Below are 115,343 nucleotides of genomic sequence, written 5' to 3' on the forward strand. Positions count from 1 at the left end.
CTGAGCCTGCCTGTCCTGGTAGAAGAGGGGTGATTTTAGTCCATTCCTGCTCGGTGATCTCATAGCGTCTCATGCCACAAAGATCGTAGGATTGGGTAAGTTTATCCTAATTGTCCACACACTCTAGTTCGTTAACACGAACAGCTACATTTTTCATGTCACAAAACACTGGCATACACCGTTTTGACAAACTCAGGGCGACTTAGAACTTGAGTCTAATTGGCTAATTTGGTTCTATTTGTCCGTCACGCTGAGCCTGTCGAAGGGCTGTGCGCCAGCTTTTTTCCAACTTGCTGTTAATCGAGATCCTTTCCCAGAAGAAATCTCATAGTTCGCGTTAACGTTAGTTTTTCATGCCGACGAAGGACCGGGCCGCTGTAGGATAAAATGCCACATTAGTCCTAATAGCCTTCCCATCTCACCAGCCAAACCAACCCTACAGGTCTTTCTTGGCAAACACCCGAACGGCCAGCCATACCGGCACCACCGCCCAAACCAACATCACCCCCAGTGCGTACAACGAACCGGTCATACTGCCGAAAAACTCCTGATACAAAGCCCCCGTGTAACCCATCAGGGCCGACACATCCATTTGCAACATGATAAAAATCCGGGCCAGGTCAACGGGGTTGAGTGTCGTCAGCACGAGCATGGCTTTTTCGAGGGGGTAGTCGCTGAAACTAAAGAGGATGGTGAGCACAAGCCCGTCGTACAGCAGCCCGAAATAAAACCAGATGAGCAGAGCCAGACCAATGCCCTTGGCTTTGTCGCGGGTGCAAACCGAAGCCAGAAACGCCAACGCCACAAAAACCAGTGTGAGCGCAACACCCGCAGCCAGCAGGGCGGCACCGGTTGAACCGGGGGCATACAGCAGTACCGGACCACCAACGCCCACCAGAAATGCCGTTACCAGCGACGAAGCTACCCCCGCAAATTCGCTCAGGAGCAGCTTGCTCCGGTTGATGGGTTGGGCCAGCAACAGCTCGATAAACTCGTAGGAGTTGTAAAAGTGAATAGTCGTAAAAATGAGGCTGATGAGCGGCACCACCATCAGCACAATGTTGAGCAGGCTCATCAGCCCTTTGCTCGCATTGCTTTCCATGCCGAATAGCGTGGCCGATACCACCAGCAGAAACACCGTGTAGGCAAGCACAATCCGATTTTGCAGAATGTCGAGCCAAACGTATTTGATGACCTTGTTCATATTGAGTGATTGGGCGAAATTGAGTGAATGAGCGAATGAGTTAACAAGAGCGGGAACGTATGTGGGGTATCATGCTGAAGCGAAATCACTCGTTCACGCGTTCGCTCTTTCGCTCATTAGACATGATGCTCGCTATCGCCCGACCCAGCTTGACCTCGCCGGTAATGTCTTGAAGCCATTCGACGGGCTTGAAAAACTGCAACTGACCGTCCTGCAAATACATGACATCGGTGGTAAGCTCGTCGAGGTCACTCAGCACGTGCGACGTAATCAGGATCAGCTTGCCTTTGGCTTTTTCTTTCAGGATTTTGTCTTTCAGAATCTCCGACGCCAGCGGGTCGAGACCAGCGGTTGGTTCGTCGAGGATAAGCACTTTCGGGTCGAACAAAAAGGCCAGGCAGGCGCTTACTTTCTGGCGCGTCCCGCCCGATAGCGACTGCATTGTTTTGTCGAAAAGCGCCGGTAAGCCAAACGCCCGAATCAGCTCTTCGTCGAGGTAGTTGCTCTGCGCCGGGCTTTGGTTGGTGCCCCGCAAATCTTTCATCATTGCAAACACCTGCCGAATCTTCATATTGTCGGGGTATCGGCCAATCTGCGGCATGTAGCCAATGTCGCGCCGGTACTGCCACCCACCCCGGATCGGCTCGCCCAGAAAGCTGATTTCACCGGCATCGGGCACCACCAACCCCAAAATCGACTTGATAAACGTGGTCTTTCCCGACCCGTTAGGGCCAATGAGCGACACGGCCTGCTCGGCCTGAAACGTCGCCGAAAGCGGTTGTAAAACCTTCAGCCGACCGTACGATTTTTCGAGTTTGGTTACGGTAATCATGGTTGTTTCATCAGAGGGTTGGCATCGACCAGCGCTTCGGGCGTCAGGCTCGGTATTACCTTTTCGGCCCGGTCGAGGAGGGTTACAATAAAGCTGCGTAGGAGCACCACACCATGCGGCATCTGCTCAATAATCATGGAGTACAGACTGACCGGGTGGTAGGGCACATCGCCCCGTCCATCGCGGTTGAGGTCGTAGCCTTCGTACTTGTCCCAGTAGTTTCGGTCGAAGGTGTTAAACACCGTAGTGCCGTTGGTCGCTACGTCGAACGTATTGGCAATGAACGTATTCTGGCTGAACACATTATCGTTGCAGCTCGCCTGAATCCGCATTCCCCAGCCGTTTTCGGTCAGGCGGTTGTTGCGGCAGTTGATTCGGCTGGTACCTTCCATGTGAATACCCACGGTGTTTTTGCGGAAGGTATTCTGCTCAATCTGACTGTCGGATATGTCTTTCAGCAGCAGACCATAAGCCGCGCTGCCCCAGTTCTGTTCAAAGTGGTTGTGGCGCATAATCACCTTGCGGGTGTACATCACGGCCACGCCCGCGCCATTCTCGCGGAAGGTGTTGTAGAAGTAGCTGTTTTCGTGCGAAAACATAAAGTGCAGCCCGTAGCGAATATTGCCATGACTGTAGTTTTGGCGAATGGTGGAGTGCGTAACAAACTCAAAATAGATACCGTCGCGGTGTCCCCGAATATGGTTGTTCAGAATAGTCAGGCTGTCACACTTCCAGGCATGAATGGCGTTGCCGGTGGTTTGTTCTTCCTGCGGGCTCCCGGCAATGTCGTTCTGCCGCACCAGACAGTTGTCCGAAGCCGACATATACACCCCGAAATACGCGTTTCGGATTCGGTTGCCAACCACGCGCACACGCCGGGTCGACAGGATTTTTACGGCGGCCCAGTCAATGGTACTCGTCCGCCCAACGTTGCGAAGCTCCAGCCCCTGCACCGTGACATCGGCCGCCCGAATGGTGAAAATTTCCCCTTTTTTCTCTCCATCGACAACCGGGTAATTCTGTCCCAAAATCACCAGCGGCTTATCGACCATCAGGTTTATTTCGCGGTACAGCCCCTTCTGAATCAAGAGCGTATCAAACGGAGCCGCCTGGGCCAACCCCTGCCGAATGGTATGCACAGGCCCGCTCGGGCCAACAACCACCGTCCGGGCCGATGCCAGCAACGGAAACAACAATAGCAAAACGTAACGCAGCAGCTTCATGGAGTGAGGAGTAAGAAACGATGAGTAAGGAGCGATAAGTAATGAGCACTTTAAACGTCAAGTCGTCCAGAAGAGAAACACTTGATTACCAAGCCCAAAGACATTGTTCACTGTTCACTGTCCCCAAACATCTTCTTCACCTCTTGCCAGCTCCGGCCGGGTTTACCGTCGGCTTTGGGAAAAGCGGCCAGGTTGCCCGCCATAGGGCTCCGGTACTGTTCGCCCTGAACGAAGGCGGCTTCGCGGACGTCGATGGGCGAACCCGGTTTGTGGTAGTTATCTACCTGCACAAAGGCCAGGTCGGCGTCGGCGACTTCGTTTTCGGCCAGATAATGCGCCATGCAGGCTACATCATCGAAGGTAAACGACCGACCTTTCTGCGTGACGAATTGGGCCGCAAACTTCGGATCAACGATCGTCATTTTGCAGTGGGCGCAGGCATCATGCCCGTACCGAATCGGTTCGGGTTTCACCTCGCAACCTTGCATAATCAGGCCAGCCAGCAGAATACCCGTGGCCACGGCTCCCTGACGAAAACCGCCTTTTACGTTTACCGAGGGGCTTTTTTTGCATAAATACCACTCACAGGCGGTGGCACCCGCTACCAGCAGGCCCGCCAGGATGAAAATCCAACCGCCCACATCCGGCACCGAATACGCACCGAAGTTGAGCAGCGCCTTGTAGCCAATCACCGGTGGCTGATACGCCATGCCCGGCACCTGAATAGGCGCTTTGGGGTCCAGATTATGCCCGTATTCGTAGCCCCATTTCCAGAAATCGTACAGGGCCAGTACACCTGCCCCCACAAACAACACCAGATTGGTCAGCAGTAACACGCGGTTTCGGAGCGCGGCCGTCAGCAACCCAAACCCGATAAACGCCCCCACCAGCCACGGCATGTACGTAAACTCGGGAAACATTTCCTCTTTAATGTGCGCCATGCCGATGTAGTGATTCAGGCCATTGATGACCTCCACATCGCCCGACAGCTTGTTCAGCCAGATTTTCATAACCAGCCCCTCCGGGTATTGCGGAGCCCAGAGGTCGATGCGCCAAAGGGGCAAAAAGTACGTACCTATGAGCGAAAGAGAAGCCAATAGGACGGCGAAGCGGGATGTCGTTTTCATAACTTATTGGTTTGCCACAAGGATGAGGGTTATTTTGTTATTCCGACCAGCCTGCCGACCGGTCGGAATAACAGCACCGCATTCCATGCAGCGTTGGGAAAGGGTAATGGCTTTACTTTTTAGCGACTTTTTCGGCCTCAGGAGCGGCTGTTTTACCCGTACTGAACGTCAGCGGAACATTGCTACCCTTGGCCGACACCCGCACGTATCCCTGCATTTCCTGGTGCAGTGCCGAGCAGAAATCGGTGCAGTAGATAGGTGTAATGCCCACCCGGCTCGGTACCCACTTGAGCGTCTGCGTTTCGCCGGGCATAATCAGGATTTCGGCGTTGTTGCTGCCTTTCACCGCAAAGCCGTGCGGAATATCCCAATCCTGCTCCAGGTTTGTGACGTGGAAATACACCTCGTCGCCCAGTTTTACGCCCTCGATATTGTCCGGGGTAAAGTGCGAGCGGATGGCCGTAATGTACACGTGTACCTGATTACCCTCACGCACCACTTTGGCTTCTTTCTCGCCTTTGGCCGCGTATTTGTGGCCGTTCTCCTCAATCTTGAAGATTTTCTTCGAGTTTTTCTCCAGCAAACTCGCCGGGATCGACTCAGCATAGTGCGGTTCGCCCACGGTGGGGAAGTCGAGCAGGAGCTTCATCTTGTCGCCCGAAATGTCGTACAACTGCGCCGACTGCGTCAGTTCGGGGCCGGTGGGCAGGTAGCGGTCTTTCGTAATTTTGTTGTAAGCCACTACATATTTGCCGTGCGGCTTGCTGGTTGGCCCACCGGGAATCGACAAGTGACCCACCGAGTAGTACGTTGGCACGCGGTCCAGCACTTTCAGGTCTTTGATGTTCCATTTCACCAGCTCCGACGATACGAAGAACGAAGTAATGGCGTTGCCCTGTCCGTCAAATTCGGTGTGCAGTGGCCCAAGGCCCGGCTTTTGTACTTCGCCGTACAGCACGCTTTCGTATTTCAGCACCGGAATCCCATCAAACTCGCCGTCGTAGGTTTTGCCCGCAATCGCCTTCTGAATTTTGTCGAACGAAAACACCGGAATCACAGCCGCCAGCTTGCCTGAGCCCACAATAAATTCGCCGGTGGGGTCAACATCGCAACCGTGGGGCGATTTGGGGCATGGCATAAAATACACCAGGCCGGGGCATTCTTTCGGGTCGAGGGTCATCACCTCATTAATGATGGTCGACGTGGCCGAGTGCGTTTTTTCGTCGTACAGATTGTGGGCGTATTTGGCCGCCACTTTCTTGCCTTTGCCCTGTTTCAGGTATTCTTCGGCCTTTTTCCAGTTTACCGCCAGAATAAAGTCTTTGTCTTTCTGCGACGCGTTCACCTCCAGCAGGGTGCTTGCCTGCTCGGTATTGTAGCAGGAGAAGAAGAACCAGCCGTGCGATTTGCCCTTGCCAGCCCGCGCCAGGTCGAAGCTGATACCCGGCATTTTCAGCTGAAACTTGATACCCATATGACCCGACTGCGGGTCGACGCTGATAAAGCTGATGTACCCCTTAAAGTTCTTCTTGAACGAGCTGATGGGCATATCGCCATCATTATCGGGTGGCACCGAAAACCGGGTTGAAGCCACCACGTACTCGGTATTTTCGGTGATAAACGGCGATGAGTGATTACCGCCCGAGTTGGGGAGTTCGATAATTTCATCGGTACGGAACGTCGACAGGCTGATCCGGGCCACGCGCGGGGTGTTGTTGGCATTGCCAAAGGCCCACCGGCCATCATGCTCGCCTTTGGTTTGCGAGAGCGAAATGTGGTGTAAATCATCCCACGGAATGTAGCCGTGCGAGGTGTTCAGCATCGGTTTGGTTTCCTCGCTGTAGCCCCAGCCGTTTTCGGGGAAGGTCGAAAACACGGGAATGATCTTGAACATCCGCCCTGACGGTAACCCATATACGGACATCTGCCCGTTGAACCCGCCCGACACGATGTTGTAAAACTCGTCGTGCTGTCCGGGGGTGACGTAAACTTTCTGGGCGGCATCGCCCGATACAGCCGAACCCGCATCTTTGGGCTTACAGCTGGTTAAGTGAAGGCCGAGAGCGGCCAGGGCGGCTACGGCAACAATAGTACGTTTCATTGTCTTGGTCGTTAGTGGAGGGGGTATCGGTTCGTTATTTCTCTCCGTCGTTTGAGCGCATAAATTCCAGTACGGCGCGGGCATCAGACTCGCTCAGGTTTTGGTTGGGCATCCGAACCAGGCACTGTTCGAGCATCTTCTGGGCTTCGGGGTCTTTTTCGAGCATCATGTCCACGTTCAGAATCATGTTCATGATCCACTCAGGCTTCCGCCGTTTGGTTACGTCTTTCCAGCCGGGCCCTACCAGCTTCGTTTCGTCCAGCTTGTGGCACGAGCCGCATTTCACATCGTAAATACTTTTGCCACTGCTTACCATAGCCTTATCGAGGGGATTAGTCAGACTGATGGCCTTCACTTCACTACCGTGCACCTCTTCCTGCGCCACTGTCTCGGCCGGATCGGTGGGGGCCTCCTGAGCCCGTTGCTGTGCACCATCCGAGCAGCCGTACCACCCGACGGTGAGCGCCAGCAGTGCCGTTGTAATGGATCGTTTCATGATTAATCTGGTTTGGTTTCTGTTAATCCAATAAAAGATTTTCGCATCCTCTATTCTTCGACAAAGCAACGGGAGTCTATACGCCCAATGCATGACAAAAGTCAGGTTGCCGTGAGATTGATGTCAGGATTCAGAATAAAAGACCTCTATATCTTTATTCCCGAATTCGCGATGTGGGTACGCTCGTCGCGCATCCTTTATAGATAGAATCTCATGGAAACGATTTCTGCATTTAATGCCTCGACTGTTACCGTTGGGCAATTGGTAGCCGACGATATTCGGGCGGCCGAAGTATTCAAACGATTAGGCATTGATTTTTGCTGCAATGGCAAACGGACCCTTGCCGATGCCTGTGCGCGGGCCGAGGTCTCGGTTGATACCGTGCTCGATAAACTGAGCCAACTCCCCACGGGTAACCGCCTGGGCTCCGAACGGTTCGATGAGTGGGAACTGGGCTTTCTGGCCGATTACATCCTCAACGTTCACCACGCGTACCTGTACCAGAACCTCCCGTTTATTGAGGAGCTGGTGGTGAAAGTGGCCAATAAACACGGCGTCTACAACCCCACGCTGTTGGTGGTTCGGCAGGTGTTTACCGAACTGAAAGACGACTTGCTGTCGCACCTGAAAAAAGAAGAAATAGCTCTGTTTCCGTTTATCCGTAAACTCATCAACGGTCAAACAGACCCCTCGGCCGCCTTTGGCGGGCAAGCCGTTTCGCTCAAAGCACCCATCGATTGTATGGAGCACGAACACAGCTATGCCGGCTCGCTGCTGGCGCAACTCCGCGAAATCACCAACGACTACACGCCCCCGACCGACGCCTGCAACTCGCACCGGCTCATGCTGGCAAAAATGGAAGAATTGGAAAACGACCTAATGCGGCACATTCACCTCGAAAACAACATCCTTTTTCCGAAAGCACTGGCCCTGGAGGGCAACTACAGCCGGGTTGTCGAATAAAAATGGAAGCAAAAAGAGAGTCGTATCTTTTTTTCTGTTTTGTTTTACAATTCAAAATGTACGGTTTCTCCTATTCACCATTCATTCTTGACAACCATGATTTCAAAAACATGTGGCTACGCAATACGCGGGCTGGTGTATCTGGCCCTCAAAAGCTCGGAACATCACAAAATTGGCATTCATGAGCTTGCGGAAGAGCTGGGCGTACCGCAACCTTTCCTGGGTAAAATTATGCAGGGACTGGTTCGGCGCGACATTATCAGCTCCACCAAAGGCCCTAACGGCGGCTTCTACATTAACGACCGAACCCTGCACACGCCTATCATCGACGTGGTAGACGCTATCGACGGGCTCGGCATGTTTCGGCGGTGTTTTCTGGGTCTTCCCGAATGCGACAGCCATAACCCGTGCCCGCTGCACTCGCATGTGGTCACGTTTCGGGATTCGCTTTATGATACCCTCCACGGGTTGAGCGTGGAGGAAATGGTCGAACATGTTCAGCAGGGCGAGTCGGTGCTGAGCCGACTCCCCAAAAGCTTTGGCGAATCGACCTGACCGATTCACATTCACCAATTACCAAACCGTACTTTTATGAAAACCCCATTCATTACCTTACTCATTACCAGCGCCTTGCTGGGATGCAACACCGAATCGACCACACAAAACACAGATACCGGGCAGGAAACGACGGCTACGGTTGCCGGGCAATCGGCCGTACAAGACGACGACTCTCAGAAAGACGTGGTGAAAGTAGCCGCCGGCTCGCCCGACCACACCACGCTGGTAAAGGCCGTACAAACCGCCGGGCTGGTTGATGCGCTCTCCAATGCCGGGCCGTTTACCGTTTTTGCACCAACCAACGCGGCCTTCGACGCCCTGCCCGCCGGTACCGTTGATGATTTGCTCAAGCCCGAAAACAAAGAAAAACTGGCCGATATTCTGCAATACCACGTATCAGTGGCGGGGTATCCGCTCGAAAACCTCCAGGATGGCCAGAAAATCAATCAGGTCAACGGGGGCGACGCCACCATCAGCGTGAAAGATGGCAAGTACAAAATCAACGATGCCAACATTGTCGGAACAGTAAAGGCTTCAAACGGCATTGTGCACATCATCGACAAAGTCATTTTGCCCCCGGCCAAGTAGTAGCCCTTACGTTGCTCAACTGCGTTCACCTTTACTATTTCCATCATGACAATTCCAGTACACCGGTTTCACATACCGGTTATGGGGCTGGCGTTTACCGTCGATACACCGATTAAAGTTGCTCGATTCGGTATTTCGTCAGTGATGTCCATTATCGAAGACCGGCTGCTCGAAACCATGCGGCAGTATTATTATGGCCAGTTGAAGGAGCCGTATATCCCGATCAGCGACCGCGAAGATGACTACCGGGCCCGCCGGGTTACGGATTACCTTAATCTGGTCGACCGACTGGTGCAGGACGGGGTCAATACCCTCAAACAAGCCGCATTCGATGCCGGCTCGGAGCTGGTGCGGTATTTTGAGATGCTCCCCGACGATAGTTTTCTCAAGAGCCAGTACCGGCAAATGCTGCAACTGGAGCCCGGAACGGATAAACACGGATTACAAACGTGGCTTCGGCAGCAGATTCGGCCCGGCAGCATTGATGTCAACATCATGACAAAGGTCGACAAGAACAATGTCGACGCGTCGGGGGCAGTGCGCGAAAATGGCTCCGATGCCGTGACGGCCCTGCGCGGGTACGCCAACAGCACACTTACCAACTCGTCGGTTATTTTTTCGGCTGGCCTGAATCCGCGTCTGTTCAACTACCTCGAATCACTGCCAGCCTTTGAAGCCACGGGTTTGGGTGAGTTTCCGAAAAAAGTGGTCATTAAAGTGAGCGATTACCGTTCGGCGCTGATTCAGGGAAAGTACCTCGCCAAAAAAGGAATCTGGGTGAGCGAGTTCCGCATTGAATCGGGGCTGAACTGCGGAGGGCACGCCTTTGCTACCGACGGCTTTTTGCTCGGTCCTATTCTGGCCGAGTTCAAAGCCCGCAAAGCCGAACTGACCGACGCTCTGTTTGGGCTGTACACACAGGCGTTGACCCAAAAAGGAAAACAGACCTTTGCGGAGCCGCACCCGCTCCGAATAACCGTGCAGGGGGGTATCGGCACACCAGCCGAGGCCGACCTCCTGCACCGGCTTTACGACGTGGACAGTACCGGTTGGGGTACGCCTTTTCTGCTGGTGCCCGAAGCGACTACCGTAGACGAACCCACGTTGAACAGACTGTGTGGGGCCCGCGAAACCGACGTAGTGCTGAGCAAAGCCTCGCCCCTGGGAGTTCGGTTTTATTACCTCAAAGGCACCAGTTCGGAACGGGAAAAGCTGGCCCGTATCGGTCGGGGTAAACCCGGCAGCCCGTGCACCGAAAAACACCTGATTACAAACACCGAGTTTACGGAGCAGCCCATCTGCATGGCCTCGCGTGTGTATCAGAAGCAAAAACTCGCGCAACTGGCTACCCTCAACCTCAACCCGGATGCATACCAAAAACAAGCCGCCGACGTGCTCGAAAAAGAATGTCTGTGTGTGGGTTTGAGCAACTCCGTGACGCACGTATATGGTACACCGTTCGTAAAAAATCGGTCGAGTGTCACGATTTGCCCCGGCCCCAACATTGCCTATTTTTCGCGGGTGGTTTCGTTGCAGACCATGACCGACCACATTTACGGGCGTACAGACCTGATTTCGGACCGCAACCGGCCGCATATGTTTCTGAACGAACTGACGCAGTACCTCAACTACCTGGCCGAGCAATTGAACGAACTACGGCCGGAAGACACCAAACGGGCAACGTACTGCCGCGAGTTCGCTAAAAATCTGGCCGAGGGCATTGCGTACTACAGCCATCTGGCCGACGAGTTACCATCGCCCTCCGACCGGGATGCCTTTGCCCTCGGATTAGCCGATGCCCAACAACGACTACACTCCTTAACGATCCGTTGACCATTCCCTGAGCAGAGTCAGGCAAACGCCTGATAAATACCCTATCTGCTCAGGGCTTTTTCGGTCAGATTTGCAGAATAAAAGACCTTATTTTCTTTTTTTAATCGATTCAATCATGCAGTATCGAAAATTATGGTGGGGGTTCATTCTGGTCATGGTGGGCTCTTTTGCCGTACTTGGCTATTTTGGCGCAGAGATTTACCGGCAGGCTCCGCCCATTCCTGATAAAGTAGTGACACCCGACGGCCGGGTTTTATTCACCGGCGAGGATATCCGCAACGGACAAAACGTGTGGCAGTCGATTGGGGGCCATGCCGTAGGCTCAATCTGGGGGCACGGTGCCTACGTTGCCCCCGACTGGACCGCCGACTGGCTGCACCGTGAAGCCACGTACATTCTGGACAGCTGGGCGCAGGTAGCCAAAGGCAAACCATTTGCCGCAGCCGATGCCGAAACACAGGCCGCCCTCAAAATACGCTTACAGCAGTTGCTCCGCAAAAACACTTTTAACCAGCCAACGGCCACCCTCACGGTTGCCGGGGTTCGGGCAGAGGCCGTATCCGCAAACAGCCAGTATTATACCGGACTGTTTATGAACGACAAGGCGTTGGCCAGTCATCGGGATGCGTACGCAATACCGGAAAACAGTGTGAAAGACCCCGCCCGGATGCGGCAGCTCAACGCCTTTTTCTTCTGGGCGTCGTGGGCCTGTGTTACGCAGCGTCCGAACGAAACCATTAGCTACACCAACAACTGGCCATCGGAAGAACTGGTTGGCAACAAGCCAAGCACCGATCTCGTATTCTGGACCGGCTTCAGCGTAATTGTTCTTCTGGCGGGCATTGGTTTACTGGTATGGCACCATGCCTCCACGCCCGAAGACACCCTGGAACCGGGTTTTCTGCCCAAACGAGACCCGCTTCTGGGCCTTGTTGCGACGCCATCTATGCGGGCCACCGAGAAATACTTCTGGATTGTGACAGCCCTACTGGTGGTGCAGGTGGGCCTTGGCGGTATAACGGCGCACTTCGGCGTTGAGGGGCAAGGGTTCTTTGGGTTTCCGCTTGCGGAGTACCTCCCCTACGCTGTTTCGCGCAGCTGGCACGTACAACTGGCTATTTTCTGGATTGCTACCTCGTGGCTGGCTACAGGTCTGTTTATTGCCCCGGCCGTATCGGGGGTTGAGCCCAAATTCCAACGACTGGGTGTTAATTTTCTGTTCGGTGCCCTGCTGGTCATTGTGGTGGGTTCACTGGCAGGTCAGTGGTTTGGGGTGATGCAGAAACTGGGGCTGGTTGAGAATTTCTGGTTCGGGCATCAGGGGTACGAATACGTCGATATTGGCCGGTTCTGGCAGATTTTCCTCTTGGTAGGTTTGTTTCTGTGGCTGTTTCTGATGGGTCGCGCCATCTGGCCTGCGCTCAAACCCGATGCTGACGGACGCCCGGCCGAAAGTCGCCATTTGCTGACGTTGTTCCTTATTTCGTCTATTGCCATTGCGGCTTTCTACGGCGCGGGACTGATGTGGGGTCGACAAACGAACCTCGCCATTGCCGAATACTGGCGGTGGTGGGTGGTACACCTCTGGGTTGAAGGCTTTTTCGAGGTATTTGCCACGGTGGTTATCGCGTTCTTGTTTGTGCGACTGGGTTTACTGCGTATTCAGAGTGCCACGAGTCAGGTGTTGTTTTCAACCATTATCTTTCTCTTTGGGGGGATAATCGGCACCTGCCACCACCTTTATTTTAGCGGTACACCCACCTCTGTGATGGCCCTCGGTGCTACGTTTAGCGCCCTGGAGGTAGTGCCGCTGGTGCTGCTGGGTTTTGAAGCCTACGCAAATCTCAAAATCAGCCGCTCAACACCCTGGATTCAGGCGTACAAATGGCCTATTTACTGTTTCGTAGCAGTTGCGTTCTGGAATCTGGTCGGGGCCGGCCTGTTTGGGTTCATCATCAACCCACCGCTTGCCCTGTACTACATGCAGGGGTTAAACACCACCCCTGTACACGGTCACACGGCACTGTTTGGTGTGTACGGAATTTTGGGAATCGGGCTAATGCTGTTCTCTCTACGGGCCATGAACACCCGTTCGGTCTGGAAAGACGGCACTATCCGGTTTGCGTTTTGGTCAATCAATATCGGGTTGGGCCTGATGGTGCTACTGAGTGTACTGCCCATCGGCCTGTTGCAAACCTGGGCCAGCGTAGAACACGGTCTTTGGTACGCGCGCTCATTGGAGTTTATGCAAACCGACACCATGCAGTTGTTGCGCTGGTTGCGGGTAGTGGGCGATACCGTTTTTGCGGCCGGTGTGCTGGCGTTGGCCTGGTTTATCATTGGCCTGAAAACGGGCCGGTCTTTGGTGCCAACCGCACCCAATCGTCGGCCTACGCCCGACTATGAACTGGCCGATGCCGAGGTATAGTTAAAAAACACAAGGGGGCTGCGTTTCGACGTAGCCCCCTTGTGTTTATACTTGTTCAACTTTTGTTCATGTATTGCCGAGTAACAAAACCGCCTTTAGGCGCTATGAGGCAACGTATAGTGTGTAAACATGGGCTCAAATGAGGCCATTTGTTTAATGGAACCTCACCCTTATTGCCCCATCTTACCGAGCATCAATTGAAAAATACCTCGTCGACAAATACCCAGCCGGGTTGACCCTTGCCCGGATGCCAGGCTGGTAGCTTGGTAACCGGCCGGGCCACAATCTTGACCACAGCACAATTCTCCCCGTTCAGAGCGGCCTGAATGCCCTCAATCCGGCCCGACTCCTCTTTCTGCGGCTGCGTGGGCTGAATTTTCTGAATCAGTTTCAGATGGGCTTTATCGGGGCCACCCCAAACCTCGACGGTGGTCGGCGGCATAATGTAGCTACCCGTATTTTTGCCGATGCTCATGGTCACCGATTTGAGCGGTACCGGACGGGTGAAGGTAAAAAATGCCTCAAACGGCTTTTCGCGGAAGCCTAGCCAGGCTACGTCCTTGAAATTTTCGATGGTGCCTTTTTTGCCGTCAATGAGGGTTTTGCCGCCTTCGCCGAGGTATTGCGGGTTGGGTTCGTTAATCAACTCGGCACGGTCGGGCTTGTGTTGCCCCCCAAAGAAGGTGTACTCCACGAGTTCGCTCGCGTACCATTTGTCTTTGGTGGCCCGCGCTTTCACGACCGTGAAGCCGTTGACGGCAAACGGTTTCTGGTACACGGGCGATTTAAGCGTGTCGGGCTCTGAACCGTCGGTTGTGTACCGAATCTGTACGCCCGGCAAGGGGTGCTTAAAGGTTACGGGCGTTTGAGCCGTTATCACAAACTGCTCGTTGACCAACATCGGCGGGTTTAGCTTCAGCCGTTCGTTATCGCTCGGCACATAGCCAGCCACAAACCGAATACCCTTGTTTTGCCCCTGCAACTGAGCCAATTCGGCCGTACCGAGCGGGGTATTCCAAACAAAAACCTCTTTCAGTGAGGCCAGTTGCGACAGCGACGCCAGCGCATCTTTGTTCACTTTTGTGCCCGACAAGGCCAGCGAACGCAGGTTGGGTAGGCTTTTCAGATCGGCCAGCGTTTTGCCAGTCACCTCGGTGTTGTTCAGAATGAGCTTTTCGAGGTTTTCGAACCCGGCAACCGTTTTCAGATCTTCATCTCGCACCGGCATATTGGTCAAATTGAGCGACACAAGCTGGGTTTTCACCGCCGACAACTCGGCTAAATGTTCGGGCTTGTAGGCTTCGCGCACAAAGAAACTGGCCTGCAAAGCCGGGGAGTCGTGGGCCAGCGGTACTACCACCCGAAACGGTGTATTGACTTGCTGGAGCGCATCTTCCGAAACCGCATCGAAATCGTAGGCCACAACCTCGGCCTCTGCCCCACCCCGCACAGCGTTCAGGTGCGCTTGTACCAACACCCGCAACGGGTCGTTTTGCGCCAGGGCACCGAGCGATTTTTTGGTATCGGCACCGGCCTTAATCCAGGCCGTCAGCAGGGCTACCTCCTCGGGCGAAAGTTGCGTTTTGCCTTTTGGGGGCATGTGCTTTTTGTCGTCCAGCGGCAGGTTAGCCCGTTGGATCATGTGGCTGTTAAGTGGGTCACCAGCCACCCAGATGGGGCCATTTTTGCCACCTTTGAGGAGTCCGGCCAGCGTGGTCATCAGCAACTCACCTTTCTGCTTCTGCTCGTTATGGCACTGATAACATTTGGTTTTCAGAATGGGCTCGATGGTGCTTACAAACACGGGCGTATCGTCGGTGAAGACCATTTCCGGCGCGGCTTCTTCGTTCGGAAACAGGTAATCTTCGCCGTGGGTCAGGCTCGCCCCAAAATGCCCCGTAACGAACAGGCAAAGGGTACTCAGGCCCAGAACCGGAGCGAACAACCGGCTATTGCGTTCGGGCCGCTCGTTGAGCACCACCAACGCGTAGGCCAGCAGACTCATGCCCACGCCCGTGTACTTATGCCAGTTGAGCAGGTTATCGGTATAGCCGCCCTCCCGCGACAGAAAAAAGCCCATCAGGGCCGCCGTTGCCGCCGACAGAGCTGTAACCACCAGTAAAAACCGAAACAGTTGGGCTACCCCCTCCCCCGCAAACGCTTTACGGAATACCCACAACAACCCAACCAGCACCAACAACCCAATGGGCAGGTGCAACAGCATAGGGTGCATGCGGCCGACGGGTTGCAGCCAGCCCGGCAGGACTACTTTTTCCTGAAAAATGAGCAGGAAAACGAGCAACAGGTTTAACGCTAACAGAACATTGGCGGCAACCGCCTGAAAACGACGCATGGTAAAAATAGTGAATGCTTGAGGGATTCGGTGGTAGTGTGGAGCTAACGCGTAGCTGCTGACGCAAGGCCCTTCGACAGGCTCAGGGTGACGATCAGCAGCTGTCACAAAAGCAAGATTTGAGTTAGGCGTGTCGTGTCACCCTGAGCCTGTCGAAGGGCCGTGCGTCAGCAATAGACAATCAAAACAACCATTTGATAATCAACTATTATCAGGCCATCAGGCCCGGCAGTACTTTCCCGGCTACATCGGTCAGGCGGTAACGCCGACCGAGGTGCTTGTAGGTTAGCTTCTCGTGGTTGAGGCCCATCAGGTGCATCACCGTCGCATGGAAATCGTGAATATTGACCGGGTCGCGTACCACGTTGTAGCCAAACTCGTCGGTTTCGCCGTACACGGTGCCGGGTTTTACGCCCCCGCCGGCCATCCAGGTGCAGTAGGCCCGTGGGTGATGGTCGCGGCCGTAGTTATCTTTGGTAGCCGTACCCTGTGAGTAATTCGTCCGGCCAAATTCACCGCCCCAGATCACGAGCGTTTCGTCGAGCAGACCGCGCTGTTTGAGGTCGGTAATCAGGGCCGCCGACGCCCGGTCGGTATCGCGAGCCTGCAAGGGCATTTCGCCCACCATATTCCCGTGCTGATCCCAGCCCTGATGGTAGAGTTGTACAAACCGCACCCCGGCTTCGGAGAGCTTGCGGGCCAGCAGACAGTTGGCCGCAAACGTACCCGGCACGAGGCACTCAGGGCCGTACATTTTGATGATGTGATCGGGCTCTTTGCTCAGGTCGGTCAGTTCAGGCACAGCCGTTTGCATCCGGTAAGCCATTTCGTACTGCTGCACCTTGGCCTTGATTTCGGGATCGCCAAAATCATCGTACGCCATGTTGTTCAGCTCGGCGAGGTTGTCGAGCATTTTCCGGCGCGAGGTCCGGTCGGTGCCTTCGGGGTTGTTGAGGTACAGAATCGGTTCTTCGCCACTACTGAACACCACGCCCTGATGGGTTGAGTCCAAAAAGCCGTTGGTCCAGAGTTTCGAGTACACACCCTGCCCGTTGCCCTTACCCCGCGACAGCAGTACCGAGAAGGCAGGCAGGTTTTTGTTATCGCTGCCGAGGCCGTAACTCACCCACGCGCCCATGCTCGGACGGTTGCCCTGCTGCGCGCCCGTTTGCAGGAACGTCAGTGCGGGGTCGTGGTTGATGGCCTCCGTGTTCATGGTCTTAATCATACAGATGTCGTCCACGATGTTGGCGATGTTGGGGAACAGTTCGCTAATCCACATGCCCGACTGCCCGTATTGCTTGAACTGAAAGTGCGAGCCCACCAGGGGAAACTTGGCCTGATTGGCCGTCATACCCGTGAGCCGCTGCCCTTTCCGAATCGAATCGGGCAGGTCCTGACCCGCCAGCTTGTTGAGCATCGGCTTGTACTCGAAGCTTTCGTACTGCGAGGGAGCCCCGTTCTGAAACAGATAAATTACCCGCTTGGCTTTGGGCGCAAAGTGCGAAATACCCAGCGGCAGGGCATCTGACTCCTCATCGCCCCCCCGAAACAGATCAGGCACGAGCAACGAACCCAGGGCCAGACTTCCAATCCCGGCGGCTGCTTTCCCCAGAAAATGCCGACGGTTTACATTCAGACGATTTTCGATGAACTCGTTCATAGCATGATAGTTTCTTCGAGGTTGTACAACATCAACAGGGTTTGCATGAGGGCCGCCGTAGCGGGTTTATCGGCTACGGTAGCATGGGGCGTTTCGCCCACGGCCAGCAGGTTTTCAGCTTTTTTCGGGGTAGACGAGAACGTCGTTTTCTCGTCGGCAAAGTACTTCTGCAACACCTTCAACTCTTTGTCTTTTGGGGTGCGGCACAAGATCTGCCGGAACGCCTTTTCTATTTTCTGGTCGGCTGAGGTTTTCTCCACCATCAGTTTCTCGGCCAGCACCCGCGCCGATTCGAGCACCATCGGGTCGTTGAGCATCACGAGCGCCTGCAGGGGCGTGTTGGTGCGCGAGCGTTTCACCTCGCACTGATCGCGGTTGCTGGCGTCGAACATAAGCATAGACGGGGGCGGCACCGTGCGTTTGATAAACACATACATACCGCGCCGGTACAGGGCTGTGCCGTGATCCTGCACGTACCGCGCCAGCGAGCCCCGGCCCGACGTAGCCACTTCCCAGAGGCCTTTCGGCTGGTAGGGCTTCACGCTGGGGCCACCAATTTCGGGGTTCAGCAGGCCGCTGCTCGTGAGTACCAAATCGCGCACCAGCTCGGCGGGGAGCCGCAGGCGGGGTGCGTGCGAGAGAAACACGTTTTCGGGGTCTTTGGCCAGTTTATCTTTCGTAATCTGGGCCGACTGCCGGTAGGTAGCTGAGGTAACAATCTGTTTCACCAGCCGCTTCATATCCCAGTTGTGCGTGCGGAAATCGACCGCCAGCCAGTCGAGCAGCTCGGGGTGGCTGGGCAGTTCGCCCTGCATCCCGAAGTCGCCCACGGTTTTGACGATACCCCGTCCGAAAAACTCCTGCCAAACCCGGTTGACAAACACCCGCGCCGTGAGGGGGTTCTTCGGGTCGGTCATCCAGCGGGCCAGCCCGAGCCGGTTTTGCGGGTATTTCTTCTTGTCGAAGGGCATGATAAACGTCGGCATGGCGGCCGAGACAATCTCCGACGGCTGATCGTAATTTCCCCGACTCAGGATATGCGTTTTGCGGAGCGTGTCGGCATCTTTCATCACCATCACCATCACCGAGGCCGTATCTTTTTTATTCACGAACCGCAGAATGTCTTTCACGTCCTGCGAGGAAATTTTCATGTTCGGTGGATCGGCAAAGGAAGCGTCGATGGTTCCGAATAGCCCTTTTTCGGGCACCTGATTGAAAAACGCGAAGGTGCTGTAATAATCCTTTTGCAGGATAGGGTCGTATTTGTGGTCGTGGCACTTGGCGCACTCGTAGGTCAGGGCCAGAAACGTCTTGCCGAACGTATTGGTCCGGTCGGTGACGTACTCAATGCGGTACTCCTCGTCGATGACCCCGCCCTCCTGCGTGATTTTGTGGTTCCGGTTGAACCCCGTCGCCAGCATCATTTCTTTGGTAGCCTTGGGGAGCAAATCACCCGCCAATTGCCAGGTCAGGAACTTGTCGTAGCCGTAGTTCTGATTGAAAGCGTGAATCACCCAGTCGCGCCAGGGCCACATGGTCCGCAAGCCATCGTCCTGATACCCGTGTGAGTCGGCGTAGCGGGCCACATCGAGCCACTGAAGAGCCATTTTTTCCCCGTAGTGCGGACTTTTCAGCAGTTCATCCACCACTTTCTCGTAGGCATTCTCTGACTTATCGGCCAGGAACCGCTTTTGCAGATCAAGCGAAGGGGGCAGGCCCGTAATATCGAGCGATACGCGTTTCAGTAGCCGCTCCTTATCCGATTCTGGGTTGGGTTCCAGCCCCATTTCGGTCATTTTGGCCAGTGTAAAATGGTCGATCTCGTTGCGGGGCCAATCCTCATCGTCAACTTCAGGCAGCTTGGGGGTTTGCGGTGCAATAAAGGCCCAGTGCGGTTTGTATTTGGCGCCTTGCTTGATCCACTTCTCGATCAGGGCAATCTGATGCTCGGTCAGCTTCAGGTTCGAGTTGACCGGCGGCATCACATCGGCCGTGTCTTTGGTGGTGATGCGCAGCCAGATGGCCGACTTGAGCGGGTCGCCCGGTACCAGCGCGTGCATCTTGGGGTTTTCCTTCAGGGCGGCATAGGCGTCGGCCTCCGTGTCGAGCCGGAGGTTGGCCTCCCGCTTGTTGGCGTCGGGGCCATGACACATAAAGCAATTATCCGACAGAATGGGCCGAATATGGAAGTTATAATCGACCTCGTCGGGCATGGTCATAGTGACTGACCCTGTATTTCGGTTTGTGGTGAAGAAACAGGCCGTCAACAGCGACGTCAAGGCGATACCCGTAAGCAGCGCAAGCCTGAATCTGACAACCCATTGTATAACGTTTCGAATTGGTTGCACCATAGTACAAAGGGGGATGGAAGCTGGAAAACAACGAATTGTGCTACAATTTCAAAAAAATATCTATAACACCCAAAGTTTATAAAAAATTTTAAAATAAATAAGGCCTTTCATCGCTGTAAGTTACCCTAAAGTTAGTAATATGATTACTTCCACGCATCGGAAGTCCGGAAAGCAGGAGGTCAGTGTAGAAAAATTAAATCAACCTACGTACAAAAGGGGTCTTCGAGCGTTCGTCTACCGATGGATGGAAGCTGTGAGAGGATCTAAAGTACCAGCCGCTTTACGTTGTCAAGAGCAGGTCTGTGAGCTTCCTTAACCGGGTAAACCTCTAATCGCCAATTAAACAAAAACAGCCGGTTTACCGTGGAGGTAATCACCGGCTGTTCGATCGGTTGTTAAAATATACCCGAGCAGGTTCGTTCGCTGCACGGCTTTTGATGGCAAGGGATGCGTTTACTTTTGCCCTGATAACGTCGCCAATAACTCTTCCAGGTTTTTCAAATTCATAGCCGTTCCTTCCTTGAAGCCCATTTCGAGCATCTTCTCCATGCGGGCGAGTGATTCATTGTAGATACTGACGTGCACGGTTGTTTTGCCGTTCAGATCGCTGAAACGCAAATCCCACTCTGAACCCGGCAATTCCGGGTTTTCATCTTTGTCGGCAAAGGCATTCAGCAATGTGAAGTTGGTCTTCGGGGTAATAGACGTATAGGTTTGCAGCGACCAAAACTCCTGCCCTTCGGGGCTAACCATGGCATAAAACCGTCGGCCGCCCACTTCAAAATCCATGTATTTTGTTTTGGAAGTCCAGGGTTTTGGCGCCCACCATTGATCAAGTATTTCGGGCTTCGTGTACGCATCCCATACCAACGCGAGATCGGCATTGAATTCGCGGGAAAAGCTTACCGTTTTTGTCGTTTTGTCAACAATAAAATCGTTCATTTTGCTTGTGATTAAAGGGTTGTTAATACGTCGTCAAGTTGCGTAAAGCGTGTCTCCCAGCTTTTTCTGAATTGGTCAATCCAGAGGTCAACCTCTTTCATTTTTTCAACTTCCAGGGAGTAATAGATCTCCCGGCCTTGCTGTTCCTGTTTCACCAGCTCGCATTCAGCGAGTATACGGAGGTGTTTGGAAACAGCCTGTCGGGTGGTATTGAAGTTCTCGGCGATGGCATTGGGCGTCATTGCCTGAAACGCAATCAGCGTCATGATGGCCCGCCGGGTAGGGTCAGCTATGGCTTGAAAAATATCTCGTCTCACCGGGTTTGAATGTTATAATGCGAAACCGAACGGTTGCAAATTTATTAGCAACCGTTCGGTTTCGCAAAGTATTTCAATTAAAAAATAAGCCGGTGCTGCTGGTTTGGTGAGGTAGTATGGAATGGCTACGAACACATAACCTGTCATGACCCGGCAGAGCGCTTACGCAATGAAGCTGTGGTTGCGAACCACCGGGCGGCAACCACAACAGGAACGCCTTGATTTTTATCGAAAGCAGTAGGTTGGCCGTTTTGCGCCGTTTATGGCGTTGGAAGCTGATTTCCTGAAGATAATTTTACTCTCCTACCAGCCCTATGCTGTCATTACTTGGCTTTGCCACCATTGCCATTTTTCTCCTTTTGATTATCACGAAGCGTTTGTCTGTCATTACGGCGCTGGTGCTGGTACCGGTGAGTATGGGTTTACTGGCCGGATTTAGCCCGAAAGAACTGGGCGACATGATTCTGGCGGGTATCAAGCAGGTGGCCCCAACGGGTATTCTGCTCATGTTTGCCGTACTGTATTTCGGGACCATGCTTGACGCGGGCCTGTTCGACCCGATCATTGCGGCAATTATCCGTTTCGTGAAAGGCGACCCGCTGAAGGTTCTTCTGGGAACAGCCGTGCTGACCATGATTGTTCACCTCGACGGCGACGGAACGGCCACGTTTATGATTGTTATGTCGGCCTTCTTGCCCATTTACAAGCGCTTAGGCATCAACCGGCTGATCTTAACGGGCATTGTCGCGCTAAGCGTAGGGCCTTTGCATCTGGTACCCTGGTCCGGCACCTCAGCGCGGGCGATTTCGACACTTAAAACGGATGCGACTCAGCTATTCAACCCCAACATACCGGCTATTGTCGCGGGCATGGCGTGGGTCCTTTTTGTCGCCTACCGGTTTGGCCTACAAGAGCGTAAACGCCTGGGCATTAGCAACCTAAACTACGTACATGAAGAAAGTCTGACCGACGAACAGCGGCAATTTCGTCGGCCCCGCCTGTTCTGGGTCAATGCCCTACTCACTATTGGCCTCATCACAACCCTCATGAAAGGCTGGGTGCCGGCCCCGGCCCTGTTTGTTTCAGCGGCTATTATCGCCTTGCTGATTAACTACCCCCGTCTGCCCGATCAGCAGAAAGTGCTCCGTAGCCACGGCAACAATATCTTCATGGTATCGAGCATGATCTTTGCGGCCGGGGTATTTTCGGGTATCCTGACCGGGGGCAAAATGATCGACGCGATGGCAACGTCTGTCGTTTCGCTCATTCCCCAGCAACACGCGGCCTGGTTACCTACGCTGACGGCCATCACCAGTATGCCCGCCAGTCTGCTCTTTACGCCCGATGCCTACTACTTCGGGGTTGTGCCTATTCTGAGCCAGACGGCCACGCAATTCGGCATTGACCCCCTCGAAATCGGGCGGGCCGCCTTGCTGGGCCAGATGACGGTCGGGTTTCCGGTTAGCCCGCTCACAGCTTCGACCTTCCTGCTGGTTGGTCTGGCCGAGGTAGATTTGGGCGATCATCAGAAATTTATCCTTAAATGGGCCTTCGGCACCACCCTCGTCATGACGCTGGCAGCCCTCTTAACCGGCTCCATTCATTTATGAAAACCTCGGTACGAATTGGGTGCGGGGCTGGCTTCTCCGGCGACCGGCTGGAACCAGCCCTCATGCTCGTCCAGCAAGGCGAGCTGGACTATCTGGTGCTGGAATGTCTGGCGGAGCGCACCATTGCGCTGGCACAGAAACGAAAACGGCAGGATGCCACGCTGGGCTATGACCCTCTGCTGGAACGCCGAATCGAACGTCTGTTGCCCTATTTATTAGCCCAAAAGGTTCGTCTGATTACCAACATGGGCGCGGCTAATCCCCTGGCAGCTGCTCAGAAAATTGTCGACATTGCGCAACGATTATCACTCCCGGTACGCGTAGCGGCTGTCACCGGCGACGATGTGTTCAGCCTGCTCTCGGCGCTGGAAACAGGCCAGCCCTTATCCGCTTCGGGGCCGCTGATTTCGGCGAATGCGTACTTGGGTATCGAGGCTATTTTACCGGCTCTGGCAACAGACGCCAACATAATCATTACCGGCCGGGTGGCCGATCCCTCCCTGTTTCTGGCTCCGCTGGTACACGAGTTTGGCTGGTCTCCGAACGATTATGACCTGTTGGGACAGGGTACCGTAATTGGGCATTTACTCGAATGCGCCGGTCATCTGACGGGGGGGTACTTCGCCGATCCCGGCCGCAAAGACGTACCCGACATGGCACATCTGGGCCATCCCTTTGCCGAGGTGTCATCGGATGGCACGGCCGTTTTCGGGAAGGTAGCCGGAACGGGTGGTTTGTTGAATCTGGCCACCGCCAAAGAGCAATTACTTTACGAAGTGATGGACCCCAGCCAGTACCTAACTCCCGATGTGGTGGCTGATTTTACGCAGGTGCGGTTGGCCGAAACCGGCCCGAACCAGGTAAGAGCCTCGGGCGGGCAAGGTCAGCCCCGACCAGATAAACTTAAGGTGAGCGTGGGCTACGAAGCCGGTTTTATCGGCGAAGGCGAAATTTCGTATGCCGGGGCTAACGCCCTCGGGCGGGCACAATTGGCCGGTGCTATTATTCAGGAGCGGTTACAGGACCGATTCACCGATCTTCGCATCGACTACATCGGCAGTACCTCGGTTCATCGAACCAATTTTGGTCATTACCCGGCCCCCTACGAAATTCGGTTGCGCGTGGCCGGAAGAGCCCTGACGGCACAACAGGCGGCTTTGGTCGGTGAAGAAGTCGAAGCCCTGTACACCAACGGGCCAGCGGCCGGGGGCGGTGCCCGCAAGTATGTGCATGAACTCGTCGGCATCGTCTCAACCCTCATCGACCGAAATCAAGTAAGCCCACACGTAACGCTCTTTCAGTCATGACCATCAAACTCTACGACATTGCTCACAGCCGGGCAGGCGACAAGGGCAATACCCTAACCCTCTCGCTTATTCCGTACAAAGCCGAGGACTACCCGTTGTTGCAGGCTCAGGTTACGGCCGAAGCCGTCAAACAGCACCTGGGCGACATTGTTGCGGGCGAGATAACCCGGTATGAGTTGCCCAACCTGCCTGCTCTTCAGTTCGTTTGCCAGCAGGCGTTAATGGGTGGTGTAACAACCTCACTCACGATGGATACCCACGGCAAAAGCCTGAGCTTTGCGCTGCTGGAAATGCGCATAGACGGTGGAGATAAGTGAATGGAGAATGCATAATGGAGAATGGACGATGGATTACCCTGCTGATTGTCAACCTGTTCACTATTCATTATACACTATTCATTCTGCATTCTACATTATACATTATTCATTCTCCATTCTCCATTCTACACCACTAAAGCTTGACTCGGTACCTGAGTGTGTCAGGCCGTGCGTAACATATCGGCATAGGCGTCGGGGAGTTCGCTTGCTTCAATCGCGCGGGCGGCTTTCTCGACATCGTATGCTACCCGAATGAACTCGACCTCTACCCCGTTGCGCGAACCCGGCCGGGCGGTTTCGTTAATAGTCAGCATCACGTAACAGCTACGGGGGTCGCCGTCTTTGGGCTTGCCCACTGAGCCGATATTGATAGCGTGCCGCCAGTAGGTTTCTTCTCCTTCCGGTTCGGTGCTCACCATTTTGTAAAACGGCTTGTGGGTATGCCCAAAGCACAGAATATCGGCCCCGGTCGCTTCGAGCACCCGCGCCAGGCTACGGTCGCCCCGGTCTTCGAACAGGTACTCGTTGATGCGCCGGGGACTACCATGCACCAGCAACAGCGAAAGTGGCGACTGTGGCTGCCAAAGTGAAACGGGCGGCTTGGCCGTTTCGCCATTATCCAGCTCGAACGAAACCCGAATCTGCGTCGGTAACGTGCGCAAAAACCGGCGTTCCGCATCGCCTACGTGCTTATTTGTGTACGCGATAGACTGCTTCCCCCGCTCTTTTTCAATTTCTTCCTTGTAGGCACACCCGCAATCGTCGGAGGCCCGGCCAATGCCAAAATCGTAATTGCCCGCTATAGTCGGAATACCGCGTTGCCGAATGAGGGCGACAACCTCGTTGGGCCATACGTTATACCCGACCAAGTCGCCCAGGCAGTAAACGGCATCTACGTCCCGGCCATCAATATCGGCCAGAACAGCCTCCAGCGCGGGCAGATTGGCGTGAATGTCGGAGAAAAGGGCAATTTTCATACTAAATCGGATTGGGATTGAGGTTCAGACGTAACGAATCGCTTTTGCTGTTTTCGGGCAAAATTGACTAGTAAAATCAATACGGGCACCTCGATGAGGGGACCGATAACAGCCGCGAAGGCCGCTCCCGAATCAATACCAAATACGGCGATGGCTACCGCAATACCCAGTTCGAAGTTGTTGCCCGCAGCCGTGAATGCAAGTGAAGTCGATTTGCTGTATCCGGCCCCCGCTCGCTTGGAGAGGTAAAAGGCGGAGAAGAACATAATGGCAAAATAGACGGTCAACGGTAAGGCTATGCGCAACACATCAAACGGTATCGATACAATCAGTTGACCTTTCAGGCTAAACATCACCACTATGGTAAACAACAGGGCCACCAATGTAATCGGGCTAATGGTGGGCAGGTAGGTTGTCTCATACCATTCGCGCCCTTTCAGCTTCGTAAGCCCCCAGCGAGACAGCAAGCCCAGCAGAAACGGCACCCCCAGATACAAAAACACACTCTGCGCCACCGCCCCCATGGTGATATTGACATCGTAGCCCTGAAGACCCAGCCAGGGTGGTAACACCGTGATAAAGACGTAGGCATAAAGCGAGTAAAAAAACACCTGAAACAGGCTGTTAAACGCGACCAGACCAGCCGCGTAGAGCCGATCGCCCCCGGCGAGGTCGTTCCAGACAATCACCATGGCGATGCAGCGGGCAATCCCGATCAGGATCAGGCCGGTCATGTATTCGGGTTTATCGGGCAAGAACAGCACTGCCAGTCCGAACATAAGCAGCGGCCCAACAATCCAGTTTTGCAGAAGCGATAACCCCAGAATACGGGTGTTGGCAAACACCTTGGGCAGCTCCTCGTAGCGCACTTTAGCCAGGGGCGGGTACATCATCAGTATCAGGCCAAGCGCCAGAGGTACGTTAACCCCCACATCACCGGTTGCACCGGCATTGAACGAGTTAATCCAACCCGTCGACTGCGGAACCAGATTTCCGATGGTCACCCCCAATAACATAGCGCCAAAAATCCAGAGCGTGAGATAGCGGTCGAGGAATGATAATGTAGGGTTATTCATGGGTTAAAACGGGCAGCGTCCGCTGCATAACAATGGCTGAGGCCGGGCATAGGCCGCTAAACTGATCGGTTTGTCGAATGGCGTCAGGGACATTCGCACGCGCTACGGAGGTAAACCCGCGCCGGGCAAAATAGCCATCGGCCGTGGTGGTAATGAGGTATAAATTCTGCAAGCCAAGCGACTGTGCCTTCTCAAAAAGCCTATCGACCAGCTGGTTAGCAATCTGATGCCCCTGATACGAGGGTTTCACGGCAACGGAACGGAGCAAAGCCTCGTTTGAAAAAAGCTCCAGTCCGGCAACGCCTACCAACTGGTCACCGTTCAGTGCCACCATAAAATGGTCGAGGTTTGCGGGTAAATCGTCGGTTGGGAGGTTGGCTTCTTTCAGCAAAGCCACCAGTTCAGCCCGATCCTGCGGGCGGGCTACTGCATACTGAATCGTCATCATTTAGCCTGATTCAAAAAAGGAATGTGTGTCGGGTTTATCGAGTATGACCCAGATTCGGCCGATTTTCACCCAGTAACAATCAAAAGGTTAATCGGCGTCTGAGTACTAAGGCCTCAGTACTGGACATTAGATGTTGGACATTAGACGTTAGACCTCCCTTTATAAAGGTAGTAAGTCTAACGTCCAGTGCCTGAAGTCCGAATGGCCAGTACTGAGTACTAAGGTTGTTACTTAGCAGCAATCGGGACCGCAGCAGGCCGCTTTAGGCGAAGTTGCCTCAACGGTACGCTCGGCCGGTTTTTGGGCAAATACCGTGACACTAAAAATACCCCGACGCGTAGCCTCGTCCAATGGCCGACGGTACTCGGCAATCTCGGCGTCGGTGAGGTAATTCTGTAGCACCTCATCGGGCAGCCCGATCTCGCGCTCTTTCTGGATCGTGATGTTTACGAAACCAGCCTCTGCCACTTGCTGCAAATAGGCCTCTTTCTGAATCGCGCCGGATACACACCCCACGTACAGCTCGGCATCGCGCCGGAGGTTTTCGGGTAGTTCGCCCTGCAACACAATGTCGGAGATGCTAAAATGGCCACCCGGCTTCAGGATTCGAAACGTCTCGGTAAAAGCCTGCCCCTTGTTTGGCACCAGATTCATGACGCAGTTGCTCACGACTACATCGGCCAGGTTATCGGGCAAAGGCATGTCTTCAATGTCTCCGTACACAAACTCCACATTGGTGTAGCCCAGGGTTTTTGCGTTTTTACGAGCCCGGTCGATCATGGCGGGAGTCATATCCAGGCCAATCACCCGGCCAGTCTCGCCGGTTTCGGCCCGAGCCACAAAACAGTCATTCCCGGCTCCCGAACCCAGGTCCACGACCACGTCGCCCGGTTTGATTTGGGCGAACTGGGTAGGCAATCCACACCCCAGACCGAGATCGGCTTCAGCTACGTACCCATTCAGGGCATCGTACCCCACAGCCATGTCGATGGGGATTGCTGAAGTGGTTTGCGGACCACAGCAGGAAGTTGGGCCGCAGCCGCAACCATCGGCTTCGGATAACTCGGCAATGGCACCGTATTTCTGGCGCACAACGTCTTTGATTTGTTCGGCAGTTTCCATGTTATTCAATTGCTATATTGTGATATTACGATAAACTCGTCTAAAAAAAGGCCCCGATCAAGGGCAGCAGGTAGCGGGCGAAAATGCCTTCCACAGGTCTCCGAATGCGGTTTGGGCTTCGGCCCAGACTTCGGGATTGATGCAGTAACATACCCGGGGTGGGTCTATCTCACCCTGGATAATCCCGATCCGTTTGAGCTCTTTCAAATGCTGCGAAACGGTAGCCTGCGCCAGCGAAAGCTCTTCAACCAGGTCGCCACATACGCAGGTTTTCCGAGTGGTCAGGATTTGCAGAATGGCAACCCGGGCCGGATGCGCAAAGGCCTTGGCCAAATCGGCCAGCCGGTTTTGATCGGTGGTGAATATTTCGGTTTTGGTAACTCCCATACGACAAAGGTAGGACATTTTCGATTCATCGCAATATTGCAATGTATTTTTTATTTACAGACGGGTGCTCATGTAACATGCGTGTTAAACAATGTAACGAGCGTGTTAGCCCATGCCGTGAAACTTCCCCTATTTGCCTACAAAATCTACGGCCAAAATTCCAGTCAAAAATTAAGAAGCTGTTTGAGCTAGCGATTTGAGGCCGTAAGTAGCGGATTTTGGTTGCTGACAAGCCAATTTTTGCCCGTCGTAGCCGTTGCTACGGCCCAAAAAAAGTGGCGCAGACAGCGACCAAAAGCTGCCCTTGCGGGCCAAAGTGATTAACTCAAACAGCTTCTAATCGTGCTCAGATTGGATTTCGCCCTGCCCTACGAATTACTCTAACCCATAAATTGACGCACCCAGCCGCGCCGACCGGAGTCTTGTCCGGTCGGTTTTTTTTATTCTCAACCCGTATTACTTATTCAACTGCTCTGTACTGATTTCAGGACCTCAACGTTGGTAACTGTTTTTCACTAATTCAAACTTTGCGATTTCGGTAGTAAACGGGTTTAGTTAATCACCAAACTAAGGTGAAAATTTAGATACCAGTTATTCGATTTTTCTAAAAAATCGAACACGACCTATTACTCTTACCGATTCGTTTGTGCCAAATAGCCTACGCGGAACAAACATCTGACACCTTAATTTTCCCGGTATTTTACCTTCATGAGCTTATGAAGCCAAACCGTTTACTTATTACTTTTTGCCTATCACTTTTCTTCCTGATCGGTATTCACTCAACAGCCCAGGCGAGCCATGCTATGGGGGTGGATTTGACCTACGAGAGTATTGGAGCCAACCAGTACCGGGTACGGCTTAAATTCTTCCGGGACTGTAACGGTGTTACACCCGGCAGCACCGTCTCGGTCAATATCCGCTCTGCCAGTCGTGGGACAAGTCAAAACATTACGCTGACACAGGTAGGGGCGGCAGTTGATATTACCCCCACTTGTCCGGGGCAACTAAGCCGATGCCAAGATGCCTCCAGCGCGTTTCCCTTTGGCACTCAGCAGTATATCTATGAGGGTACAGTAACACTGGGAACACCAGCCCCCGATTACATTCTGTCGTTCTCATTATGCTGCCGAAATGCAGTGGTTAATACACTGGTCAACCCCGGTGCCCAGAACATTTACGTGGAGACATTACTCAACAATCAGGCAACATCAACGAACAGTTCCCCCCAATTCAACAATGTACCTGTACCCTTAAGCTGTTCCAACCAGCCTTTCAATTATAACCATGGCGCTGTCGATCCGGACGGAGACGAGCTGGTATTCAGCCTGGTGAGTGCCTTACAAGGACAAGGCACACTGGTGAACTACGCAACTGGGTTTTCGGGCACCCAACCGTTGACTACAACAGGGCCCGTCACTATCAATCCGAGCACAGGGAGCCTATCATTCACCCCCAACGGTACGCAGGTTGCTGTGATATGTATCAAAGTGGAAGAGTACCGGGTTATTGGAGGAATCCGAACTAAAATCGGCGAAGTGGTTCGGGATATGCAATTTAGCGTACTTGACTGCAACAACACGATTCCGATTGTATCGGGTATTAACGGAACAGCAAATTCAGGTGGCACTACAGGTGCTTATAGTACCACTATTGGCAGTGGATCGAACGCGTGTTTTAACGTTGCCGCCTTTGATATTGAGTCAACTTCGCTTACCCTTTCGTGGAATAACGGAATTCCGGGAGCCAGCTTTACAACGAACAGTTCAGGCCGAGTAGGTACGTTTTGCTGGACACCAACGGCTGCCGATGTGGGAACAAACATTTTCACGGTTACCGTAGAAGACGGTAATTGTCCGGTGAAGGGCGTGAATACATACGGGTATTCGGTCACGGTTTTAGACGTCCCTCAGGTTGGCATAAACGGTTCCACCTCAATATGTGCCGGAGGAGGCACCACCAGTCTTACAGCAAGCGCAGCGGGAACCTGGGTCAGCAGTAATACAGCCGTAGCGACGGTCAATAACGCAGGTGTTGTCACGGGCGTTACGGCTGGTACAGCCAACTTCACCTTTACAAGCACCTCGTCAGGCCAGTCAGCAACAACGCCCCCAATTACGGTAGTTGCCTCGCCAACCGCCACAATTAACAGTAGCACAGAACCCGGCTGCTTTGGAGGAAATGCACAGTTCCAGGTTACCGGCACAAGTGGTGCCATATTGAGTTACACGGTTACAGGACTCACGGGAACACAAACCCTAACCCTTACAGGCAGTAACCAAGTTATCAATGTGGCTTCCGTCACAACTTCGGCCACGTTACAGCTACTCAGTGTCTCGGTGGCCGGATGCTCCATACCATTGAGCGCTTCGGCCACCGTAGCGGCCCCACCCCAGTTATCGCTCACACGCACCTCCGCGACCGGTTCTGATGCACAAACTGTATGCGTCAACGCCCCAATTTCAGCCATCAGTTACGCGGCAACCAGTGGCCAGAGTGTAACTGTGCCCGGTCTGCCAGCCGGTGTTAATGGAGTTCTGGCAGGCAGCACTGTAACCATCAGCGGGGCTCCCACACAGGCAGGTACATTCAACTACACGGTAGTTCTGAGTTCATCCTGCGGATCAACGTCGGCAACCGGAACACTAACCGTTAACCCAAGCGGCTCCATTACCGAACAACCTCTCAGTAACACAGCCTTGTGCGCTGGTGAAAGTATCTCGACGCGTGTTCTGGTCAGCGGATCAGGCCCATATACCTATCAATGGTATCGGGGAAGCACCTTATTGGCAAATCAGAATACGGCTACATTAACCCTCACCAATGTCCAGGCAAGCGATGCAGGTAGTTACTCGGCAGTCGTGACCGGAACTTGTACGTCGCTTACATCAACCGCCTTCAGCCTGGCGGTATCAGCTACCCCTACCGCAACCCTATCAGCCAGTCAAACTGTTATTTGCGCAGGTACCAGCCTCACTTTGTCAGCAGGCGGAGGCTCTGCCTACACCTTTACGGGCCCCGGACTCAGCCAGAGCGGCAGCAATGCAAGCGCGGTCGTGAATCAGCCAGGCACCTATACCGTACTGGTTACCAACGCCAGTGGCTGTACCGCCATTGCAACCACTACGGTTCAGGCCAGCAACTCAGCCCCAACCGCTTCGTTAGCAGCAAGTGGTACTGTCAGTTGCGCTGTACCAACTATAACCCTGACCGCATCACCGGCGGGTGCCACGTACCAGTTTAGCCCTGGAGCCGTTCAAGTAGGGGGTACTACTGGCAACACCGCCAGAGTGACAGCCGGTGGGGTGTACTCCGTAACCGTGACCGATGCCAACGGGTGTACCAATATGGCATCCGTTACAGTGGCCGAGAATAAAACGCCACCCAATGTAGCCATCTCTGGGAACGTCAGGCCGCTCATTTGCGCTGGCCCATCCCTTCTCATTACGGCTTCGGGCGGGGGAACCTACCAGTGGAGCACAGGAGCCTCAACGGCAAGCCTTAACGTCACTGCGGCCGGCGTCTATTCGGTTACATGCACCGATGTCAGAAATGGCTGTACAGCTGTGGCATCCACCACGGTTACCGCCGACTTTACCCCGCCAACGGTTTCGCTGTCTGCTTCGGGAACGGTCAATTGCGCCAATCCGACCGTGACCCTAACAGCCACGCCCGCCGAAACATCGATCTTCCGTTTTAGCACAGGGGCGACACTCGTCAATAACAATTCGGCTACAGTAACCACGGGTGGTGTTTATTCCGTTACGGCCACCGGTGTGCCAAACGGCTGCACCGCCACCGCATCCACGACCGTAAGTGAGGACAAAACCCCGCCCACGCTCTCGCTCGCGGCTTCCGGCTCGGTCACCTGCGCCAACCCCACTGTCACACTCACGGCCTCGCCCGCCGGGCAGGGCACCTACCGATTTGCCGGGCCCGGCCTCAATCAGACCGGAGCGGGTAACACCGCCACCGTATCGGCCGGAGGACTCTACTCCGTGACGGTCACGGCCGCCAATGGATGCACCGCCACGACCACCACTACGGTCGAAAGTGCCACCAACGCCGTCAACGCGACCCTGGTCGCGTCGGGTTCACTTTCCTGCGCCAACCCAGCCGTGACCCTGACAGCCGCTCCCGCCGGAGCGAGCTATGCCTTCAGCGGGCCAGGGCTCAACCAATCGGGAGCCAACAACACGGCTACTGTCTCAACAGCTGGCACTTACTCGGTCGTTGTCACTGCGGCCGGAGGCTGCTCAGCCGTCGCCACGGTTACTGTGACCGGCAGCACATCAGCCCCGCTCGTGACCATCAACGCGGCTCCCGCAGCCACCGTATCGCAGGGACAAAGCGTCACCCTAACCGCCAACGGCGCAACTACCTTCCTATGGAACACCGGAGCGACCACAGCCGCCATTCAGCCACCCACCTCCGTCATCGGAACAACGAGCTACTCCGTTACCGGAACAGCACCCAATGGATGCTCAGCCAACGCGCAGATCACCCTGACCGTGCTCAACCCAACCGTGTTCTGTGGGGCCGACCCGGCCACTCTGGGCACGCCCCTCACCCTGCTCGAACCCGCCTACAACTGTAACACCGGACAGATTCAGTTCCGCATCAGCGGGGGCAACGGGGCGCCTGTCACCTATGCAGCCGTCGGCATCACCGCCCCTACCACTTCCTGCTCGGCGATGGTCGATACCCAACTCGCCCAGGACATCCGCAACCAGAGACCCAACGTCGAGCCCTTTACCATCACCGCCACCCAGAACGGGATCACCGTCACCCTCCGATGGGACGCCCGGGCCACCTGCGCCGGGGGCGGAGGAAACACCCCACCCACCGTGGCTAATCCCGTGGGGCCTCAGTCGGCTACAGTCGGCGTGGGGTATAGCCTCAACGTGGGCACCGTGTTTACCGATAGCCAGACGCCCGCCAGCTTAGTGCTTTCAGCGGCCGGGCTACCCGCCGGGCTCGCCCTCATCGGCAGCACCCTCACCGGTACGCCCTCCACCTCCGGCCTGAGCACGGTGACCCTCACCGCTACCGATCCGGGCGGGCTCACCAGCAGCACGAGCTTCCAGCTCACCGTCAGCAACCCCGCCAGTCAGACTACCACCCCGCCACCCTCGGGCAGCGCCTTAGCCGCGACTCTGGTGAGCTACAACTGCTCGGCCGGGGCCATCACCTTCGGCTTCACCGGCGGCAACGGGGCACCCGTCGAGTACCTGGCCATCGGCGTGACGGGCTGGACGACCAACCCCAGCCATCTGATCGAAGCGGGCCTGCGGCTCGACCCTAAGCCCATCACCATCCGCGTCCGCCAGAACGGCGTGGAGGGGACGCCCTTCCTCTTTGACTTCGGTGCTTTCTGCGCGGGCAACCCGCCTGCTCCCCCTTCCAACACTCCGCCTACCGTGGCTAATGCGGTAGGGCCACAGTCGGCGACAGTCGGTGTGGGCTTCAGCCTCAACGTGGGTAGCGTCTTCACCGACGCCCAGACGCCGGGCAGCATCGTACTATCAGCTTCGGGCCTGCCCGCTGGGTTAAGTCTCAACGGCAGCACCATCTCAGGCACGCCCTCCGCATCGGGCGTGAGCACGGTGATTCTGACGGCCACTGATGGGGGAAGCCTGAGCAACAGCACCAGTTTCGTGCTCACCGTGAGCCCGGCAGGTAGCAGCACCTCGACCCCACCCGTAAGCGGGCCGCTGGCGGCTACGGTCCTGAGCTACAACTGTCAGACCGGGGCTATCACCTTTGGCTCGACGGGCGGCAACGGGGCAACGGTGGAGTACTTCGCCATCGGCATCACGGGCTGGACGACCAACAGCAACGGGACCATTGAGGCCGGGCTGCGGGCGGACCCCAAGCCAGTGACGATTCGGGTGCGGCAGAACGGAGTGGAAGGCGCCCCGTTTGTGTTCGACTTCGGTGCTTTCTGTAGCCGACCGGCCCGGGTAGCGACCGAGGCCCTAACCGAACTGGAGGTAATGGTACTGGGTAACCCCACCGGGGAGAACTGGGTGGACGTAGAGGTAGGCAACCCCGCCGGGGAGGCTCTGCAACTGCGGGTGATTTCGGCTCAAGGGCGATTGCTGAGCAGTCAGACGGCTGCGCCCACACGTGGTCCACTTCGGCAACGGGTGCAGTTAGGCACCGGTGCGGGCACGTATCTGCTGCAAGTCGCGACACCGACCCGTCAGAAAACGGTGAAGGTGCTGCGGCAGTAAAGTCGGCGCACAGCCTCAGAATTGTCTAAACCTTAGGGGAACCCAAACGAGCGACGCCCGATGCAGTGCATCGGGCGTCGCTTTTTTAAGAACCGTAAAATTCTCCAACCGCACTAATACGCTGAAAAAAAGCAATTTTTAGTCGAAAAATGGGTCATGGGCGTAGTTTTTCACCAAAGCTACCAGTCGAGCTCCCATTGCAGCGGAAACCGCTCCAGATGAACACGATACCGCTCGTCGGGCTCCCGCACAATCTGATAAGGGGCTGCTATTGAAGCGCCAAGTGTGTCGTTAAACGACTTTCGAATGCGGGAAAGGTTTTCATTAAAACTGTTCTCCAACGGATTGACCAATCGCTGAACGGATGCCTGCATTTGTTCCGGGCTTCCGGAACCACTAATGCGTCCGTACAACCGGTGCAGTTCATGCGTGTTATCGCCGAGGTCCGTAAAGCGAACCCCTTCCCGATGCTGTAGAAAAAACAGGTAAAGGGTCCGCGACAAAGCAGGCATACTGACCTCCAGATTCCCCTGCTGAGGAAATAACAACTTGCCATGTCGGTTTACAACCAGCGGCCCCACCGACCGCCGAAACCCCTGCCGAAACAGCATCTGACGCCGTAACTGCTCAAAACCCGACAGCGCCGACTCCACCAGCAAGTCGGGGACTTCGGCCTGCTGTAAGCGGTTGAGGCATTCTGTGCAGATATCCCCTGTTCGTAACTTCAGACTAACCTGTTGCTTGTGACCACAAAAATCATTCATGCAGCCAATCGGCTCCTGATGAATCAGGCTGGCATCCTTATCTAACCCCATACTTTGCTGTAACGTATTAGACAGAACCTGATAGGCAATCGGATATTTAGCATCAGCCGAAACGTACCGCTCCCAATCAGCCGTATGAATGAAAATATTCCCGTTCCCATCAAACGCACTAAACCAGTTGAGTGCATTTGGGCGCTTGGTCAACAGCACAATTTCGTGAGAGGGGTCAATCCGGTGATTTGTACGATAATGTTGGCACACGGCAAACAACTCGCGCCAGGAGAGCGGGGCATGACGGCCGTAACAATACATGATTTTGTGCACCGGCGAGTGATACCGAAATCGTACCTCTTCGGGCCGGCGACGACCCCCGCCCCAGTTCGGGTCAAACTCTTCAGGGTCAATCTCTACTTCGGGAACGATAAAGTGCCAGCCGGGCAAGTCGAGGGTTTTCAATAGACTACAGACCGCGAAGTAGTCGTCGGGGTCATAATCGGGGGCGCGCAACAGATGAACAGTCAAGGTATGATGAAAATGGTCTGGAAATGGGAAAGATAGCGAAAGTGCCCGTAAGCAGTCAATTGTACAGCAAAAAAACGACCCTATTCCTGATTGAAGTAGTCGGCTTCAGCATCCCGGCTCGACATTCCCCGGCGCTTTTTCTCGTAGTAGGCCATTCTGCCTTTTCGCTCCTTCAGAAACACCTGTTCGATGCCTTCAGGTGTATGTACAAACCGGACTAAATTAGTAATGGCAATGGAAGCTGCGGCATTTTCAACCGCGTGATTGGCCCCCATATATGTAAAGCTCCACCCGTTTTGTTTCAGTCGCTCAACCATAGCCCGCACCGATGCCGCTGTAAACTCACGCGATGCATTTTCTTCGCCATCTGTCAGTACACTTACCAATACCGTTGGGTTGGTTTCCTGCTCCAGTTGCAGCTCCAGACGCATCAGGCTGCGCCCCATGGCGTCGAACAAGGGCGTGCCTCCGTTAGGTTGGTACTGATGGCTTGTGAGTAACCGAAGCCGGTCGGCAGGCTCCTTGTCGAGAATCGTACGAATACCGGAGCCGTTGAACGTGACAAAGCTGACAAACTGCGGTTGTTCGGGAAACTGCTGGGCGGTGGTCTGAATCGTTTGCACGATTTCGTTGAAGCCGTTGAGGGTAGTTTGCCGAAGGGCGCCCATCGAACCGCTTTCGTCGAGGATAATCAAGTTGAAAACCGGGGTAGCAAGGGGTGTGTTCATACTGGTTTGTGTGTTTACGGGCTCGTTGGTTAAAACCCTGTGCAAACCTACGCCCCGCTGCCTCCGAAGCGAAAAGGCTGCAAGCTTGCAAGTTTTGCACGTATGTCGAAACCCAGCCGACCATTATAGTATGCCCCTCGGCCGTCTTTTCGTATTATTATGGCTCCGTGCGTTTGCCGAGCAACAATCCCCGTTCAACCATGAAATTTGTTAAAATCCTGACCCTCCTGCTTCTGATAGCCGTTTCGCTGTCGGCGTTCCTGACGCTCCATCAACCCAAAGACAACCGACCCGGCAGCGCTCCCGCCAAACCCAACGTGATTCTGGTTCTTGTAGATGACCTGGGCTGGACCGACCTGAGCGCTTACGGCAGTGATTTGTACCAAACCCCGAACGTGGATGCACTGGCGAAAGACGGAGTCCGGTTCACGGATGCGTACTCGGCCTGTACGGTTTGCTCGCCAACGCGCGCCAGCCTGATGACGGGCAAATACCCGGCCCGGCTCCACTGCACCGACTGGATTGCGGGTCACAAGAAACCATACGCCAAACTACAGGTCCCCGACTGGACCATGTATCTGCCCGATAGCGAATATACCCTGGCCGAAGCCCTCAAAGACAACGGCTACACAACCGCGCATATCGGTAAATGGCATCTGGGTGAGGCAGAAAAAAACTGGCCTGAACGGCACGGGTTCGACCTCAATCTGGCGGGTTGGAGTGCCGGGTCGCCCGTGGCCAATGGTGGGAAAGGGTACTTTAGCCCGTATAAAAATCCCCGGCTCCAGGACGGCCCTCCGGGCGAATACCTGACCGAACGCCTGGCCGACGAAGTGGCTCAGTTTATTCGGACCAACAAAGGCAAACCGTTTTTCCTGAACTATTGGCTCTATCAGGTGCACACGCCCTTACAAGCTAAACAGGAGAAAATTGATAAATACAAAGCCCTGGTAAAAGCCGGCAACCACCACATCAACCCGACCTACGCAGCTATGGTGGAGCATATGGACGAAGCCGTGGGCAAGATGATGCGTACCCTGCGCGAAACCGGTCTGTACGAGAACACCATCGTTATTTTTTACTCCGACAATGGCGGCTTGCGGGGCAATTACGAAAATGGCCGCAAAACCGTCACCGACAATTTCCCGCTGCGGTCGGGTAAGGGCGACGTGTTTGAGGGGGGCGTACGCGTACCACTAATCGTCAGCTGGCCCGCCAAAATCAAGGCAGGCCGCGAAAGCAACGTACCGGCCATTTCGCCCGATATTTACCCGACTATTCTGAGCCTGACGGGCGGCAACGTGAAATCAAGTGTAAAGCCCAACCTCGACGGGGTTGATCTCAGCGGCCTGCTCCTAGCTAACAAAACGCCCAACCGGAAGGCCATTTTCTGGCATTACCCCCACTACCACCTGGAAGGGGCCAAACCCTACAGCGCAGTGCGAATGGGCGACTGGAAGCTGGTTGAGGTGTTTGAACAGGACTCGCTTCAACTCTTCAATCTGAAAGGGGATATAGGAGAAAAGCGGAATCTGGCCACCACCAACCCGGCCAAAACCAAGGAGCTGCACAACGCCCTGATTGCCTGGCGGAAACAGGTTGGCGCCCAGATGCCGATAAAGAACCCGAACCACGACCCGGCCCGCGAGGAGGTCTGGGGCAGTGCCAAAGGAGCAACGGAATCTGGCGCACAAAAAGGCAAAAACGAATAAGTTGCCTACCAGAAGTGACCGTTTAGTCAGGCGTTTAACGTAACCACTACCATTTGCCCCAATAGCCCCGTAAGCTGCACGATTTGCCCCCCTGTTCCAGAAATAACCCCGGTACTTTTGGCATAAATAGTATGTCAAAACCAATTTCAATCATTTCCTGGAACGATGAAGAAGCAATACCTGTGTTCGCTCGCTATTTGGGCCGGTGCGCTAACGTTTCCCTTGGCGGTTGGGGCAACCACAGCTCCGCCACCCTGCCCCGACAATGGGAAGTACCTGTACTGGACGGGTGAGGTCAACGGTGATTTTTTTAACGAAAACAACTGGCGCGAAACCACGCAGTCCCCCTCGGCACCAACACCGCCAGGCCCCGGTACAACCGGCAAGCCTGCGCAGAAAGCCAAGCCGTATTGCCTGCCCGGGGTTAACAAACTTCCTTACCAGATTTGCCTGAACCAGCCCAACCTGTCGAACGATAAACACCCCAAACCGGGCACCCTCGATCCGGGCGTGCCTATTGGGTATAACCTGTTCATCGCCGACGGTACGGTCGATATTAATGGCGATGTCACGTTTGAGTGTCCCCAAATTGGTATCACCGCCGAGGGGAGTACACTTCGGTTTCAGAACCAACTGACCAACGGGGTGCTTTCGCTCGACGAGGAGACCGACGCTTACTTTGCCCTGAACAATGGCCTGGGTGCCGACGCGGTGGTGAATCTGCTCGACGCCCAATCGTGGGTTCGCTTTCAGGCCACAACCCCCGATCAGCTGGTGGCTCAGCGGTTGGGAGCCCTTTGGGTGAACGACGTGGCCGGTGTGTACAAGCAGAACCTCCGCATCAATCAATACTACCAGAAAGGGGCTATTGCGCGGGTTATATCGCCCGACTATCAGCCACTGGAAATCTTTAGTGGCGCTAACCGAACTGGCCGGAGCGCCGGCCTGGCCGAAAGCACTATTTACACAGGCGGAGGCATTCCCAACGGAATGGACAACGCCATGCAGTCGTTTCGGCTGAAGCGGGGCTATATGGTTACGCTGGCGGTGGAAGAAAACGGAACCAGCAAAAGCAAGGTCTACATTGCCTCCGAAAAAGACCTTACGGTTGACCTACTGCCTGCGGCTTTGCGGGGAACGGTGAGTTTTATCCGGGTACTGCCCTGGAACTGGGTCACTAAAAAAGGCACCGGCGGCTATATTCAGGGGCTCGACGCGGGCTGGTTCTATACTTGGTCGGCCACAAACACCTCGAAAGAAAACAATGAGTACGTACCCATGACCTGGGGGGCCGGTGCCACCTCCGATGCCAGCCTGAACGATATTATTGGCAAATACCAGACAACCCAGTTGCTGGGTTTCAACGAATCGGATAATTGCAGCGATCAGTCGGGGCAGTTTAATAACCTGTGCGATCCGGCCGTGGCCGTGGCCTACTACGAGAACATCATGCGCACTGGTATGCGGTTGGGTACTCCTGCTCCGCGCGAAAACGGCCCATCGACCTGGCTCCGGGAGTTCAACCGGATTGCCAAAGCCAAAGATGTGCGTTTCGACTTTGTGGCTGTACACTGGTACGACTGGGGCAGCTCTCCGCAAAACTCGCCCTTTGCGAACCCGCAGGATGTGTTCAACCGCTTCAAGGCGTATCTCCAGCGGGTGCACGACGAGTATCAGCTCCCGATCTGGATTACGGAGTTCAACGCCAATCCCAACCGAGACAACTCGGTGCAGGCCGCTTTTCTGGAACTGGCCCTCCCCTACCTGGAGCAACTCGATTACGTAGAACGCTATGCGTATTTCCAGCCGAATCCGCAATTCGCAAGCACCAACGTGGCTACGGCCAACTACTTTGATGCGAGCGGGAACCTGACCAACATCGGTTCTATTTACCTCAATCATACGTCTACGCCTTCCATCCCGGAGGATACCTACATCAATTCGAGCAACTTGCTGGGCATGGACCAGCCTTGGGCGGAACAAGCCCCCCGCTTGCGGCCTTTCGAAGCCGAATGCGCGCTCTATCCGGGTAGTCAGTGGGACATGAAGTCGGACGGGGATGCCTCCAATCAACTGGTCATTCAGGGGAATCCGGGTAAAGCCGGGGCCTCGGCCATTGCCAAGCAGGTGCATTTCGAGTTCGATCTGGACGGGTCGGAGTCGTATCGTCTTTGGGTACGGGCCCGGGCCAACGGCAATAGCAGCATCCGGGTCAAGATGGACGGGGGCGAGTTTGCTACCATCGGCGGCATCACCGGAAGCGGTTTCTTCTGGTACAAAATCCCGCGTTTCTACGATCTGAAAGCAGGCAAACACCGCCTGACCTTTGAATTTCCGAATGCCAGCCTCGAACTGGATCAGGTTGTGTTTACCACGAGCAGTGCCGCCGTTCGGTTGGCCCCGCAGCCCGCCATGTCGTGCACGCCCGGCGCGCAACCCTGGGGATTAGTCCAGACGAACGTGACCTATTTTAAAGAAGCCGAAGCGGCCAGTCCTCTGGGCGGAAACTGGGCGGTAAAATCGGCACCAAAGGCCAGCAACGGGCAGTACATTCAGTCGGCCGACGGGCAATCGTCGCTCAACGCGGCACCAGAAGCCGCTGGTCAGGCCGTGTTTGAAATCACGGTAGCCGAAAGCGACCACTACGACATCTGGGGCAAAATCCAGTCGAAAGGGGGTGCCGGCAACATCTACTGGATCAAGGTAGACAACGAGCCGTTCCGGCCCTGGGCCAACCTCGGCAACGATCTGTTCGACTGGTACTGGAAGAAATTTCACTACAGCCAGGGGGGCGAAGACCGCAGCTTTACGCACTTCCTCTCGGCAGGTACGCACCGCATCACGGTGGCCTATGCCAGTTCAAGTGCCCGGCTCGACCGACTGGCCGTGAGCAGTGTGGGCCGGAACCCAGCCGACGAAGACCCCAATGTAGTGAAAGCGGTGTTTGTGAGCGATTACGAGGCCGAAAACGCCGAGTTGCTGGGTACAGTTGCCGTGGTCGATTGTGATAAATCGTCGAACCTAAAGCAGGTTAACATGGGTAGGGCGTTTGCCAACGGGGTACGGTTCAATGAGGTCGTGACGGACGCAGCCGGTACCTACGAACTGTCTACTCATTACATGAGTAAGGTAAATCGGCCTTTCCGGTTGCTGGTCAACGGCGTAAGTCAGGGCCAAAAGACCGTAAACGCTTCGGGTAACTGGTGTTTTGAAGGCGGATTGACGGCGATTTACAAGGTAAACATCACGCTCAACGAAGGGGTGAACACCATTGAGCTTCGCACGGTAGGAACCGGAACACAACCCGATGCTCCGTTCATGGATAAGATCAACCTCGCCAAGGTTTCGGCCGGTGCGCGGGTCGCTACCGAGGGCGAAACCGAGGCCCTTGGGCTGGAGGTGTATCCGAACCCGGCCGCAACCAATGAATCCATCCAGATCAAAATCCCGGCCTCCATGCAACCCAGCCGACTGAACATTCTGGACCTGACGGGTAAAATTCACTACTCGACCGTTCAGGAGGCTTCGACTGGTAAAACAATCAGCCTGACGCCAACCTTACCGGCGGGCCTGTATCTGATTCAACTCCAGAACGGCGTACGGCAACAAACGCGTAAGCTGATGGTGCGGTAGTAGACTAAGAAGCTAAACATGAGTCATCCCGAATTTTAGGTTAGGGGGAGATTCCTTACTCGAATGCCCCGTCGGGGGCCCAATATTGGTAGAAAAGACGTCTCCTCAGAACACCAGAGCCCCGAAGGGGCGTAACCCTAAACAAGTTACGCCCCTTTGGGGCTCTGGCCTTGGGTCTATGCTCGGGTTGGCTACCCATGTTCGGCCCCTACGGGGTATCAAAACAAGCGTTGAGCCCAAAACACCTGGACTTTAAAATTCGGGATGACTCATGTTTATTGTAGCCTGCACCAGCAAAGGCACCTTCTTTCGCTTTGGCACGGCCATAAAAAAGCCGGGCTCTCCGCAGAAAGCCCGGCAACATAGCTAAAAAACGTCTACACCCCTTTTACTTTCCAGCCCTTTCGGTACGTTCGGCTGAGGTATTTATTGGCAGCGGGGTTGTTGGTAAACTTCATCTGGGCAGAATTCCACTTTAACAACTGACCCGGAACCCGTATGGCCACTGTACCTAACAGAACGGCCTCGGTCATCGGACCTGACTGCGCAAAATGGGACTCTGCTTTTTCGCCACCCAGACAGGCATCTACAAAATGATGGTAATGATTCCGCTCTTTTAATTCTGGAGCACTGTATGCCTTAACGTTACCCGTCGGGATAACCACGGGCATTTTCTGGTGGGGAATCAGCAAAGCGCCCTCAGTCCCAATCAGCATGGCCGATTCAGCCGGGTATTCGCCACCCGTATATAAATCCCGGATAGCCTGCGGGGGGTAAAATTCGCCATCGAACCACTCCACCGGTAACGTATCCGACTCGGTGAGTGCATTTCCCGGAAACTCCCAGGTAATGTGGTTGCCTTGTGGCCAGGTGTCGGCCCGACGTTCGGCCGATTCCTCCCACGATTTTTGCACCTCTGCCTGTACCGACAGCGGAGGCTGCATACCCAACCCTTTCCAGACGGCATCGAAAATATGGCAGCCAATATCGCCCGACCAACCCGTACCGAAGTCTTGCCAGGTCCGCCATATGGCCGGGTGGTAAATGTCAGGGGCATAGGGCCGGTACGGGGCTGTGCCCAGCCACTTGTCCCAGTCTAAATGGGCCGGAGCCTCCTGACCTTGCGCCGGGCGAGGCCCCACCAATCGGTACTTGGCCACGGCTCCCGGCCGGTTCGAACATAGGTAGGCATGCTTTACTTTCCCAATAATCCCCTGCTTGATCCACTGCACGGCTGTTCGGTCGCCCAGGGAAGAGGCAATCTGTGTCCCTAACTGCGTTACCACACCGGCTTTGATGGCCGCCTGCGTAAGCTCCCGCACTTCGGCCACGTCATGGCACATCGGCTTCTGACAGTACACGTGCTTGTTCAGCCGAATAGCGCCGTACGCAATCGGAAAATGATTATGGTCCGGAACCGATACATTGACCGAATCGATGGCATTGGCTTCTACCCGCAACATTTCCCGCCAGTCGGTATACGTCCGGGCACCGGGAATAAGCTCGGCAGCCCTCTTCAAGTGCTTTTCATCGACATCGCAAAGGGCTACGATTTCGACGTTTGGATGCTTTTTAAATTGGTTCAGATCGCCCCAGCCCATGCCCCCAACACCAATACAGGCATGTCGGAGTTTTGTATTAAGACCCGCTGCCCGAGCCGATTCGCTCAGTAAAAGGGGGGCTGCCATAGCAGCTGTGGCAGCTTTTACCAGAAATTCCCGACGGGAATCCTGTATCGCGTTTTTATCCATTGGACGTAAAAGGTAAGGTAGATAGGTAACAACTGTCTATCTATAAAGCGACCGTAGCACCCTTTATCCTTACCTGATTATCAGCTATTTTATTATTGCGGCTCCCGACAGACAGCGTCACCTACCGACTACACAACCGAGCCATTCCCCTACTCCATCTCGCCTACTTCAATAGCGCCCAGACCCGGCGTGTCGGGTACGGGATTGCCCATAAAATCGGTGTTCATTTTCAACCCCTGCATCAGACCAAACGTATCACTTTCAAGGTAGGGAATGGCAATCCCTTTCGCCCGAACGGCCTGCCGGTTTTTGGGTAGATAATCGGCCGGGTTCAGGCTGCCGGGCTTGCTGAATTTGGGGTCGCCAACCTGTGCTCCCCGATCCTGAATAATGGCGTCGGTAGGCCAGCAATCGGCTTTCAGATAGAGGTTATGGGTAAAGAGTACCCGCTCCAGACCCAAGCCCTCACTTTCATCGGGCTTTAGCTGATCGCCCTGTACCGATTTAAGGCCGGCTGGTACATAGAAGATATTGTTGGCAATCAACACCCCCTGAGAGCCATTGTCGATGGCCAGACGACCCACTTTGCCCGGACTGGTATAAATGGTATTGTTGTAGAAATACGAATTGATGGGACCTTTGCGCTCGCGCTGATTGCCCTGATAGCCACTCAGCCAGAAAATCTTTCCTTCCTGAAACGCCCCGTTTTCGCCTTTGATGCGGTGCCCATCGTCGACACTGATGTTGTAGCGGTACGCACAATTGTAGTTGTTGCCCAGAATCTCGCAAAAGCCGCCCGCATTATGGGCCGAGAAATTGTACTGCATCACCACATTGTCGCAGTTGTAGTCGATATGTGCGCCGGCCGAGTCGCCGGGTCCGTTGGCGTACATAAAGCTGTTTTTTTCGATCAGCACCTGCGAGGCTCCCCAGGTCCAGAGGCCGCTACCCCGGCCCCACTTGCGGCCATCGTCGGTGCTACCCGAATATTTCACCTCGTTTCGGCCCACGTACACAAATTTGACGCCCGACATCTGAATGCCCGGTCCGCCCGACCGCTGCACCCGGTTGCCGGTAATGTCAACCCGCTGAATGTTCTGGTTTTTGCCGGTGAGTTTAATGCCGGTATGACTCACGTTTTGGACCACACAGTCGGCAATGCGGATATTTTCCATCACCGCGGCCTCGACCGAATTGATGAGCCGGATGCCCCAGCCGTATTTCTGGGTTCCGTTCGGTGATTTCACCTCCTCGGCGGTGCGAACTACCCCCGGATTTTCGTAAAAAACGTCCGCGATGTTCAGCTTTTCCAATCGAATGTCGACCACTTTTTTGGCCTTCTCGGTGGTGACGAGCACGCCCACACGCATGGCCTGCTGGGGATTGCGGGTGGTGTAGCCGTTGGCCGTAATGGCTACGTTGCGCACGTACACATGGCTACAATCGAGCAGCAAAATACCTTCGGCTTCGTTTTTGGCGTCTATCAGAGCCGGTTTGAAACCCGCTGTATTTTGCCAGCTTACCGACTCAATCACAATGGGTTGCCCGGCGCTTCCCTGCCAGCCGGGGCAACGCAGGCTGCCCACAAACGTTTGCCCATCGGCCAGGAGCAGCCGGTCGCCGGATTGCAGGGGTAGCGAACTCGCCTTGGTCAGGGTCTGAATAGGGCTGGATTTGGATGTCCCGGTGTTGGTATCGGAGCCCAGCGTCGGGTGCACGTAGTAATCGGTAGCCAGTGCGTTTTGCCCGATGCCGTTGAGTAACCCCATAAAAATCAGGCAGGAGAGATACGTATTTCTCATCATTTAAAATCTTCGACGACCTTGAAGCGGTCGGGGTGCAATTGGTTGTATTCTTTTTCCTGCATCAGGCCCAAAAAGGCAGGGGGCGGTAGTTGCCGGTTCCAGTCGTTCGCCTTTGTTTTAAGGGCTTCCCGTGTTTGGGAGTCCTGTTGGGACAGGTTGTTCTTCTCCGCTATATCGTCTTTGATCCTGAACAGAAACTCCATGTTCGGCTGCGTGATTAGCTTATCGGTCGGGCTACGCACCGCCAGCTTCTGCCCATCGATGTTGCGCCAAAAGAGGTAATCGTGCGGTATGCCTTTGTTTCGGCCGCTCAGGTACGGAATCAGGTTTACGCCATCCAGCCGATTTTTGGGCTTAACGTTTGCCACCGCTGCCGCCGTTGCAAAAATGTCCAGCGAGCTCACCGGCTGCGTGTACCGACTACCCGCCGGAAGCGTACCGGGCCATTGCACGGCAAACGGTACCCGGACCCCACCGTCGAAGAAATCGCCTTTTTTGCCCCGCAGCGGTGTATTGTCCGAGGCATTGTCGGGCGTGGGGCCACCGTTGTCCGAGAGGAAGAAGACAATGGTGTTTTTATCCAGCTCCAGTTCTTCGAGTTGATTCAGAATATTGCCGACGCCATCGTCCACGGCGCTGACCATGGCCGCGTAAGTCCGTCGACGCGGGTCGGCAATGTCCGAAAACCGGCTCAGGTACTTTTCGGAAGCCTGCAAGGGTGCGTGGGGCGCATTATAGGCCAGATACAGAAAGAAAGGCTTGTTCTGCTGCTCCCGGATAAACCGCACGGCCTCCCGCGAGAGGGCATCGGTCAGGTATTCGGTTTCTTCTACCCGTTTCGTGTTGTGCATCAGCCGGGTACGGTACGAGTCGTACTCGGATTTCATCTCTGACAGGTCTTTCAGCGTCAGGTTTTTGGGGAAGTACTGGTGCCCACCGCCCAGAAAGCCAAAAAACTGATCGAAACCGCGCTTATTGGGGTGTAATGAGGGGTGCGCACCGAGGTGCCACTTACCTACAACGGCCGTGGTGTAGTTGGCTTTTTTAAGCAAATCGGCTATGGTTTGCTCCGACGTAGGCAGGCCCATAGCCGGGTCGTTGGGGGCAACGAGTGGGTTACGGGAAAACCCAAACCGGTCCTGGTAGCGGCCCGTAAGCAGCCCCGCCCGACTCGGCCCACATACGGCAAAGGATACGTAACCCTCCGAGCATACCACGCCGTTGCGGGCAATGCGGTCGATGTTGGGCGTGCGAATGTCTTTACTGCCGTGAAAGCCCACATCGGCATAGCCCTGATCGTCGGTCAGGATAACGATAATATTTGGCGGCTGGGCTGCGGGAGTCTGTGAATGGTTGGCAAAATCGTGGTTCCAGCCGAAGTACAGACAACCGGCCAGTATCGTTGAGAGGATTTTTAGCATCAGGAAACGGTGAAATGGCCTTCGAGATTCGCGAATTTGAGCGACAGGATCGTTCGCCAAATCGTTTTGGTAATCAAAAAAACTCCACTGTCAGCAACCTCCATTGTGGAGCTTTCGAATACTGACAGGGAGTAAATAACCCCAAACCTTTTCAGTGGTCGTTGACCACTGAAACGCTTACAGGGCTACAGCTAAACGTGAATGACTTTGTCACCCGACCCACGCAAACCAAAAAGGGAAGTGTTTTGAGGTGTCACAGGGACTACTTCCAAACCGGGTTCTGCACCAGATTCTTGTTCGCGTCGATTTCGGTTTGCGGAATCGGGAATACCTCCGACATACGGCCCCGGTACACGGGCCGGTAAGCCGCTACCCGATCATCGGTAGCCCGCTTGTAGGCGGCTTCTACCTCGCCCCAGCGCTTCACGTCGAAGAAACGTAAGCCTTCCATGGCCAGCTCCACGCGCCGTTCGTGCCGCACAATGTCGCGGAGAGCCGCCTGCGAAAGGTTCGAGCCTTCTACATCTTCGACCTTGGGCATGCGCACCCGCGTCCGCACCTGATTGACCAGCGGATAGACTTCGGTCAGTTGGTTCGTTTCGACCAGCGCTTCGGCCCGCATCAGCAGCACGTCGGCATAGCGAATGACGTAAAAATCCTGACCACCCGGCGACCCCACCCCGATACCACTGGGCGAGGGGGCATTGCGGATATACTTTTTCTGACCGAAGGTCGTGGCCGTATTCCCGGTGAAAGGCCGGTTCAGATCAAGCAGGAAGATATCGTCCCGGAAGTAAATCGAAGCGGCCAAACGCGGGTCGCGGTTGAGTTTGGGGGTGGCCGCCCGGTACAGGGGCGAGCGGGTTATGGGCAAGCCATCGGTGGCGTAATACTCATTGACGAGGTTACGCATGGGCTGCACATTCACCTTCGGAATCCCGGTAAAGGTGGCCGAGAACGTCTCGCCATTGTCCGACTGATCCTGCGAGAAGCGCACAGAGAACACCACCTCTCTCGACTTTTCGCCGGCCTCGGTAAACAGTTGATCGTAGCTGGCATTCAGGCTATAGCCCAACGTGAGCACCTGCGCCGTCAAGGCCACCACTTCGGGATAATTTTTCTGGTACAACTGAAACCGGGCCAGCAACGACAGAGCCGCTCCTTTGGTGGCGTAACCGAACTGGTTGGCCGGGTAGGTGGCCGGCAGTGCTTCCCCCGCAAACTTCAGATCGGCAATGATCTGATCCGATACCTCCTTGTTTGCGTTTTTGGGTACGTAGGCTTCCTGCAACGACTGCACCGCCAAAATCAGGGGTACATCCTCGTAATGAATGGCCAGATTCATGTAAAACAAGCCCCGCAGAAAACGCGCCTGTCCCAGCAGAGCCGTCCGGTTCGCATCGCTGATGGCCGACTTCGGCATCCGCTCGATGTTGGCAATGGCGTTATTGGCGCGGGCAATGCCCCGATAGTTGGCTGTCCAGAATTCGTTGAAAAAGCTCGTTGCCGGATCGACGCGGGCCTCCACAAAATTACCGGGGCCTTCAAACTTGTAGTTGTTGAAGGTATTATCGGCAAAACTGTCGTGCTGCGGAATACCCGCCGTTCCGTTCAGATTACCGCCGTACATAACGCGGGCTTGCAGCACTTCATACACCCCGTTGAGGCCCAGTTGGGCGTCCTTCTCGGTTTGCCAGAAGTTACCCTCGGCCAGCTGCGTCAGGGAGCCCCGGTCCAGAAATTCCTCTTTGCAACTGAACAGCAACAGCAGAGGCAGTACGAATAAAATCTTTTTCATGGCGTTAGAATTTGAGGTTTAAGCCAAGGCTGTAAATCTTGTACAGGGGCGTCAGACGGTCGGAATTACCGCCGGAAGTACGCTCAGGATCAAAGTTTTTGAGTTTGGTGAACGTCAGAATATTCTGTCCGCTCGCATACACGCGCAGCTTGCGAATACCCGCCTTGCTGCTCAGTTGCACGGGTACCGTGTAGCCCAGTTCGAGGTTTTTCAGGCGCAGGAACGAGGCATCCTGAATGTAGAAAGAAGACAATACCGTGTTGTTGACACCGCCCAGCCGGGGTAGCTCGGTCGATGGGTTCTCGGGGGTCCAGCGGTTAAGCCAGTACGACAGGGCGTTGTTGCGGTCGTCGGCCATCGGGAGTTGCCCGTTGCCGTTCAGCACCCGGTCAACGCGGTCCAGACCCTGAAACAGGATGGTAAAGTCAAAGCCCCGGTAGGTCATGTTGGCGTTGAAGTTGTAGATCAGCCGGGGGAACGGATTGCCAATAACCACCCGGTCGAAAGCGTCAATTTTTCCGTCGGGGGTTCCGTTGGCACCCGACACGTCGGCGTAGCGCAGATCGCCCGGAGCCGTAAGCGGGCTGCCAAACTGCACGGGTGCCCCGGCCACTTCTTCTTTGGTCTGGAAAACACCCAGCACCCGGTAGCCGTAATAGGCGTTGAACGGCTGACCGATGCGGATAATGCTGTTGCCGCTGATGGTTTCTTCACCGCCCGGCCCGAGGCTCGTCACCTCGTTATCGGCCATGCGGGTGACGTTGGCCCCCAGATTCAGTTTCAACCCACCAAAGTTGTTCGAATAATTAGCGGTTAGTTCGAGACCCCGGTTGAGCATCCCGGCTGCATTTTGCGCGGCCAGATTAGTTACCCCCAGCGAGTTTGGCACCGGAAAGTTGGTGTACAGAATGTCGGTACTGTTTCGGCGGAAATAGTCGGCCGAGAAATACAGACGGTTCTGGAACAGTTCGAGATCGAGGCCGACGTTCAGCTGCCGGATTGTCTCCCAGGTGATATTGGGGTTGGCCAGGCTCGTCAGGGCTACGGCACCCACTACCGCGTCGCCCAGAAAATAGTCGAGGCCCGTGTTGTAGGTTTGCTCGTAAATGTAATTGCCAATCCGGTCGTTGCCGCTAATACCCCAGCTCGACCGGAGTTTGAAGTTCGATACCCAATTGAGCGACTGCATGAACGGTTCGCGCGTCAGGTTCCAGCCCACCGACATCGACGGGAACGTGCCGTAACGCTTAGATTGGCCGAATTTCGACGAGCCATCGCGACGCAGGTTCAACTCCAGCAGGTACTTCTCCATGTAGTTGTAATTGACCCGGCCAAAAAACGACTGCCAGGCTACTTCCGACGCGGCCCCGCTCACCGACGGATTGGTCACCCCTCCGCCGTTGAACTCCTGAATATTGTCGGACGGGAAACCCTGCAAGGAACCGGCAAACCCGTCGTCTTTATCGTAAATCACCGAATGACCCGCCATCAGTTGCAGGTTGTGGGCCTGATTCCAACTGGTCGAGTACCGCAGAATATTCTCGTTCAGCAGGCGGTAATTGAAGTTGAAGGTATTGGTCAGAGAGTTGAGCAGGCTTTGGTTCACCACCTGACCGGCCCAGTCGCGGGTGGTGAGCGTGGGGTTAAAGTTGGAGATGTTTTGTACGTTCATCACCAGGCTACCGCTCGTTTCGAAGGTAAGCCCCCGCAGAATATTGGCCGAAAGCCCAATGCGCTCGCTGATATTGATATTGTCCTGCTTGTTATCGCCCAGAATACCGGTCAAAAGCGGATTGGTCGACGGGAACGAGAAGTTGACCTTCTGATACGCGCCATCGACAATACCAAAGGCACCGTTGGCATAGTAAGCCGGGATGGTGGGCGACGAACGCTGAAACTGGTTGATGATACCCGTTTCGCCCGTGATGGCATCGGCCCCGCCCGCCGGCCCGCGGAATTTCGACCAATAGGCGTTGGTGACGTTGGTCAGAGTCAGCCATTGATTCGCCTTGGCCGTGAGGTTCAGGCCCAGCGTGTACCGATCCGACTTGAATTTACCACGCACGATGGCATTCTGATTGAGGTAGCCGAGCGACACCCGGTACGTCAGGTTGTCGGTACCACCCGAAAACGACAGGTAATGATTCTGGATGGGCGCGTCGCGCAGGGTTTCGCGGGCCCAGTTGGTGTTGGCGTACTGATCGGGCTGAGAGCCGGTTCGGATGGCTTCCAGATCAGCGGCCGAGTACCGGAGCGGGGCGTTGGCACCATTGGCGTTGCGGTCACGTTCGTTGCGCAGCAGGGCGTAATTATTGGCATCGAGGTATTCCGGCACCACCGTAACCCGCTGTATACCGGTGTAGCCGTTATAGTCGACGGTCAGCTTGCCTTTCTTTCCTTTTTTGGTGGTGACCACAATCACCCCGTTGGCCCCCCTTGCTCCGTAAATGGCCGATGCGGAAGCGTCTTTGAGCACCGAAATACTCTCAATGTCGGAGGGAGCCAGGTTGTTGAATTCGGTCAGGCCGTTGTACTGAATATTGTCGATAACGACCAGCGGATTGCTGTTACCGAAGGTGCCAATCCCCCGAATGTTGATCGAAGACCCGTCGGCTCCCGGCAAGCCGCTCGATTGGGTGAGTTGTACCCCCGAAAAACGGCCGTACATCATCTGCGAGGTGTTGGTAACGGGCAGGTTCACGGCCCCATCGAAGCGAATGGTTTCGACTGCCCCGGTGAGGTTGATTTTCTTCTGTTCGCCGTACCCGACTACCACCACTTCGCCAAGCAGGGCCACATCTTCCTGTAGGCTTACCTTTAGCTGGGTCTGGTTGCCGATGGGCACTTCGAGCGCCGTAAACCCGATATTACTGACCTGCAGTACCGACTCGCGGGAGGGCACCGAGATCGAAAAACTCCCGTCGGCCCCGGTTACAGTTCCTAACGTAGTGCCTTTCACGGTGACCGATGCACCGGGAATGCTTTGGCCGTCGGCGGCCGATACCACCGATCCGGTGATGCGGATTGACGACTGGGCGAAGGCTGCGGACGTAACCGCCAACGCCATACCGATCAGCAAAAGCAACGCTCTTACCGACCGATTCCCCAGGTTCCACCCTCGTTGAACTAAAGTACAATTTGACTTCATAGTGCAGGGATTAAAAATTTGTTGACCTGTCTTAGTGATAAATTTTAGTCAAATGTCACAAGATAAAATCGGCCCAGGGGGGCTAATCCATGCAATCAGAAGGTGTAATCGTTCAACATAGAGTAATTCTGCGGATAGGATCGGTTCCACCCGTGCGGCTAAGTCACAGTCGCGGTTCTGCGCCGGGACCGGGTCATGCCAGACCGTCGCCGTCGTTTGGGCAAATAGTATCCGAAAATCAGAGAGGTTATTGACAAGGAGTTGTTAATTCCTCAGATGCCAATCGCACTGCATGGGCGCTCCCACGGCGACCGGTTGAGCTGGTGCTGAGCTACGTTTGACGGAGCCGATATAAGATTGAGTACCGTCCCATAAAAATGGTCGTTCCCTAAGTTATTGTAAGCCAAAATCCTTATTTTCAATCAAGGTAAATCCATCAGGTGACTTAGACGAACCCAGGAATGAATACAGGACAAAAGTTCATGCGGCTTTTTCCCAGCCCTGGCTTACGGGAGATTGTTCAATGCTACGGAATTATTCATTTTGTTTTTCCCAGGGATGTCGCCATTCCGGTGAAAGCCTACACCCCCAAACCGGCCGAAAGCATCGAGTTCTTTTTGAGAGATCCGGAGTATGTAGTCTATCCAGGAGTCAGTCAAAAAGTCAAACGGCCATCTGCCATCCTTTCCGGTCAGCAGACCGTAACTTTTGATCGGTATGTTGGACGGGATTTTTTATTTTTCAACATACATTTTCAGCCCGGAACCTTATTTCGCTTATTTGGAATACCTGCTTACGGGTTGACCAACACCTTTATCGACGCGGAAACCGTTTTGTCAAAAGAAATAAAGGAGCTGACCGAACAGTTAAAAAATGCCGAATCCTATCCTGAACTGATCCAGCAAGCCGAGTTATTTATCAGTAGGCTTATTCGTCGCTCCAAAAAAGAGGCCCACGGGATTGATCGGGCCGCTCAACTCCTGCTTCATCATACCAACCCGATTTCTATGGATTGGCTGGCCAGCCAATCCTGCCTAAGTCCCCGTCAATTTGAACGCAAATTCAAAGAGCGCATGGGGATAACAGCCTCCCAACTGGCCCGGATCGCCCGCTTTGATAAAGCCTTCATTCTAAAAAATGCGCAACCGCACCTAGACTGGCTTAGTGTAGCCATTCAGTGCGGTTACTATGACTACTCTCATCTGGTACGCGATTACAAAGAGTTTACCGGCCTTACACCGGCTTTCTTTCTGGAAGTTGATGGGCAGGCACCTGAGCGCCTGCTGGGTTTTGCGGATGGGTGTTACCACGTCCCGACTGGCTCAATCTAAAAATGTCGTTTTCTTACTACCAATGACCGGCATCAATCCGTCAACTTTGGCGGAGGAGTTGATTCATGAAATCTAAGTTTCAGCCCCGTTAACTAACCGGAAAACAGGTCATGGCAACAACCGCTCAGGCTCTGCCTATCAGAGCCATCCTCCTCATGCTACTTAGCTTTTGGTATTTACCTACTTTCGGACAAGGCCAGGCTTTGCTAAACACGAATAAGAAACTGGTCGTCCGGTATTTTAACGAGGTCATCAATACCCAGAAGCTGAACCGCTTCGGGGAGTTCTTTTCATCAGATTATATGTGGCATCAAATGAACGGGATCGATGTTCGAAGTAGTCAGGATAGTTCACACCTTTCAACAATCCGCTGGCTTTTTACGGCCATACCGGATGTTCATTATTCAATCGACCATGTAATTGCGGAGGGGGATCTGATTGCCGTGAATACAACGGCTACAGGCACCGCCAGGAGTGAGATGTTTGGCCTTCCGGCTGTCCAAAAGAAGGTTAATTTTAAGCAAATGTTCTTCTTTCGAATTAGGAACAACAAAATAACAGAGGAATGGGAGGTTGTGGACGTAGGAGGCATCAATGCTCAGTTAGCCAAGCCCTAAATTGTAGTGTTTACGATGTGTTCCCTACCATTTTTAACTCCTTCCCCTATGCCACTCAAAACCCGATTGCTCGCCATTCTATTTCTTTTTATCACCCCGGATCTGCGAGCCCAGGAAAAGCATAAAGATACTGGGTATTTGATTTTCACGCTGGGTAAAGACACCACCCTGATAGGTCATTACCAGGTAAACGGTGATGATTTCGATATGACTGTTTTGGTTAGGCTGACCTCTGAGGTGCATAAGCTCAAAGGAACCCTTTTTCCTACCGGAGAATGCAAATCGGTAGAAGGGTATGCCTACAAAACAGTTCCCGGAACGGATTCCGTTCTTTTGCAGACCTATTCACTCGTCACCAGGAGTGACTCCACGTTTACTGAACAAAGAATCGGCGGCAACGTATCCAGATTTGGTTACGCTGGCAAGGGAATGCTTCATCTGGGGATTTATCCATACGTTTTCTTTACGCCACTTATGGCGCTTCGTGCACCTGGTAAATCAGGGGATAGTCTTCGTAGCGCTCATTTTGTTTATGGAACCAAATACCCGTTTACCCTAAAAAGAATTAATAAATCTACCGTGGCCGCTGGCAGCCCGGTGATGGGTATGTTTACGATTTATCTGGACAAAAAGGGGAAACCCAACTATATAGATGCCATTGGTTCATCATTGAACGTGAAGGGAAGGATACTATCCTATTTAAATTTGGATTCTCTTATCCGGTCAGAAGCCATAAGAGCGCAACAATATGGAGTCATGCCGCCCTTAAATAAACCGGATTCGGTTCAGGCAACTATCGGTACAACGGGTATTCACATCGCGTATAGCAGGCCCTCCCGACGGGGCCGGGTTATTTTTGGTGAAGTAGTTCCCTGGAACCGTTTTTGGCGAACCGGTGCAAATGCGGCTACTAAGATCCGTTTAAGTGGTCCTATCTTCTTTGCGGATAAAGAATTGCCGGCCGGAGAGTACTCTATTTTTACCATACCTTCAAAAAATGGCTGGACCCTGATGTTTAACAAGGAAGCCAATATCTGGGGAACTCAGTACAATCCTGCCCATGATGTATTACGAGTACCCATGCAGGTAGAACAAGTAAAAGAGCCCGTGGACTTGATGACTATAGAAGTCGTACCTGTCAATGGAGGAGGAGTTATTCGGGTCTTATGGGAAAACACCAAAGCATCTGTGGCTTTTACGACCAGGAAATAAGGGATGGCATAAACCGGATAAATTTAGAGTCGTCCTGTAATACTGATACCACCGCCCATATCGGTTTTGCGCAAAAGCGACGCCCCCATTGCAGCTCCTGGCGGTCCGTTTCTGGCCGGGAGAGTTGGCATCCAGCTACTGCCGCAGAGATACCCAACAGAGATACCCAACATAAAAAAACCGCTCCTAGGAGCGGTTTTGGGTTACAATTAGCTGTCTGGTACACTATAAATTTTACTCCTTTACCCCTTCCAGAATTTTAGCCCGGTAATCGGAGGGTAAACAGCCAAACTGCTGCTGAAAGGATTTTCGAAAATGCTTGTAGTCATTGAAGCCTACTTCATACGCCACCTGACTCAGCTTCATGTTGTCCTGCAAAATCATCTGAGCCGCGTTTTTGAGCTTCACCGACCGGATAAAGCCGGTCAACGAAAGGCCAGTCAGCGACTTGATTTTGCGGTATAGGGTCGACTGGCTCATAAACAGGTGCTCCACCATGTCCTCGATCCCGAAATTTTCATTTTGCATGTTGTCGTTCACGAGCTTAATGGCCTTGTCGATGAACAGGGCATCCAGATCGACCTCGTTGACCTGCTGGGTGTCGGGCTCGAAACGAACTTTGTTCAGGTAATGCTCCTGTAGCTTTTTCCGGTTTTCCAGAATTGTGTGGATTCTGGTTTTGATAATGATCGGGTTGAACGGCTTCGTGATGTAGTCGTCGGCACCGGTTTGTAGTCCGCTCACTTCGTACACCACCGACGAGCGGGCCGTGAGCAGAATTACCGGAATATGGGAGGTAGCAATCTGCTGCTTGATTTCCTGACAGAACGTAATCCCGTCCATCAGCGGCATCATCACATCGCAGATAATCAGGTCGGGCAGTTCGCGGTTGGTAATGGAAAGGGCTTCGAGGCCGTTTTCGGCTTCGAGAATGGTGAAATCCTCTTTCAATAACGAGTTCAGGTACGCCCGGATGTCGTCGTTATCGTCCACCACCAGCACGGTGTCTTTCTTTTGCTGCTTGCTTATGTCCAGCGAGTTGTTCTCGGGCCAGATCGGGCCGTCGGTACCGGCTTCGGCCACGTCGGGCAGCGGCTCATCGGCGGGGGCTGCGCCCGCATGATCGGCCTGCAACAGCACCGTGAAGCAGGTTCCTTTCCCCAGCTCGCTCCGAACGGTAATCTCACCTTCGTGCAGGTCAACGATGTTTTTGGAGAACGCCAGCCCAAGGCCACTACCCACCATTTTGGCCGTTTGGGCGTTTTGAACCTGATAAAACCGGTTGAACAGGTTGCGGATGCTTTCTTCCGAAAGACCAATGCCGTTATCCTCTACATCAATCGCGAGCCAGTCGTCTTTGGGGTAAATTCGGAGCCGAATCGTCCCATTATCAGGCGTATACTTGAAGGCGTTCGACAGCAGATTACAGAGCACAATCTCCATCTGATCGCGGTCAAACTCCAGCGGGGCTTCTTCCAAATCGCTTTGAAAGGTGTAGCTGATGTTTTTGTTCCGGGCAATGGGCTGAAAGCTCAGGAACACCTCTTTGGCAAACGGGACAAAATCGCTGTACACCCGCTTCAGTTTCAGCAGCCCATGCTCCGACTTACGGAAGTCGAGCAACTGATTAATCAGGTTGAGCATCCGCTTGGCATTCGACTCCACCAATACCATTTTTTCGCGGAGGTTGCCGTTAAGCGTCAGGTCGTCCAGAATTTCGGCTACCGGACTCATAATCAGGGTCAGCGGAGTCCGAAACTCGTGCGAAATGTTGGTAAAGAAGTTGATCTTGGCTTCGTTCAGGGCGTGCTCTTTTTCTTTTTCGATCTGAACAATGCGCAAGTCGGCCTTCAGCCGGGCCTGCCGCACCGATATGTGCCGGACCAGCAGCAGCACACCCACCGCCAGACAGACGTAAAACACAAAAGCATACCAGCTGAGCCAGGGCGGCACCCCAACCACAATTTTGAGCTTTTTTTCGGGGCTCCAGTCCTGGTTGTTGCGGCTCGCTTTCACCAGCAGCTCGTAGGTGCCCGCGCCCAGACCGGTAAAGTTGATTTCATTTTTCCCGCCCATGTTCACCCACCCATCCTTGAAGCCGCGCAACTGATAGGCGTAGGTGACATTGTCGGCCCCGAAAAAGTCGTTGGCCGCAAAACTCAGCGACAGGTGATTCTGCCGGTAGCTCAGGGCTATTTCGTCGGTGTACTGAATGGCGCGGTCCAGAATCACCTCGCCGTTTACCTCTTCGCCTACGTCAATCGCCTGATTATTAACCATCAGCTTGGTCCAGACCACCTTTGGTACGGTAAACGCCTGACTGAGATCGGCCGGTCGGAAGCGGATGATTCCGTTGGCCCCCCCGAAATACAGCTCACCGTCAGCGCCCTGAAACGATGACCCAATGTGAAAGGAGTTGATCATTACCCCGTCTTCGCGGTCGTAGTTAACAAAGCGCTTGTTTTTCGGGTCAAACCGGGTAATCGAGGTGGTGGTACTGAGCCAGAACTGCCCGGTTTTATCTTCTTCGATGGAGCAGATAAAATCATTGGTCAGGCCGTTTTTGGTCGTGTAGAGGGTATTCAGCTTGAGCGTTTTGTCCGTCAGCGACAGGTCGGCAAAGCCAAGGGGCGTAGCCAGATACAGCGTAGACCCCTTGATATACAGGGCGTTGATAATAACGCTGGGCAGTTGCGCAGACAGCAGCTGATGATGCGGAATAAACGCACCGGTGGCCCGGTCGAGCAGATTCAGCCCCGAATACGTGGCCAGCCAGATGTTCCCCCGACGGTCTTCTTTGATCTGATTGATGCGGTTGTTTTCGATGAAAAACCGACCCTGCTGCTCCTCAGCATAAATCTGGCAGTTCGCCAGTTTGGGGTCGTCGGCAAAGCGGGTCATTTTCAGTCCCCGTTGCTGCGAACCGATCCAGAGAATACCCTGAGAATCTAAATAAACCGCCGTGATTTTGTCATTGGTAAAGGCCAGATAGGCACTGGCAAAATTGCCGTCTTTGACAACATAAAGGCCCCGATTGGTACCAATAAACAGGGTGTTGTCCTTTTCGTAAATCGTATTGATCCGGGTATCGGCAATCTGATCAATTTTCTCCAGTTGGCCACCGGCGGTCTTGCGGTACAGGCCATCGGTCAGGCTACCAATGAGTAATTCGCCCCGGCGCGTCTGGAAAATAGCGATGGTGTTATGGTCGACCGGGAAAGACGGCCGGGCGTCGGCCATGAAATTGAACCCTTTGTTGGGGTACAGAATCAGCACACCCCCGTGGGCCGTACTCAGCCAGGCAATGCCGTTGGGGTCAATGTCGATATCCAGAATCATGGAATAATTGACATTGTTGAACAGGCTGCCTTGCGGATTGGTGTTAATTTTCTGAAAACCCTTTACGGCCAAGTCGCTGATAAACAGACCATCGCCCCAGCTACCGAGCCAAACCCGGCCTTTCTGGTCAACGGCGATGCTTTTCATAAACGTCGCTTCCAGATTGATCGGCTCCTCCTGCACCAGCTGCGCATCGAACCGAAAGCTTTGCAGGTGGACTTTCGGCCCCGTGTTGCCCACCATCCAAAGCTTGTTGCGGACTTTGTCCTGCACCAGATCGTACATGATGTATTGGGTGGGAAAGTCGAACAACCGATTTTCGGAGGGGTCGTACTTGTGCAGTTTTCGCCCGCTGATGTACCAGATGTTCTGGTGCTCGTCGCGGATGATTTTATAGACCGGCTCGGTCGACGAATGGTGGGCCAGCAGCTTCCGGGCGTTGGCGTCGAGCACAAATACGCCCTTGTTCCACGTGCCCACCCAAATATTCCCGTTAGCGTCCTGCTGAAGCGCGATCACGCGCAGGTAACGCTGATCGCGGGTTTTCAGAATATCGTTGTAATTCCGAATTCGGTTGGTTTTGACGTCCAGTACCGATACGCCCCCACTCTTGGTGCCAATCCAGATGTTGTTGTCTTTGTCTTTAAAAAGCGTTTCGATGTTCTCGTTGACCAGCTGCGGATACTCCCCGCCCGGCCGGTAGCTTTTGAAGCCGTAGCCATCGTACCGCGATACGCCCCCCTCGGTCGCAAAGTATTTGAGGTTGTTGTCGTCGCTGATGGTCCGGGTCACAAAATTGCTGAGCAGCCCTTTGCGCACGTCCAGATAGTCGATAACAAACTCATCCGACCGGCCCGCGCCAACATTCTGCCCGCTTATCGGGACAGCAATGCTCACGAACAACAGACTCAGTAAACAAAAGCAGATGGCGGACCTCATTGGCATAATTTGAGCAAAAAACGAGACAGAACCAAGTTTGTTTAGCCGATCATGGAACAGGGCTACGTTTCGTCTTCTTCCGAATCGCTTCGATTTCGGCCTGCATACTGGCCACAATGGCCGGATTTTCGGTGCTCACATTACGTTTCTCACCAATGTCCGTTGAGAGGTCATACAGTTGCGGGGTATGCTGAAAACCTCCCTCAACGCCTTTGTTCGCCATAAAATCAGGCAGGCGCTTCTCTTTGGGGAATGGCTCGATGTATTTCCAGTCGCCTTTCCGAAGCGAGGTGGTGTACGATTCCTCCAGCAGCCAGGTGCGGCCGGGCTTGGTATGGTCGAGGAGGGTGGTGAGCAGATTCTGGCTGTCGATAGCCTCATTGTCGGCCAGGGGTTGCCCAACCAGAGCCGCAAACGAAGCGTACAAATCCACCTGACTCACCAGCGCCTTGCTGGTACCGGGCTTCACTTTTCCGGGCCACCACAGCACGGTGGGTACGCGGGTTCCGGCCTCGTAGGCGCTGTATTTACCTCCGCGCATGGGCCCGCCGGGTTTGTGGTTACCCAGCAGCTCCATCGCCCGGTCGTCGTAGCCATCGCTGATAACCGGCCCGTTGTCGCTCGTGAAAATAACGAGGGTGTTATCGGCCAGCCCCTGCTTCTTCAATTCAGCGATCACCTCGCCCGTCATCCAGTCCATCTGGGCAATGGCGTCGCCCCGGGGCCCCATAGTGCTTTTGCCCTTGAAACGCGGGTTGGGCAAACGCGGCACGTGAATGTCGTGGAACGAGAAGAACAGAAAGAACGGCTTATCCTTTTCGGCCTGAATAAACCGTTTCGCCTTGTCGGTCAGCACATCGGGAAACTCCTCATCAACCCACAGGGCTGCTTTGCCGCCTTTCATGTAGCCAATGCGGCTGATGCCATTGATAATCGAATTGCTGTGCTGTTTATCGGCCCCTTGCCGGAGCAGGTTGGGGCTGTCGAGGCCATTGGCGTACCCATCCAGTTTTTCCTCATAATTGACCACAATCGGGTCATTTTTATCGGCATTGACCACCCGGTGGTTTTCGACGTACACCGTCGGGACCCGGTCGCCAGTGGCGGGCAGCAGAAAACTGTAATCAAACCCAATTTCGCGCGGGCCGGGCTTTATGTCGCTGTTCCAGTCGATAGAGCCATTACCCAAACCCAGATGCCATTTACCAACTACGCCCGTTCGGTAGCCAGCCTTTTGCAACATACCCGGCAGGGTATAGCTGCCGGGCTGAATCAGCAGCGGGGCATCGCCCTGCAAAATAGCCGCGTTGTTGCGGAACGCGTGTTGGCCGGTTAGCACGGAGTAGCGCGAGGGCGTGCAGGTTGCCGAGGTGGTATGGGCGTCGGTAAACACAATGCCTTCTTTAGCCAGCCGGTCGACCACCGGCGTTTTAACCCCGATGGCCCCGTTGTAGCCCACATCACCATACCCCAAATCATCGACGTAGAAAATGACGATGTTGGGGTTTCGCCCGGTGGTTTTCTCGTCCGTTTGCCGCATGTTTCCGGTGGGCATCAGGCAGGAATTGACGGATAGAATGGTAACGAAGGAAACCAGCACCCGGCGAAGCGACAGTGACCTTAGGTAATGTAAGCGCATGGATAAACGGTTTTGATCAGACGAAATACGAAAAGCAAGGTAGCAGCCCTGAAGAAGCTTGTGGGGGGTCTTTCCGTTCAAAAGGGGGTATAAGCAGTTCAAAAAGCGGTTTGAGTCCGTTTTAGGGGGCTTCACACCGAACGTTGCGGGCTACTCTACCGGGCGTTACGGAAAATGACTGGCGCGTAGGTAATACCCCATAGCCTATCTCCCTACACCCCGGCCAGTTTGTTGGCAACACCCACCCGATATACACCTTGACAACAGACGTTAACCTAACCAACAGCCCGCTTACTAAAAGAAAATCTTTACGTAAAGCGCTGATAATTACCTTAAACCGTCATTAGTTGTACTGTCACGTTCAGTACTGGACAAAACGTACAGTGAAGCGGTGCCGGTCGGCGCTCCGATTCGCTAAGCCACCAGGCTAAAATTGGCCGGACCGCCGGACCGCCGGACCGCTATCGGCCCAACCGACCGGGCTGGCGTACCAGCACTGCTCAATTGTACGCATGTCCAGTACTGTGTAGTCATCTAAATCCTAATCAACATGGTTAAACAGTTTACAATTCTTCTGGCATTCGGGACAATTACCACGGCATATAGTCAAAGTAATTATGTTGCTAACACGGTTAATTCGTCAACGCCGGGCCTATTCAATACCCTTGTAGGGCCTGGGGCTGGGGGTAGTGGTTCGCTGACGGGCGACCGAAATGCCATTTTTGGATATAATGCCGGGTATCCGCTCACTACCGGAAAGTGGAACGTCCTGGTTGGCGTAGACGCGGGGCGGTTCATGACAACAGGTTCAGAGAACACGGTGATTGGTTATGAAGCTGGTTTGAACACGACAATGGGTCTGTACAATGTCATGATTGGTCGCGGAGCTGGCAGAACAAACAGCACGGGGCAGCGTAATCTGTTTTTAGGGTATATGGCAGGTTACGACAATACGGCCTCTTTCAATCATTTTGTTGGGTATGAGGCTGGTTACAACAATACGAGCGGTAGCAATAATTTCTTTGTTGGGTATCGGTCAGGGTATGACAATACCACGGGGAGCACTAATCATTTCGTTGGTTATCAGGCTGGCTTCAACAATACAACCGGCAGCAATAACTACTTCAGTGGTTGCGTTGCGGGGTTCTATAACACTCTGGGCTCCAACAATTATTTTAGCGGCTATTATGCTGGTTTTAATAACAGTATTGGGCAAAATAACTTTTTCAGTGGTTACGCTGCGGGTTACTTTAATACCACAGGTTCCCGAAATTACATGAGCGGCTATCTGGCTGGTTATTTGAATAATACAGGCTCGTTCAATGTGATGATCGGTGATAGTGCCGGTTATAGTAGCACCACTTCTTCCAACGTACTGATTGGCTCCAAAGCCGGTGCCTATAATCAGACTGGTATGCAGAATACGATGCTGGGCGCACAGGCTGGCCTTTTCACCAACGCCACAGGCAACCTGTTTCTGGGGTATCGGTCGGGCTACGCGAACACGTCTGGCCAGCTAAATACCTTGCTGGGCTACCAGGCCGATGTGCAGCTGGCCAACCTCACCAATGCAGCCGCCATCGGTGCCAACGCCAAAGTATCGGTCAGCAACGCCATTGTTCTGGGCGACACGACCCAGAACACGAAAGTGGGTATCGGGACCACCGCTCCGCAGTTTCCGCTTGATGTCAGAGGCATCATCAATATTCGGGGCAATGGAACGCTTAAGTTTAGTCATCTCTCCAACCCATCGTACCAAAATGGCCTGACCGACCAGGTGCTGACGGTTGACGCAACCGGCGAAACCGTACTGGCCAGGATTTCTAAATTAGATGAGGTGTTGCAACGGCTTGAAGACCTCGAACGCGAGAACCGGGAGCTACGGAAGCGACTGGAGCATCTGGAGCGGGGAGGTACGCTGGTTGCCGGTAAAGAGTAACTCCATGCTAACCGGCTGCCCTTTCAGCTTACTGAAACACCGGAGCGGCTGAAAACAGGGCATCGAAGTTGGCCGGAGCACTCTCCCGAATATTCTGGATTTGAAACATCTCGTGAACCTGAATCGGAAAACCCCGTAGCCAATGGTCTACGCCCGACCGCATTTGTAAAGTGGGGGCCATTGGCGACGTAAGCGACAAATCGGAGAAGCGTAACGGGATTTGTGACGTGGTCCACCAATACATGCCAGCGGCCCCACCACCCAATACATATTTTCGGCTGAGGTATTTGCCCTGATACATATCGGTTGCCTTAATGTGCTTTTTGTCGAAATCGCGTCGGGCCTGCCGACTGCCCCAAAACGCCAGCTCCGATTGCGGTTGCCCCACCTGTTGTGTTTCAGCCAATTGCCCTTGCAGTTCGTTCCGCGTCTGTTGGCCCGCCTTCAACTGTTTTTCAACCATCGGGATGGTTTTCCGTAATTCGGCGCGTCGGTCGGCGGGCGTATTGGGGTCGTTCAGTTCGGCGCGGGCTTTGGTTAAAGCCTCATTTATGGCGGCCTCTTGCATGGGCATGGTTTCTTCGAGTTGTTGCCCCATAAAACCCGACCAATCTTTGGGGAAGTTGTGACTCCGAACTCCATCCTCGTCTTTAACCACCGCAGTTGTAATGGGGCTATCCCGACGCGTAAAGAGCTTCGTCGACGCTTCGGGGCCTCGGTACACCATTACCGCGCTATCTCCTTTAAAGTACAGGTTGAGCAACATTCGGTTAGCCTGCTTGCCAATAACCATGTCCATTGTCCAGCCCGGTTTGCAGGCAGCAGGAGGGTCTTCGAGCACCCCAACAGCATACCAGGCCCGCTTGATGGCCTCGGTAGTCGGGCTACATTCACCGTGCAGTTGCGTAGCGGCCTCGATGGTTTCGCGGCATAAATCTTCGTAGCCGGAGCGCGGGCTAAGGCGAGGTAGTGCCGCCAGCAAAACGCGGGCTACCGTATTGTAGGCGAGCGTCGGAAATACATCGAAAGGGTGCTTTAAGGCATTTTGGCCTTTGCCGCCTTTGATGAGCAAGTAAAACCATTTGTTGCCAACGCCCGAATTAGAATGCACGTTTCCGTCGTCTTTCGGAACATCGGTGGGTTTCCACGGAAACTCCAGATACGTATCGGGATGGCCTTTGGCGGGTGGATTGGCCATGTCCCGAAATCCTCCGGCTGTAATCTCTTCGTCCACAAGCCAGTTACCACCAATGGCCTGATGTTCAATACAAACCCCAAATATGTCGGCCAGCGATTCGTCGAGCGCGCCCGATTCTCCCTGAAAAATAAGCCCAGCCGTGTGCTCCGTAACGGCATGAGTGAACTCATGTCCAACGGTGTGCAAATTGGCAAACGGCTTCCCTTTGACCATCCCAAAATAGAACTTCCCTTCGTCCGACTGCCAGTACGCATTGGCTTCCGAACACGATTCGGCCAGGATTGGTGTACCCTGATTGTCGTAGCTGTTCAGACCCAGTCCTTTGAAATACCGGGCTGCCTGCCGGAAGCCGAACAAGGCATCCCAATCGCCCCGGCCGCGCAGCGTGGCCTCCTGTAAGGTAGTATCGTGCGAAAACACCGGTTCACTGTCCCGGCGCGTGATGATAACAGCGGGCGACTCCGTACTATCGACCAGAAAAATACCGGGATGACGGCCGTTTTTACCCCGTGTGACCCCAACCACCCGCTTGTTGTGGTGGAACGTTTGCACGGTGACTTTAAACGGGATTGGCTCATCAATAAACCGGCAGGTTCGCCGGAGGTTTTCCCCGGCTACCAACGCCCCGGTCTGCGCATTCAGGTAGTAACGTCGGCGGCTGTTTTGAGTGCCAACGGTAAAGGGTCGGCACAGAACAGGGGGCTCACGGCCCGGTATAAGGTTTGGGTGAACCCACATCAGGGGCAATGCCTGTGCAAAAGGCAAAGCCGGTTGGGCCGGATTACGGAGAGTTAATGTAGGCAGTTGCGTAACCTGCCGAAGGGCAGTAAGCAACTGTTCGGGTGTTTTTGAACTGGTTGCGGCTTGCTTCGGGGTAAACAAATCCCCATTGGCCCGAATGACATAGCCATTGGTATCCAGCGAAATACTGTAATGTGCCAGTCGGATGGGGTGGCCATGATGGAGCTGTTCGTACCGTCGGCTTTGGGTTTTGCCCAGTCCGTACCGGCCTGTCTCCCGCAGGGTTACGCCCATTTTTTTCTGCATGAAGACCACAAACTCATCGGGCGTCAGTTTCCACTGGGTGTACACCCGAAAGGCCGTTGGCACGGCAGAGTAACGGCCGGGAATAGGGTCATACAGCACGGGAACATCGCCCGAGTCGCGTCGGCTCAACCGCTTGTCGAGTGCCGCCACAACCGACTCGGAGGCCTGCTCACTTCCTGATGTTTCAGGCTCTACAAGAGCAGGTTTAGTGGCCTCCTGCTGCCTGGCCCGAAGTTGCTGAATTGCATCCGCTTTGGCCTGTTGAAGCGCCCGAATCTGAGCGGGGGTGGCTCCATTTTTCCGGGCTTCTTCAATCTGCTCATCAATAGCCTTCAGGATGTATTCGGGGTTAAAGGCCCGTTCCATTTCGGCTTTGGCCTCGCGCGTTGCTTTGTCCAGCTCGGCCTGCTGGGCGGGGGTGAGCGACTGCCCCGAAACCAGCCGACTGCCTGCAACAAGCACAATAGTCAGTATAACAACGAACAGCTTCACGGTTCTGGCGATTTGAACAGCTTTTAGGGGGTATGCTGATAGCTAAAATTGGTTCGGACCTCGCAGGTTGCCTGATTCGGTATCCGAATCTGTGTCAGCAACGAACCCGTAATACGTACTGGCGACACCACTTCGAAGTCGTACGTATTGGTGAACGTAGGCGCGGTTCGCGTCATCAAAAACGCCTTGTATCCATTGGGAGCGATTGATAGCCAGGGCGTTTTTTCTGGCAATAAGTCATCGGGCGAAAACGGCTTTTTGAACACTTTCTGGCCACTTTTCAACCCAGACACGCTTTTGAGCTGCGCGGTCAGTTGGGCCGGGCAGTTTTTGGTAACCGGCTCGGCAGTTATCACCGACCAGTTGCCATTTTTAGGCTGTATGGCTTCGGGAAACGGGGCCATTCCACCTTTCGCAATGGCTGGTTCGCACTTTCCGCCAAAATACTCGTTCAGCTCGCGGGGACCGCGTTTGCGATCAGGGTAGTGTATATCCTGCTGCTGCTTATTTCGAAAAAAAACCAGTATGCCTTTGTCTTTCTCAAAGGTCCCCAAATAGTTAAACATCCCGTCTATCTCAGCATACGAGTAGGCTGTTTGATAGAACTGGCAGCCCCCTCCAAGCTTACAATAGGCAATAGTTACCTGCGCATTGGCCTGCAGAACCACCCAACACAGCAGGATCAGGGGCAGAATGTGTGTTGAAAATACCCGCTTCATAGACAGTTATAACCCATTGCAGATTGGCTGTTATAATTTCAAAAACTCAACCCGGCGGTTGTTGGCTTTGCCCTCAGCGGTGGTGTTTGGCCCAACGGGCTGGCTTTCGCCCTTACCATCGGTATCCAGGCGGGCCGCTTCGATTCCGAACTCGGCCGTGAGGGCCGTTTTCACGGCAGCAGCCCGCCGTTTAGAAAGGGCCAGGTTGCTTACATCATCCCCGTCGGAGTCGGTATGACCCACAATTTTGACCCGCACCCCCGGATTCTCTTTGAGCACCGTACCAATGTCTTTCAGCACGCCGTACGACTCCGGCCGGATTTTGTCGGAATTCACGTCGAATAGAATACCGGTTGTGCTGAATTTCCCCTCGGCAATCAGTTTAGAGCGGGTATCGGGGGCACCTACAGCCACCCGCAGGTTACTCAAATAAGCCCTACCATTGAGAATATAGGTAGCAAAAAGTAGCGAGTAGGTTGTTGTGGGGTCAAACGCACGGGGAATATCCCAGATTTTTGACTCATTGATATAGACCCTTAACCGACTTTTCTGTTTCCAGAATGCTATTCGATTGACTGCATTAACCCGCCAGGCTATCGGGGTATCGTTGGCCAGTATGCGCTCCCTCGATTTGTCATTTACCCATACCGAACTACTCCCCTGCCCGCCTTCGGAAGGATGAATATCAACCCCAGCCTGAGCACTGGCACCAAAATGTTGATCGAAGTTGATGGAACGATCTTTCGTATCAAGAATAAAGACTTTCAGGCCCGCACCACTATTGCTAAAATCATCGGTGGTAACCATGTCAAATTCTATAGTAGCATTGTCGGGCAGGTTTTTTACAAATTCTGGGTAAAATGTGCCTTTATCAGCGAACTGAAACCACTTACCCGGCAGCCCGTCAATTGTCACAACTTCGCCACTGGCATTGGTATTCCATCGGGCCGGATAATCACCGACAGCATCGGGCCCAAAATCCTCGACAGCCACCACCTTTTCGCCCGGTACAAAGTCAAACTTGCTGTAAGCTTTCAGGGAACGGGGTTCGTCGGGCTGGTTTTGCGAGGTTCCGTTGCCCCTGCCCGCTGCCGACGCGCTCTCCTGACGTTGGGGATTGGTGCGTGCTTCCCCGTTCGTTTCGGCCGACGAGTCGTATGTATCATCAGCCGACGTTGGGCGTGTTGTCGGCTTTTTCTCTTTCTTTTTGAAGATATTACCAACCCCTTCCTCCAGCTTATCCAGCCCTCGATTTATTCCCCCATCAATGCGCCCGTTTACGCGACCTTCTACCCCCCGTTCAACGGTCTCTTTGGGGTTGTTGACCCGTACCTGCGCCCGCACCACCGACAGGCTGAGTGTACACAATACGATGAATCCGACAATTCCGATCTGGTTCATAGTGCGCTGATTTATACGTTACTGAGGCTGCGCAAATATGAATTCCCCAAAAAGTAAGTAGCCTTACCAGTTAACCATATTGCAGTTTGAGTATACACTCTGTCTGTTTGAGTAAACCGAAACGCTATTAACCCACGTGCACGGGCTGTACACCCAAACTGACTAACCGTTTACCCGAACCCATTATCAATTGAATGAGCCGTTGAGCAGGCACCCAATTTTTGTAGTATTGTACAGATAGGCATCGACTTTGTGGTATATGCTGCGTTGGCTACTCCTCTTTCTTTTGCTGCTGCCCAGACCATCCGTGGCCAATCCGCGTATGCCCAAACCAGACACACTACTGCTGAGTGACCTGGTGCGTGGGCATACCTACCTGCATCATCACGCGGAGCTGAGTATAACCGACCCACAAGCCAACTGGTCATCTGTGTATCACGAAGCACACCGCTTCAGACCTGACCCGCTGCTTCAGACCTCGGCCCGGAAGGCCTACTGGCTGTGGCAATGGCTCAAAAACGATTCTGATTCCGCCCGAACTGCCTATATCTACACGGGCAGCAACCAGACGGTCACGCTGTACCTGATTCGGCCCCCCGGTCAACTGATCGATTCGCTTCAATCGGGGTCTATGGTACCCCGCACTCGTTGGGCGTACCTGAGCGACGATCAGTTTATCCCCGTGCGAATGCAGGCCGGCCAATCGGTACTGATGCTTATTCGGGTAGCCAACCGAGCAGGGATTGTACCGGTTATTACCCATGCTGACACACCCCGACCGTCGGTACAGTTGCGACTGGAGTCTGAACTGTTTCATGCCCAACGGCTCATGCAGCAATATGGGCGCAACCTCCCAGAGCTTCAGTACCGGTCATGGGTGCAGGGCGGTTTGCTGTTTTTTCTACTGTTTGTGGTGCTCATTTTTGTGCAGTACCGGCAGGCTTTATACGGCTACTATGCCCTCTATGTGCTGGCCGGTTGTGTGTACTCGCTGCTGAAAACCCGCACCTACACCCCCGTCGGGCAAGTATTGGTCAATTTTCCGTTTGCCCGGTTTTATGCCCTTGAACTGGTTTTGTGGGCTGGCTGGGGTGCCTATACCCTGTTTCTGGTCGAGTTGCTCAACCTGCGGGTAAGCCACCCCGGCACCGCCCGGCGGCTTGTTCATTGGGGTCGGTTTGCGGTTGGTTACAGCTTGGTGTCAGGAGCCGTACTGATGCTGACCAACGACGGTGGTCTGTATCAGCTCAATTATTGGGCTTGCCGGTTCGTATTCGTCACCATTCATGTAGTGGTGCTGGTCTGGTTACTGCGGTCTGTGCCCTCAGTACTCACCCGGTATGTGGTGCTGGGCAACGTACTTCTTACGGGCATTGGGATTTTGGCATCGCTCCGGGCGAGCGAACTGATTTTGAAAGATACCTCGTTACCGGGCTTTGTGGATAACCTGCTCATGCTACCGCTGGGCGTGCTGCTCGAAATTATTGTGTTTGCCCTGGCCCTGGCGCATCGTATTCGGTTGGTCGACCGGGAGCGGCAAGCGAGTCAGCAGGCGTATGTTGAGGAAATTGAGCAGCGCACCGCTTACGAAAAGCGATTGGCCGAGGTGGAAATGCTCGCGTTACGCAGTCAGATGAACCCGCACTTTTTGTTCAACAGCCTCAACACCATCGAATATTTTGTGCTCAAAGGCGACGAGGCCAACGCCACCCGGTATCTGTCGAGCTTCTCACGGTTGTTACGGCTCATTCTGAACCATTCCAACGAAGATACTGTCCGGCTCTCCGAAGACCTGACCGGCCTGCATCTCTATCTGGAACTGGAAAGCAGCCGATTCGACGAGAATTTTCGGTATACCCTCGAAGTAGATCCCGCTATTGACCCCGACGATGTGGTTATTCCTCCCCTACTGCTACAGCCCTTCGTCGAAAATGCCATCTGGCATGGCCTTCAACACAGTCATCGACCTGATAAGCGGCTTTGGGTACGGGTACTGCTCGATGCTGACGAGCGAATACTGTTTGAAATTGAGGACAACGGCATTGGTCGGGCCGAAGCGGGTCTGCTCAAAAGCCGGTCGTCAACCCGGCGCAACTCACTCGGTATGAGCATCACCAAACAGCGTATCGACCTGCTCAACCGTAATTATCAGAGCAAACTCCACGTTGAACTGGTTGATTTGCTGGCCGACGGGCAGTCCGGTACGCTGGTTCGCATCACGTTACAGCCCCGACCTAATCCATCCATTTTAGACCAACCCAACTGATGAAAGCTATTTTGCTTGACGATGAGAAACGGGCTACTGAACTGCTCGAAATGAAACTTCGTAAACTGAATATGGACGTGCAGATACTGGCCTGTTTCAATCAGCCCGAAGCGGCCCTTGAATACATTCGGCATACGACGTTCGATGTACTTTTTCTGGACATTGAAATGCCCCGAATGAACGGTTTCGATCTACTCGAACAGCTTGGGCACTTTCACTTCGACGTTATCTTCACAACTGCCTACGACCAGTATGCTATTCGGGCGTTTCGGTTCAGTGCGCTCAACTACCTCCTCAAGCCCATTCAGGAAACCGAACTTCGCGAGGCTGTCATATTGTGGCAACAGCGGAAACTAAAACTTTTACAACCAAGCCAATACGCTCTTTTTCAAGAGCATTTACAGAGCAGCACTGCGCGTACGCGTATCGCCTTGCCTACACACGATGGCCACGAAATAGTTGAGGTAGCCGACATTGTTCGGTGCGCGGCCGACGCCAGCTACACCCATTTTTACATGCAAAACGGGGCTACCTGGCTCATCTGCCGGACCCTCAAGGAGGTGAGTATGGCGCTTGAACCGAGTGGTTTTGTGCGCGTGCATCATTCCCATCTGGTCAACCCCGCTTTTGTCCGCAAAATTGTGCGTCAGGAAGGCGGCTACCTGCTCATGTCCGATGATGCTCAGGTGCCCGTAACCAAACAAAAACGCGACCTTCTGCTCGAACAACTCACCAGCATCGACCGTCTTTGACCCGCTATCAATTATCTCTAGTTTAATTGAGTTAAATGTAAAATGAGTAGTCTCAGCATCGGACATTAGATGTTGGACATTAGACGTTAGACCGCAGACAAACCTATTACTCATCATACATTATACATTACGCATTATTAAGTGCCCACTTACCCTCTATTGCTCAGGATAATCAACAAGCAAGTAGTACTCCATTTACCTTTCCCTCGCTTTGTGCTGCTAAAACGTACACTTTTCTTCTGCCCAGTTTTGGATAAAAAAAGTTCTTTATACTTTTACGAAAGATAAATTTTTATCCTGACCAATATGCTGACCCATGAACACCTGATTCGCTTCTTACGGGCTAAACCAGCTATCAACCTGTCGCAGATCGAGAAAGAAGCCGGCATACCCGCCAAAACCCTGCACAAAGCCCTCACCAATCAGAAAGATGTCCCGGCTAAGCACCTCTCCGCTCTGGATGAAGTGCTCCGGCAGTATGGCTACACCGATAGTCTGTTTGACAAGGCAACCGTTATTTCGATTGTGAACCACAAGGGTGGCGTGGGCAAAACCACCACAACGATAAACGTAGGCAAGGCCCTGAGTCTGCTGGGGAACCGGGTGTTGATGGTCGACATGGATTCGCAGGGCAACCTCTCGCAGTGCTACGGCGTACACGAACCCGAAGAACAGGTGATTGATTCCCTGCTGGGGTCCGCCCCCCTACCCCTGGTTGAGATCACGGAGAATCTGTTTCTGGCCCCGTCGGATATTCGCATGGCGTACAAAGAGTCGGAACTGGCCAACGCGATCGGTGCCGACCGGCGGCTAACGGTGAAACTGGAAGAAGCCCGTTCGCACTTTGATTATATCCTGATCGACTGCCCGCCCAGCCTGGGTATCTGCACAACATGCTCACTGGTAGCGTCTAATTATTGCGTAGTCCCGATTCAGCCCGAAGCCTCGGCGTATCATGGCGTTGAGAGTCTGTTTAACCGAATCGCCGAAGTACGGACGTACATTAATCCAAATCTGACCGTCAAAGGCATTGTGTTTACGATGGTGTACAAAAACCAGAGTGTGCACAAAAGCATGATGACGCACATTCGGGACTCGTACCGTAACTTCAATATTTACGATACCGTTGTCGAAGTGTCGACGGTCATTAAACAATCGCAGGTAGCCAAAGAAGACCTGTACACGTATTCGCCTAAATCCACATCCTGGCAACAGTATAACCAACTGGCCACCGAAATCATGACCCTGTAAGATGGCAAAGAAAGATTTTATGAGCCTGATGAAGGAGAAAACGGTGGACGTACGCCCCTCTCTCCTCTCGGCCGAAGAAAATATCAAAAGCCAGCTGGTTGTCTTCGACGAGTTGCGCAACCTGATTCCCCCGCTAACCGACGACGAACTGGCCCAGCTGGAACAGAATATTCTGAAACATGGGGTGAAAGACCCGCTCACCATTTGGGAAACCACCCAGGCGAAAGCCGGTTTGGGCACGAGCGAAAGTCCCGCTTTCGTCCTGGTTGATGGGCACAACCGGTATCAGATTGTACGGAAACACGGGCGCGACTTCCGCATCAATCTGGTTCATTTCGATTCGCTGGCAGAGGTCAAAGACTACATGATCGACTATCAGCTGGGTCGGCGGAACCTCACGGCCGAGCAAGCTTCGTACCTGCGGGGTATGCGCTACAACCAGCAGAAAACCCGCCGGGGCAGCAACCTGCGGGCCGATGCCCCGGCGGTAAACATCGCCGAAGTGCTGGCATCGGAGTACGGCGTCAGCAGCCGCACTATCCGGCGCGATGGTGAGTTTGCATCGACCCTCGAACAACTCGACCCCGAACTGAAACGGGATGTGCTGGCGGGTAAGCTTTCAAAAACAGCGGCCCAGAAGCTGGCCAATCAGTCGAGCCTAGCCAATACCCCGGCAGAGACCAGCTCCCTTTCTGCCGAATCCAAGAATGACAAATCGGCCCGGCGAATTGAAGCCCTGGAGGGGCAAATCCGAAAGCTGACCGAAAAAAGCCTGGACACGCAAAACTGCCTCAAACTGATTCAGAAAGCGAACGAACTGCTGGGCCTGTTAAGCGCCAAATAGGTACGCAAAGCCAAAACACGAACACAGGCTACCCAATCTGGCCCTGTACGAACCCTGGCATTTTACCCCCAGATATAAACACCCTGCAAATGGACCCTGCCCAGATAGGCAGGGTCTTCTTTTTTTACTATATCTCAACCTTAAAGTATTATTACCACACAGGGTTAGAGGCTAATTCTTTGTCGTATAGAGGGAATCCAAAATCCAGTTTTTAAACTCCTTTCTACTCCCATCTTATGCGCTTCCCTCTATCGACCCGCCCGGTCTGGTTACTATTGTGGCTGGTGGTTGTCCAGCTGCCGACGCTGGCCCAGCAACACAATTATGCCGAACTCCTGCAAAAATCCATTTATTTCTATGACGCCCAACGCTCCGGCCCCATGCCCGCTTACGGCTACGCGCCCGGTCAGAATCGCGTCCGCTGGATAGGTGACCAACATACCTACGATGGCTACGACTTGGTTATCCCTGCCGGTGGCCTGATCAACGGGCACGGACAAACGATTACCGATGCCAATAAGGCCGGGGCCCTGCAGGGCGGCTTCCGCGATGCGGGCGACCATCCGAAATGGAGTCAGTCCATCACCTTTGCCGTCAGCGGCCTGGCCTGGTCGGGTATCGAATACCGCAACGCCCTGCTGAGTACCGGCCAGATGCCTTACCTGCTGGCGAATGTCAAATGGGGGACTGACTACCTGCTGCGCTGCTTTCTGGCGGGCAACCCTGATGACCCAGCCACCTACAAAATCGTGCTGATGGTCAGCGACTACCGGGGTGAGCAGACCGTGGCTACCTCGTCGGAAATACAGGTCAACCGGAATCCGCAACGGCCGCATTTCTACGCCGACAAGGACGTCCCCATGACATCTACCGTGGCCAATGTAGCCTCGTCCCTGGCGGTTGCGTCGGTTTTGTTCCGACAAAACGGCGATGCCGCTTACGCCGACAAACTCTTTGCCGCAGCCCAGCGACTGCATACCTTCACGAAAACCTACTGGGGGTACAGCCACTACAAAAAAGCGAATGGAACGGTGGTACGGAAAACCAGTGCTCTGGCGGATAGTTACTTCGCCAGCGTAGCACCGGGATTTTCGGCCAATAACCTGCCCAAGACCATAACGCTGGACAACGCTAAGCAGGCCGGGGGCGCTGATTTTCTGAGCGATCCGACCTGGACCAACAGCCGGGTTTTTCAGCACAGCCCCCAATCTCCGAATGGTGATCCGGGCAATTACGATTATGAAAGCTCCCGCTCCATTGCCGGACTCATCCGTAACTTCGCCGATAATCTCTGTTACACCGCAATCTGGCTGCACAAGGCCGAAACCGAACGGAACGGTACTACGGCACTGGCTACCAACTACCTGAACGAGGCTAAACAATTCGGCGATCTGATGGCGACGGATCTAGGGCCCAACGGCCCCTACTGGCAACCGACGCGTACGGATGGGTCAGGCGGAAACGGGGGCGCTGGTCTGCCGTTTGGCTTTCATCAGGTATTTGACTACCGCATCCCGGCCGCCCTGTGGCTGACTCGTCTGGTTCCCAGCGAACCCAAATACCGGCAGTGGCTGGAGCAGAGTCTGGACAATCAGGTTAATGCCGAGCGTACACCGGGCGGCATGTCCCTGCTGGCGGGGGATAAAAACTGGGGGCCTATCGAACAACTGAGCCCGGCCATGTTCATTCATTTTGCCTACGGTGATCAAATATCCGATCCGGTAAAAAAGAACCGGTACATCGGCTACGCGCTGAGTCAGGTGCAATACTTTCTGGGGGCCAATCCCGAAAACCGCTGTTATGTGATCGGATACCGGCCACCGGGGGTAATTGCCACCAATATTGGCCTGCACGCCAACGCCCTGAGCAGCTTCAATGGCTTCGACGATTACACGCCGGGACGGTTCGGGCACCCAACGGGTCAACCTAACAACACGTGCAGCGGGGTTACCGATGCCCGCAACGGAGCCGGCGAAAACAGGAATATGCTCTACGGTGCCGTCATTGGCGGGCCGTCAACGGGCCGGGGTGCAGATGCCCCCGCCGACCGCTATGCTAACCCCGATGGTTCACCTATCACGACCATCTCAACCCGTGCTCAACGCTCGGAGGTAGCCACCTTTTACCAGCCGTACTGGACGGGGGCTATGGCCCGCATGAAGCAAGCCCTGGGGGCATCGGGTGGTGACGCGCTCGCGGCCGATTTTGCCAAAGAAAGCCTACCCGACGGGGAGGATATTCCACATCCGGTACCCAACAACTCCAAGTGGATGCGCGAGGAGTTTTATAGCGAAGCCCGGGTCGACGCGGCTCCATCAGCTACAACAAATACCGTTCGGATACGGGTCAACAACCGCAGTCGCTGGCCGCAGCGCATTATTGCCGGGGCCTCGTTCCGGTACTATTTTACGCTGGAGCCGGGCGTTAACGTGAGCAAAATCGACCTCCTCAACCCCTACAGTGCCATAACGGCTACCTGCCCGGCTGATGCCGACGGGGCCACGCTGAATCCGAACACCGAAGGGCAGATCACCAAAGAGGCCCCTTCGCATGGCGGTACCGGCAGCGACATTGTGGTGGTATCGACCGACGGGGCCGGCAACCGGCTGTGTTATGTGGAAGTATATTTCCGTAAGCCCAGCCTGACAACCTACAACTACCTGTTCGATAATCCGCTCAACACATCGGCTACCAATGAGCCGTTTGCCTGGCGGGTCACGAAAAATCCGCTGGCGGCCGCGCAGGCTATGCTCAACGGACCGTTGTACAACCCCACACCGGGTACGACCATTCCGGCCGACGGGCGCAACGACTTCGAAGTAATTGCCCCCTGGGGGGTGTACCGCTCCAAAAACATCGGCTTTGCGGCTACCTATATCATGCGGCAGGCGGTTCTGCGGCTGACTTATTCGGGGACCAACAACACCGCCAACGACTTCTCGTACGCAAACCTGCCCGGTACTTCGGCCAACCCATCCTGCGCCATGAACATCCCGATGTATAACGAAGGACAGTTGCTGGCCGGAGATGAGCCAACGGCTCCGGGTCAGGTGCCGGGCGCACCCCCGACCCTGCCGACGCCGGTTCACGATTACAAAAAGGCGGTGCAGCGAGCTCTGTACTACTTCGAGACGCAACGCTCCGGTCAGGTGGACAACGGGGTAACCCTACCCAACGGGACCACGTTGCCCAACCGGGTCGATTGGCGGGGCAATGCCCACCACGTAGCCAGCAACCAGGGTGGCGACCTGTTTCCGGCTATTAACCTGGTGGGAGGGCTCTACAATGCCGGTGATGACTATCTGAAATCGTCGCATACCATGGCAGCCGTTGCCTCGGTGCTCGCCTGGAGTGCGGTGGAGTTTCCGCAGGCCTACAACGGGGGGCAGAAGGCCCACCTGCTGGGTACGCTCAAATACCTGAACGATTATTTCCTGAAAAGCCTGACGTTCGGGGATGCGGGTGATGTGAGCACCTATAAGATTTACCTGATGGTGACCGACCGGAAGGCAGCCACAACAGCTCCCAATAATTTCCTGGCCCGCCATCAGAAGTGGGCAGCCGCCGAGGTGATGCATGAGTTTCCGGACAACGATCCGGAGAAGCCGGTTCGGCGGTATTTCTACGCCGATAAGGATGCCCCCTCTGTCAGCACGGTTTCGGCTATGGCGGCCGCGCTGGCTGCGGGCTCAAAAGTATTCCGCGATAACGGCGACGCGGCCTATGCCGATCAGTTGCTCACGGCGGCCCGTCGCCTGTATACCTTCGTTTTCCATTTTACTCATGGCGGGGGTAAGCTGCTCAACTACACGGGTCAGAACTTTGCAACGCGCACGATAGGGACGCTGGCCGGGTATAATGGCGGCAACGGCTTTAACCTGAACGGCGTGATGAAAGATGAAGCGGGTACACTGGTTCGCCATGACCCCTACCTGTACCCGGCCAGTACGACCATCTTTTCGGCGGCAGGGTCTCGACCGGCCGGAATAAGCGGGGCCAACGGGATTCTGGCTACCGGCAGCAGTCCATCGGTTACCCGGATGAACTTCAACGGTACGCAACCCACCGGCACCGGTGCCGATTACGACGCGCCCGTACCGGATTACCACGAAATGCCGGATGACTACCCCACCAACGCCGGACAGGTTAGCCGCAACCTCCACGACGATTTATGTTGGGCCGCTCTGTGGCTTCACCAGGCAGAAACGGATGGCACAGCCGCTGCCAACCGGCTCAACGAAGCGGTAACCTACTACGCCGTCTTCCGGTCCGACATCGGGGCGCGAGGTAACGATCAGGGGAACTCGTTTGGTTTCCACTGGTACCGGGTGCCATCGGCCATTCTGCTTCATAAACTGAATGCCCCTCTTGCCGCTTCGCAAACAGAAACCTACCGCACCCGAATCGAGCAGTATACGGGAGCGGACGCCGTCAGTCCGGCAACGAATACACTGCTGGCCAACGCTGCCGCTAACGGTGGGCTGATCAACACCACCAACAACCGGATGCAGCGTCCCGGCGGCTCGGCGGCCCCCAATCTGTTTGCCTGCCTGAGCCTGTTCGCCTATGCCCACGCTATGAGCAGCGAAAACCCCGCCCCGGCTGACGCCCGGCTGGCCTTGCAGAATAAGTTTATTGAGGTTGCCAGGCGCAATATGGACGCCCTGCTGGGCACCAACGTCAACCGCCGAAGCTACATGATTGGCTACGACAGCGGCACCATTCCGGGCCTGGTGGGCGTCAGCGGCCTGCAAAACAACCACCACCGAACGGCACTGGGTTACTTTGCCGGCATCGGTCACCGTACCTCGGGGACTAACTCGCTGTACCGCACCACAGCCCGGCACACACAGCATGGGGGTATTGTCAGCGGCCCGCAGGCAACCTATAATGGTAACTACACGCGGGAAACCGTACTGTCGACACCCTCGACCTCGTGGGCGTTCGAGAGTAACGAGACCTCTCCGGTGACCAACGCCTTCGCCGTATTTGGGCTAAGCTACCTCACCCGAGATGGCTCCGGCACCGTATCGGCGGATTTCCCGGCTCCGGTGGCAAAAGACGACGAGGTGTTTGTGGAAGCAGGTATTGTCAGCCAGTCGGCGAGCAGTGTGCGCATTCGGGCAACACTCAACAACCGATCGCTCTGGCCGGCCCGCGCCTACAACAATCTGCGGTTCCGGTACTACTTTACGCTCGAAGACGGAGCCTCGGTGACGGGGCAACAGATTATGGTCCACGATGCCACCAACGCACCAACCATTTCGGCACCGGTGCAAGTGTCGGGCAATGGGTATTACGTCGAAGTGGCGTTTACCGATAAACTTTATCCGGGTGGAGAGGACCTGGTGAGTGGCAGGCCGAACACGTTCACGCCGAGCGGTACGCTGCCGAACAACCCCATGCATTACCGGCGGACCGTGGAGTTTCAGCTAAACGTAAACAGCGCCTTTGCCAGTACCGACGACTGGTCGTTTGCGGGACTGAAGACGGTTCCTTCCCTGATAAAGACCAAGCAGATTCCGGTGTACGATGGCAGCAGCCGCCTGTTCGGTAATGAACCCGGCAGCTACGATCTGGAACTTTGGGTGGATGCAGACAATAATGGGTCAATTGGCGGTAACGATGTGCGGCTGAATGGCGGCAATACCCTTGACTTTGGCACTACGGGGCTTAATAATCCGGTAACCCGTCAGGTAATCGCCCGCAACACGACCCCGACCGACATTACCATTAACCCGCTCTGGCTGCTACCCTACGGCTTCAACCGGACTGGTTCTTCGGCGGTTACGGTACCAGCCAATAATGGCACGGTGACCCTGTTCCTTCAGATGGATGCCGGCAAACCGGGGACCTTTGGCGGTAATGCCACCTTTACCAGCAATGCCGCCAACCCGCTGGAGAACCCATTCCGATTCTCTATGACCGGAACCGTCAACTGCCCAGCCGGGTTCAGTGCCGCTGTAACGGCCCAGCCTGCTCAGGTATATTTCGGACAGTCGACCACGCTGATGGCGGCCCTGTCGGGTGGTGCGGCTCCGTACCAGTTAGCCTGGAACACCGGCGAAACCGGGTCTACGCTGATGACAGCCGCGCTGACGGAGTCCCGTTCGTTTTCTGTTACGGCCTATGATGCTGTTGGTTGTTCGGCCTCGGCTTCTGTCATCGTAACGGTTATTCCGCCGGGTATTACCTTCGCGCCTATCGCAGACCGGACTTATGGTGATGCACCTATCAGCCTGTCGGCCACCGCTACGTCAGGTCTGCCGGTTAGCTTCTCCGTGGTATCCGGCCCGGCTACAATAGCAGGTAATCAGCTCACCATCACGGGAGCCGGGCCGGTGGTAGTGGAGGCCAGCCAGCCCGGCGACAGCTATTACCCGCCCGCTACGCCGACTACCCGGCAGTTCACGGTGGCCAAAGCAGGCCAAACCATTACGTTTACGCAACTGGCCGACGTTGTCTACCAAAGCAGCCCGTTACTAACCTTCGCGCTGACCGCTACCGCTACCTCGGGTCTGTCTGTCAGCTATCAGGTGGTATCCGGTCCGGCCACGTTAGGGGGTGATCTGCTCTCTATTACCGGCATCGGGCCTGTCACGCTACGGGCCTCGCAAGCGGGCAACCCGAATTATCTAGCAGCCGCTGAGGTAACCCAGACCTTTACGGTCATTACGACCGAGAAGGATAAAGGGGTGAAGCCGATTCTCGAATGCGTGGTCAACAACGGTAATGGCCAGTTGTCGGCTCGCTTCGGCTACAAAAACGATATGGATATGCCGGTATTTATTCCTGTCGGCACGACCAATTACCTCACACCAGCTACCGCCACCGGCCAGGTTGTGAACTTCCAGCCCGGTCGTATTCAGAACGCTTTCCAGATCAGTTTCCCTGCGGCAGGTCAGGTAAGCTGGTCGGTGGCTGGTCCGGACGGCAAGCTCCGAACAGCTACAGCGACTAGCAAGTCGGAACTCTGCACCAGCGGGGCACGGGTTGCGGCCGGCATACAGCCATCCGTGGAGGGGCAAACCATCCGCTTGCAGATTTCCCCCAATCCAAGCAGCGATGTGCTGCATGTAGTAGTACGTGGTTTTGCCGGGGCACACGCGGTTACGCTGAAACTCTACGACCTGATGGGGCAGGTGCATAGCGAATGGCCGCTGGCGTTAACCAATGGCGAGGGTCGAACAACGCTCGATATTCGTCAGCAGAGCGCCGGGCTGTATATTCTGTCGGCCGAAAGCGGTAAAGAGCGGGTGACCGAGCGGGTTATCCGATTAGGCAAGTAATCTCGTCGGCTTCGCTTTTCGGGGCAATCAATTAGGTAGCCGAGCAGATTAAATGTATAATGGACAATGTGAAATGCACGATTAAATAGCTGATTATCAGTAGGTAATACAGTTGTTTATTATACATTTCACATTGCCCATTTACGTAAGTAGTCAAGCAGAATTAAGTTAAACTTTAGTTTGTCATCCCGACGCAGGAGGGATCTTTCTAATTGACTGACTGTAAGATCCCTCCTGCGTCGGGATGACAAAAACGTCTATTTCAAATACTTCAGTTTAATTCTGCCTGATTACGTATGCCATAAAATTAGTCAGTAAGCTGGTTACCCGTTGTGATGGGTAACCAGCTTATCATCACCTGATCCGCTGCACATTTTACAATGCAGTAAACCACTATAATGGTCCAGATTAAAGCTACTAATTGGATTGCCGGCCTCTTGCTGACACTGCTGATGAGCGTTGGCGCGGCCGGTTCGTTACGCGCGCAGAGCACCGCAATTGAAGTGGATGTTTGTGTATACGGCGCTACCTCGGCCGGGGTTATGGCGGCCTACACCGCCAAAAAGCTTGGCCATAAGGTGCTACTTATTGAGCCAGGAATGCACCTGGGCGGGCTCAGCTCGGGTGGCCTGGGTTACACAGATATTGGTAATAAATACGTCATTACCGGCCTTGCCCGTGACTTCTACCGTCGACTGGGTAAGCATTACGGCAAGTTTGAGCAATGGGTATTTGAGCCACATGTAGCGAAGAAGATTTTTAATGAGTACCTGCGTGAGGCTCAGATTTCCGTATCCTATGCGTCGCGAATTGTGGCCGTGAGAAAAAACGGTACGCAGATTGAGCAGGTAACTCTGGAGAATGCCAACCGGCCCGGTGCCACTTCTCACCAGATTGTCAAAGCGAAAGTGTTTATCGACTGCTCCTACGAGGGCGATTTGATGGCCGGAGCGGGCGTAAGCTATACCGTTGGCCGGGAAAGTAATGAGCTCTACAAGGAGACCTATAATGGCGTACAACTCTTAGATCATCACCAGTTTCCGGATGGTATCGACCCCTACCGGATACCCGGCAATCCGGCGAGTGGTTTACTTTGGGGGATTAGCCCCGATCCTCTGTCTCCGAAGGGTACTGGTGACAGTAAGGTACAGGCGTATAATTTTCGGATTTGCCTGACCAACAATCCCGCCAATCGCATTCCCATTACCCGCCCGGCCGACTACGATTCTACCCGATTTGAACTGTTGGCGCGTGTGCTGGCCAAACAGCCCCACAAAAAGCTTAATTATAACTTCTTGAAATGGGATATGATCCCTAATCAGAAAACAGACATAAATAATTATGGGCCCTTCTCCACCGATTTAGTCGGCATGAACCACCTGTATCTGGAAGCGGATTATGCCACTCGCGCCCGCATCATCGACGACCACAAAAAATACAATCAGCAATTACTTTACTTTCTGGGCAATGATCCTCGTGTACCCGTAGACATCAGAACCTACATGGCCGAATGGGGGTATCCCAAAGATGAATACGAAGAGTCTGGACACTGGTCACCCCAGTTGTATATCCGGGAGGCCCGGCGAATGCTGGGCGCCTACGTAATGACCCAGCATAATTGTGAGGGCCGGGAGCTCGTCAGCGACGGCATTGCCAGAGCGGCCTACACCATGGATTCGCACAACTGCCAGCGAATCGTCGTCGAGAAGGACGGTCAAAAAATGGTGAAGAACGAAGGAGATGTACAGGTTGGCGGCTTTGGTCCGTACCCCATCGCGTACCGGTCTATCACCCCGAAACCCTCAGAGTGTACCAATTTGCTGGTGCCGGTATGCCTGTCGGCCAGTCATATTGCGTATGGTTCTATCCGGATGGAGCCTGTATTTATGGTGCTGGGGCAATCGGCGGCCGTGGCAGCCACGCTAGCCATTCAACAGCGTAAGGCCGTTCAGGCCGTTGAAGCGGGGCAGATTCAGGAAATACTCCGCAACAATCCGCTGGCCGACGGGTCGCCAACCGACCTGTTGATAGACAATGATGTGACGCCGGACCAGGTAAAGCCTCTGGCCGGTACCTGGTCTGTGCAACGCGGTACCATCGGGCAATTGGGGGGAGCGTATGCAGCCTCCGCCCTGGTGAGCGACGGTACCTCAGCAGCCGCTATTCAGTTCCGTACCGAGGTACCCCGCAAAGGCAGATACCGTTTGTTCATCTACTACCCGGCCACAGCGAAAGCGCCGGTTGCTCAATATAAGCTCACGCACAATCGGGGGCAGCAAACGGGTAGCGTGAATCTTGCCGAGAGTCAGAATGACTGGGTTGCCCTGGGCGTATTTGAACTGGAGCCGGGTACAACAGCATTGGAGATACAGGTAGCGGGCGGTGGTGGCCCGCTGGTGGCCGATGCGGTTCTGTTGGTTCCAGCGAAAACTAAACCGTAGTAGCCAGGTCATACAACTTAACCGCCCTGCTGAAACGATCAGGCTTTCCAGCTCTCACTGACCAGAGACTCATTTGAGTACCTCCGGTCAGTGGGAGCTGCATGCTTTTGTCTATGTAAGTGAATGAATAATGTATAATGAACAATTGTATTACCTGCTGATAATCAGCCATCTTATTATCCATTTTACACTATTCATTTTACATTTAATTCTGTCTGACTACTTACAAGCGGCTGGTTATCGAGTTTTGATTCAGCCGCTTGCAGTGATAAAGAGCAAGTTCAATTAGTAGCCAACCAACGCTACCATCTGATGCCCGCGAATAGCTGGAATTGTCGTTTCGACACGACCGCTCGTGTACGTAAACTTCAACGGTACACCTTCCGGTACCAACAAAACCTGCCGGGGTTTTGTCGCTAATCGCACGGATAAACGGGTGTTGGTTAAGAGGGGAACGTCTTCAACCGTGTCGAACTCACTGCCCCGCCGTTCGGGTACGTAATTGAGCAGATGCACTACCTGCCGTTGCTGCCTGGGCTGCTCGTTTAGGGTGGCTACCAGCGTGGAGGGAGCACCGGGCGTTTGCAATAACGGATCGGGGAGCAACCGGTCGAGGGCGTTCAGGACCAGTTGTCGGCACCAGCGGGGCGCATTGCGGGCGTATTGGGTAAAAACTGGGTGGGCGAAGTAGATGACCCGGCCCTGCTGCGTAACGGCCGGATACCCCACCCGCCCGGCCGAAGGCGTGTGCTTGTGCGAGTTGAAATGCTCCCACGTCCGGTTAAAGTAGGGCACATTGGTCTGCGCCAGCACGGTAGCACCCGTTGGTTTTACCTCAAGCCCCCGCAGGTACATGACCAGCTCTGTTGCCGGTAAGCCCCGACCAATTTCCTGCCCGTTGAGTGCCAGAAAATCAGGGCTATAGGCCGCGTCACCTACGCACGCCAGACCCAATTCGGGTAGGTTGAAGGTCCGGCGCTCGCCGGTTTTATCCGGGTTCAGCCCAGACTGATAGCTTACGAGCAAAGCCCCTCCTTTGGCGACAAAAGCACTCAGTTTGTTGCGCAGCGAGTCACTTACGGGTATGGCATCCGGCAAAATCAACACCCGGTAACCCGATAGCTCCGACTGACTGTCGATAATATCGAACTGATGTCTGCCCTCCTGTAACATCCGCACGGCTCCCAGCATCATGTCGGGCGTACGGGCTTCCGCCCCGGTGGTAAACTCCTCGGTACTAAACACCCCAATATCGGTTCGGGCTACGGCGCCTTCGCACCAGGGTTCTTTCTGGTCTACCTGCGCGTACACTCCACCAATAAGATCGTAGGTGGCCGCGTCGAGCCGCCCGCGTGGATGCAGCTGATCGCCTACGGAGCATTTGGCATTCAGGGCCAGCATTGTAAAACATTCCAGTTCAAGAGCCGCCGGGTTTTTCAGCGAGTGGAAATCACCCCAGGAGGTATGAAACTTGCCGGTCATGCCCATCACGGCTTTGTCCAGATTTCGGGCGTAGCGGGCGGTAAGCGGAAAATGCAGGTAGCCCCAGCCCCCTGAGGGCAGCGACTCCAGTTCAAGATGGCTGTAGGTATTCACCGACGACCGAATCCCCGGCCCGACATGCCCACCGTTGAAAAACAGGCCTGCCTTCGGGTCGAGCTGCCGGACAAACTGGGCAATATCGGCTTTGTACTCCTGCATGATACGGCCATAATACGCGTGACGGTTGGCGGCCTTTGCAGCATCTATCCCCGCCTTTTTCATCCCTTCCAGCACCACGGGGTGAGCGTTGGGATATACATGATGAATATCCAGAAACAGACCATCTACCGGCACCTGTTCAAACAGATCGGCCAGGTAACTTTTGAGAAAGTCGCGGTAGGGCGTGGCTATGTCAAGATGATCGTAGAAACCGGCATCGAAGGTACTTTTCTGAAACGAAAAGGGTTTGCCTTCTTCGTCGCGCATGAGCCATTCGGGATGCTGCTGGGCCGTGAAATGATCCCATTGCACCGTGACGTACACAGGCACCCGGATGTTCTGCTTATGACAGGCTTCGATCTGTTCTTTTAACAGATTCCGTTTCAGGTACGGGTGCCGCCGTTCGGCAAACTTTTTTGTGTCGTGGTAAATCATACCGTGATGACACCGGCCAAAACAGGTTACCGAATTGACCGACGCCTTTTTCAGGGTCTGGACAAATTCGTCGGGATCGAACTGCGTAGCAATGTCCTGAATGAGCTCGCTGGTGTGGTAGTCTAAATGAATCTGCCGAAACCGGAAACCATCGGGGCCATTGGCGGGTGCGGGTGAGCTGTTCAGGCGAGCCGCCACCAGCGGGTCGGCGATCAGAAGCCCGGCTGCGGCCAGGGTCGACTGCCGTAAAAAAGAACGTCGGTTGTGAGACATAACCGGTTTTAAAGAAGTAGTAAGGAGTCTAATGAAGAGGCATTACGGAGGGTGAATCTGAGGGAGCATGTCATCCGGTATCCAGACAGAAGGCTCTGCCCAATGGGCTGTCATACAGAAGGCAACCAAGTGGCTGCCTTCTGTCGAAATCTTACCCTAAAAATTGAAGTTCTACAGCGGATTGCTCCAGCGATTGGCGTGGTAACTGATATCAAAAGCGTATCCGCTAAAGGTATTGCCCGGTGATGGCAGGGTGCGGAAACCGCGCGCCCAGATACTATAGCAGCTATTCCGGTCGATGATGACGTTGCTCTTACTACGAACAACGGTGTTGGTACCTGCCAGTCGGAACTCAACCGTGTAGATGCCCGGATCAATCTCGAAAAAATCTTTCACGCCTTTGTACGCCAGATTGGTCGCCAAAACCACCGGCCCCGATGGTGAGCCAGCCGTAATAACCAGATCGAGCGGGGGGGCATCCGGGGAGTAGTTCATCACACGAACTTTCGCCTTACTAGGTGCCGGAAGCGCCAGATTATCGGTCAGCACGACAAACTCAGAGCGCTGCGCCGTTCCGATTGAATACACCGAGTAATAGGTATCGGCCTGGGTTGGAAAGGTCAGTTCGCCTACTTTAGCAGCAGGCCCCGAGGGGTCGTTGGCCTGCGAACGGGCCGTATCGAACCGCATGGTCATGGAGCCGGGCGTAAACGCTTTGTACCCGTTACTCCACGGAAATTTGATAGGGAAGTTGTTGAACTGTACCCCGTTGTAGAATGGCCAGATCGCGATTTCGCGCTGAGCCGCTGCGGGCTGCGTCGCTGAATTGGGGGTCGCGTTGACGAAGATAATCTTCGCTTTGTCTTTCTCTTCTCCCAAAGGCTGGCTGGTCGGTTCTTCCGGCATACAGCCTGCCAGTGTCCCCAGCAAAGCACTACTGATGAATGCCAAATACAGAAATGTCGCTTTCATATCGATTAGTAACCAGGGTTTTGAGTCAGGAGTGGGTTATTGATTGTCTCGATCCGGGCAATCGGGAACAGCATCCGTTCGCGGCTGAAACCCTCGCGTTTCTGGTTCACCTTGAGCACGGTATTGGCGTAATCGAACCCGTAGCGTACCAGATCAAACCAGCGTTTGTTTTCCATCGCCAGCTCCTTCCGGCGCTCCGACCGGATGATGTCCCGGTACTGCGCTTGCGTGAGGCCCGAAGCAATGTCCCGCGCGGTGGATGGGGTGGTCAATGGTAAGCCAAAGGCCCGTCGGCGCAACCGGTTCAGATACTCCAGCCCCTGTGCATCCAGCACGCCCGATTCGTTGGCCGCTTCGGCGTAGATGAGCAAGGTTTCGGCCAGCCGGTAGATGGGGAAGTTTACCTGACCTACAGCCCCCGTGTTGGGCAAGTGGTGCTTAATGGTTAGCCACCGCTGAAACCCTCCGCTTCCGAGCCCCCGCACAAACGTAACGTCCCGGCGCAAATCGCCCTCTTCATATTCCTGAATGAGTCCGCCCCGGAACCCCGCTTCGTTATCGGCACTCGCATTGTCGGTGGGCCGGTAGGCTGCCAGGCTCACCACTCCGCCGTTCACCTCGTTAACGGCCCCCATGATAAAGCTGTAGTTATTACCCAACCCAGCCGTACCAGCCGCCTGTCCGTTATTGCTAAACTGCACCTCGAACAGTGATTCACCCGAGTTTTCCGAACCACCCCGGGCGGCAAAACTGTCGGCATAGCGAGCGTTTAGATTCAAGCCGCTTTGGGTGAGCACCTGAGCGGCAGTATTCCGGGCTTCGGCCCAGTTTCGCTGTGTCAGGTACACGTCGGCGAGCATGGTCAGAGCTGCCCACCGCGTAGGCCGACCGCGCTCGTTGCCTACGCCACTCCCCGACACCGTAGGGGGCAGCTTGGTGGCCGCATCTTTTAGGTCGTCAATGATCTGAGCATAGACCTGTGCCGAAGGGGCGCGCGGAATATTCACCTCCGAGGCACTTTTGATCTCGTCGGTGCGCAGGGGCACATCGCCGAACAGGCGTACCAGGTTGAAATACGCAAAGGCCCGCAGGAATTTAGCTTCGCCAATGAACTGATCTTTAAAGAGCAGGCCAGCCGAGTTGCGGCTCTGAGCAACCGGAAAATTCAGGGCGGGCACCCGGCCAATCACCACATTCGACCGGTAAATAATCCGGTACAGCCCATCCCATAGCCCGAAGGTCTGAGCGTTGTCGGCCGGTAATTCAAAATAATCGACCAGACTGTAAGCCGACGATGACACCTTACTGTCGCCGGCCATCACGTCATCGCTGGCGTAGTCGATGTACAGCAGGTTGTTGTCGCCCCGGTACAGGTTGCCTCCGCTTAGAATGTTGTATATGCCATTGACAGCCGAGATCGTACCTGCAAAGTCCGTGAAGGTGTTGTCAACGGTTTGTGTACCCACCGGCTGGGGGTTGAGCATCTCGTTACAGCCCGACGTGCTTAGCCCCAGTAAGGCCGTTAAAAGCAATATGTATGTCTTTTTCATGGGAACGATTGGGGGTTAGAAGCCGAGACTGAGGCCCACGGTAAAGGATTTCGCAATCGGGTAGGCACCAATGTCAATTCCATTGGTCGTTACCGACGACCCGAAGCTGTTTACCTCCGGGTCCCAGCCCGTGTAGCGGGTGAAGGTGAAGAAGTTATTGGCCTGCACGTACACCCGCGCCCGGTTCAGCTTAGCCCGGTCGGTGAGCACACGCGGCAGGTCGTAACCGAGCGTAATGGTCCGAATCCGCAGAAACGAGGCATCTTCCAGGAAACGGCTGGAGGGCAGCAGTGGGTTGTTGGCACGGGGCACCGGTACGGTTGTAGCCTGCGGGTCCCAGGGTTTCCAGCGATTTTCGTAGCTGACGCGCCAGGCGTTCTGCTCAAAAACTTCCGATTGCAGCCGGGGCTGGTTCCAGAGCAGGTTGCCGTGCTGGAAATTAGCCACTACGTTGAGCGATAGACCCTTGTAACTCCAGGTACTACCGAAGCCACCGAAGAAATCGGGGAACGGCGAACCGTACCAAACCCGGTCGTCATCGTTAATAATTTTATCACCATTCTGGTCAACCGGTTTGAAATCGCCGGGTGTAAAGTAAGGTTGGGCGCCAATTCGAATGGTAGGGGCATCGGCAGCTTCGGCCCATGTCTGGTACTGACCACTTTCAACCGGTACATAAAACCCGCCGATGGGTTGCCCAACCTGCGTTCGGTTAATGTAGCTGTTGGTACGCCAAACTACCGCACCGTTGATAAACGGCAGATTCCCCAGGCTCTCCACCCGATTCTGGTTGGTGGCAATGTTTCCGTCGAGGGTCCAGCGGAAACCGTTTTTATCAAATACCGTGGCATTCAGTCCAAATTCAACCCCCCGGTTGCGAATCTTACCGATATTGGTGGTGTACGCATTGCCCACTCCCGAGATTACCGACAAGGGAGCCGAGCCCAACAAACCCGTGGTCAGTTTGTCGTAATAGTCCACGGTCAGGTTCAGACGACCACTCCACAGACTCAGGTCCAGACCCACATCCAGCTGGTTGTTGCGCTCCCACTGAATATCCTGATTCTCAAACCGACCCGGTGCCAAACCCGTAGCCACGGAGTTCCCCCAAACGGTGTTGGCCCCGCCCATAAGTGCTGCGTAGAGGAAGTCGCCAATGTTCTGGTTCCCCGTCGACCCATACGAGGCCCGTAGTTTTAACTCTTGAATAGCGGCCACTTTTTTGAGGAAAGGCTCCTCAGAAAGCCGCCAGCCGAGCGAGAACGAGGGGAAAATCCCGTACTTGTAGTTCGACCCGAATCGGCTCGATCCATCCCGGCGCACCGTACCTGTAAACAGATATTTGTCCCGGAAACTGTAGTTCGCCCGCACAAATTGCGACACCAGGGCCGAAGGCGTTTCTCCGCCAAAGGCAAGCGTAGGCGTAGGCTGGTTACCCAGTTGATCGAGCACGTTGGAAGGCGCTCCCTGAGCCGACGCCCCCATAGTGCGCTGGGTAAACTGCTGTGCCGAAAAACCGGCTACGGCATTGAGCGTATGCTCACCGAACGACCGATTAAAAGTCAGAATCTGGTCGGCCAGCCAGTTGAACGTTTTTGGTTGTGAGATAAATACCGATTGAACGTTATTCACATCGATACCGCGCTGCCAAACGGGATTGGTACTGTTGAGTTCATTGAACAGATAGTCGATACCAAACGACGAGCGAAACGTAAGTCCTTTGGTAAGCTCATATTCGCCGTAGAGATTTGAGATAATCCGGTACCGCTCGTAGAGCCGCTTGCGCTGCATCAGGTTCGCTACCTGATTGCTTCCGCCATCGCTGAACAGGTTGCTGTTGATAATGTTGTTGGGTCGCCCGGCAAAATTGCCGTTGGAATCATACACCGGCGACAGGGGCGACTGGGGGTAGGCCAGTTGGCTCTGGAAAAACTCGTCGGTATCCTGTCCGTTGCCCTGTTGCAGACTCAGGGCGGTCCGGGTACCAAACTTGAGCTTATCGGTCGCTTTTACATCCAGATTGATACGGGTTGAGTATCGCTTAGCGTAGGTGTTCAGCAGAATACCCTGCTGATTAAAATAGTCTCCACTAACCGCAAACTGGAGCTTTTCGGTGCCGCCCGTGGCCGAGATGCTATAGTTCTGCATGGCCGCCTGCCGGAACATCTCGCTTTGCCAGTCGGTGCCTTCGTAGTCGTACAGATACGGATTGACAGCCCAGATGTCGAAGACCTCATTGCCGCGCGTAGCCGCATTCCGGCGATGTTCAAACACATAGCTTAATCGTTCGCGGGCGTTGGTCATCGGGATTTTCCGGCGGAGCGACTGCACCCCGTAATAAGCATCCACACTAATCTGCGTTTTGCCCGCTTTCCCAGACTTTGTTGTAATGAGCACAACCCCATTGGCCGCCCGAGATCCGTAGATAGCCGTGGCCGACGCGTCTTTCAAGACTTCAATGCTTTCAATATCATTCGGGTTGATGCTGGCCAGTGGGGAGGCTCCGTTTGAACCGGACCCACCGGTTGACCCTTCATTGCCCACCGAGAGGGTGTTGGCGCCTTCGTTCCAGGCCAGCGGAATCCCATCCACCACGTACAACGGCTGATTAGCCCCGCCCCCGGCCGTGGAGTTGACCCCCCGCACCCGCACCTGCACAGCCCCGCCGGGAGCGCCGGAAGTTTGCACCACCTGCACCCCCGACACCCGGCCCTGCAAGGCCTGATCGGCCCCGATAACGGGCACGGCTTTGATCTGCTGAGCCGAAACCGAAGCCACCGCCCCGGTAATGTCCCGTTTGTTTTGGGTGCCATACCCCACCACAACCACCTCATTGAGCGTCGCGTTTGACGACTTGAGTACCACAGACAAGTTTGTCTGCTTACCAACAACTATCTCCTGCGGCTCGTAGCCAATGTAGCTAAAAACGAGGGTACTATTTTCGGTGGGCACGGCCAGTTGGTAGTTGCCGTTAGCGTCGGTGGTGGTGCCTCTGGAAGTCCCTTTCACGGTAATACTGACGCCCGGCAAACCCTCTCCCCGTTCGCCATCCGTTACCCGGCCTCTCACCGTAACATCCTGGGGTTGGGCGGTTTCTTCGGCGGGGGCCCCGGTCGAGAGCTGCGCCATAACGGGCGTAATCTGGGGCAGGGTGCCGGGTGTAGTAAATTGGGGGGTCAACGAAGCCTGTGCCGTTTTCTTCAGTGGCTTAGGGGCCAGAATCAAGTAAGCCCCGTCTTTAGTCCGCTTATAACGAAGCGAAAACGGCTCCAGCACGCGCGACAGTACGGTTTCGAAGGAGCCCCGCTCGCTCAGCACACTCACCGGAAGGGTGTAGCCAGCAATGGTTCGATCTTCAAACAGAATATCTACTTTGTGCCGAACCTTCAGTTCGTTCAGCACGTCTTTAAGGCTTCGCAGGGTTATTGAGGCCTGAACCACAGCGGTTCTCTGAGCCACGACGGGGCGAGTCATGGCCAGCGTCTGACTCAGCACAGGGTACGGGCCAGCCAGCAGTACCCCAACAACCAGGGCGCAGGAGCCCATTTTTGGTACTATATGTTTCATAGAAGCTACCAGGGTTAAACTTATTCGAAAAGGAGAACGGTGTCGTTTTGGCGGTTGTAATTGATTTCCAGAAGCTGGGTTACGGTTTCGAGGAGCTGATCGGCGTTGGTGGCCTGATAGGTACCGGAAATGGTTCGGTTGGCCAGAGCCTCGTCGCGGATGGTGACGTTTAGGCCGTAATTTTCTTCCAATAAAGTGGCTATTTCGAGGAGCGATGTCTCTTCAAACACATAGCGGTGCTGTTGCCAGGCAGCCTGCAACTCAGGCCGTTTGGTGTATGTTTTCTGGATGCTCCCCTGCTTATCCAGCGCCACTACATCGCCGGGTTGCATGGTTAACTGCTGCGATTTGCCGGAGCGGTGATAATCGATCTCTACCTTACCCCGGTTGAGCACAACTTTAGCCCCCCGTTGGCGGGCAAACACCGTGAACTCCGTACCGAGCACAATCACATCAAACCCTTTTCCGGTTTTGACCACAAAGCGCTGGTTTGATTGAGTATGTTGCACCGAAAAGGCGCCTTCACCCGTCAGAAATACTTCACGGGTCCGATTCCCAAACCCAAATCGGGGATAGCGCAACGAGGAGTTAGCGTTGAGCGTGACCACCGATCCGTCGGGCAGGGTATCTGTTCGGACCTCACCGAATTGAGTCGCGATGGTTCGGTAAAGAATAAACGACCGGTTGAGGTAGGCAGTCAGACCAATGAGGGCCAAGGCTACCGAAGCCGCCACAAGCCACGTCCACCGAACGGAGCGAACCGGGGAGCTAAGCGGTATAACCGGCGGGTCAACTACCTGCGTGGTTTGCTGCTCTTCAAACGCCTGAACCTGTTGCCAAAGCTGGGCAAAGGCCTCCCGTTCATCGGCCTGAAACTGAGGGTTGAGTCGCTCCCATTCTTCCAGCCAAAGGAAATAAAGTTCGAGACTTTCGGGGTGCTCGAGCCAATCCGAAATGGCTTTCTGCTGAATCGGTGTGGACTGCCCGGAAAAATGCCCGAACAGGGTCTGTTTGGAAATGATTGTATCCATACGGCTAATGCGTGTCAATCGTAGAGACAGAAAAACGGAACGGAACCCTTAGTGCTCCCCTAACCACAGAAGAAGTAAGCCAACGCCCGTGGGGAGAACTTTGCGCAGATGCGTGAGCGCCCGGTTGATGTGCGACTCGACCGTCTTGTTGGAGATTTTAAGCTCTTCGGCGATTTCCGTTTGCCGGCGGCCTTCGAACCGGCTGAGTAGAAACACGCGCTGGCACTGGGGCGGCAACGACTTTATCTCGGTTTCGATGCGTTGGTACAGTTCCGTAAGCAGCAGCTGCCGTTGCGGATCATCCTGTGGGTCGGTCAAATCGTCGGCCAACGGCTCCACAGCCCTGCCCAACAGCGACTCCCGCCTGAATTCCTCCTGCAAATGGTTGTAAGCCCGGTTTCGGACCGCGGTGAAGAGATACGCCCGGTACGACGTCGTAATATGTAAGTGGGCTTGTGATTTCCAGAAGCTCAAAAACACTTCAGAAACCACGTCCTGAGCTATATCAGCAGAATAGACCAGGCGCACCGCCTGACTACAAAGAACATTGTAATACCGGCGGAACAACAGCTCGTAACCGCGCCGAACATTCTGGGCAAACGCGTTCCGAATGATCAGTTCCGAGTCCGTAATCTTAAGATCTGAGCCAGGTTGGAATGGGTCCGGCTGGTCAGCAGGGTTCGATGAGTACAAAAGCATAGATGCTTTGGTTAATGCCTTCACTCACTAAGACAGCGTTTTACCGGCTAACCCTGAGTTAACTCCAATTTTTTTCTTATTAATTACAAAATATACCTCTTTTTAAATGGGATTCACTCCGTACGGTTCATGTACCCTTCATTTTATAACAAAGCCTGTTAAATAATCTGCCCACAGCATAATCTGAATCCGTCTGCATAATCTTTACAGATGTCTTATGGGGTAAAGCGCGATAATCTTGTCTGATAGAGTATTATGAAATACTCGCTCACCCTCTGCTTCTTCCTGCTCATAACCTGGGCCCAGGCATCGACACAGGCCCCCAAACAATTCGATGTGGTTATCTACGGTGCAACACCGGGCGGTATTTCCTCGGCAATTAGTGCCGCCCGCGAAGGAGCCTCGGTAGCCCTGTTTGAAGAGCTGTATCAGGTTGGTGGCTTAACTACGGGCGGTCTGTCGCATCCCGATTTCCGAACCCTCGAATCACTTCAGGGCATATACCGAGAGTTTATGAACCGGGTGCTGAAACACTATACCGAAACCTACGGCCCTAATTCCAGGCAGGTAAAGGATAGTTTCTACGGCACGCACGCCGAACCCAGGGTTGCCAAACTCATTTTTGAGGCCTGGTTGGCCGAGTACCCCAATATCCGGGTTTTTACCCAGCACCGGTTACAGTCAGTAACGCTGACCAAATTAAAAAGCGGCCGCTCAGCACTGACAGGTGCCGTATTCGCCAACCTACTTGATAATCAACCGGTAGAAGTCAAAGGTGCCGTATTCATCGACGGCACTTACGAAGGCGACCTGATGGCCAAAGCCGGTTGTGAATACCGCGTGGGCCGCGAAAGCCGGCAGGAGTACGGCGAAATTTTTGCCGGGAAGGTGTATTACCACGACCAAAAATTCTGGCTGGGTAGCACCGGCGACGCCGACAACGCCATTCAGGGCTATAACTTCCGGGTGTGCATGACCGATAGTGCCCAGAATCGCCTGCCTATACCCAAGCCCGAGGCATACGACCGCGCAACCTTCCTTCCTCTCCTAACCGACATTAAACAGGGGAAGATTACCCGGTTCGCCGACCAGATTGTTAAAATACAGCCGATTCCGAACCGCAAAGCAGATGTCAACGACCGTCATTTTGCCGGTAGCATGAGCCTTTCCCGGCCTGGCTGGAGCTATGAATGGCCCGACGGTAGCCCCCAGAAACGCCAACAGATTTTTCAACGCCATCTGAACTACACGCTGGGGCTATTTTATTTGCTTCAAAACGACCCGGAGGTGCCAACCGCCATTCAGCAGGAGGCCCGGCAATGGGGGCTACCTAAAGACGAATATCCCGAAAATGGGCATTTCACCCCCTCGCTGTACGTGCGTGAGGGCCGACGGTTAGTTGGTGAGTTTATTTTTCAAGAGAAACACTGTCAGCAGGCACCCGACGGTATTCGGGGGTATTGGCAAGCCGATGCCGTTGCCGTTGGGGACTACGGCCTCAACTCCCACGGCTGCAACGCCCCCAACCGGTATCACCCCACCATCCGCGACGGGGCGTTCAGTCTGTACTACAGCAATCTGCCCTACCAAATCCCGTACGGTGTCATGGTACCCAAAACGGTAGACGGCTTACTGGTGCCCGTAGCGGTGTCGTCGTCTCATGTTGGGTACTCGGCTTTGCGCTACGAGCCTATCTGGATGGCTTTGGGACAGGCAGCCGGGCTGGCCGCGGCTCAGACCCTGAAACGAAATGTACCCGTTCGGAACATCGACGTGACCGTTCTCCAAAAGAAATTGCACCAGGCAGGTGCGATAACCGCGTATTTCTCGGACGTATTTCCCGATTCGCCCTATTTTCAGGCCTGTCAGTACTTCGCCAGCCAGGGGTACTTTCACAATGTTCCCGATCGGAATAGTGTCCCGTTTGTTGATCATTTCGTGTCGATTAATGGGCAATACTCCAAAGCATTTCCGTACCACGCAGCTGAATTGGACAAGCTCATGGATAAAGAGCTGGCCGAACAGTGGCTGAGTAAGGCTAATCAACTCAGTAGCCCACTCCGAACCACATTCAACGGTCTGACACGAGGTCAATTTCTACATCAACTGTTCAAACAGGTAAAACCTGGCCAATTGCATCTGCCCGAAGAGTAAAAACAGGCACCGTACCTACCTTATGAGTCGGAATCCATTCCTATGAAAAAGCTTCTTCTGCTCCTGAGTCTTGTGGCTGGTCTGGCCTTCATCCGGCCAATAGATACGCCCCGGCCCGACGACTCCCGCTTTACCAAGGTTGTTCTGGACAACGACCTCAACGAGCCCATGGAACTCGCCATCGACAACCAGGGCATCCTGTATTACATTGAGCGGGTTGGTACTCTTAACCGACTCGATCCGCGCACCGGCCAGAAAAAACAGATCGCCAAACTGGCCGTTCGGGCTACTGGGGAGGACGGCCTGCTGGGGCTTGCTCTTGATCCCAACTTTGCCACCAACCGCTGGCTCTACCTCTACTACGGCGATCCGACGCCCCGAAACGGCGAGTACGCCAATGTGCTCGCCCGCTTCGAGCTGACTCCTACCGGACTGACCAACCGCATCGAGATGCTCCGCGTGCCCCTGCTGCACGAGGGCGTTAGCCACTCGGCCGGGTCGCTCGCTTTCGATAAAGACGGCAATCTGTTTCTGTCCACCGGCGACAACACCAACCCCTTTGAGTCTGATGGTTTTGGCCCCTTCGACGACCGACCGGGTCGGCTCCGCTTTGATGCCCTCAAGTCGTCGGGCAACACCAATGATTTGCGCGGCAAGATTCTCCGTATCCGGCCTCAGCCCGATGGTTCGTACACCATCCCGACTGGCAACCTGTTTCCGCCCGGCACCCCGCAAACCCGCCCCGAAATCTACGTTATGGGCTGCCGGAACCCGTTCCGCATCGCCATCGACAGTCATACGGGTTTCCTGTACTGGGGTGAGGTCGGGCCCGACGCGGGTAACGACAGCCTCCGGCGCGGCCCACGAGGGCACGACGAGGTGAACCAGGCCCGTAAGCCCGGCAATTTTGGCTGGCCCCTGTTTGTGGGGAATAACAAGCCCTACCACCAGTTCGACTTTGAGACCAAACAAGCCGGTGCGCCCTTCGACCCGGCCCGGCCCGTAAACCGTTCCCGCAACAATACCGGCCTCACCGAGCTACCCCCCGCCCAATCGGCCTTTATCTGGTACCCCTATGCTGAGTCACCCGAGTTTCCGGCTCTGGGCACGGGTGGGCGTAACGCTATGGCCGGGCCTGTCTACTACGCGCAGGATTACCCGGCTTCGCCCCGGCGCTATCCGGCTTACTTCGACGGGAAGCTATTTTTTTACGACTGGATGCGCGGCTGGATTTTTACGGCCGCCCTCCACCCCAACGGCGACCTGAACCGCATTGAGCGTTTCCTGCCCCAGATGTCGTTCAATCACCCGGTTGATATGGCCTTTAGCCCACAGGGTGAGCTCTACGTGCTTGAATACGGCAGCTACTGGCGGGCTAAAAACACCGACGCAGCTCTGGTCCGCATCGAGTTCAATGAGGGGAACCGGACGCCCATTGCCCGGATTGGGGCCGACAAAACCGTGGGAGCAGCCCCGCTGCGTGTCCAATTCTCAGCCCGCGAATCGTTCGATCATGACGCTGGCGACTCCCTGCGTTACGAGTGGTTTTTTGGGGGGAAAACGGTGCAAAGTCGGCAGCCCAACCCGACGTTTACGTTCACCAAACCCGGCACCTACCTCTGTCGGGTGCGCATCACCGACCGGCAGGGTTTACAGGCTGAGGCCCAACTGCCCGTACGGGTGGGCAACGAGCCGCCTATGGTACAGGTGCTGTGGAAAGGCAACCGGTCATTTTTCGCCCCAAACTCTCAGGTCGATTACACCGTCAATATTGCGGATCGGGAAGACCGCCCCGCCGACCCCAAACGGGTAGCGGTGGCTCTCTACCACCTGCCCGAAGGCGAAGATGTAGCCGGCCTAATGGCCACCGGACAGCGCACGCCCAAAGGCAAAACCTTGATCGAGCAGAGCGACTGCCGGGCCTGTCACGCGCTCAATCAGCAATCGGTAGGGCCAAGCTGGCAAGCCATTGCCCGGCGCTACGAGCCCCAACGGACCGACACGAAGCTGGTGGCGTCGCTTTCGAACAAAATTATTCAAGGGGGCGGGGGTATCTGGACCAAAGACCACATGATGTCGGCTCACCCCCAGTTACTGGGCGAGGATGCCGCCGAGATGGTACGCTACATTTTGTCGTTGACCGAGCCCAGCCCCAATTTGCCGGCCAAAGGGCGGGTGAGCCTGACGCAGCCCGGCGGCAACTACGTGGTGCTGGCCCGGTATGTAGACCGGGGTGGCCTCACCGGGCAGGATCTTCTGAGGCTCTACCCTACCCGTTTCAACGCGGCCGATGCCCAGCGGCTCGACCGGGTAGCCCGGCGCAACGGCAACGGAGCGCCCTCGTCGATGAATTACAACGAGAAAGGTTCATGGATCGCTTTCGACAAGGTTGACCTGACGGGGCTCAAGTCGCTGAAAGCGGGGCTGAGTTCACCGGGCTTGACGGGGGCTCTGGAAATCCGCGCCGACCGGCCCGATGGCCCCTTGCTGGGGCAGCTGGCGGTGGTGCCGGGCAGTAATCAGCAGGTAAGCACTGCGCTGACGCCAATGTCGGGGCCGCATGATCTGTATGTGGTGTACCGCGAGGAATCGGGTGGCATCAACATCTGGAAACGGCTGGAGCTACGCTGGCTGGAGGTGGGACTTTAAGGATGGACATCTCCAAACACCACGCTGCGCAAACTAACTGAGTGTGTTTTTATTAACCTTTTTGTTTGAGTAGTTTTATGCCTGACCATTCGTCATACCAGGCATAATTATGTCCAAACTTCCTCCAACCATTAACATAATCTCTCTCATTACCCGCTATGTATCGTTTATATTCTTTCTATCGAGCATAACCCAGGCCCAACCCTACGCCGTTTCGGTGCAACACTACGGAACTGAACACGGCCTGGCCCATCGTGAGGCCAACACCATCATTCAGGATAAACAGGGTTTTATCTGGATTGCGACCAAAGGTGGGCTGAGCCGGTTCGACGGCAAAACCTTCACCACCTACAACCGCGAACGCAGCGGGTTTGCTTTCGACGATATTGGGGGCGTTACCGAAGATGCCGACGGGGTGCTGTGGCTTGCTGCCATGCAACGCCCCTGGGAAATAATGCTATTCAACCCCCGGACGGGCAAGGCACAGACCTTCGCTGAAAAATTCGGGGAAACGCTCCCGGTCGTCACACATATGGGATATGCCTATGAAGGAATGGCGAGCGACCCCGATGGTACAGTATATCTGACTAAGAATCGGCCGGTAGCTACGTTGCTGTCGTACCATCCCAAAACCGGGCTAAAGCAAACGCCTTTCCCATCTTACAAAAGGCTGGCCCTCTGCCATGTCACCCGGCGTGGCACCGCCTGGGCTATTGCCGACGACAATAACATGGTTGAACTGCACCCCGACGGACGGGTGTTGCGACAGTATAAACACGCCATTCGCTACCTGAGTCCGGCAATGGGTTCTCAGAACAATGAAGGGCTGTTTTTTTACTTCGAATATCCGGGTGCATATCCGTATAAAGCCGTTTATTCGATTGATGAACAAGGTAACCGACAGCAGTGTTTCGATATTCTGCTGGGCGACAAAACCAGCTATAATGGCCTACCCAGGCCGTTCGATCTGCCATCGCTGGGGCTGGTTTGGGAGGGTGGCCGGCTGATTGACAGACAAGGTAAGGTGGTGCTTGACCTTGCCAAAATGGGTTATCAAGACATCGACGGGCGGGGCGTGTTTCTGGACCGCTCCGGTCTGCTCTGGCTCTCGACCAACTTTGGCGTCAATGTGGTTAAACTGGCCCCCAGCCGCTTCAAAGGGCTATTTCATGACCCCGCCAACAATTTTGAGAGGAGTAATGTCGCCATCCGGGGTATTCAGGTCATTGGTAACGACTTGTATTTTAACCGCGAATCCAAAGGGCTCTACAAAGCCGACCGCACGGGGCGCATTACGCAAACCCTATTTGAAACCATCGACTGGGGCAATATGTATGGGTTGGCGCAGGATCGGCAGGGGCGGCTGGTGGCGGGGGCTTATGGTAAATTTCTCCAGACAGACACCGCCCGCCGAACTGTCCGGTTTTTTCCGCTCCCGAATAACGACGGCCAAAGCCTGTGGTCGTTATATGCCTTCAGTGACACCCATCTGCTGGCCGGCACTGCCCAGGGGCTGCGGCTCATTGATGCCCGCACCGGAACCGTAGACATATTCCGGCAATACAACCAGTTTCCCGAACTGGCTCAGGCGCATATCCTGCACATTGGCCCCGACCGTCAGGGCACTATCTGGCTATGCGCCACCACCGGCCTGTACACCTTCGACCCCCAGCGTGGCATTATGACCCGCTACTGGAGCGGAGGCAAAGGTAAATTCCTCCTCCCTGCCGAGGGCTTCCAGCATTTCTACCACGCGCCCAATGGGCTGTTTTGGCTGGGCACGGCCAACCGAGGGCTGGTGCGCTGGGACCGCACCCGTAACCAGTTCCGTACGTTCCGCCGGACCGATGGGCTCTCCAACGATAATATCTACGCTGTGTATGCCGACCGACGCGGCCACCTCTGGCTCAGCAGCGACTACGGCATCATGCAGTTCGACCCAGTGCGGCACACGACCCGGACGTACCTGCTCGAAGACGGCATCACAAACCTGGAGTTCAACCGGGTAGCGCACTTTCAGGAGCCGAATGGCCGCATTTATTTCGGGAGTCTCAATGGCATCACCGCTTTTGATCCGCGCGATTTCGAGAACGAGCGCCCCCGCGCGCCCCTGCCCCTATACCTGACGGCCTTCCGGCAACTGGACCCCGCCCAGGGCAAGGTGGTGGATAAAACCGCCGAGGTACAGGCGTCGGGCCAGATTCGCATTCCGCCGGGCGATGGCACAAGCGTGCTGGACTTTGCGTTTCTGAACTTCGACGATGCCTCCCGCAACGTGTATGCCTACCAACTGGTGGGGCTGGACGAGGGCTGGCAACCACTTCCGGAACCCCGGCTGCGGCTGAGCAACCTACCCTACGGTGATTATGAACTCCAGATCAAAGCACAGGCCGCCAATGGGCAATGGTCGGCCAACACGCTGAAGCTGGAACTGTCCGTGCTGCGGCCGGTTTACCTGCGTACCTGGTTTTTACTGATGGTCGCGGGCCTGTTGCTGGGGGCCGTCGCAGGCTGGTTGCGCTGGCGGAGCTGGCAACACCGGCAGGAACAGCATCGGCTGCAACTACAGATTCGGCAGGCCACCGCCCGCATTGAACAGGATAAGGAGATTATCGCCAAACAGGCGGAGGGGCTACAACAGCTCGACCAGACCAAATCGCGGTTTTTTGCGAATATATCCCACGAGTTCCGTACGCCACTCACCATCATTCTGGGTATGGCCGACGAACTGAAATCGACCGATCTCCCCCCAAAAAACGCCAGCAGATGGCCTCCCTCATCGAGCGTAATGGGTCCAATCTGCTCCGGTTGATTAATCAGATTCTGGACTTGTCGAAGGTAGAAGCGGGCCAAATGAGGCTGCGGTCTGAAACCGTTGATATTGTTGGGTTTACCCGTTATGTGGTCGAGTCGTTTCATTCCATGGCGAGCCAAAAAGGCATAACGCTCTTTGTCAGCAGCGACCTAACCGCTTGCCAAACTTCCGTTGACAAAGACAAGCTTCAGGATATGCTGGCCAATTTGCTCAACAACGCGCTCAAGTTTACGCCTGCTGGCGGGGAGGTGATGTGCCATTTGCAGATGATTACCGGTCAATCGTCGCCCCGACTGGCAGGGTTTCATGAGGAGGTGATTCCATCCGCAATTAGCTCCGGGGGCCACTGGCTTCAGATTCGGGTGCGTGATACGGGGCCAGGTATCGATGCTGAGAGTCTGCCCCGAATTTTCGACCGATTCTACCAGCGTACCGACGATTCGGCCGCGGGGAAAACCATTTGGCAAGCCGGCGGAACCGGTATTGGTCTGGCCTTTGTCCGCGAGTTGGTCACATTGATGGGGGGAGGTTTGGCCGTAAGCAGCCAGCCGGGCGCAGGTAGTGAGTTTGTACTTACACTCCCGATAGCGGCCCCTCCCCTGGCCGATGCATTGGGGTTGCCAATTCCCTCTATTATTCATAAACCGACCGAATCGACGACCAATTCACCAGCCCAACCCACCGCATCACCAACGGAAGGAGACGTACCGGCCAATCAGGAGAACCTGTTGCCCTTGCTGCTATTAGTAGAGGACAACGACGATGTGGCGGCTTACATTCAGTCATGCGTAGACATGAATTTCCGAGTTATCAGGGCCGAAAACGGGCAAGTTGGCATCGACAAGGCTTTTGCGTTTATGCCCGACCTGATTGTGAGTGATGTGATGATGCCCCTGAAAGATGGCTTCGAACTATGCGAGACACTGAAGAATGACATCCGAACCAGTCATATTCCGCTGGTGCTTCTGACCGCACGGGCTGCCGTCAGCGACCGTCTGACGGGTCTTCGGCGCGGGGCCGACGCTTACCTGGTGAAGCCCTTTGCCAGGGAGGAGCTACGGTCGGTACTCCAAAATTTGCTACAAGCCCGGCAACGATTACAACGCTACTACACCCAGCGAGCACTCGGCAACACCCCAGCCCTTGCGCCCATCGGTGACGCACAGGCTGTGCCAGCAAGCTCCCCTACCGAAACCCCCACCGACCTGACGGAAGACGTATTCATTCAACGCCTACGGGTGCTGGTGGAGTCCCGACTCGACGATTCGACGCTGGACGTTGAGACCATTTGTCAGTCAATGGGCTTGAGCCGAACGAGCCTGCACAGCAAACTCACGGCCCTGACGGGGATGTCGGTGAACCGCTACTTACGGGCGTTGCGGTTACAGCGGGCGCAGAAGTTGCTGAGCGATTCGGCCCTGAATGTGTCGGAGGTAGCGTATGCCGTCGGGTTCGACGACCCAAAGTATTTCAGCCGGGTGTTTTCGGAGGAGTTCGGTGTTTCGCCGGGTCAGTTTCGGCAAGCAGGGCCGAGCTGAACAATTCTCCACCTTTTCTGAACAAAAATCCACCTCACCTGGAAGTGGGTTTGGTAGTCTTGTGCACCGATTCACCATGAATCTTTCTATCACATGACTACACAATTTACCGTTCACTTCCTTAACCCTAAACGCTTCCGTAACGGTCTCGCGAGGTCTTACCGATTAGCCATACTTAGCCTGTTGCTGATACTCTCCGTAACGGCCCGGGGGCAAAGCATCAGCGGCTTTGCCGCCATCCGAGATGTAGGCTGTTTGGGCGAATCCTACAGCTTCACCGCAACTGTAAGTGGGTACACGAACGTTTATAGTTATACCCTTACCGATGGAGTTCAGACGACTATTTCCACAAGTAATAGTCCAAATTTCGATGTTCCGCTTGTACCGACCACAACGGGGCTTCGCACGGTTACTCTCCTCGTTGGCCCTGTGACAAGTAGTGGTGGTGGGGGCGGTGAGACTACCGAATCTGTACGTATTCCGACTAGTACCGCCCGAATTGCCAGCCCACCTGCCAATGTAAAGACCGTCAATACGCCTCCACAAAGCACTCAGAATACCAACGTCGCCACGGTCGGTATCAACGTGCTGAATCCACCCAGCCTGACGGTCACGGCCAGCCCATCGTTCACCATTACCAGCGGGCAGACGGTCACGCTCACCGCATCCGGCGCGGATTCCTACACCTGGACGGGTGGGGCTACCGGCAGCAGCTTTACGGCCACGCCCGCCAGCACCACCCCCTACTCCGTCACGGGGGCCAACGCTGGTTGCAGCAGCACCACCACAGTGACCGTAACGGTTACAGGAAGTCCCTTCGTCACCCGCTGGAACCTGGCAACCACAGGCTCAGGGGCGAACCAGTTGAGTTTTGGGGTAGCCACCTCCGGCACGGTGAGCTACACCTGGCAGGAAGTCTCCCCAGGATCGGCGTCGGGTTCGGGCACCTTTACCGGAACAACGGCCACCATTACCGGCCTGCCCACCGGGGCCACCATCGACCTGAGCATTGCCCCGGCTAATTTCCAACGCATCATCATCAACAATGGCGCCGACCGAAGCCGGTTGATTGATGTAAGGCAATGGGGTACGGTAGGCTGGACGTCGATGAATAATGCATTTTACGGGTGTGATGGGTTAGCGGTTTCGGCAAGTGATGTGCCGAATTTGGCTGGTGTTAGTGATATGACTCAGATGTTCCGGGGTTGTACTTCACTCAATGGACCGGCCAACATCGGATCGTGGAATACGGCCAACGTTACTAATATGAGTTTCATGTTTTATGGAGCCAGAGCTTTCAATCAAAACATCGGATCGTGGAATACGGCCAAGGTTACTACTATGAATCAGATGTTTAGGGACGCCAGTGTTTTCAATCAAAACATCGGTTCATGGAATACAGCCAACGTTATTATTATGCATCAGATGTTTTTGGACGCCAGAGCTTTCAATCAAAACATCGGTTCATGGAATACAGCCAAGGTCACTACTATGAGTGGGATGTTTTTGGGAGCCAGTGCTTTCAATCAAAACATCGGTTCGTGGAATACAGCCAACGTTACTGATATGTATCAGATGTTTTCTGAAGCCAGTGCTTTCAATCAAAACATCGGTTCGTGGAATACAGCCAAGGTCACTACTATGTATCGGATGTTTTGGGAAGCTCGTGCTTTCAATCAAAACATCGGTTTGTGGAATACGGCCAACGTTACTAATATGAGTGGAATGTTTTTGGGAGCCAGTGCTTTCAATCAAAACATCGGTTCGTGGAATACGGGTAATGTTACTAATATGAGTCTGATGTTTTGGGAAGCTCGTGCTTTCAATCAAAACATCGGTTCGTGGAATACAGCCAACGTTACTACTATGAGTTTCATGTTTTATGGAGCCAGAGCTTTCAATCAATCGTTAAGTGACTGGGGAACTCGCCTGAATCCCGCCGTTGATTTGGCCAGCATGCTGGATAACTGTGGCATGAGCGTGGCTAATTACGATGCCACACTGACGGGCTTCAACTCCGGTACGGTAACGGGCCGGAATTTGGGAGCCACTGGTCGGCAGTACTGTGCGTCGGCGGCAGACCGGGCTAATCTGACGGGGGTCAAAGGCTGGACCATCAGCGGGGATTTGAGCCTTGTCCCCAACCTGATGGTCACGGCCAACCCCTCGCTCACCATCACTAGTGGGCAAACCGTCACGCTCACCGCATCGGGCGGCACCAGCTACACCTGGACGGGTGGAGCTACCGCCCGCAGCTTCACGGCCACGCCTGCCAGCACGGCCACCTACTCGGTCACGAGTGTGAACGCGTCGGGCTGTATGAGCGTCACTAGTGTAACCGTGACGGTCAACGCCCCGCCCGCACCCACTATCACGGCCTTTGCCCCCACGGCGGGTACGGTCTGCGTGGGCAGTGTGGCAACGTTTACGGCCACGCTGGGCAACGTAACGGGGACTTACGATTTCACGCTTACCAACGGCACAGGGCCAATCAGCGGCACGGCTACGGGAGCGGCTTTCAGCCGGACGCTGACCACGGCGGGCAGTGGCGTACAAACGTTCACGCTCACCATCGGGGCCAATGGCACCACCGTAGCCGCCAGCACCACGCTCAACGTGGGGGCGTTGCCTGTAGCTGGAATCAACGCCAGTTTAACGGCATTAAGTTGCTCTAATCCTACGGTATCATTAACCGCAACCGGAGGCAACATGTATCGTTGGGAAGACGGTAGCACCAATGCCAGCCGAACGATAAGCGCTTCCGGCACATATTCGGTCACCGTTACATCGAGTAATGTTTGTTCGGCTACGGCCAGTATCACCCTGAACGATGAACAGATAGCACCCGTAGCTAACATCTTACCTGTAGGACCAGCTCTTAGTTGTACCGGTACAGCCTCACTGACCGCAACAGGAGGTGTTTCGTACCGGTGGGATGATTCTAGTACAAATCCCGTTCGAACCGTTTATTCCGAAGGCCTTTATTCGGTCACGGTTACGGCTGCGAATGGGTGTACTGCAACAGCATCGACTACTGTAGCACTTCCTTTCTTGGTCCTACCCCAGATTGAAGTCACTCCGCTTACATCTGAGCTAAGTTGCGTGAACACATCCGTGACTCTTACCGCTTCTATCGTTGTTGGCTTTGGTTCTGGGTACACCTTTCGATGGGAAGATAACAGCACAGGTGCGACACGAATTGTGACCTCCCCGGGTACTTACCGTGTTACCGTTACCTGGGATAATGGTTGCTTTGCTATGGCAGAAGCTACCGTTACGGGGAGTACTTCTGCACATCCCGATTATCAGCCTTTGGTGGATCTTTACAATAGCACCAACGGCCCCGGCTGGACAAACAAAACCGGCTGGCTCACCAATTGCGACCCCTGTAACGGCTGGTTTGGCGTGACCTGCGCGGGCGGGCGGGTAACACGGCTTTTGCTCACTGACAATAAGCTCATTGGCAGTATACCCAGCAGCCTGTCGGCCCTGATCAGTCTGCAAGACCTTCGACTCCAGGCTAACCAGCTCAGCGGTAGTATACCCAGCGGCCTGTCAGCCCTGACCAACCTACAACGGCTTGATCTCGACAACAACCAGCTCAGTGGCAGTATTCCCAGCAGTCTATCGGCACTGATCAACCTGCAACGGCTTTTTCTACAAAACAACCAACTCACTGGCAGCATCCCAAACAGCCTATCGGCCCTGACCAGTCTACAACAGCTTTTTCTCATAAACAACCAGCTCAGCGGCAACATCCCGAGCAGCCTGTCGGCTCTGACCAATCTGCAAGACCTTCGGCTTAGTAGCAACCAGCTCAGCGGTAGCATACCAAACAGTCTGTCGGTCCTGACTAATCTGCAACTGCTTTTACTCAGCGAAAACCAACTAACGGGGAGCATCCCCAGTAGTCTATCGGCCTTAACCAGTCTGCTACAGCTTAGGCTAGACAGAAACCAACTGACCGGCAGTATCCCTAACAGCCTATCCGCCCTGACAAGCCTGCAACTGCTTTTGCTCAATAACAATCAGCTCACGGGCAATATTCCAGCCAGCCTATCAGCCCTGATCAATCTGCAAGATCTTTGGCTCCATAACAACCAGTTCATTGGCAGTATCCCCAGCAGCTTATCAGCCCTGACCAATCTGTCTTCGCTTAATCTAAATGACAATCAGTTGAGTGGTTGCTATCCGGCCAGTCTGACGTTTTTTTGCGAGATAACAACTAACTTCAGCAACAACATAGGTCTGCCCGGTGGAGGGAGTACGGCCTCGTTCTCAGCCTTCTGCGCCAGCGGAGAAGGTAGCGATGCCTTCGTTGCTGTAGCCTCGGCCAGTCAGAGTACCGCTACGGTCGGTACGGCTGTTAGCCTCAGCAGCACGGGCGGCTCCACGGCCACCTTTAGCTGGCTGGCACCAGCGGGGGCTACGCTGGGCAATTCGGCTACAGGTAGCACAGTCTCGGCTACGCTCACTACGCCCGGCGAGAAGACCTTCACCGTTACGGTCAGTTTTGGCAACAGTTGCAGTAGCGTAGCTACCGTTAGCGTGACGGGCGTAGCTGCTGCCCCGCCCGCCCCCACCATCACGGCTTTTGCCCCCACGGCGGGTACGGTTTGCGTGGGTAGTGTGGCTACGTTTACCGCCACAGTGGGCAACGTGACGGGCACGTATAACTTCACGCTCACCAACAGCACGGGAACACTTAGCAGCACGGCCACGGGAGCGACCTTTAGCCAGCCCCTGACTACAGCGGGTAGTGGCGTGCAGACTTTCACGCTTACTATCGGGGCCAACGGCACAACGGTTGCCGCCAGTACCACCCTCAACGTTGAGGTTCTAACCGCCAATATTTCGCCGAGCTCCACTACACTTACCTGCTCAAGCCCCACTGCGACATTCACCGCAAGCGGTGGAGGCACCTATCGCTGGGAGGATGGCAGCACCAACGCCATCCGAAGTGTTAGCACGGCCGGGACGTATTCGGTGACGGTTACGGCCGCCAACGGCTGTACAGCCACCGCGTCGGTGACGATTTCCGAAGATAAAACCCTGCCTGCGGTCAGCTTGTCGGCCTCTGGCACGGTGACCTGTGCTAATCCCACCGTTACCCTGACGGCGTCGCCAGCGGGCCAAGGTACCTACCGCTTCACCGGGCCGGGCCTCAACCAGTCGGGTGCCGCTAACACGGCCACCGTTTCAGCCGGAGGGGTCTATGGGGTGACGGTCACAGCCGCCAATGGCTGTACGGTCTCGGCTACCACCACCGTGGAGAGTGCCACCAATGCAGTGAACGCTACGCTCGTGGCATCGGGCACCCTTACCTGTGCCAATCCGACGGTGACCCTGACAGCCTCGCCTGCCGGGGCAAGCTACACCTTCTCGGGACCGGGTCTGAGCCAATCGGGGGCTACTAACACGGCCACCGTTTCAACGGCCGGGACGTACTCGGTAGTCGTTACCGCAGCTGGAGGTTGTTCAGCGGTGTCCACGGTGACCGTGCAGGGGAACACCACCCCGCCCACAGCTAACATCACTCCCACTGCGGCCACGCTTACCTGCTCCAATCCCACTGCGACACTCACCGCTTCAGGTGGAGGCACCTATCGCTGGGAGGACGGCAGCACGAATGCTTCGCGCACGGTCAACTCGGCCGGGACGTATTCCGTGACGGTCACCTCAGCCAACGGCTGCACGGCCACCGCGTCGGTGACGATTTCCGAAGACAAAACCCTGCCAACATTCTCGCTGGCCGCTTCGGGCACGGTGACCTGTGCCAACCCCACTGTGACCCTGACGGCGTCACCAGCGGGTCAAGGCACTTACCGCTTCACCGGGCCGGGCCTCAACCAGTCGGGTGCCGCCAACACGGCCACCGTCGCGGCCGGAGGGGTCTATGGGGTGACCGTCACAGCCGCTAACGGGTGTACAGCCTCGGCCACCACCACCGTCGAGAGTGCCACCAATGCGGTGAATGCTTCACTCGTCGCATCAGGCACTCTTACCTGTGCCAATCCGACGGTGACGCTGACAGCTTCACCGGCCGGGGCCAGCTTTGTCTTCTCAGGACCGGGACTGAGCCAGTCAGGGGCTACTAACACGGCTACTGTTTCTGCGGCTGGGACGTACTCGGTCACTGTTACTGCGGCAGGTGGGTGTTCAGCGGTGGCCACCGTCACTGTGGAAGCCAGTCAGGAGCTGCCCACCGTGAGCATCAGCGCCAACCCCGGCTCAGCCATCACCCAGGGACAAACCGTTACCCTCACCGCCAGCGGGGCAACCGCCTACCGCTGGAGTACCGGAGCGACTACCCCCGCCATCAACCCGCCTACGTCGGCCACCGGATCAACGGTTTACTCCGTCACAGGAACGAGCCCCAACGGCTGTTCGGCCACCGCTCAGATCACCCTTGTTGTATCGGCCAGTCTGACTCCGCCCCCCACGGGTGTGTGTGGTTCACAATCCGGCACCTTGGGCGGACCTCTGACCTTGCTCGAACCCATCTACAACTGTGCTACCGGGCAGATTCAGTTCCGAACCAGCGGGGGCAATGGCGCCCCCATCACCTACGCGGCTATCGGTATCACCGGGCCCACCACCTCCTGCTCGGCCACGGTTGATGCACAAGTTGCTGTGGATATTCGTAACGGCCGCTCAAATGTGGAGCCTTTCACAATTCTTGCTACACAGGGTAACGTTACCGTCAGTTACCGCTGGAACGCTTTGGCAGCCTGTGCAGGAACACCCCCGCCACCAACGAACACACCTCCCACAGTGGCCAATAGCGTAGGGGCTCAGTTAGCCACGGTTGGTGTAGGCTACAGCCTCAATATAGGTAACGTTTTTACCGATGCCCAAACACCAGCCGCACTGACCCTTTCGGCATCAGGTCTGCCCGTTGGACTTACCCTTGTGGGTAGCACCATCACCGGTACGCCCTCCGCTTCGGGCGTGAGCACAGTAACCCTCACAGCTACCGATCCGGGTGGGATGAGCAGTAGTACAAGCTTTGTACTGACGGTGAATCCGGCTGGTAGCACCACCCCGCCCGTGGGTGCCCCCCTGGCCGCTACCGTGGTGAGCTACAGCTGCCAAACAGGGGCCATTACGTTCGGAGCCACAGGCGGCAACGGCTCGCCGGTTGAGTATTTCGCTATTGGCATTACCGGCTGGACAACCAATGTAAACGGAATGATCGAGGCAGGGCTACGGGCTGACCCTAAGCCGGTGACGATCCGGGTGCGGCAGAATGGCGTGGAGGGCACTCCGTTTATGTTCGACTTCGGGGCTTTCTGTCGCCGAGCGGCCCGACTGGCCACCGAAACGTTATCTGACCTGGATGTACTGGTGCTGGGCAATCCCTCCACGGAGAATGACGTGGTGGTGGAGATCGCAAACCCCGCCGGGGAGGCCCTGCAACTGCGCGTCATCTCGACACAGGGTCGGCAGCTGACTAGTCAGTGGGTAGCGCCCACGGGACAGCCGGTGCGGCAGCGGGTGTCGCTGGGTTCGGAGTCAGGCATTTATCTACTTCAGGTTTCAACACCTAACCGAACCAAAACGGTGAAGGTGGTGCGCCAATAAGATGCCGTGCAACTTGAATTAGCGTTCTATATCCCACCGTTACAGTAACGAAGCGGCCCCGCCGGATTTATAATCTGGTGGGGCCGCTTCGTTACTGTAACCGGATGTATCCTGCACGACTCGTGATCAATAAATAATAACCTGACAATCAATAGGGTAAACCCTCACATAACGTACATTATTCATCGCCCATTCTCTAATCAGTCTGTTTAGCAGGTTTGGCTTCTCCCCTCCTACTACACTCATGTAGCATTAGCAGCCTTTGTATCAACCAACTCCGCTTGGGTCGGTTTAAGCAGTGTGATCTGAGCCAGCATGGCCACCAGCACCACCCCCGACAGGGCCGCAAAGTCGCGACCGAGGTGGCCCCCGTCGGTGGCGCTACCGAGCCAGTTGGTTATGGCGGCACCGGCAAATACGCCGGTCATGTTCATGATCCCATAGGCGGTGGCCCGGCGCTGTACCGGCACAAACTGACACAGAATCGGCATGTTATTCGCGTCGAATAGCCCGTACCCCACACCAAAACAAACGGCCGCACCCAGCATGTGCACCAGCGAGCTACCAAATCCCAACAGCAACAGGGCCGGAATGGTGAGCAGCAATCCCGACGCGCTGACCCAGATACGGCCCCGCACCTGCGTTTGCACCAACCGGTCGGAGAGAGTTCCGCCGAGCAGAACCCCCACCAGCGATGAAGCCGCAATGGCGATGGTAGCCAAAGGACCAGCCTGTGCCATGTCGATGTTCAGATTCGTAGCCAGGAGAGTTGGGAGCCAGTTTTTAGTAGCCCAGCCCGGCAGGCTCGGAATGGCGTACACCAGCAACAAGACCCAAAAAGCTCGATTCGTGAAAAGTAGACGCAGGCTCTCCCCCACGGTTTGCGTGTTCTTTTGTATATGCTGTTTTTGGGGTTCGGCCGGTTGACGGGCTTCTTTCAGGAAAAAGGCCAACACCCCGGCATACACAATGCCCGCCCCTCCAAAAGCCGCAAACGTGGTTGGCCACGAGTAGGTACTAGCGAGTGTGGCACCAAAGCCGCCGAGGGCCTGCCCCATGTACAGGCCCGTCATATGGATGCCCACGGCCAATGAGCGGGTGCGCGACGTATGAAAATCAGCAATAAGCGAGAGGCCCGCCGGAATGTACAGCGCTTCGCTCACACCCATCACCGCCCGCAACACATACAGTTGCCCGAACGTGGTGGCATTTCCCATGAGCAGGGTCACGCCCGACCACACTGCCAAACTACCCACAATGAGCCACTTTCGGCTCAGTCGGTCGGCCACCAGACCCGCAACCGGACTCATTAGTCCATAGATCCAGAGGAAAATGGCCATCAGCCGGCCAAAATTAGTGGCCGATTCCAACTCGGCAATATCCTGCAACATTGCCGGGCGCATGGTGGCCAGCATCTGCCGGTCAAGGTAGTTGAGCAGAGCGACCACCCAAAGCAACCCGACAACTATCCAGGGGTAATAACCAGGCTTCGGCTGGGTGGGTGATTCGGACAGAGTAGTAGTGTTCATAAAGGGGCAGTTAAAGCTTTTTGGGCGATTGTTCGGGTGAGAAAATCAACTCATCGGCCGTTTCCCAGTGCGCTCCTTCCCGGCGCACAAATACACAGGTAAACAGCCACTTCACCAATCGGTATTCGGGCGTACTAAACGATCCCACGGGGAGTTTCAGCAGCACCCGGTTCCAACCGGGTTTGAGCGAAACAGCAATCGGCTCGCGGGCCTCGTAGGGCTCATTCTGGTAGGGTTGCTCCAGATTCTGGGGCCGTAAACCCGCTTGTTGCCAATTGGGCGGGGGTACACGTTCGCCGTTGAGCCAAAGGGTGCTCCCCTTGTGGTCCCAGGCCCCGGCGGGCGGTGCCGCGTCTTTCTCCGAGCGGCCGTAATTGTGAAAATCGACCCACAGCCCTACGGTCTGCGCTTTGGGCGAATACACCTCCGTATAGGCGTAGGCCGTGTGGTTCGGTTTTGGGTCGGGCAGGTAAGCCCGCACCACCGACGGCCCCCAGGTATGCCGCATATAAACCGTGGCCCCAGTTGCCGACACAGCCGGGAAATGGAGGTTGCCTTCTTCGGGCGGAAACGAAGCACTCAGATTACCGCCGTTCGGGAAAGGCCCCAGAATCCGCCAATGCAACCCGCTCTGCCGAACGTACGGAAACACCTTCTGGCTAAAATGCAGCCGTTTGTGGGTTAGTAGCCGGTCTTCAAACTCGGCAAAAGCGGCCGGGTCAGTAAGTACTACGCCCGTTTGGGTTTCGGGCTTGCCGCCCCCGCGCCAGATTCGCTCGGCAAACGTGAGCAGAATCGGGTAAAGCCCATTCAACCGTTCGAGTTGGGCCGTACTGGCGGGTCGGCGGTCGTTCCAGATACAGGCAATGGCCCCCAAATGGCGGGGAGTGGCCTCGGGCACGTCGCAGAAATCACGCTGAAACAGGCTAATCAGGTCGGCCTGAGTAGCGTAATGGTTCAGGTAAAGGTCGCGTGAGTCGATTACCCGCATACCCGGCAACGGCTTTCGGGCGCTCATCCAGAGCTGACGAATGGCCAAGCTGTCCATCTTACCGCCCGGATACCAGCCAATCACCTCTTTGCCACACGCGCGTACGACACCCATCATGGTCGGTACAAACGTTGAATCCCGAAAGGCCACCTCGTCGGTCCCGATATGCAGATAAGGTGCGTCGAACAGGGCACACACCTCCCGAATAAGGCTTTTCACCCACTTTTTTCCCGGCTCCGACTGCATATCGACGCCCGTTGCCCGCCGGAAAGCCGCACTATGCCCCGGCATATCGAGTTCGGGAATGATCTGAATGTGCCGCTCATGGGCGAACTGCAGTAACCCACGCACCTCGGCTTTGGTGTAAAAACCGCCGGGGTCACGCTGCATGTGGATGGCCTCGGTCAGTTGGGGCAGGCTATCGCTGGCCAATCGCCAGGCGAGATCTTCGGTCAGGTGCCAGTGAAACGTGTTCAGCTTGTAACGCGACATCTGCTGAAGATGCGCACGCAGCGTATCAAGCGTGATAAAACTCCGGCCGGTATCGTGCATCAGGCCCCGGACCGGAAATGCCGGGTAATCGGTTATCTGACAACCAGCGAGCGAGGGGGGCGGGCCGGGCTGCACCAATTGTTGCAGGGTTCGATACGCCCAGAAAAGCCCCCGTTCGGTGGCAGCTGTCAGTTGTATATTCTTTGCCGAGACGGTAATCGAATACCCCTCTGGTTTATCCCGAAACGCACCCATAGGCTCCAGTTTCAGGACAACCTGAGCACCGGCCTGGGCAGAACCCGAGTCCACCGTCTGGGCCTTCGTTCCCTGTTGCCGCAAAAACGCAACCACCGAATCGGCCACAACCCGCGCCTGAGCGTTGGGGGTCAGTACCCGAATTAGACCTTGCAACCGGAAGGCTTCGTTTGTCCAGACAACCCGGCGCGGGGCCGGAATGAGCGCGGGTGGTTTCGCCCAGGTGGCTACCCAGATCAAGAGCCAAAAAGCCGCGATTAAGCTTATTTTCAAGGCAAAGGAAGTTTGAAAGTGGAGAGCGGAAACCGCTCGCTGTTCACTACGTTGGCCGTGGTGTAGGGCTGCCATCCGTAGTACAGGAATTGACCCGTTTGGGCGCCCGTCAGATGCACGATGTTACCCCGAAGCTGGGCAGAAAGATCAGTATGGGGGCCGGTGACATCGCCGAGGGCAAACCCGCGCACCGCCTGGCGATCAGCAGTTTGGAGACCCTTCCCCGCATTGGCTACGTGAAGTTCCCAGCCATCTGCCCGCCGACATACCCGCACAGGCACCGGAGAGGGCAGCAACGGTTTTTTATAGGTTTGAACGAGCATAGCGCGGGCCAAACGTTCGCCCACCGTTTTTTTATCGGTCGGGTGAACATCCGTCGGGTGGCCCACATCGCTCGTGACGGCCATACCCACGTTAGGCAGCGATTCGGCCAGTCGCCGTTGCCCATCCCGAAACAGGGGCCAATACTCGGATTTATACCCTTTCTCGGTACCAATGGACGAAAGTTGACAGTAAAAAAATGGGAGCTTGGGCCGGTTCCAGGCGCGTCGCCATTGGGCAATAAGTACCGGAAAAAGGGCTTCGTGTTGCTGTACCCGTCGACTACTCAGCGCGTTGCTTTCACCCTGATACCACATCACTCCTTTGACCGACAGTGAGCTCAGCGGCAGCACCCCGGCCTCGTACAGAAATCCTGGCTCGTACGGGTGATGGACACCGTGCGGGCCATGCGGCAACAGATAGCCCGCACGGAGCAGAGAGTCGAGGTTTTCGTGGCCCCGTTGGATGCACCAGGGTTCGAGGGCTTTATTTCCGAACCAGTCACCCGTAAAAAGGCACTGCAACAGGGTGTCCGCCCCCGCTCCGTCGGCAGCCATCCAGGCCTCGGCGGGCGAACCACCCACAGCCATATGAATAAGGCCGACCGGAACTCCCACCGTTTCCTGCACAACCCGGCCCGCGTAATAACACACCGCCGAAAAGGCCCGTACCGAAACCGAATCAGCAATCTGCCATTGCCCCGGCTGGAAATACCGGGCCGGTTCGAGAAACGGGGCTTCGTGCGCCTTAAACGGTTCGTTATACCGAAACGCACCGGGTTTGCGGTCGTAGAGCCGCAATAAGGGGTTGGGGGCCTCCCGAAACGTTTGGGCCGCGTGCCGTTCAGCCGAAACCGGAAACGCCATGTTTGACTGACCCGCGCAGACCCAGACATCGCCCACGAGCAGGTGGTTCAGTTCGAGCCGGGCCGAATGAGCCTGTACAAGCAGTTGGAGGGGAACCGAAGAGGCCCGGCGGGCGGGTAGCTTCACCGACCAGGTCGAATCGGGCAAAACGGTGGTCTGTGCTTCATCGTCGGCCAGCCGAACCCGCACCTGTTGAGTGGGTATTCCCCTCCCCCAGATGTGCACGGGCTGATCGCGCTGAATCACCATGCCCGATTGCCAGAACTCGGCCAGCCGAACCTGAGCATATGTGGCAGGCATGAGCCCCAACACGAGCAAAATGAGCGAAATAAGTTTCTTCATACCATTTATCTATTCTCCTTTCAGAACGGGATAAACCGAGTCGTCGGCGTTCGAACCCCCGGCGATACTTCGCCACTTGGCAGGACAAAACCACCCGGAAAGGCAACGGGCGTAGTGGTAACAGGCACCGCAAACGGCAGGTCGCGCCAACGGGTCCACCGTCGTTTTCTGGGTGTGTACACCCAAACCGTTTTTGAAAAACCGGGATGGTCGCGTTGCAGAGCATTTCGGCGGAAGGTCAAACTATCGCGGACGGGGCCGGTTACGGATTGGGCTATCTGATTGTTTACGCGTTCGATTTGACCGAGACGCTCACCCGTATCGCCCCCGATCACCAGCACCGACCCATCGGGCGTAGCAACAGCCGAATGGGCCGATAAGGGCGTTGGTAAGTCAGGCAGTTGCTCCCATCGGTTTTGGGCTGGCGTGTACGCGTAGGCATCAGCGAAGACCCGTGTTTGTCCATCGGCGGTGTATCGGCCTCCGGCCACGTACAATCGTCCGTTGGTCGCTACCAGAACAGCGTATGCCCGGGCCGGGCCAGGTAAGTCGGCCAGCGGTTTCCAGCCGGTTTCGGGCCGAAGCAGATTCAGCACGTACAACGTCCGCTCGGCTCCACGTTCCGACTCCCCTCCAAACACATACAACTGATTGCCCAGACACGCAGCCGACAAATTGGCCAGCGGCCGGAGTAACGGAGGTAGCGTATCGGCCCGCAATTGGCGGTTTCGGGCATCCCAGCGGTAGGCCACTACCTCGGCATACCGACGTTGCGCATCGTTGCCGCCAAGGGTTATGAATCCGTCGCGCCAGGTTACCGAAGCCCCATAGCCAAGTGCATGGCCCAACTCG

At 55.0% G+C, this 115,343-nt stretch carries 64 protein-coding genes (1 of these 64 running past the window's edge); 26 read left to right on the forward strand and 38 right to left on the reverse strand.

The genetic code is table 11. The annotated features are described in order from the left end of the window. Positions 1 to 436: 436 nt before the first annotated feature. The 6 genes from F5984_RS23180 to F5984_RS23205 all read right to left on the reverse strand — a co-directional run bounded on the left by F5984_RS23180 (position 437) and on the right by F5984_RS23205 (position 6,983). Entirely contained in the window at positions 437 to 1,204 is a 768-nt protein-coding gene (locus F5984_RS23180) for an ABC transporter permease subunit (protein ID WP_152126605.1), read from the reverse strand. Positions 1,205 to 1,289: 85 nt separating this feature from the next. Beyond that, complete coding sequence (locus F5984_RS23185) at positions 1,290 to 2,036, reverse strand: ABC transporter ATP-binding protein (RefSeq protein WP_152126606.1); 747 nt, start codon at positions 2,034 to 2,036, stop codon at positions 1,290 to 1,292. Further along, positions 2,033 to 3,259: a nitrous oxide reductase family maturation protein NosD gene (locus F5984_RS23190; protein WP_152126607.1), complete on the reverse strand. Its 1,227-nt coding sequence runs from the start codon at positions 3,257 to 3,259 to the stop codon at positions 2,033 to 2,035. The genes F5984_RS23185 and F5984_RS23190 overlap by 4 nt, the downstream gene beginning before the upstream one ends. Before the next feature lie 107 nt (positions 3,260 to 3,366). Beyond that, positions 3,367 to 4,386, reverse strand: coding sequence for a nitrous oxide reductase accessory protein NosL (locus F5984_RS23195; RefSeq protein WP_152126608.1), 1,020 nt, complete (start codon positions 4,384 to 4,386; stop codon positions 3,367 to 3,369). 112 nt (positions 4,387 to 4,498) lie between these two features. Next, a complete protein-coding gene (gene nosZ / locus F5984_RS23200; RefSeq protein ID WP_152126609.1) occupies positions 4,499 to 6,487 on the reverse strand; it encodes a Sec-dependent nitrous-oxide reductase in 1,989 nt (662 codons plus the stop codon). Positions 6,488 to 6,521: 34 nt separating this feature from the next. Continuing rightward, positions 6,522 to 6,983 (reverse strand): c-type cytochrome, encoded by a 462-nt coding sequence (locus F5984_RS23205; RefSeq protein WP_152126610.1) that lies wholly within the window; start codon positions 6,981 to 6,983, stop codon positions 6,522 to 6,524. Positions 6,984 to 7,196: 213 nt separating this feature from the next. Between F5984_RS23205 and ric the strand changes: the two genes are divergently transcribed. The 5 genes from ric to F5984_RS23230 all read left to right on the forward strand — a co-directional run bounded on the left by ric (position 7,197) and on the right by F5984_RS23230 (position 13,353). Continuing rightward, on the forward strand, positions 7,197 to 7,946 hold the full coding sequence (gene ric / locus F5984_RS23210; protein WP_152126611.1) for an iron-sulfur cluster repair di-iron protein: 750 nt from the start codon (positions 7,197 to 7,199) through the stop codon (positions 7,944 to 7,946). Positions 7,947 to 8,042: 96 nt separating this feature from the next. Further along, positions 8,043 to 8,501, forward strand: a complete 459-nt coding sequence (locus F5984_RS23215) for an RrF2 family transcriptional regulator (protein ID WP_152126612.1) — start codon at positions 8,043 to 8,045, stop codon at positions 8,499 to 8,501. A 36-nt stretch (positions 8,502 to 8,537) separates the two neighbouring features. Continuing rightward, the gene (locus F5984_RS23220) at positions 8,538 to 9,092 is read left to right on the forward strand and encodes a fasciclin domain-containing protein (protein WP_152126613.1); all 555 of its coding nucleotides are present in this window, start codon (positions 8,538 to 8,540) and stop codon (positions 9,090 to 9,092) included. Positions 9,093 to 9,137: 45 nt separating this feature from the next. Beyond that, on the forward strand, positions 9,138 to 10,925 hold the full coding sequence (locus tag F5984_RS23225; protein WP_152126614.1) for a hypothetical protein: 1,788 nt from the start codon (positions 9,138 to 9,140) through the stop codon (positions 10,923 to 10,925). A 115-nt stretch (positions 10,926 to 11,040) separates the two neighbouring features. Continuing rightward, entirely contained in the window at positions 11,041 to 13,353 is a 2,313-nt protein-coding gene (locus F5984_RS23230; RefSeq protein WP_152126615.1) for a nitric-oxide reductase large subunit, read from the forward strand. A gap of 193 nt (positions 13,354 to 13,546) precedes the next feature. Here the strand turns inward: F5984_RS23230 and F5984_RS23235 are convergent, their stop codons facing one another. From F5984_RS23235 to F5984_RS23255, 5 genes are all read right to left on the reverse strand, one after another. Then, positions 13,547 to 15,706, reverse strand: coding sequence for a c-type cytochrome domain-containing protein (locus F5984_RS23235; RefSeq protein WP_152126616.1), 2,160 nt, complete (start codon positions 15,704 to 15,706; stop codon positions 13,547 to 13,549). A 211-nt stretch (positions 15,707 to 15,917) separates the two neighbouring features. Next, on the reverse strand, positions 15,918 to 17,369 hold the full coding sequence (locus tag F5984_RS23240; protein ID WP_152126617.1) for a DUF1501 domain-containing protein: 1,452 nt from the start codon (positions 17,367 to 17,369) through the stop codon (positions 15,918 to 15,920). Then, positions 17,366 to 19,720, reverse strand: coding sequence for a PSD1 and planctomycete cytochrome C domain-containing protein (locus tag F5984_RS23245; protein WP_152126618.1), 2,355 nt, complete (start codon positions 19,718 to 19,720; stop codon positions 17,366 to 17,368). Before F5984_RS23245 ends, F5984_RS23240 begins: the two co-directional genes overlap by 4 nt. A gap of 453 nt (positions 19,721 to 20,173) precedes the next feature. Further along, on the reverse strand, positions 20,174 to 20,662 hold the full coding sequence (locus F5984_RS23250; RefSeq protein ID WP_152126619.1) for an SRPBCC family protein: 489 nt from the start codon (positions 20,660 to 20,662) through the stop codon (positions 20,174 to 20,176). A gap of 11 nt (positions 20,663 to 20,673) precedes the next feature. Then, positions 20,674 to 20,979, reverse strand: coding sequence for an ArsR/SmtB family transcription factor (locus F5984_RS23255; protein ID WP_152126620.1), 306 nt, complete (start codon positions 20,977 to 20,979; stop codon positions 20,674 to 20,676). 314 nt (positions 20,980 to 21,293) lie between these two features. On the opposite strand from F5984_RS23255, the gene F5984_RS23260 reads away from it, so the two are divergent. From F5984_RS23260 to F5984_RS23270, 3 genes are read left to right on the forward strand one after another with little or no spacing between them, the layout of a single operon-like run. Then, positions 21,294 to 22,589 carry a CitMHS family transporter gene (locus F5984_RS23260; RefSeq protein WP_152126621.1) on the forward strand — a complete coding sequence of 432 codons (1,296 nt, stop codon included), beginning with the start codon at positions 21,294 to 21,296 and terminating at the stop codon, positions 22,587 to 22,589. Beyond that, the gene (locus tag F5984_RS23265; RefSeq protein WP_152126622.1) at positions 22,586 to 23,896 is read left to right on the forward strand and encodes an acyclic terpene utilization AtuA family protein; all 1,311 of its coding nucleotides are present in this window, start codon (positions 22,586 to 22,588) and stop codon (positions 23,894 to 23,896) included. The genes F5984_RS23260 and F5984_RS23265 overlap by 4 nt, the downstream gene beginning before the upstream one ends. Next, positions 23,893 to 24,213: an AtuA-related protein gene (locus F5984_RS23270; protein ID WP_152126623.1), complete on the forward strand. Its 321-nt coding sequence runs from the start codon at positions 23,893 to 23,895 to the stop codon at positions 24,211 to 24,213. The genes F5984_RS23265 and F5984_RS23270 overlap by 4 nt, the downstream gene beginning before the upstream one ends. Before the next feature lie 161 nt (positions 24,214 to 24,374). On the opposite strand, the gene F5984_RS23275 is transcribed toward F5984_RS23270, so the two are convergent. From F5984_RS23275 to F5984_RS23295, 5 genes are all read right to left on the reverse strand, one after another. Next, on the reverse strand, positions 24,375 to 25,190 hold the full coding sequence (locus F5984_RS23275) for a metallophosphoesterase family protein (RefSeq protein WP_152126624.1): 816 nt from the start codon (positions 25,188 to 25,190) through the stop codon (positions 24,375 to 24,377). Then, positions 25,187 to 26,266: an ACR3 family arsenite efflux transporter gene (gene arsB / locus F5984_RS23280; protein WP_152126625.1), complete on the reverse strand. Its 1,080-nt coding sequence runs from the start codon at positions 26,264 to 26,266 to the stop codon at positions 25,187 to 25,189. Before arsB ends, F5984_RS23275 begins: the two co-directional genes overlap by 4 nt. Next, positions 26,259 to 26,714: an arsenic resistance N-acetyltransferase ArsN2 gene (arsN2, locus tag F5984_RS23285; protein WP_246169311.1), complete on the reverse strand. Its 456-nt coding sequence runs from the start codon at positions 26,712 to 26,714 to the stop codon at positions 26,259 to 26,261. The genes arsB and arsN2 overlap by 8 nt, the downstream gene beginning before the upstream one ends. A gap of 231 nt (positions 26,715 to 26,945) precedes the next feature. Beyond that, a complete protein-coding gene (locus F5984_RS23290; RefSeq protein ID WP_152126626.1) occupies positions 26,946 to 27,836 on the reverse strand; it encodes an arsenite methyltransferase in 891 nt (296 codons plus the stop codon). A gap of 57 nt (positions 27,837 to 27,893) precedes the next feature. Further along, positions 27,894 to 28,223 (reverse strand): ArsR/SmtB family transcription factor, encoded by a 330-nt coding sequence (locus F5984_RS23295; RefSeq protein WP_152126627.1) that lies wholly within the window; start codon positions 28,221 to 28,223, stop codon positions 27,894 to 27,896. A 716-nt stretch (positions 28,224 to 28,939) separates the two neighbouring features. On the opposite strand from F5984_RS23295, the gene F5984_RS23300 reads away from it, so the two are divergent. Beyond that, positions 28,940 to 34,456 (forward strand): beta strand repeat-containing protein, encoded by a 5,517-nt coding sequence (locus F5984_RS23300; protein WP_152126628.1) that lies wholly within the window; start codon positions 28,940 to 28,942, stop codon positions 34,454 to 34,456. A 179-nt stretch (positions 34,457 to 34,635) separates the two neighbouring features. Here F5984_RS23300 and F5984_RS23305 read toward each other — a convergent pair whose 3' ends face one another. Continuing rightward, the gene (locus tag F5984_RS23305) at positions 34,636 to 35,742 is read right to left on the reverse strand and encodes a hypothetical protein (RefSeq protein ID WP_152126629.1); all 1,107 of its coding nucleotides are present in this window, start codon (positions 35,740 to 35,742) and stop codon (positions 34,636 to 34,638) included. Between the two features lie 80 nt (positions 35,743 to 35,822). Continuing rightward, the gene (locus F5984_RS23310; protein ID WP_152126630.1) at positions 35,823 to 36,470 is read right to left on the reverse strand and encodes a vWA domain-containing protein; all 648 of its coding nucleotides are present in this window, start codon (positions 36,468 to 36,470) and stop codon (positions 35,823 to 35,825) included. Positions 36,471 to 36,670: 200 nt separating this feature from the next. Here F5984_RS23310 and F5984_RS23315 point away from each other — a divergent pair, with 200 nt between their 5' ends. Further along, a complete protein-coding gene (locus F5984_RS23315) occupies positions 36,671 to 38,182 on the forward strand; it encodes a sulfatase (protein ID WP_152126631.1) in 1,512 nt (503 codons plus the stop codon). A 165-nt stretch (positions 38,183 to 38,347) separates the two neighbouring features. Next, positions 38,348 to 41,815 carry a glycosyl hydrolase gene (locus tag F5984_RS23320; protein WP_152126632.1) on the forward strand — a complete coding sequence of 1,156 codons (3,468 nt, stop codon included), beginning with the start codon at positions 38,348 to 38,350 and terminating at the stop codon, positions 41,813 to 41,815. Between the two features lie 377 nt (positions 41,816 to 42,192). Here the strand turns inward: F5984_RS23320 and F5984_RS23325 are convergent, their stop codons facing one another. The 5 genes from F5984_RS23325 to F5984_RS23345 form a co-directional block, all read right to left on the reverse strand. Continuing rightward, positions 42,193 to 43,566, reverse strand: coding sequence for a Gfo/Idh/MocA family protein (locus tag F5984_RS23325; protein ID WP_152126633.1), 1,374 nt, complete (start codon positions 43,564 to 43,566; stop codon positions 42,193 to 42,195). Positions 43,567 to 43,715: 149 nt separating this feature from the next. Further along, positions 43,716 to 45,368 carry a right-handed parallel beta-helix repeat-containing protein gene (locus F5984_RS23330; RefSeq protein ID WP_246169313.1) on the reverse strand — a complete coding sequence of 551 codons (1,653 nt, stop codon included), beginning with the start codon at positions 45,366 to 45,368 and terminating at the stop codon, positions 43,716 to 43,718. Next, positions 45,368 to 46,792, reverse strand: coding sequence for a sulfatase-like hydrolase/transferase (locus tag F5984_RS23335; RefSeq protein ID WP_152126635.1), 1,425 nt, complete (start codon positions 46,790 to 46,792; stop codon positions 45,368 to 45,370). Before F5984_RS23335 ends, F5984_RS23330 begins: the two co-directional genes overlap by 1 nt. A 262-nt stretch (positions 46,793 to 47,054) precedes the next feature. Beyond that, entirely contained in the window at positions 47,055 to 48,590 is a 1,536-nt protein-coding gene (locus F5984_RS23340; protein WP_152126636.1) for a RagB/SusD family nutrient uptake outer membrane protein, read from the reverse strand. Between the two features lie 4 nt (positions 48,591 to 48,594). Continuing rightward, positions 48,595 to 51,738: a SusC/RagA family TonB-linked outer membrane protein gene (locus F5984_RS23345; RefSeq protein ID WP_152126637.1), complete on the reverse strand. Its 3,144-nt coding sequence runs from the start codon at positions 51,736 to 51,738 to the stop codon at positions 48,595 to 48,597. Positions 51,739 to 52,199: 461 nt separating this feature from the next. On the opposite strand from F5984_RS23345, the gene F5984_RS23350 reads away from it, so the two are divergent. The 3 genes from F5984_RS23350 to F5984_RS23360 all read left to right on the forward strand — a co-directional run bounded on the left by F5984_RS23350 (position 52,200) and on the right by F5984_RS23360 (position 54,898). Further along, positions 52,200 to 53,069 (forward strand): helix-turn-helix domain-containing protein, encoded by an 870-nt coding sequence (locus F5984_RS23350; protein WP_152126638.1) that lies wholly within the window; start codon positions 52,200 to 52,202, stop codon positions 53,067 to 53,069. Positions 53,070 to 53,179: 110 nt separating this feature from the next. Continuing rightward, positions 53,180 to 53,686, forward strand: coding sequence for an ester cyclase (locus F5984_RS23355; RefSeq protein WP_152126639.1), 507 nt, complete (start codon positions 53,180 to 53,182; stop codon positions 53,684 to 53,686). 48 nt (positions 53,687 to 53,734) lie between these two features. Further along, complete coding sequence (locus tag F5984_RS23360; protein WP_185155625.1) at positions 53,735 to 54,898, forward strand: DUF2911 domain-containing protein; 1,164 nt, start codon at positions 53,735 to 53,737, stop codon at positions 54,896 to 54,898. 234 nt (positions 54,899 to 55,132) lie between these two features. Here the strand turns inward: F5984_RS23360 and F5984_RS23365 are convergent, their stop codons facing one another. Continuing rightward, on the reverse strand, positions 55,133 to 59,134 hold the full coding sequence (locus F5984_RS23365; RefSeq protein ID WP_185155626.1) for a hybrid sensor histidine kinase/response regulator transcription factor: 4,002 nt from the start codon (positions 59,132 to 59,134) through the stop codon (positions 55,133 to 55,135). Between the two features lie 91 nt (positions 59,135 to 59,225). After that, on the reverse strand, positions 59,226 to 60,815 hold the full coding sequence (locus F5984_RS23370; RefSeq protein ID WP_246169316.1) for a sulfatase family protein: 1,590 nt from the start codon (positions 60,813 to 60,815) through the stop codon (positions 59,226 to 59,228). Positions 60,816 to 61,365: 550 nt separating this feature from the next. Between F5984_RS23370 and F5984_RS23375 the strand changes: the two genes are divergently transcribed. Next, the gene (locus F5984_RS23375) at positions 61,366 to 62,754 is read left to right on the forward strand and encodes a hypothetical protein (RefSeq protein ID WP_152126642.1); all 1,389 of its coding nucleotides are present in this window, start codon (positions 61,366 to 61,368) and stop codon (positions 62,752 to 62,754) included. A gap of 28 nt (positions 62,755 to 62,782) precedes the next feature. On the opposite strand, the gene F5984_RS23380 is transcribed toward F5984_RS23375, so the two are convergent. The 3 genes from F5984_RS23380 to F5984_RS23390 are packed head-to-tail and all read right to left on the reverse strand — an operon-like array spanning position 62,783 to position 67,611. Continuing rightward, the gene (locus F5984_RS23380; RefSeq protein ID WP_152126643.1) at positions 62,783 to 65,491 is read right to left on the reverse strand and encodes a M4 family metallopeptidase; all 2,709 of its coding nucleotides are present in this window, start codon (positions 65,489 to 65,491) and stop codon (positions 62,783 to 62,785) included. Between the two features lie 23 nt (positions 65,492 to 65,514). After that, on the reverse strand, positions 65,515 to 66,210 hold the full coding sequence (locus F5984_RS23385) for a hypothetical protein (protein ID WP_152126644.1): 696 nt from the start codon (positions 66,208 to 66,210) through the stop codon (positions 65,515 to 65,517). A 30-nt stretch (positions 66,211 to 66,240) separates the two neighbouring features. Next, positions 66,241 to 67,611 (reverse strand): OmpA family protein, encoded by a 1,371-nt coding sequence (locus F5984_RS23390; protein ID WP_246169318.1) that lies wholly within the window; start codon positions 67,609 to 67,611, stop codon positions 66,241 to 66,243. A gap of 322 nt (positions 67,612 to 67,933) precedes the next feature. On the opposite strand from F5984_RS23390, the gene F5984_RS23395 reads away from it, so the two are divergent. The 6 genes from F5984_RS23395 to F5984_RS23420 all read left to right on the forward strand — a co-directional run bounded on the left by F5984_RS23395 (position 67,934) and on the right by F5984_RS23420 (position 82,454). Beyond that, on the forward strand, positions 67,934 to 69,877 hold the full coding sequence (locus F5984_RS23395) for a sensor histidine kinase (RefSeq protein ID WP_246169321.1): 1,944 nt from the start codon (positions 67,934 to 67,936) through the stop codon (positions 69,875 to 69,877). Next, a complete protein-coding gene (locus F5984_RS23400) occupies positions 69,877 to 70,629 on the forward strand; it encodes a LytR/AlgR family response regulator transcription factor (RefSeq protein WP_152126645.1) in 753 nt (250 codons plus the stop codon). Before F5984_RS23395 ends, F5984_RS23400 begins: the two co-directional genes overlap by 1 nt. Before the next feature lie 306 nt (positions 70,630 to 70,935). Further along, a complete protein-coding gene (locus F5984_RS23405; protein ID WP_152126646.1) occupies positions 70,936 to 71,880 on the forward strand; it encodes a ParA family protein in 945 nt (314 codons plus the stop codon). Position 71,881: 1 nt separating this feature from the next. After that, positions 71,882 to 72,724 (forward strand): ParB N-terminal domain-containing protein, encoded by an 843-nt coding sequence (locus F5984_RS23410; RefSeq protein ID WP_152126647.1) that lies wholly within the window; start codon positions 71,882 to 71,884, stop codon positions 72,722 to 72,724. Between the two features lie 236 nt (positions 72,725 to 72,960). Next, positions 72,961 to 80,013 carry a glycoside hydrolase family 9 protein gene (locus tag F5984_RS23415; RefSeq protein WP_152126648.1) on the forward strand — a complete coding sequence of 2,351 codons (7,053 nt, stop codon included), beginning with the start codon at positions 72,961 to 72,963 and terminating at the stop codon, positions 80,011 to 80,013. 398 nt (positions 80,014 to 80,411) lie between these two features. Further along, a complete protein-coding gene (locus tag F5984_RS23420; RefSeq protein ID WP_152126649.1) occupies positions 80,412 to 82,454 on the forward strand; it encodes an FAD-dependent oxidoreductase in 2,043 nt (680 codons plus the stop codon). A 285-nt stretch (positions 82,455 to 82,739) separates the two neighbouring features. On the opposite strand, the gene F5984_RS23425 is transcribed toward F5984_RS23420, so the two are convergent. The 6 genes from F5984_RS23425 to F5984_RS23450 all read right to left on the reverse strand — a co-directional run bounded on the left by F5984_RS23425 (position 82,740) and on the right by F5984_RS23450 (position 92,682). After that, positions 82,740 to 84,863: an alpha-amylase family protein gene (locus F5984_RS23425; protein ID WP_152126650.1), complete on the reverse strand. Its 2,124-nt coding sequence runs from the start codon at positions 84,861 to 84,863 to the stop codon at positions 82,740 to 82,742. A gap of 171 nt (positions 84,864 to 85,034) precedes the next feature. Next, on the reverse strand, positions 85,035 to 85,835 hold the full coding sequence (locus F5984_RS23430; RefSeq protein ID WP_152126651.1) for a DUF4397 domain-containing protein: 801 nt from the start codon (positions 85,833 to 85,835) through the stop codon (positions 85,035 to 85,037). 5 nt (positions 85,836 to 85,840) lie between these two features. Next, complete coding sequence (locus tag F5984_RS23435; RefSeq protein WP_152126652.1) at positions 85,841 to 87,385, reverse strand: RagB/SusD family nutrient uptake outer membrane protein; 1,545 nt, start codon at positions 87,383 to 87,385, stop codon at positions 85,841 to 85,843. 15 nt (positions 87,386 to 87,400) lie between these two features. After that, positions 87,401 to 90,952, reverse strand: coding sequence for a SusC/RagA family TonB-linked outer membrane protein (locus tag F5984_RS23440; RefSeq protein WP_152126653.1), 3,552 nt, complete (start codon positions 90,950 to 90,952; stop codon positions 87,401 to 87,403). 20 nt (positions 90,953 to 90,972) lie between these two features. Further along, a complete protein-coding gene (locus tag F5984_RS23445) occupies positions 90,973 to 91,983 on the reverse strand; it encodes a FecR family protein (protein ID WP_152126654.1) in 1,011 nt (336 codons plus the stop codon). 48 nt (positions 91,984 to 92,031) lie between these two features. Beyond that, positions 92,032 to 92,682 carry an RNA polymerase sigma-70 factor gene (locus F5984_RS23450; protein ID WP_152126655.1) on the reverse strand — a complete coding sequence of 217 codons (651 nt, stop codon included), beginning with the start codon at positions 92,680 to 92,682 and terminating at the stop codon, positions 92,032 to 92,034. Positions 92,683 to 92,937: 255 nt separating this feature from the next. Here F5984_RS23450 and F5984_RS23455 point away from each other — a divergent pair, with 255 nt between their 5' ends. The 5 genes from F5984_RS23455 (at position 92,938) to F5984_RS23470 (ending at position 109,422) form a co-directional block, all read left to right on the forward strand. Then, positions 92,938 to 94,836: an FAD-dependent oxidoreductase gene (locus F5984_RS23455; RefSeq protein ID WP_152126656.1), complete on the forward strand. Its 1,899-nt coding sequence runs from the start codon at positions 92,938 to 92,940 to the stop codon at positions 94,834 to 94,836. Positions 94,837 to 94,878: 42 nt separating this feature from the next. Continuing rightward, entirely contained in the window at positions 94,879 to 97,485 is a 2,607-nt protein-coding gene (locus tag F5984_RS23460) for a PQQ-dependent sugar dehydrogenase (RefSeq protein ID WP_152126657.1), read from the forward strand. A gap of 109 nt (positions 97,486 to 97,594) precedes the next feature. Further along, complete coding sequence (locus F5984_RS26815; RefSeq protein WP_246169324.1) at positions 97,595 to 100,297, forward strand: ligand-binding sensor domain-containing protein; 2,703 nt, start codon at positions 97,595 to 97,597, stop codon at positions 100,295 to 100,297. Next, complete coding sequence (locus tag F5984_RS26820) at positions 100,252 to 101,838, forward strand: hybrid sensor histidine kinase/response regulator transcription factor (RefSeq protein ID WP_246169329.1); 1,587 nt, start codon at positions 100,252 to 100,254, stop codon at positions 101,836 to 101,838. Before F5984_RS26815 ends, F5984_RS26820 begins: the two co-directional genes overlap by 46 nt. Before the next feature lie 93 nt (positions 101,839 to 101,931). Then, a complete protein-coding gene (locus F5984_RS23470; RefSeq protein ID WP_152126658.1) occupies positions 101,932 to 109,422 on the forward strand; it encodes a BspA family leucine-rich repeat surface protein in 7,491 nt (2,496 codons plus the stop codon). Between the two features lie 242 nt (positions 109,423 to 109,664). Here the strand turns inward: F5984_RS23470 and F5984_RS23475 are convergent, their stop codons facing one another. The 4 genes in view from F5984_RS23475 to F5984_RS23490 are tightly spaced (at most 20 nt apart) and all read right to left on the reverse strand, a layout consistent with a single transcriptional unit that may run on beyond the window. After that, the gene (locus F5984_RS23475; RefSeq protein WP_152126659.1) at positions 109,665 to 110,951 is read right to left on the reverse strand and encodes an MFS transporter; all 1,287 of its coding nucleotides are present in this window, start codon (positions 110,949 to 110,951) and stop codon (positions 109,665 to 109,667) included. A gap of 10 nt (positions 110,952 to 110,961) precedes the next feature. After that, complete coding sequence (locus tag F5984_RS23480) at positions 110,962 to 112,962, reverse strand: family 20 glycosylhydrolase (protein WP_152126660.1); 2,001 nt, start codon at positions 112,960 to 112,962, stop codon at positions 110,962 to 110,964. Further along, positions 112,959 to 114,491 (reverse strand): sialate O-acetylesterase, encoded by a 1,533-nt coding sequence (locus tag F5984_RS23485; protein ID WP_152126661.1) that lies wholly within the window; start codon positions 114,489 to 114,491, stop codon positions 112,959 to 112,961. The genes F5984_RS23480 and F5984_RS23485 overlap by 4 nt, the downstream gene beginning before the upstream one ends. Positions 114,492 to 114,511: 20 nt before the next feature. Continuing rightward, positions 114,512 to 115,343 carry the 3' portion of a kelch repeat-containing protein gene (locus tag F5984_RS23490; protein WP_152126662.1) on the reverse strand. Its footprint extends 314 nt past the window's final position, so the window shows 832 of its 1,146 coding nt (coding positions 315-1,146); the start codon falls outside the window, past its right edge; its stop codon occupies positions 114,512 to 114,514.

The organism is Rudanella paleaurantiibacter (genome assembly GCF_009184635.1).
GTDB classification, from domain to species: domain Bacteria; phylum Bacteroidota; class Bacteroidia; order Cytophagales; family Spirosomataceae; genus Rudanella; species Rudanella paleaurantiibacter.

Coding starts and splice junctions, on each gene's coding strand:
- F5984_RS23385 (WP_152126644.1), bottom strand. CDS start 66,210: ATGAAGCGGGTATTTTCAACACACATTCTGCCCCTGATCCTGCTGTGT.
- F5984_RS23360 (WP_185155625.1), top strand. CDS start 53,735: ATGCCACTCAAAACCCGATTGCTCGCCATTCTATTTCTTTTTATCACC.
- F5984_RS23235 (WP_152126616.1), bottom strand. CDS start 15,706: ATGCGTCGTTTTCAGGCGGTTGCCGCCAATGTTCTGTTAGCGTTAAAC.
- F5984_RS23335 (WP_152126635.1), bottom strand. CDS start 46,792: ATGCTAAAAATCCTCTCAACGATACTGGCCGGTTGTCTGTACTTCGGC.
- F5984_RS23290 (WP_152126626.1), bottom strand. CDS start 27,836: ATGGAAACTGCCGAACAAATCAAAGACGTTGTGCGCCAGAAATACGGT.
- F5984_RS23440 (WP_152126653.1), bottom strand. CDS start 90,952: ATGAAACATATAGTACCAAAAATGGGCTCCTGCGCCCTGGTTGTTGGG.
- F5984_RS23330 (WP_246169313.1), bottom strand. CDS start 45,368: ATGAGAAATACGTATCTCTCCTGCCTGATTTTTATGGGGTTACTCAAC.
- nosZ (WP_152126609.1), bottom strand. CDS start 6,487: ATGAAACGTACTATTGTTGCCGTAGCCGCCCTGGCCGCTCTCGGCCTT.
- F5984_RS23225 (WP_152126614.1), top strand. CDS start 9,138: ATGACAATTCCAGTACACCGGTTTCACATACCGGTTATGGGGCTGGCG.
- F5984_RS23195 (WP_152126608.1), bottom strand. CDS start 4,386: ATGAAAACGACATCCCGCTTCGCCGTCCTATTGGCTTCTCTTTCGCTC.
- F5984_RS23415 (WP_152126648.1), top strand. CDS start 72,961: ATGCGCTTCCCTCTATCGACCCGCCCGGTCTGGTTACTATTGTGGCTG.
- F5984_RS23240 (WP_152126617.1), bottom strand. CDS start 17,369: ATGAACGAGTTCATCGAAAATCGTCTGAATGTAAACCGTCGGCATTTT.
- F5984_RS23460 (WP_152126657.1), top strand. CDS start 94,879: ATGAAAAAGCTTCTTCTGCTCCTGAGTCTTGTGGCTGGTCTGGCCTTC.
- F5984_RS23455 (WP_152126656.1), top strand. CDS start 92,938: ATGAAATACTCGCTCACCCTCTGCTTCTTCCTGCTCATAACCTGGGCC.
- F5984_RS23300 (WP_152126628.1), top strand. CDS start 28,940: ATGAAGCCAAACCGTTTACTTATTACTTTTTGCCTATCACTTTTCTTC.
- F5984_RS23345 (WP_152126637.1), bottom strand. CDS start 51,738: ATGAAGTCAAATTGTACTTTAGTTCAACGAGGGTGGAACCTGGGGAAT.
- F5984_RS23215 (WP_152126612.1), top strand. CDS start 8,043: ATGATTTCAAAAACATGTGGCTACGCAATACGCGGGCTGGTGTATCTG.
- F5984_RS23220 (WP_152126613.1), top strand. CDS start 8,538: ATGAAAACCCCATTCATTACCTTACTCATTACCAGCGCCTTGCTGGGA.
- arsN2 (WP_246169311.1), bottom strand. CDS start 26,714: ATGATGACGATTCAGTATGCAGTAGCCCGCCCGCAGGATCGGGCTGAA.
- F5984_RS23450 (WP_152126655.1), bottom strand. CDS start 92,682: ATGCTTTTGTACTCATCGAACCCTGCTGACCAGCCGGACCCATTCCAA.
- F5984_RS23320 (WP_152126632.1), top strand. CDS start 38,348: ATGAAGAAGCAATACCTGTGTTCGCTCGCTATTTGGGCCGGTGCGCTA.
- F5984_RS23245 (WP_152126618.1), bottom strand. CDS start 19,720: ATGGTGCAACCAATTCGAAACGTTATACAATGGGTTGTCAGATTCAGG.
- F5984_RS23270 (WP_152126623.1), top strand. CDS start 23,893: ATGACCATCAAACTCTACGACATTGCTCACAGCCGGGCAGGCGACAAG.
- F5984_RS23470 (WP_152126658.1), top strand. CDS start 101,932: ATGACTACACAATTTACCGTTCACTTCCTTAACCCTAAACGCTTCCGT.
- F5984_RS23205 (WP_152126610.1), bottom strand. CDS start 6,983: ATGAAACGATCCATTACAACGGCACTGCTGGCGCTCACCGTCGGGTGG.
- F5984_RS23310 (WP_152126630.1), bottom strand. CDS start 36,470: ATGAACACACCCCTTGCTACCCCGGTTTTCAACTTGATTATCCTCGAC.
- F5984_RS23250 (WP_152126619.1), bottom strand. CDS start 20,662: ATGAACGATTTTATTGTTGACAAAACGACAAAAACGGTAAGCTTTTCC.
- F5984_RS23410 (WP_152126647.1), top strand. CDS start 71,882: ATGGCAAAGAAAGATTTTATGAGCCTGATGAAGGAGAAAACGGTGGAC.
- F5984_RS26820 (WP_246169329.1), top strand. CDS start 100,252: ATGGCCTCCCTCATCGAGCGTAATGGGTCCAATCTGCTCCGGTTGATT.
- F5984_RS23230 (WP_152126615.1), top strand. CDS start 11,041: ATGCAGTATCGAAAATTATGGTGGGGGTTCATTCTGGTCATGGTGGGC.
- F5984_RS23420 (WP_152126649.1), top strand. CDS start 80,412: ATGGTCCAGATTAAAGCTACTAATTGGATTGCCGGCCTCTTGCTGACA.
- F5984_RS23265 (WP_152126622.1), top strand. CDS start 22,586: ATGAAAACCTCGGTACGAATTGGGTGCGGGGCTGGCTTCTCCGGCGAC.
- F5984_RS23185 (WP_152126606.1), bottom strand. CDS start 2,036: ATGATTACCGTAACCAAACTCGAAAAATCGTACGGTCGGCTGAAGGTT.
- F5984_RS23275 (WP_152126624.1), bottom strand. CDS start 25,190: ATGAAAATTGCCCTTTTCTCCGACATTCACGCCAATCTGCCCGCGCTG.
- F5984_RS23190 (WP_152126607.1), bottom strand. CDS start 3,259: ATGAAGCTGCTGCGTTACGTTTTGCTATTGTTGTTTCCGTTGCTGGCA.
- F5984_RS23430 (WP_152126651.1), bottom strand. CDS start 85,835: ATGAAAGCGACATTTCTGTATTTGGCATTCATCAGTAGTGCTTTGCTG.
- F5984_RS23485 (WP_152126661.1), bottom strand. CDS start 114,491: ATGAAGAAACTTATTTCGCTCATTTTGCTCGTGTTGGGGCTCATGCCT.
- F5984_RS23350 (WP_152126638.1), top strand. CDS start 52,200: ATGAATACAGGACAAAAGTTCATGCGGCTTTTTCCCAGCCCTGGCTTA.
- F5984_RS23405 (WP_152126646.1), top strand. CDS start 70,936: ATGCTGACCCATGAACACCTGATTCGCTTCTTACGGGCTAAACCAGCT.
- ric (WP_152126611.1), top strand. CDS start 7,197: ATGGAAACGATTTCTGCATTTAATGCCTCGACTGTTACCGTTGGGCAA.
- F5984_RS23315 (WP_152126631.1), top strand. CDS start 36,671: ATGAAATTTGTTAAAATCCTGACCCTCCTGCTTCTGATAGCCGTTTCG.
- F5984_RS23390 (WP_246169318.1), bottom strand. CDS start 67,611: ATGAACCAGATCGGAATTGTCGGATTCATCGTATTGTGTACACTCAGC.
- F5984_RS23400 (WP_152126645.1), top strand. CDS start 69,877: ATGAAAGCTATTTTGCTTGACGATGAGAAACGGGCTACTGAACTGCTC.
- F5984_RS23355 (WP_152126639.1), top strand. CDS start 53,180: ATGGCAACAACCGCTCAGGCTCTGCCTATCAGAGCCATCCTCCTCATG.
- F5984_RS23325 (WP_152126633.1), bottom strand. CDS start 43,566: ATGGATAAAAACGCGATACAGGATTCCCGTCGGGAATTTCTGGTAAAA.
- F5984_RS23180 (WP_152126605.1), bottom strand. CDS start 1,204: ATGAACAAGGTCATCAAATACGTTTGGCTCGACATTCTGCAAAATCGG.
- F5984_RS23340 (WP_152126636.1), bottom strand. CDS start 48,590: ATGAAAAAGATTTTATTCGTACTGCCTCTGCTGTTGCTGTTCAGTTGC.
- F5984_RS23370 (WP_246169316.1), bottom strand. CDS start 60,815: ATGCGCTTACATTACCTAAGGTCACTGTCGCTTCGCCGGGTGCTGGTT.
- F5984_RS23375 (WP_152126642.1), top strand. CDS start 61,366: ATGGTTAAACAGTTTACAATTCTTCTGGCATTCGGGACAATTACCACG.
- F5984_RS23425 (WP_152126650.1), bottom strand. CDS start 84,863: ATGTCTCACAACCGACGTTCTTTTTTACGGCAGTCGACCCTGGCCGCA.
- F5984_RS26815 (WP_246169324.1), top strand. CDS start 97,595: ATGTCCAAACTTCCTCCAACCATTAACATAATCTCTCTCATTACCCGC.
- F5984_RS23260 (WP_152126621.1), top strand. CDS start 21,294: ATGCTGTCATTACTTGGCTTTGCCACCATTGCCATTTTTCTCCTTTTG.
- F5984_RS23475 (WP_152126659.1), bottom strand. CDS start 110,951: ATGAACACTACTACTCTGTCCGAATCACCCACCCAGCCGAAGCCTGGT.
- arsB (WP_152126625.1), bottom strand. CDS start 26,266: ATGAATAACCCTACATTATCATTCCTCGACCGCTATCTCACGCTCTGG.
- F5984_RS23395 (WP_246169321.1), top strand. CDS start 67,934: ATGCCCAAACCAGACACACTACTGCTGAGTGACCTGGTGCGTGGGCAT.
- F5984_RS23435 (WP_152126652.1), bottom strand. CDS start 87,385: ATGAAAAAGACATACATATTGCTTTTAACGGCCTTACTGGGGCTAAGC.
- F5984_RS23445 (WP_152126654.1), bottom strand. CDS start 91,983: ATGGATACAATCATTTCCAAACAGACCCTGTTCGGGCATTTTTCCGGG.
- F5984_RS23295 (WP_152126627.1), bottom strand. CDS start 28,223: ATGGGAGTTACCAAAACCGAAATATTCACCACCGATCAAAACCGGCTG.